Here is a 112,943-nt window from a genome sequence, read left to right on the forward strand (position 1 = left end):
GCTCGCGGCCACGGCCTGCGCGAAGTGGCCGGCCTTGAGTCTCACGGTGCTCACGCTTGCGCGCCTCGTGCTCGGCTTCGGCGAAAGCTTCGTCGGCACGGGCGCGATTCTTTGGGGCATCGGCCGCGTGGGGCCGCAAGAAAGCGCGCGCGTGATTTCGTGGAACGGCATCGCGAACTACGGCGCGGTGGCGCTCGGCGCGCCGGCCGGCGCGCTGCTGTCGCACGCCTTCGGGCTCTGGACACTCGGCGCCGTGACCATGGTGCTGGCCGGTATCGGCTACGCCCTCGCCAGGCGCATCGCGCCGGTTCCCGTCGTCCATGGCGAGCGCATGGGCTACGCGAGCGTGCTCGCGCGGGTACTGCCGCACGGCATTGGTCTTGCGCTCGGCACCGCCGGTTTCGGGGCCATCGCCACGTTCATCGCGCTTTACTACGCTGCGCGCGGCTGGCAACACGCGGCACTCGCGCTGACGCTCTTCGGGCTCTCGTTCGTCGGCGCGCGGCTGCTTTTCGCCAACGCAATCAAGACCTACGGCGGGTTCCGCGTTGCCGTGGCATCGTTTTGCGTCGAATGCGCGGGGCTGTTACTGCTATGGCTCGCCGAAGTGCCGCACGCGGCGCTCGCGGGTGCCGCGCTTACCGGCTTCGGCTTCGCACTCGTGTTTCCATCGCTCGGCGTGGAAGCCGTCGGCCTCGTGCCGCCCGCAAGCCGGGGCGCCGCGCTGTCGGCCTACTCCGTCTTCTTCGACCTCTCGCTCGGTGTCATGGGACCCCTCGCCGGCTATGTCGCGGGTGCCTTCGGCTACGGCTCGGTATTTCTCGTCGCCGCCGTGGCCGCGGCAGCCGCAGCCATACTCTCGGTCAGCCTCTACCTGCGCTACACGCGCGGCGATTCTCCAGCCGCCGCCGTTTGACGACGGCGGACGGAGGCGCGCGTCGTCTGCCGGCTCGCCCTCATAGATGCCCGTGCGGGAAGGGTTCAGTTATACGATGACCGATAACGAAAACGTGGACCTGATAGCGACGACTTGAGTATTTTCCCGGGTAAACCAGCAGATATGGTGCATCGCGATCCCGTTTAGACTTTGCGCAGTAGTACGACAACAGACAAAAAGCACAGACGAAACGCACAGACGAAACGCGCAGACAAAGCGCACAGACAAAGCGCAAAGCGGGCTGGCCCTCGCTGCCCCGCGATTTCATCGGAGGAGCACATGGCAGAGAAAAGCACTCGTCGCGGTTCCATGTCGTTTGCTGCGGGATCCGGCCGCCTTACGCGCCGCGCATTCTTCGGCGTGAGTGGTTCGCTCGTGGGCAGTACGCTGTTAGCGGTGAGCCCCTTCGGCGCCGCGCGAGCCATGGCCGCCATGGCGGGGCGCGCGGGCTCCGCCGCGGACCTGATCTGGGGCGAGCACGGCGCCGCGGCACGCATTGCCGCCCTCGTCGCCCATGTCACCAAGGCCGCCTTTCGCCCACGCGAATACGACGTCACGGCCTATGGCGCGCGTGCGTGCACGACCGTCGCCGCCAGTTCGCCCTACACCAACACCACCAAATCGCCGCCGAGCCCCGGCTCCGAGCGCACGCCCGCGCCGGGCTCGTTCGACTCCCGGCCTGCCTTCCTCGCGGCGATCGAAGCGTGCCACCGCGAAGGCGGCGGTTGCGTGGTCGTACCGCCGGGCGCGTGGTACTGCGCGGGACCGATCGTGCTGCTCAGCCACGTGCGCTTTCATCTGAGCGCCGACTGCACGATCTATTTCAGTCCGAACCCGGCCGACTACGCGAAGGACGGGCCCGTAGACTGCGGCGCGAACGGCCGGCTCTACTACAGCCGCTGGCAGGCCAACGATTGCCTGAACTACGGCGCGCCCGTCTACGCACGCAATGCGATCAACATCGCGCTGACCGGCGAGGGGCCGACTTCGGTACTGAACGGCCAGGCGATGACGCCATTCGCGGGCAGCGGCGACAGCAGTGTCTGCTGGTGGACGTACAAAGGATCGACGGGCGTCTATGGCGGCGGCGCCTCGGTGCCGAGCCAGGTTTATGCGAACCCGAACAATGTCGACCTGCGCCTCGTCGCGCCCGGCATTTCCGATGCGCTTTACGCCATGCTCACCTCGCCCACCACGCCCTGGCAGCAGGATCAGAATTACCTGCCCGCGCTTTCCGAGGCGGGGGTGCCCGTGGAGAAGCGCATCTTCGGTCTCGGTCATTATCTGCGTCCCTGTATGGTCGAATTCATCGGCTGCGAAAACGTGCTGATGGAGCGCTATCAGACGCAGAACACGCCGTTCTGGCAGCACCATCCGACCGCCTGCAGCAACGTCGTATTCCGCGGCGTCACGACCGACAGCATCGGCCCGAACAACGATGGCTTCGACCCGGACGCGTGCACGAACGTGCTCGTCGAAAACTGCACGTTCAATACGGGCGACGACTGCATAGCCATCAAGTCGGGCAAGGATCGCGATACCGAATACGGCCCGGCACGCCGCCATCTGATCCGAAACTGCACGATGAACAGCGGCCACGGCGGCATCACGCTCGGCAGCGAAATGGGCGGCGGTGTCGAGGCGATCTATGCCACGAATCTGTCGATGCTCAACGCGAACTGGCAGACGAACCCGCTCAATATCGCCATTCGCGTGAAGACGAACATGAACCGCGGCGGCTATGTGAAGGACTTCCACGTGAAAGGCGTATCGCTGCCGAACGGGGTGAGCCTGAAGGGCAGCGGATACGGCAGCGCCATGCTTGCCGGGAGCCCGGTCAACGCCAGCGTGCCGCTCGGGGTCGTCACGGCCTCGGCCGGCAATCCGGCGGCGGCGCAAGGCGGCATCGTCACGTTCGATTGCGACTACCAGCCGGCCAACGACGCCGCGCGCACGCGTCCACCCACGATCCAAAACATCTCGATCTCGGGCGTGAAGGCATCCAACGTCAGCTCGGGCGGCACCACGGCGTCGTGTTTCCAGGCGATCGTCGCGCAAGGGCCCGTTGCGTCGGACTACAACGGCCCCGCGCCCGCGCCGGCCGTGTTGCCCATCTCGGACGTGACGATCAGCGATTGCGATTTCGGCACACCCGTGGCGTCCGGCACGCCCACCGTAACGTCGCCCGGCCCCATCTATGCATTCAACGTCGACTCGATGACACTCACGAACGTCATCGTCGCCGGGCAGACCTACAACACGACGCTCGCCGACAAGCGCTGAACCCGGCGACACATTCGCGCGGGCGGACGCCCATCCGCCCATCCGCACGATGTTTGTCGCGCATGCCTCGACCGAGGCGTGCGCGATACGCGCTTGCCCCATGCGCCGCAAGCCGCGAATCGCATAAACGCATAAACGCATAAACGCATAAACGCATCGAGTAATTTGCTCATTCGATTCCGTTCCTTGCCATTTCGAACTTCGGCCTCCTACGATAGACAGCTTCACCGCTTCTCGAAAGGAAGAGGCCATGTCGTCCTGGAAACCTGATCCGACGTTCTACCCGTCCGCGCGGCTTGCCGCCGACGCCCCCAAGGAAACGATCGCCTACGTCGCCGCCTTCGATCCGAAGCGGCAGGTGCCTGACGAGCTCGCCGTCGTCGACGTCGATCCAGGCTCGCCCGGCTACGGCTCGATCGTCGAGCGCGTGGCCATGCCGAACGTCGGCGACGAGCTCCATCACTTCGGCTGGAATGCGTGCAGCTCGTGCCTGTGCCCGAACGCACCGCACCCGCATACCGAACGCCGCTATCTCGTCGTGCCCGGCCTGCGCTCGTCGCGCATCCACATCATCGACACGAAGCCCGACCCACGGCACCCCAGGATTGCGCGCGTGATCGAGCCGCAGGAACTCGCGCGCAAGTCTGGCTACTCGCGTCCGCACACCGTGCACTGCGGGCCGCAAGGCATCTACGTCACCGCGCTCGCGAACGCCGAAGGCGAAGCGCCTGGCGGCGTGCTGCTCATCGATCACGAAACGTTCGACGTGCGCGGACGCTGGGAGATCGAGCGCGGCCCTCAGGAGCTCGCGTACGATGCCTGGTGGCACCTCGGCTTCGACACACTCGTTTCGAGCGAATGGGGCCTGCCGGCCACGTTCGAAAACGGACTCGTGCCCGAAGTACTGCTGGGCGGACAATACGGACATCGCCTGCATTTCTGGGATCTCAATACGCGCCGGCACAAGCAGACGCTCGACTTCGGCGCCGAAAATCAGCTCGTATTCGAACTGCGCCCGGCGCACGATCCGACCAAAGCCTATGGCTTCGTGAATTCGGTCATCAGCCTCAAGGATCTCTCCGCCTCGATCTGGATCTGGTATCGCGACGGCGACCAATGGGCCGCGCGCAAGATCATCGAGATCCCGGCCGAGCCCGCCGATGCCGCCCAGTTGCCGCCGATGCTCAAGGGTTTCGGCGCCGTGCCGCCGCTCGTCACCGACATCGCGCTCTCGCTCGACGACCGCTCGCTTTACGTAGCCTGCTGGGGGACGGGCGACATGCGCCGCTACGACGTCTCCGATCCGTTCAAGCCCGAACTCACGGGCTCGGTGCGTATCGGCGGCATCGCATCGCGCGCGTCGCATCCGCGTGCGGGCGGCCAACCGCTGAACGGCGGCCCGCAGATGGTGGAGGTGAGCCGGGACGGCAAACGCGTCTACTTCACGAACTCGCTGTATGGCGCTATCGACGATCAGTTCTATCCCGATGGCATCGACGGCTGGATGGTGAAGCTCGATGCGGCGGCAACGGGTGGGCTTGCGTTCGATCGGGAGTTCTATCTCGCGTGGCCGGACACGCATCGGCCGCATCAGATCCGCCTCGAAGGCGGCGATGCCTCTTCGGATTCCTACTGCTATCCGTAACGGGCACGGGCCAGTCCGATCATGAGCGTCGCACTCGGCACGGCCGACGCCGCAAGTTGGGCCGCGATCTTCGGCAGCGGCGTGTTCCATGGCATCAACCCGGCGATGGGCTGGCTCTTCGCCACGGCACTCGGCCTGCAGCGCGGCAGTCGGGCGGCGCTTTTCGCCGCCTTGCCGCCGCTGGCCCTCGGCCATGCGCTATCGGTGTTCGTGCTGACCTCTTCCGCGCTCGCATTCAGCTTCGCCGCGAATGCGAGCGCCGTACGCCTCGTGCTCGGCGCGGCGCTGATCGGCTGGGCCGGCTATCACCACCTGTTTGGGCACCGTCACCGCATGCCCGTGGGCATGACGGCCGGCTTCGCGGGGCTTGCGCTGTGGTCGGCGGCGACGGCCACGCTGCACGGTGCGGGGCTGATGCTCGTACCGGCATTGATGCCACTTTGCGCCGGGGGGCCAAGCGCCGCGGGCGGAACCGCACTCGCCGCGACACTCGTGCACACCGCCGTGGCCTCGGCCACGAGCGGCCTCGTTGCATTCGCCGCCTACGAATACCTCGGGCTCGGCATGTTACGGCGCGGCTGGGTCAACTTCGACTGGCTCTGGTCCGCCGCGCTCGCGGCGGCCGGCGCCATTCTGATCGCGACGAGCCGGTGAACGCGGCGCACCGTGTTGCTGCTTCAGCGCAAACGATCGCTGCCCGCGCGCGCCGCCCTGCCGCTTTCCGACAGCGAACGCTCGAGGGCCGCCACGCCCGCCGGCAGATCGACGGCCGCGCCGAGATCGATCATCGTGCGTCCGAGCGCGTGCAGCGTGCGAAAAAGGTTGTGCTCGCGGCACTGCTCGCCCATCTGCCCGATGCGCACGATCGGCAAGCCGAAAGAACCCGAGATTTCGACCTGATGATGGCGCGAGATATGGCCGCAGACATCGGCTGGGCTCAGCCCGTTCGGCATTTCTATGCCGACCACCGAGTTGAGCCGGCAGATCTCGGGCGTATAGAGCGTCAGTCCAAGCGCCGAAATGCCCGCTTGCAGCGCGAGCGCACATTTGAGATGGCGCGCGAAGCGCTTCTCGAGCGTCTCCGCGCACACGAGCCGCAACGCCTCGTGCAAGGCGAGCACGCCCGATACCGGCGCCGTGTAGTGATAGCCCGCGTTGTGCCAGAAATTTTCGGCCAGCGACGCGTCGAGGCACCAGTGCGCGTTGGGCTGCGCACGACCTTTCATGCGCGCCCATGCCGCGTCGGAAAATGCGATCAGCGAGACGCCCGGAATAGACGACAAGCCCTTTTGCCCGCCCGTGATGACGGCATCGATACCCCACGCGTCCATCTCGAGCGGCATGGTGCTCAGCGTGCAGACCGCATCGACGACGACGAGCGCGCCCGCGGCCTTCGCAAGCGCAGCGATCTCCTTCAACTGGTGATTCCAAACCGTGTTGGAAGTCTCGCCCTGCACGATCGTCACCACGTCGGGCTTTTCGCATGCGAGCGCGTCGGCCACGTCGGCGAGGCTCGCGACGGCGCGGTCGGGCACCTCGAGCGTCGCAACCTGGGCACCGCAACGCAGGGCCATCTCGGCCATGCGCGCGCTGAAAAAGCCGTTCTTGATCGAGAGCACACGCGTGCCGGGCCACGCGAGATTCGAAATCGCCATTTCCATGGCGGCCGAGCCGGGGCCGGCCACGCCGAGCACCCATTTCGAGCGCGTCTGAAACACGTAGCGCGCCATGTCCTTCACTTGCCCGATCACTTTCGACATCGTCGCGCCGAGGTGATTGATGACGATGGTGTTCGCGTGTGCAACGGCGGCCGGAATTGGCACGGGCCCGGCGCCCATCATCAGCAGCGGTTCTTCGGGAAGAATTTCGTCGAGCGAGACGACATGGGGGCAAGCAATCGGTGTAACAGGCGTGGACATGATCGATGGGGGCGCTGGGGCATTCGTTGGGCGGCACGAGAGCCCGCCGACGCGGTGCGGCGCCTGTCGTCGCGCGCCACGGCGGCGGAAATCGGAGCAAGTGCCGAGGCAACCACTCCGCCGGCAGATGAAGCGCGAACGCCGAGGCGGCGCCGCGTAGGACGGGTGCCCTAGATCATTGCCCCATCAAGCCCCATTAGGCAAGCATTTTCGTCCGGCCAAGGCTTCGGGCGAGGCCGCGCGGATACGCTCACGCCTGCGCGGCTGCGCCGCGGGTCAGGCGCCGCAAAACGCGAGCAGCATCTCGGCTTCGCGCTCGTGAACCTCGACCGGAAACGCCGAGGCACCCGCATACGCCAGATACCGGGCGCGATGTTGGCCGTTGCGGAACGTGACCACCCCCTCGCGCTCGAACCCGAGCCAGCCAAACACGCCGCGCGCGCGGCGAGAGGCCACGGCGACATACGGCATCGAAGGGATCTGTGCGTTGGCCGGATCGAGGTACTCGCGGATGCCGCGAATCTTGCCGCCGTGCCAATCGCCGACGGGCGGCAGCACGTAATCGGTATCGTCCCGGTCGGCGCACGCCAGCAGCTTCGCCGCGTCGACGACGACGACACGATGTCGCGAATCGTCCTCGCCACCGAGCATGCGTCTCAGGCGGACATGATCGTAATGGGGGTGATCGCGCAGGGGGACGATCCAGACCGGCTCCGAGCCGGCTGCGGGGGCGACGGCAACCGCATGAGGCGACGCAAGCGTAGACATGGCGTGCTGAGTTCGGTAACGCCCGTAAAACGCCGCACGCAGCGGGGTAAGCCGCGCCCGGCACCGGGCGATGGTAAAACACGGTAGTGTGTCGCGACATAATGACACACCGGTGACGTACGCGGCTGATTTCGTCTGAACGATCCCGCCGCCTGGCGGATGCGGAGGCTATCGTGAACATGAACACGAATGCAGACACGAACGCGACGAACCACGACGCAAGCATCGAGCCATTCGGCGAACACGTGCGCATCGAGCCGGCCGGCGCAGTGGCCACGATCGTGCTCGACCGCCCTGATTGCCGCAATGCAGTGGACGGCCCCACCGCCACCGCGCTGGCGGCGGCGTTCGAGCGCTTCGAAGCCGAGCCGCGCTGGCGCGCCGCCGTGCTGTTCGGGGCTGGCGGGACGTTTTGCGCGGGCGCCGACCTCACCGCCATGCATGACCCGCGCCGGCGCAACGCCGTGCGCGCCGACGGCAGCGGAGCGGGCCCGATGGGGCCGACGCGCATGCGCCTCACGAAACCCGTCATCGCCGCGATCGCCGGGCATGCCGTTGCGGGCGGCCTCGAACTCGCCGCCATGTGCGACCTGCGCGTGGTCGAAGAAAACGCCGTGCTCGGCGTGTTCTGCCGCCGCTTCGGCGTGCCGCTCATCGACGGCGGCACGATTCGCCTGCCGCGGCTCATCGGGCTCTCCCGCGCGCTCGATCTGATTCTGACCGGGCGGGAAGTTCACGCCGACGAAGCACTGGCGATCGGGCTCGCCAATCGGGTCGTGCCAAGCGGCGGTGCCCGCGCGGCAGCCGAGGCGCTGGCCACGGCCCTCGCCGCCTTTCCCCAGGCGGCCCTCGTTGCCGACCGCCGCTCCGCCTACGAGAACAGCGCCCCGGGGGACATGGAGCAGGCGCTCGCGCGTGAAGGCGCCGGCGGCTATCGCGCCCTCGTCGACGAGGGGCTCGCGGGCGCGGCCCGGTTCGCCGCGGGCGCGGGCCGCCACGGCGCTCCAGCGCCCGCCGCGTCTGGGCCGCGCAGCGATTCGCCGCCGCCGGATCCTTCCGCGTCAACGTAAACCCTGATGTCGCGACGCATCAATATCTATATAAGTAACGAGTCGATGCCGTTCCGCCTGACGCTGCTACCATCGACACAGCGCAGCCCCACCGCTTTTTCATGATCCCGCCGACCATCCCCGAACTCATCGCGCACGCCGCCGCCCATCCGTTTCTTCGCGAGCATCTGTCGATCGACGCGGACTCGCGAGGGGGACGGGCGCATGCCCTGTTCGACGAGACCCGGATCGAAAGCGGCTATCAGCCGATCTTCGACGTCAGCATGAACGGGATGCAGACGCTCTGGTCCGCCCCTGAAAGCGCCGATCGATTCGGCGACGAACTCGGCTTTCAGGCGCTGACGCTGCAGCCCGACGGCAACCCGCTCGACCTGTTCGAGCGGGTGAGCGATGGCCAAGCGCTCGTCGCGCTCGATCGTCTCGCCCGTACGCTGCACGCTGTCAACTTTTTCGGCGCCCAGCAGCACGGCCTGCTGTTTCTGCGCGTGCACGAGCGGCTGCTCAAGAGCGTCAAGTACGATCACGGCCAGCACTTCTCGTCCGTGCTGATCTCGCTGGGGCTCAATCCGGGGAGAGTCGTGATCGAACTGCCGAGCGCGGCCGTGGCCCACCGCACGTTTCTCGGCTACCTGGCGAAGAGCTACCAGCGCTTCGGCTTCAAGGTGGCCGGCAACCTGCCGAACGCCGGGCACATCATGTCGGTGTCCGACATGGCGCGGCTCGACTTCCTGAAAATCGACGGCGCGGCGGTGCTCCGCGATTCGATGGTCAAGCCGCTCCTCGCCTATGCGAACCGGCTGCACATTCCTCTGATTTTCGACCGCGTTGCCACCGAGGCGCAGTTCGATGCGCTCCAGCAATTCGGCGCCCGCTTCGTGCAGGGGCCGCTCTTCGAGCCCCACGCCCCGGTCCGGTAAGGGCGATACGCCTGTTCAACGCACTTCCCCCAGGCGCCGCGCGAGTGCGCTGAGCCGCGGCGCAATCCGCTCTCGGAAGACCACCTCGTTCATCGACGAAGCCGGCCCGCTGCAGCTCAATACGAACCAGCGGCCGTCGTGCGGATCGCGAAACGGGACGGCCGCCGCGTTGACGTCGTCATGCCAATCCCGGAACGAAAAGCAGCAACCCTCGCGCGCGAACGCGGCGATCTCGCGCTGTGCGCCGGCCACGAGCGCGGCGGCGCGGCGGCCCTTGCCCGCCGCTTGCTTCAGTTCACCGAGAAGAGCGGTACGCTCGACTTCGGGGAGCACAGCCAGATAGGCGCGCCCCATCGAACTCGTGAGCATGGACAGCCGCGAGCCGGGCGCCAGGCCCAGCGTGAGCGCCGTCTCGCTGCGAATCGTCTCGAGATAGACCATATCGAGGCCGTCGCGGCAGCCGAGCGACACCGCAGCACCGATTTCGCGGGCAAGCGCACGCATGTGCGGCCGCGCGATCTCGAGCGTATCCGTGCCCGAGAGCAGCGCATAGCCAAGCGCGAGCACGCCCGAATCGAGCGCGTACTTGCCGAGCGCCTCGTCGAAACGCAGATAGCCGAGCACCGTGAGCGTATAGGCCAGGCGGTTGACCGTCGCTTTCGGCAGTCCCGTGCGGGCAACGAGATCGGCGTTGCCGAGCAGTGTTTCACCGGGGCGAAACGCACGCAGCAGTTCCAGGCCGCGCGCAAGCGCGACCACGAATCGACGCTCGTCCGCGCCGGGCGGTGCCGACCCCGCGTTTGGGGCGGCTGCGGTGGATGACGAAAGGGCCAAGTGCTAAACTCGCATGACGTTTTGCAAAACAGTGTTCCGCATAGCGGAACCGAAGTCAAGTTCAATGCCGACCTTGCCTAGGAGAAGAAAATGGCCGAGGCTCTGTTTCACTGGGACGATCCGCTGCTGCTGAACGAGCAGTTGACCGAAGACGAACGCATGGTCCGCGAGGCCGCGCGCGCGTACGCACAAGACAAGCTCCTGCCGCGCGTGACGGAGGCGTTTCGTCACGAACGCACCGACGCCGAAATCTTTCGCGAGATGGGCGAGATCGGCCTGCTCGGGCCGACAATCCCCGAGGCATACGGCGGCCCGGGCCTGAACTACGTGAGCTACGGCCTGATCGCGCGCGAAGTCGAACGCGTGGATTCGGGCTACCGGTCGATGATGTCGGTGCAGTCGTCGCTCGTCATGGTTCCGATCTTCGAGTTCGGCTCCGACGCGCAAAAGGCGAAGTATCTGCCGAAGCTCGCCACCGGCGAATGGATCGGCTGCTTCGGACTGACGGAGCCGAATCACGGCTCCGATCCCGGCAGCATGATTACGCGCGCCCGCAAGGTCGCGGGCGGCTATACGCTCTCCGGCGCCAAGATGTGGATCACGAACTCGCCGATCGCCGATGTCTTCGTCGTCTGGGCCAAGCTCGACGAAAGCGGCAAGGACACGATTCGCGGCTTCATCCTCGAAAAGGGCTGGCAGGGCCTGTCCGCGCCCGCGATCCACGGCAAGGTGGGACTGCGGGCATCCATCACGGGCGAGATCGTGCTCGACGAGGTCTTCGTGCCCGAGGAAAACATGCTGCCGAACGTGAGCGGCCTGCGCGGCCCCTTCACGTGCCTGAACTCGGCGCGCTACGGCATCGCCTGGGGCGCGCTCGGCGCGGCGGAATCGTGCTGGCATACGGCGCGGCAGTACGTGCTCGACCGTAAGCAGTTCGGGCGGCCGCTCGCGGCGAACCAACTCGTCCAGAAAAAGCTGGCCGACATGCAGACCGAGATCACGCTCGGGCTGCAAGGGGTGCTCAGGCTCGGCCGCATGAAGGACGAAGGCACGGCCGCCCCCGAGATCACCTCCATCATGAAGCGCAACTCATGCGGCAAGGCGCTCGACATTGCGCGGCTCGCGCGCGACATGCTCGGCGGCAACGGCATCTCGGACGAGTTCGGCGTCGCCCGGCATCTCGTCAATCTCGAAGTCGTGAACACCTACGAAGGTACGCACGACATCCACGCATTGATTCTCGGCCGGGCGCAAACGGGCATTCAGGCGTTCTTCTGAAGAAGGCGCGGGCGGCCGGCCGCGTACCGGGCGTACCCCGGAACGTTCGGTCCATGCGTCCGTTGGCCGCGCAACGTTTGTAAATTAAGCCCGACCGAACGAAACTTCTGCGCCGCGGCCCCTGTCTTGAAAGGACGCGCCCCGCCAGTGCACGCACCGTGCATCCCGGCCGGGAATGGTTTCTGCGTGCGCGAAGCGGCATGGCGCACGCTCGCGTGCCGTCCGATCTTTGGTACGATGCACGCGTGGACGAAATTAGGGGGCTCTAATGTCAGAAGTCAACAAGGAGAGATTGATGTCGGATATCAAAACCGTCCTCGCGGACGCCGAGGATCTCTTGAAGCAGGCAGCGAACGCCACGGGCGAACGAGCTTCCGAATTGCGCGAAACGGCGCTCTCACGGTTGAAGCAGGCCAAGGAAAAAGCGGCCGACGTTCAGGTCGTCGTCGTCGAAAAAGGCAAGAAGGCCGTACGGGCCACGGACGACTACGTGCACGAGCATCCGTGGACGGCCATCGGCATCGCCGGCGGCATCGGCGTGCTCGTCGGGCTCCTGATCAACCGCAAGTAAGATTGGCCGGCGACGGCCCGCTCCCGCCCGGCCGCGCCGTATGCCGCTTGCCCGGGGCGGCTCGGGCGGGCCGCAGACCGGGCCTTACGTGCCTGTGGGCGCCTATGCCTGCGCTTATTTCCGCTCTTATTTGCGGTTACCCGCCGAACCCATGTCAAACGACGACACCGAAGTGCCTCGCCAAAGCGAGCACGGGCCGCTGCGGCGAATACTAGGCTCGCTCGTGGGCCTGCTGCAGACGCGTCTCGAGCTGATCGGAATCGAGCTGGCCGAAGAACGCGAGCGAATGATCGCCGTGCTCTTTCTCGGGCTCGTCGCAGTCATGTTCGGCATGATGGCGCTGATCAGCCTCACGGCATTGATCGCCGTCGCGTTTTGGGATACCTACCGATGGCAGGTGCTGGCCGGCATCACCGCTGTGTACGGTATCGGCGCGCTGATTTGCGCGCTGAAGGCGCGCAGCGGGCTGCACGATGCACCGATCGTCTTCCAGTCGACACTCAACGAGTTCGAGAAAGACCGGGAGATGTTCCACAAGCCCTGAGGCCCTCAGCCCTGAGCGCCGGCATGCCGCGCAAGATGCCAGGCGCCGGACGCTCACCTGCACCTCGCCCCGAACGCACTCCGCCCATGAGCCAGACATCAACGCCTCATACGCAGCCAGCCAGGCGCCCGCCGGTTCGGAACCTGAACTCCCGGCAAATGCGCGCCGTGCGCAAGGAACTCCTGATCCTGCGCGCAGAGGTCGAGCGAGCCGAATTCGCTCAGGCGCGGCACGAGTTGCGGCACAGCCTCGCCAGCTTCGGCTGGCTGAAGCTGCTCGTACCGGGCTTCGCCACGCCGCGCAGCCGAGGTGGCAAGGGGTTGAACGCGTCCATCACCGATTGGGTCGCCAATCATCCCCTCGCGAGTTCGCTCGCCTCGCTCGTACTCGCGAAGCCGCTGCGCGCCACGTTGTCTGCCGGCGCGAAGCCGCTCGTCAAGTGGGGCTCCCTCGGCGCGGCCGCATGGACCGGATACCGCCTCGTCGCGCAGGTGCTCCGTCACCGCAAAAGCGGCGACGCCAGCGCGACCGACGCCGGCACGGGCGAATCGCCTGCCGCGCACTGATCGCGCACACAGCGGGGCGCTGCGCCGCCACCGCGCGCTGACACCGCGCACCGACACCACGCTTGAGCCCGAGCGCCTTCTTCGGGCGCAAGCGCACGCAAGGCGCCCGCCCCTCGGGCAAGGCTAACGAGCACGCCAGCAGTCCTCGATCTCGAGGGCCGACACGCCGGACACCCGGTTCGCACGTCTGCCGGTCGCCTCGAGCACGAACGTTCCGCAACGGTCGCCTGCCATGAGCCCGCCGGCGCTCGGCACCGCTTCAATTGCGTAGCCGCCGTTGCCCGCGTCGGCCGGTTGCAGATGCAAGCGATACACGGCGGGGCCTTGAGGCGGCACACGGTCGAGGCCCGCAGGCAATGTATCGGCCGCTCCGTGCGCCGTTCGCGCAGGCCGGGCCGTCTCGATGAAATGCGCCGCGCGGTATAGCGTCAGCATGGCGTCCATCCGATACCCCCGGGCCGCATAGGCTCGATAAGCGGGCATGGCATACGCGGTGACGACGGCAACGATCGCAAGGGCGATCATCAATTCAAGCAGCGAGAAAGCCCCCTTCCGGCGTACACGGCGGCAACCACCGCGTGTCACGGCGGCCTCGCGACGATTCTGCGCCAATGCCGCTTTTCGGTACCGTGCTCGCTTATGACGATCGACTGCAGCCAGGACTCGGTGCCCTCGTGCTCGCCGAATCCGCGTGCGGTCACGACATCGACGGTTGCCTGCGGCCGCTCGTCGATTTGCCACCCCTCGATAAGGCACTGCGGCGGGCGGGTGCCGCCAGGCCACCGAGGACGTGGCTCGAATGCGGCGGGGTGAGCAAAGATGTCGGGGTCCCGCCACCGCACGGGGCCGCGTGCGGTGCGCGGCAGATGCGGCGCTCCGCCGGCGCGCAACGCTCGCAGGCAAAGCGCCAGCGCCACGTCCGCCGATTGCGTCGCATACAGGTGATCCTCGACGCTCATCGCGCGGCGGGACGCCGCGATGGCCAGCTCGAACGACGCCGTCGACGAAGCAAGTACCATCGCCGCCACCGATACCACGATGGGTAGTGCCGCCGCGCCCGCATTTCTCCGCGCCCGCGCCGTGCAGCGTGAGTAGCGTAGCGCGTACCTCATACACCCGCTCCCTCTTGATTGCGAATGGCCACATAACGGAGAAACGACTGCCGGATGCGCGCATCGGCGGACCGCTGGGGGCGCCCGTCGCAATCGAAGTAGCGCGCGTGCGCGACGGAGATCTTGCCGCGCACGAGCACGCAGACCTCAACACCGACGACCTCGCTCCATCGATCGTCCGCAATGGCCGACGCTTCGGCCGCGGCTGGCGAGCCTCGCAGCCAATAGCGCAAGTGCAGGCGCTCCACGCCGGCGACGACCGGCTGCCTTGTCGGCCCGCCCGAGCCCAGGCAGTACAGTTCCGGTTCGGCGCCACGGTCGGGCTTCGCCACGAAGAACGTATTGACGACGACAGCGGCCTCATTGGGTCGACCCGCGCCCTGCCCCAGGCAATCGGTCGGCTGGCGAGCGCTAGTGGGCCACGTTGCCACGGCATCGTCGACATAGCGCACCGTGATCATGTCGGAGCCCGCCGCACCCGGCGCGCATACCGGCGTGCCGTCGCCGCGCACGAAGTCACCGCTTGCGCAGCCAAACAGCGCCGGCACCGTCTGCTCGGCAAGCGACGCCGAATCGGGTGGCGCGTACCCGGCCATCTCAAGCTGCTGTGAAAGGAGGCTCAGGGCGGTAGCGCCGGCATCGCGCATCGCGGCGGCATCGGCGGACCACATCCCCATCTGCTTGTGCATGCGGTAGAGCGACGCGGCCGCGCTGACCGCAAGCACGCCGATGCCCGTAGCCACCAATAGTTCGATCAGCGTATGGCCGGATCGGCCGCGGATCGGCCCCCGGCTTGCCGTGCGGTTGCGCTGCATCGGCATTGCTCAGTCCACGAACGGCAAAGCGATGCATGCCCGCCGAACGTCGGCTGCGCTCCGGCCACAACGGGAAGACGCACCGCCGGGCGTCGCAACGCCCGCTGCGCTCCAGGAGACGAGCACCAGCCCGACGCCATCGCCGCTGGCCGTTGTCGAAACGCTTCCGTCCGGCAGATTTGCCGTCGCGAGGGCCTGCGCACCGGACAAGCCACTCTCGAGCGGCCCGGTTTGCCGTTGGCGCTCCAAGAGCGAGACAGCGGCCAGCGCGGCCTGCTCGCGCTGCATCGCGAGTTGCGACGCGCGGCCCGAAACGAGTTGCGTGCCGAGGGACGCCACTGCGGCTAACGACAGCACCGTCAATGAAACGAGCACCTCGAGCAGGGAACCGCCCACATACCGAAAGCCTCGGGGCCGTGTCATGCGCGAGCTCCGCAGCGACCCTCCGCGATTCTGGCCCGCCCACCTGCCGCAACCGCAATGCAGCGCCCGTACTGCTCGCCGTGCGCGTATGCGCCGGCCCCGTTCCCCATGACCTCGAAACTGCGGAAGCCGCCGACAACTTGCCCGGCCGGTGGGGTAAAGCGGACGTTGGCGGCCGAGCCAAGGATGGCGACGTCACGCAACCCCGTGTGGCCGCGCAGCAACCGGCGCCGCTCGCCCTCGCCCGCCATCACGGCCCACCCGCTCGACCACGACGCCACGCGATCGCCCCTGCGGCGCCCTCCCGCACGCTCGCACTGCCCCGCGGCCGCAACAGGGCAGACGACGACGATATCGGCGCGGCGCATCGCCTCGCTGCGCGCATAGGCAAAACTGGCAAGCAAGGCGCGCGCGCTCGATTCGATACGCTCCTTGCGATGCCAGGCGGCGAACGATGGCGCGGCCATCGCGGCAAGAACCGCCAACATCGCGCTGACGGTCACGACCTCGACCAGCGTGAACCCCCTGCAACGGCCGATCGAATGCGCCGCCCGTGTAATTGCCCCGTGTTTGCCGCTGCCCATCGAAAAGCACTCCGAAGTTCGCACGCCACGACTGTAGCGGCGGGACCTCGGCTGCGCCATCGCCCGTTCGGCCGACTGTTGCGACAACGCGGACGCGCACGAGAATCAGGCGTCACGTGCAATGCACCGCACGAAACGGGAAAGGAGGTGCGATGAAGGAAGGTAACGGCTCAGCGCTTGCGCTGCGACTTGGAAGGCCCCACGCGGCGAAACTCCTCGATCACGTCCTGAAATTCGGACACGTCTTCGAAGCGCCTGTAAACGGAGGCAAAACGGACATAGGCGATGGTGTCGAGTTGGCGCAGTTCGTTCATGACGAGCTCGCCCAGCCGCTCGCTGCGCACTTCGCGCTCGCCGCTGCCCAGCAACTGATATTCGATGCGAGCGACCGCGGCGTCGATCGCGTCGGCGGCCACCGGTCGCTTTCTGAGCGCCAGCTTCATGCTGGCAACGATCTTGCGGCGGTCGAACTCGGTACGGCTGCCGTCCTTCTTCACGACAGCGGGCAGCATCAGCTCCACCCGCTCGTAGGTCGTGAAGCGCTTGTCACAAGCCGAGCAACGGCGCCGCCGGCGAATAGCGGCGCCATCCTCGGATACGCGGGAATCGACGACCTGCGTATCCTCGTGCCGGCAGAAGGGGCAGCGCATGGAGGCTCAGCGGTAAACCGGGAAACGCTTCGTCAGCTCGGCAACCTGCGCGCGCACGCGCTCGATCGTTGCCGTGTCTTCCGGATTCTCGAGCACGTCGGCGATCAGGTTGCCGACCTGCTCCGCTTCTTGCGTGCCAAAGCCACGCGTCGTCATCGCCGGCGAGCCAAGACGGATGCCGCTCGTGACGAACGGCTTTTCAGGGTCGTTCGGAATCGCGTTCTTGTTGACCGTGATGTGCGCGGCACCAAGCGCGGCCTCCGCAGCCTTGCCGGTAATGTGCTTCGCGCGGAGGTCCACCAGCATGACGTGGCTTTCGGTGCGGCCCGAGACGATGCGCAGCCCGCGCTTGACGAGCGTATCCGCCAGCACGCGCGCGTTGTCGACCACGCGCTGCTGATAAGTCTTGAACTCGGGCGAGAGCGCTTCCTTGAAGGCCACGGCCTTCGCGGCGATCACGTGCATGAGCGGGCCGCCCTGGATGCCCGGGAAGATCGCCGAATTGATGACCTTCTCGTACTCGGCCTTCATCAGGATTACGCCTCCGCGCGGCCCGCGCAGGCTCTTGTGCGTGGTCGTGGTGACGAAATCGGCATGCGGCACCGGGTTCGGATACACGCCCGCGGCGATGAGGCCGGCGTAATGCGCCATGTCCACCATCAGATAGGCGCCGACCGACTTAGCGATCTTCGCGAGCCGCTCGAAATCGATGCGCAGCGCAAACGCCGATGCGCCCGCGACGATCATCTTCGGCTTGTGCTCCTCAGCAAGCCGGGCAGCCGCGTCGTAGTCGATGTCTTCGGCTTCGTTCAGGCCGTAGCTGATCACGTTGAACCACTTGCCCGACATATTCACCGGCGAGCCGTGCGTGAGGTGGCCGCCGTGGGCGAGGCTCATGCCCATGATCGTGTCACCGGGCTTGAGCATGGCGAAGAACACGCCCTGGTTCGCCTGCGAACCCGAATTCGGCTGGACGTTTGCCGCCTCGGCGCCGAACAGCGCCTTGACGCGATCGATCGCCAACTGTTCGACGATGTCCACGTATTCGCAGCCGCCGTAATAGCGCTTGCCCGGATACCCTTCCGCGTACTTGTTCGTGAGTTGCGAGCCTTGCGCGGCCATTACTGCCGGGCTCGTGTAGTTTTCCGAAGCAATCAGTTCGATATGCTCTTCCTGACGCCGGTTTTCCTGTTCGATCGCCTGCCAGATCTCGGGATCGACGGCGGCGATGGTGCTTTGGGCTCTGTCAAACATACGGATTCCGTTAAGGGTGTACGGGTTGGCCGAAGCGTGCGCGGAACGCATACCGGTCGTACGCTTGCGCTCGATGGCGGTGAGGCCGGTCCTGGCAGGGCGGAATATCCGTTCGGCAGGCAAGGCAACCCCCAGCGGCGCAAACGACAGTGCGCGGCATTCGGCTGCCCAGGCGAACGGCAAAACGGCACCTTGCGCTTCACGGTGGGTCGCTCCACCTTGACCCCGGAGGGTATTATCGCCAGTCACGCAAGGGATGAGCGCGTTAGTGTATTGGAAGCGCAGTCAATAGGCAATTGGACGGCGCGGCCGGGCCGTCCGGCCCGCGTCAGGGCCATCCGCGGCACCCGCCCCTCGTCGCCCGATCCCCCACCGCCGCCGCTGCGCGACAACCGCACCCGGCGTTATGATAGAACCCCCTTTTGCCTCACCCGGCCTCGCCCGCCGCATTTCTTGCCGCGACGCGGCAAATCGCAGTAGGCTTGCCAGGTTTGACCAGCCAGGAGCAGCAATGATCGTTTTCGTGACCGGGGCGTCCGCCGGTTTTGGCGCCGCCATCGCCCGCATCTTCGTCAAAGGCGGCCACCGCGTGATCGCGACAGCCCGGCGCCTGGAGCGCCTCGAGGCGCTCGCCGGCGAGCTGGGTCCGGCGCTCATTCCGCTCGAACTCGACGTGCGCGATCGCGCCGCCGTGGAGGCGCTTCCCGGCAGGCTGCCGGCCGAATTCTCCGCCATCGATGTACTCGTCAACAACGCCGGGCTCGCGCTCGGCCTGGAGCCGGCACCCCGCGCGGAGCTCGACGACTGGTACCAGATGATCGAGACCAACTGCATGGGGCTCGCAAGCGTCACACGCGTGCTGCTGCCCGGCATGGTCGAGCGCAACCGTGGCCACATCGTCAATCTGGGCTCGACCGCGGGCACCTACCCGTACGCGGGCGGCAACGTCTATGGCGCCACGAAAGCATTCGTCCACCAATTCAGCCTGAACCTGCGCGCGGATCTCGCCGGCACGGCCCTGCGCGTGACCAACGTCGAGCCCGGCCTGTGCGGCGGCACCGAATTCTCGAACGTGCGCTTCAAGGGCGATGACGCGAAGGCCGCGGGCGTCTACCGCGACGTCGCCCCGCTGAGCGCCGAGGATATTGCCGAGTCCATCTACTGGATCGCCACGCGCCCCGCGCACGTCAACGTCAACACCATCGAACTGATGCCGGTGGCCCAATCCTTCGCCGGCTTGTCGGTCCATCGGGGCTGAAATCGGGCGAGTGCCCCGCCCGACGGGCTTCGGCACTCATTTTGAGATGACGGCGCCGGTTCCGGTAAAATGCGCGCATGAACACCCCTAGCAGTCGCCCGCAAGCGGATTCGGGTATTTTTTGGCCAATCCGCGTGTACTACGAAGATACCGATGCGGCTGGCATCGTCTTCTACGCGAACTATCTGAAGTATTTCGAGCGAGCCCGAACGGAATGGCTGCGGGCCTGCGGCGTGGAGCAAAGCCGCCTCGAGCGCGAATCGGGCATCTTCTTCGTGGTACGTCGAACGACCGTCGACTATCTCGCGCCCGCACGCCTCGACGATATGCTCACGGTCGAAAGCCGCGTCGAGCGGCTCCGTGGGGCGAGCGTCGACTTCATGCAGCAGCTCCGCTGCGGCGACCGCGTGCTGGCCTCGGGTGCGATCAACGTGGCCTGCCTGGAGCGCCTCACGTTTCGCCCGGTGGCCTTGCCACCCGAGGTGGTCGCGGCACTGCGCGAGGGCCCGCGCCCGATGAGCGCAGGCCTGTCGGCGGCCAGCGCGTAAGGCCCGTTGAGACGACGCCAATGAACTTGTACAGTTCGCAGCGAAACAAAGCAAGGTTCGGCCGCGACGTCGCCGCAGTCGGTTTCGCGTCCCCGACAAGGTTCTTTTTGCGCCGGCACCCGGTGCGCAGCCGCTCGGACGTCAAAGCAAAACATCTATGAACAACGCACAAGATTTGTCGATCATTTCGCTCGTCCTCAACGCGAGCATCCTGGCACAGGCCGTCATGGGGCTGCTGTTGCTGCTCTCGCTGATGTCCTGGACGTTCATTTTCCGCAAGTGGTTTGCGATTCGGCGCGCCCGCGCGCAGACTGAGCAGTTCGAACGGGATTTCTGGTCGGGCGGCGACCTGCAGGCGCTCTATCAAAGCGCGGCGAACAACCGTCATACGATCGGCGCGCTCGAGCGGATCTTCGAATCGGGCATGCGCGAATTTCTCAAAGCCAAGGAAAAGCGCATCAGCGATCCGGGCGCCATTCTGGACGGCGCGCGGCGTGCGATGCGGGCGGCTTTCCAGCGCGAGATGGACGTGCTCGAGGCGAATCTCGCTTTTCTCGCGTCGGTAGGCTCGGTCAGCCCGTATATCGGCCTTTTCGGCACCGTTTGGGGGATCATGAACGCGTTCCGCGGTCTGGCCAACGTACAGCAGGCCACGCTGGCAAACGTCGCCCCCGGCATCGCCGAAGCGCTGACGGCCACGGCTATCGGTCTTTTTGCGGCAATCCCGGCCGTGGTGGCCTATAACCGCTACGCGCACGACATCGATCGCCTCGCCATCCGCTTCGAAACGTTCATCGAAGAGTTTTCGAACATCCTGCAGCGTCAGGCGCATTGAGGAGTAAACAATGGCCGGCTCCATCCGTTCCAGCATGCGCGGCGGCCGCTCGCGCCGCGCGATGTCCGACATCAACGTCGTGCCTTACATCGACGTGATGCTCGTCCTGCTCGTGATCTTCATGGTCACCGCGCCGCTCGTTGCACCGTCCATCGTCAATCTGCCGACCGTCGGCGGTGCCGCACCGCAGCAACAGACGCCGCCCGTCGTCGTGAACATTCGGGCCGACGGCAAGATGAGCGTGCGCTACAAGGACGACGCGGGCGCCACTCAGCAAGAAGACATGACACGCGCCGAGCTGACAGGCTTCGTCCGGGAGCGCGAAGCGTCGCATCCCGACCAGCCGGTCGTCATCGCAGCCGACAAGACGGTGCAGTACGAAACGGTGATGAACGTGATGTCGGATCTCAAGGCGCGCGGCGTCAAACGCGTGGGATTGCTCGTCAAATCGCAATGAACCGCAAGAAGTCCGACGTTTATCCGTTGCAGCCGCCCCGCGAACGCGGGACGGGGCGGGCGTTCTCGCTCGCGCTCGTGATGCACGTGCTGTTGGGGGTATTCCTTTATCACGGCATCCACTGGCAAAACAGCACGCCGGCTGGCGCCGAGGCGGAGATCTGGACCGAGATCCCGCAGCAGCAAACCCCGCCGCCGCCCGCCCCCACGCCCCCGGTGCGCGTAACGCCGGCTCCGCCCGTGCAGGACGAAGAGGCCGACATCGCGCTGCAGGAGAAAAAACGCCAGCAGCAGGAAGCCGCGCAGCGCGCGGCGCAGCTCGCCGAGCAGCAGCGCCAGCAACGGCTCCAGGCCGAGCAGGAGGCCGAGGCGAAGCGTCAGCGCCAGCTCGCGGAGCAGCAGGCCGAACTGGCTGCCCAAAAGGCCGCGGCCGAGAAGCTCAAGCGGCAGCAGGCGGAGAAGCTGCGTCAGCAGCAACTGGCCGAGCAGCGCCAGGAGCAGTTGAAGCAGCAGAAGGAAGACGAACTCAAACAGCAGCAGCTCGACGCGCAGAAGAAGGCCGAGGCGGACAAAGCCGCCAAGGCCAAGGCGCTCGCGCAGCAGCAGGCGAAGCAAAAGCAGCAGCTCGACCAGGAACGCCGCGCCCGTCTGGCGCAGCTGCAGGGGCTCGCCGGCGACAGCCCGACCGGAAACGGCCTGGCCAAGGGCGGCACGGGCACGGGCTCCGGCGGCACGGCCGCTTCGGCCGGCTACGCCGACAAAGTCAAACGCCGCGTGCGGCCGAATATCGTCTGGGCGGGTGAAACGCAGGGACTGGAAACCGTGATCGCGGTGCGCTGTTCGCCCACGGGCACGCTGCTATCGGCCACGATCCAGCGCGGCAGCGGTAACGCCCAGTGGGACGACGCCGCGCTGCGGGCGGTACAGCGCTCCGATCCGATGCCGCTCGACGACAACGGGCGGGCACCGGCGAGCTTCACGATCACGATGCGGCCGGCGGGCTGACGGTAGTACGCGCGTCCAAATGTGCGCGGCGCAGCATTCGGACGCAGGAACGAAACATGCGTTTGGCAGTCTCTTTGCTGTTGTGACAACTTGTTTTTCGGGATTTCTCGCATGAGTTTGATGACGAAGCTGGGCTTGAGGACATGGTTGGCGTCGTGCCTGATCGCTGCATGCGGTGCCGCGAATGCACAACTGAACGTTCTCGTGACGGGCGTCGGTTCGACGCAATTTCCGATCGCAACGGCGACGTTCGCCAACGAGGCGAATTCGCCGCAGCAGATCAGCGCCATCGTGCGCAACGATTTGAAAGCCAGCGGCAAATTCAGCCTCGTCGATACGGGCAGCGCGCCGGTAGCGGAGACGGACACGGTCGATCTGGGCGGCTGGAAGGCGAAAGGCGCCGACGCGTTCGTGGCGGGCAGTGTGACGCCGCTCGCGAACGGCCAATATGAAGTGCGCTTCAAGCTCTACGACACGGTCAAGCAGCAAAGCCTCGGAGGCCTGTCGCTGACCACGCCGGCGAGCGGCCTGCGCATGACCGCGCACAAGATCTCGGATTACATCTACCAGAAGCTGCTGGGCGTGCGCGGCGCGTTCGCTACGCGGCTGTCGTACGTCGTCAAGAGCGGCAACCGCTATTTGCTGCAGATTTCGGATTCGGACGGCCAGGACGTGCACGTCGCGCTGTCGAGCCCCGAGCCGATCATCTCGCCGTCGTGGTCGCCGGACGGCACGAAAGTCGCCTACGTGTCGTTCGAAAAGAAGAAGCCGATCGTCTACGTGCATGACCTGCCCACGGGCCGCCGCGTGATCATCTCCGACCAGAAGGGCAACAACAGCGCCCCCGCCTGGTCGCCCGACGGCCGCACGCTCGCGGTGGCGCTCTCGCGCACGGGCAACACGCAGATTTTCGCGGTCAACGCGGACGGCAGCGGGCTGCGGCGCCTGTCGCAAAGCAGCGCCATCGACACCGAGCCCACGTTCTCGCCCGACGGCCAATCGATCTATTTCACGAGCGACCGCGGGGGCCAGCCGCAGATCTACCGCATGCCGGCACAGGGCGAGCGCGCCGGGGCGGCACAGCGCGTGACGTTCACCGGTTCTTACAACACGAGTCCTCGCGTGAGCCCGGACGGCAGGCAACTCGCGTATATTTCGCGCGTCGGCGGCGGCTTCAAGCTCTACGTGCAGGATTTGCAATCGGGTGTGGCGACAGCGCTCACCGACACGACACATGACGAATCGCCCAGCTTCGCGGCGAACGGTCAGTACATTCTTTACGCCACTCAGGTGAACGGCCGTGGCGTGCTGGCTGCCGTTTCGACCGATGGCCGGACGCGGCAAATCCTGTCCGTTCCAGGCGGCAGCGTGCGCGAGCCGTCCTGGGGTCCGTTTATGCAATGACACACAAGGAGAGTAAGAAATGATGTCGAAACTTCGTATGGTGTTTGCGGCGCTGCTCGTGGGCGCGCTGGCGGCATGCCATTCGGGCGTGAAGCTCAATGACAACGCAAGCAAGGGTCAAGTGAGCGAGCAGCCGAACCCGAACGCCGTGGCGCCGGTGAACGTGGACGAGCTCAACAACCCGAACAGCCCGTTGGCCAAGCGCAGCGTCTACTTCGATTTCGATAGCTACGACGTGAAGCAGGAGTATCAAGGCCTGCTGCAGCAGCATGCGAACTATCTGAAGAGCCACCCGGAGCGTCATATCCTGATCCAGGGCAACACCGACGAACGCGGCACGAGCGAGTACAACCTCGCCCTGGGCCAAAAGCGTGCCGACGCAGTGCGCCGTACGCTTGCGACGTTCGGCGTTCCCGACTCGCAGATGGAAGCTGTGAGCCTGGGCAAGGAAAAGCCTCAGGCGACGGGGCATGACGAGGCATCGTGGGCGCAAAACCGCCGCGCGGACATCCTCTATCAATAATCGGTAACAGGCGGCGATACCTATGAAGCACCGTTTCTCCTGGCTGCGGGGTGCCGCAGCCGCTGGTGTGGCTGTTTCGGCACTGGTGTCGGGGCAGGCCCACGCGGGCCTCTTCGACGACGATCAGGCCCGGCAGGCGATTCTCGACTTGCGCAGCAAGACGGATAGCCTGACGAGCCAGCTCTCGGCCGCTCAGCGCACAATCCTCGATCAGGCGAACCGGCTCGATCAGCTGAATCAGCAGCTCGCAACGTTGCGCGGGCAAAACGAGGATCTGATGAACCAGTTGACGACGCTGCAAAAGCAGCAGAAGGACTACTACACCGACCTCGATACGCGACTCAAGAAGCTCGAGCCGCAGCAGGAAACCGTGGACGGTGTGCAAGGCGTCGTGCAGCCGGGTGAAACGGAGGCGTTCAACAAGGCATCGCAGCAGTTCCGCGCCGGCGATTTCAAGTCGGCGGCCGCATCGTTTCGCGATTTCGTTTCCAAGTACCCGCAAAGCCCGTATCAGCCGACCGCGCAATACTGGCTCGGCAACGCACTCTATGCGCAGCGCGACTACAAGGGCTCCACGGCAATCTGGCAGAACGTCGTGAAGAACTACCCGCAGCACCCGCGCGCGCCGGAGGCATTGCTTGCGATCGCGAACAACCAGGTCGAGCAAGGTCAGAAGGCGCAGGCCCGCAAGACGCTGCAGCAGATCCTCTCGCAGTACGCCGGCTCCGACGTCGCTCAATCGGCGCAGAACAAACTCGCGCAGATGAAGTAACGTTGTGTTGACGTGCAAACCGAGAGGCCGGCGGGCCCACCCCGTCCCCTCTCGGCTGTAAAAGGCCCGGGACTTCGTTGTGCCGGGCTTTTTTGTTGGGTGGTGCAGGCGCGCAACTGATGCGTCCGGCAAAGCCCGCGCGCAGGGAACCGCGCGCAAGGGACTTGACGATCCCCGCCAAGCTCTCTATACTCTTTCGTCTTTCGGGTCGTTAGCTCAGCTGGTAGAGCAGCGGACTTTTAATCCGTTGGTCACTGGTTCGAATCCAGTACGGCCTACCAAAGAAATTCAAGGGCTTAGCAGCAATGCTAGGCCCTTTTTATTTGGCGTTTCGGTGTCGATATTTGACTGTGTCTAATATCCTCCCAAGCCCTCTGTTGAAGTGCACGCCCCTCCAAAAACCACGTCGCACCTCCACCGCTCCGCAGTACTTGATGTTCGTGCCCGGAATCGCCTTCGTCTCTTGTGCCAGGAGGAACTGGCATAGATTGTCGAATTGAGTCTGCAACAGAATCGTAATGCAGCCTGACATCACGCGGCTCAACCGCATCGGCCCCGCGAGCCTACGCGCGATGCATCGATGATTTCGCTGAGGTCCCGAACGCTTCGCCGCCGGCAGATCTGCGCAGCGCGCGCGCAGCTATTTTTGCCCCATGAACGACCGAGGCCATCATGGGTATCCGATTTCACACCAATCCGCCTTCCCCGTCGTCGCCTTCCCTGGGCGAGGAGCCGACTCGAACGTCGCGTAGCGAGCCGCACCCCAGCCAGCCGGGAACGGACGATGTGCGGCGGCAGCGCAACGCGGCATTCGAGCCGCTGCGGCAGCCTCGCAGTCCGGCGCAGCCACCGGCCGCTGCCGCGCCTCGTCGCGCGGGCGCACTGCCCGCCGCGTCGGCAACGGCAAGGCGCCAGCCGCAACGCGACACACGCCCGATCACCGTTGTGCAGGTAAACGCAACCGGGCTCGTCAACTCGATCGGTCGAGCAGGAAAGATCGTACGGCGGCTCGCGCAGCGCCTCGCACGAAGCGCTCGGTCCACGCGAAAAACGCAAACGCAGCTTCATAGCGAGGCGCCGCTCGCACTGCATATCCCGCGCAATTACGGCTGGCCGCTCGGATTGTTCGCGCGCAAATCGCTTGCCAGAGTTGCGCCCGATCAAGCCTATGAGGAGGCTTTCGCCACGCATCATGCTTTCGTGTCGAAATCGGTCGCCGAATCCGCTGTGCATCGCTTCGGTCATACGCATATCGACGACGATTCCCTGCGAGCGCAGTTGCACGCATGGGCGAATGGCACAGACGGGTCGCCGGACGACGGTAAAGACCCCTTCCACGACGGCCCGGTTCTTGACGACAGTAGTTCGACCACAAGCCACGAATCCGAAATCCAGCCCGTGGCGTCGCCGGCAAACGATGGCAGGTCGACGACAACGACACATGAAGCCGGCCCTGGTACGACACGGCGCGTGCACTTCGCACCCGAAGTCGAAACGCGCGAGTTCTCCCCCGAAACCCACGAAGTGCCCACACAGGGGAGAACGGTGCCACTTCACGGGGCCGAACGGGGCTTGAGCAAGCCCAAGGGGCACGTGCCTGAAGACCCTTCGTTGCGCGAGCTGTATCGTGAGCGCTCGGTCAATCGGGCGGCCTGGGACACGCTTTCGCGGTTGAAGAGCCCGCGCTACGGTGCGACCGACAAGAAAATGACCGCGCAAATGCTGGAGCAAGGCAAATTGCTGTTTGCGATCAAAAAGGAATACAAGCTTTCGGAACAAGACGAACAAGCGGCGATCCAGAAGCTTCGCGAGCTGGAGCGTGAGGTAAAACCGCCTTCCTTCGCATTGCGTGTGCGAGGCCTCGTTCGCCAGCTTCGCGGCAAGGGCCCCCTTCCCGGCCGTATCTCGATCCCCGGAGAAGACACACGATCGGAAACACTCGCCAGATCGGAGACACGATGAATCACGCGCGATACACACGCTTCGTTCGAGACCTCTGTGCCAGCGCAGCGCTCGACGATCCTGCCCCGCTCCTCGAAAGCGGCCGGTTCGTGATCGAGGGCCACGCCGTCACGCTGGATTACGATGAGCGTCGCGACCCGGCGCACGTGCGCGTGCTCACCGACCTCGGCGAGTTAGCCGCCGCCGAACGCGAGGAAGTATGCCGTACCGCGCTCGAGGCGAACTTCCATACGGCCACTCCGTGGGACGGCATGGTCTGCCTCGACCCGGCATCGGCGCGGCTCAATTATCTGCTGTTCTTTCCGCTCGACGGTTCGCGCAGCGGGGGCGAGCTGATCGGCAAGATCTGGCAGTTGGTGGACGGGCGCGAGGACGAATAGCGCGCGCCTGTTGCGGCACGACGCGCTGAGGGCGCCAGACCTGTACGCTACGCCCCGGCACCCTCCGCAAGCCTCATTCCCCCCGGTTACACGGCGATCCTCGATTCGCCGCTCCGATCGATATCCTCGAGCCGCCGCCTGCGCGTCTCCACACCGCAAACGAGCGTCAAGACCGCACTGAGCGTCATCGCGATAGCACCGACCATCGAGATCGTCGCGATCGAGGGCGTGGCGAGCCCCACTACGGTCGAGGCGATGATCGCCACGCCGCCCGCCTTGCTCGCCCCTGCCGCGAAGCCCGTTGCGCGCGAGCGGATCGCCGTCGGATAGATCTCGGCACTGTAGACCGATAGCACGGCCACGACCGAACTGATCCCCCAGATCGGCACGATCAGCAGCACGTACAGCACCACGCGATGATGAACGACCTCGTTCCCCGCAAACGCGAATCCGAAAAGCGCGAGCGCCGTGAGCAACGTCAGCAGCGCGATCGTCTTCTTGCTGCTCCAGAAGCCGTACAGCCATGCGACTACGAAGGTCAACGGAAAGCCCATCAGCGAAGCATTCCGGAGAATGGCATCCGCCTGCGTAAAACCGAGCATGCGCAAGTTCGTGGGAATCCAGAGATTGAAGCCGAAGAGCACGATCCCCGAACTGACTGCGAGACACCCCACCGCCAGGGTGCTCGCGCGAAGCCTCGCGCCAAGGAGCGCGCCCCATGCGCTTGCGTCCTGCGCGCCGGGCCGCCGCTGCGGCGCCTCGCCTTCGACGAGCGCCGCGCCATAGCGTGCCATCACGGCACGCGCCTCATCCTCTCTTCCTTGCGCGAGCAGAAACCGCGGCGACTCGGGAATCCATCGATTGAGCACGATGAAAAGCGCGCCGGTCGGCAAACCGATCAGCCACAAAATGCGCCAGCTGAATATCGGCACGAGTTCGGCGGATAACCAGCTCGTCAGGACATAGGCCCCCGCGATGTCCCCGCCGATCAGGATCATGAGCCAGCCGCGATGGCGTGCCGGAATGGTCTCCGCCAGCAGGGCGTAGCAAATGGGCAGCATGCCGCCCACCGCCATCCCCATGATGAAGCACATCGCGAGATTCCACCCGAAGCTCGGCATCGCGCCGCAGATCGACGTTCCCATGAAGCCGATGCCGGCATAAAGGATGGATGCGCGCCGGCCGATCCTGTCGCCGAGCCATCCCCACAGAAACGACCCGCACACGGTACCCGTGATGGCAACCAATGCAATCCAGACCACCGGTGTGGTGCCAACCGGATCGAGCGGCGATTCTAGGCCGTACTCCGCAGCCATGCCCGGCATGACAAACGCCAATGCCGTGGGCTTCATGACGTCGATCGTCACCGCCAGGGCCATCGCAAGCAGCAAACGGTAATGGGCCGGCGCAAGCGAGGCATCGTCGAGCGCGCTCACGCGAATCGTCGAGGCCGCGCGCGCGGCGCGGTCCGCCCTGCGCGGGACCAACCCGTACAGGCTGGCCCCGAGTCCCACGACGATCGCGGCCATGCCGCTCAGCATCGTCGCATCCATCGGCATGTCCGCAAGCCGATAACCCATGTCTCTGCCCATCAGGTACATCGGCAGATGCGCCAGCACGCCCGCAATCACGGCCACGACGCCGAACCAGAATGCCGTCGGATGGCCGAAGGCCGTTGTACCCGGTGCTGCCCTGCGATCCGACCGGTTTCTATTCATCGCTATTCCATGACGTGAATGAACTGCCGCGCCCACGACGCACAGCGGCGTGCCTCGAACGAAGCGCTACCCACGCTGGCCCGTGAGCTGCGACACGCGTCGCACCACGAGCAGCGGCAATCTCAACAGAAACTCGAGCAGCAGGCGCAAATGCATCCAACTCAGCAGCAGGTTGTCGCGACCGTAATGGAAGTGCGATACGCCGCCCTCCTCGCGCTTGAAGTAGCGCACGGGCGCATCGACGTTGATCGGCTTCACGCCGCGCCAACACAGGCGCACTGCCGCCTCCGGATCGAAATCGAAGCGCCGCATCCAGGGCTGTTCGCCCATCAGCGCGCGCAGCGGCGCAATGGGGTAGACGCGGAATCCATAAAGCGAATCGCCCACACCTGCACCAAGTGTCTCCACATGAGCCCAGAAGTTCGACAGTTGCCGGCCGAGCACGCGAATGCGCGGCGCACTCGCGTCGAACTTCGGCCGCCCGAGCACCATGCAGCCCGGCTGCGCGGCCGAGGCGGCCATGAACGCGCCAATCAGTTCGGCAGGATGCTGCCCGTCGGAATCCATCGTCAGCACATGCGTGAAACCGAGCGCGGCCGCTTCGTCGAGGCCCGCGAGCACCGCCGCGCCCTTGCCGCGGTTTCGCGGCAAAACGATCACGCGCAAGCCCGGATCGTCCTTCGTCATCGCGGCAAGGCGCTCGGCACTGCCATCCGTACTACCGTCAACCACGACCCACACGGGCGCCCATTGCGCGCGTGCCCGACGCACGGTGTCGTCGACCTTCTCCCCCGGGTTGTAGCTCGGGATGAGAACCAGATGAGTAGTCGAGGCGAAAGGCATCGGCATAGTGGTGAGACTTCGTTCCTGGCTTTGGGCTTTGGCTTTGATTCTGACGATGGCATCAGCGAGAAGACGGCTCGCTCGAGAGTTCCGTCCGGTAATACGCCTGCAATTCGCCGATAAAGGCACGCACCGCTTCGGGGTCGTGCGCGGGCGGCGCGAACCGGCGGCCGAGCCTCACTCGATAGGTGAGCGGCAGAGCCGGCTTGCGCAGGATGGGCCACCCCTTGGCGAGAAACGGCGAGCCCGCTTCGACGATCAGCGTTTGCACGGGTACCCCCGCGCGCGCGGCAACGAGCCCGATCCCGGCCTTCAACGGGTTGACGGGTTTCAGTTCGGTGCGCGTGCCCTCCGGAAACAGCAGCAGCGGATGGCCTCGCCGCAAATCGGCCAGCGCCGCCTTGATCATTTCCTTGGGCGTGTCGTTCACGATGTAGTCGGCAAGGCAGGCGCCCGCGCCGAGAAACGGATTGCCGGCAATATCGCCCTTCATGATGCAGCACACACGCGGCACGCATGAGGCCACGAGCATCGCGTCGATCAGTGTCGGGTGATTGGGCGCGAGAATCATCGGCGGGGCCCCGCGCAGCGTCGAGAGCTCGGTCAGATCGAAGCGCGCCGCGCCGAGCGCCGACAGCATATGAAAGTAGAGCCGCCAGACGTGGCGGATCACGGCGCGCCCGAGCACGCGCCCCGTCCGCCGTGGCAACAGCACGCGCAGCGCGGCTGCAAAAGGCAGCCATGCGAGACAAGTCGCCCCAAGCATGAGCAGCGCGAAGTAGAAGACGAAGTGCTGCCGCACCGACTCGAACCGGCGCTGCGCGAAAGCCCGCGAGAAGCGCTGCGGAGCCGGTCGGATGCTTGCGCCGCTCATGCGAGCACCTCCACGCCATGCCCCGTGCTCGCTTCGATTTCGAGCAGCAGATCGGCACGGCAGATGTCGGCATGCAAGTACAGCACGCGCGGCGGGAAACCGCATCGTGCGCACAGGACCTCATCGATCGCGGCAAGCGTATCGGCGTCATCCGGATCCCGCACGTAGATCTTGTAAGCGAGGTCCGCGAGCGTCGCGTTGCCGAGATTGCCCTGCGCCGCTTGCGCGAGCACGGCATCGATGTTCGCGAGCGTTTCGCGCAGCTGCGCCATCGCATCGCCGCGATGAACCGTTTCGTGCCCGACGATGCTCGCCGTACCCGACACGAACAACGCAGGCGCGGTGCCCGGCCGGCACGCGCCGCGCCATGCGGCCGCGCGTGCGAAGGTCGGCGCGCTCGGGCCGTATTCGCGCGGATAGCGATATGCGCTCACCTGGCGCGGATTCTCGATCGCATCCGATGGCGACCGCGTGGCTAGAAACGAGACGGCAAGCGGCATCGACGGCGGCGCATCGCCCTCGATACTCACCGGCGCGCCCAATGCGCTCGCGGCGGGCACGCTATCGACGACAGGCCGTCCACAGGCCATGAAGGCCCGCTGACGACCGGTATTGAACTGGCGATAGCGTTCGCTGCCGAACTGCTCCGCATTGATCGCGGGCACCACGTTCCAGATTCTCAACAGGTGGCGTATGCCGAGCGCGTCGAGCATGCGAAAAATCGCCTCATAGGCAAGATATGTCGCACGCTCTAGCGGCGTCGCGCCTTGCACGCTGCTGCCGGCCGGCTCTTCGAACAACGACACGCTGCCGAACACGATGCCGGCCGATTCGCTGAATCGATAATGAACCGGCCCGAGGCGGCCGCTCGCGAGATCGGCCGCGTCGCAGTGCCAGACTTCGAAACAGGCGTCGCTGACGTCGCTGAGCTCGCCGGTTCGTCCCGGCGCGGGAACGAGTCGCGCCATGTGGCCCGGCGCGAGGGGCAGATCGGGCGCGGCCTCGGCGAGAAGCGGCCAGCACGTCGCATCGCCGAAGCAAGCGGCACCGAGCGCGCCGCGGAGCGCATGCGTGAGCGCGTCGCTTCGGGCATTCGCGCACTCGCCGCGCATGAGCGCGGCAAGCCGTGCGTGTTCGAGCCGGATCAGCTTCAGCGATGCCGCGGACATGTCGCCCTCACCCTGCCGCCATGCCGCCATCGTCGGCTTCGCGCAGCATGCGGCGACGCGCCTTCCACGCGCGCAGCGAATTGCGCGCGTCGAACGCGGCCGACAGGTAATAGATGACCTTGAACGTTCGCAGCGAAGGCCAGATCGGCGTATTGCCGAAGATGTCGCCGGCCAGCAGCGACAGCAGCGCTTCTTTCACGCGAAAGACGTTGCGCGGGCTCATGAAGAGATTGCGCATCGTCGGCGACGTCATGCGGTAGATGAACCAGGAGAATTCCTTCGGCCCGCGGCGCACCTCCCGGTCGAACTTCGCAAGCGCGGCCTGCGCCCGCCCGGGTTCGCGCAGGCATGCGTCGACCGCTTGCGCACCGATGAACGCGCTTTGCATCGCGAGCATCACGCCCGTCGAAAATACAGGGTCGATGAAGGCGAACGCATCGCCGAGCAGCACGAAATTGCGCCCATGCGTGACGTCGCCCGAGTACGAGAAATTGCCCGTCGCCTCGACGCCGGTCACAAGCCGCGCATCGGCCAGCCGTTCGGCGAGCGGCCGGCACAGCTGGATCGTCTCGAGGAAGAACGCCTCGATCGAGGTGCCGCGCGGACGCTGCTTCAAATAGTGCGGCCAGACGACGGCACCGACACTCGTCGCACCATCGGCAAGCGGGATGAACCAAAACCAGCCGTGCTCGAACCAGTAGACGGTGATGTTGCCTTCGTCCGCGCCGGCATGGCGCCGCGCGCCGTGGAAATGCGCATAGAGCGCGCTGCTGTTGTGCTTTCGGTTGCGCTGCTTCGTGCGAAGGCGGTTGGCAAGCAAGGTATCGCGCCCCGACGCGTCCACGACGAAACGAGCGCGGCATCGATAGGGCGTCCCATCGTCATGTTCGGCCAGCACGATCGCGCCGTCGCGCTCGCCCAGGAACTCGACGTCGCGCACCTGGCAGCCTTCGACGACTTCGGCGCCGTGCGCCGCCGCATTGCGCAGCAAAATGTCGTCCAGCTCGGAGCGGCGGACCTGGTACGCATAGGGCATCGACTTGTCCCAGGCCTCGGCGAAGCGGAATTGTTCGAGCCGGTGGCCGTGCTGCGGCGAGACGAATTCGGCCGCCGGCTTCATCATGCCGATCGCGCGCACGGCCTCGCCGACGCCGAGCCGCTCGAAGAGTCGCAGGTTGGCCGGCAGCAGCGATTCACCAATATGAAAACGCGGATGGTGTGCCTTCTCGAGCAATTGCACGCGATAGCCAGCATCGGCCAGCAAGGTCGCGGCCGTCGAGCCGGCCGGCCCGCCGCCGATCACGGCGACGTCCCAATTCGACAGCTCTGCCTGGCTTGCTTGATTCGTCACAGCGCTCCTCCTCCCGGCCGGGCTGCACGATCGCCGGTCACGTATGCTTCGATTTGCCCGCGGCCGCCGGCCGGCCGGGCATCTAGATCTGTCCGCCGTTGATCGACATGACCTGCCCCGTCACGAAAGCGGCTGCGTCCGAGACGAGGTAGGCGACCATCGCCGCGACCTCCTCTGCCCTGCCGCTCCTGCCAACGGGAACGAGCTGCTTGACGCGCTCGGGCGGAAACACCGACTCGGTCATCGGCGATTCGATGATCCCGGGCGCAACGGCATTGACGGTGATGCCGCGCGAGGCCAGCTCGAGCGCCAGCGACTTCGTCGCGCCGATGAGCCCTGCTTTTGCGGCCGCGTAATTCGTCTGGCCACGGTTGCCGCTCAGCGCCGTGACCGATGCGATATTGACGATGCGTCCGCGGCGCGTGCGAATCATCGGCAGCAGCAGCGGTTGCGTGACATTGAAAAAGCCGTTGAGCGTGACGTCGATCACGCTGCGCCACTGCTGCGACGACATGCCGGCCATCGGCGCATCGTCGTGGATGCCCGCGTTGTTCACGACGATCTGTATGGGGCCGCCTTCGAGCAGTCGCTCGAGCGCGGCTCGCGACGCCGCTTCATCGGTCACGTCGAACGAAATCGCGTGAGCCGTCCCACCGGCATCGACGATGCGGGCGGCGACGGCTTCGGCTGCAGCCGGATTGCGGTTCGCGTGCACGCATACTTCATGGCCCGCGGCGGCAAGCGCTTCACTGATCGCCTGACCCAATGCGCCGCTGCCGCCTGTCACCAACGCCTTCATCGCGCCTCGCCGCACGCGTCAGCGAACCCGATGCTCGGCCACGTACGCGGCCAGAGCACCCAGCGTGGAGAAAATCTTCGCGTTGTCCGGATTGTCGGAGCGCAACTCGAAACCGTACTTCTTCGAGATCAGCAGCGCAATTTCGAGGATATCGATGGAATCGAGTCCAAAGCCCTCGCCGTAAAGCACCGTATCTCCGGATACGTCGGCAATCTGAATATCCTCGAGGTTCAATTCGCGGATCATCAGCTCGGCGAGCTCTCTTTCCAATTCATTCATCATACTTACAACGGGCTGACTGCGAGGGTACGGTCTGAAACGGGGAAGCACGCGGCGAACCCGGCATGGCTTCGTGGCCCCGATCCGGCTTGCAGGCCCGACCGGTCGCCAAAAACGACCGGACGATAAGGGGGCCCGTTCAGGTCCGAGCGATTCTAGACGAAGCGCTACGCGGCGTACACCCCGAAAGGTTACTGAATGAAGCGGGCGGGCGGCCCCGGCGGGCTCCCGCGGCAAGCCGGGGACAGGCGCCATGCTTGGCCTGCGCAGGCAGCGCCGCTACAATCCCGCGCGGCGCCGATATCGGCGGCTGTACAAAAAGGTTACAAATCACAACACCGGCACGGAACGAACTCCGTATGATCCATCGAACGCAGTAATAAGGGCGGCCGATGGCATTGCCGACGAGCCACATTCGCGATGGTATTGCTTTCTATTTCTTTCCCCCGCTACAAGCCGGCTGTCATAGCCTACGAGACAGGGTACGAGTACACGTTGCCGCGAGGAGGCAACGAATGAATCGCTCAGGCTCCCATGCGATCGTGCGCGGCGTGGCCGGTGCGGCCCTCATCGTCGCCTACGAGGCCGGCGCCCACCACGCGGTCAGCACACCGGGCCTCGAGCGTCTGGGGCTCGGGCTCGTCCTGGCGCCGGCGGGCATGCTGGCGCTCGGCATGGCGGCGCGATCGCCGCGCCGTGCCCTGCTCCTGCCGCTCTTCGTCCTCGCTGCCGCGGCGGTATGGATGTCGCGCGGCGCGCTCGCCCGCCACTACGGGTGGGGCCTCTATCTCGAGCACGTTCTTTTCAACGGCGCGCTCGGCTACCTGTTCGGCCGCTCGCTCGCCGCGGGCCGCGAGCCGCTTTGCACCCAATTCGCCGCCATGGTGCGCGGCCGTCCGCTCGCGCCGGAGATCGCCGCCTATACGCGGCGCATCACGGTGGCCTGGACGCTTTTTTTCGCGGCGATCGTAGCGGTGTCCACCGCGCTTTTCGCCAAGGCTTCGCTCGAAGCGTGGTCGACGTTCGCCAACTATCTGACATTACCGCTCGCGGGGCTGATGTTCGCGGTCGAGCATGCGTGCCGGCGCATCGCCCTGCCCGGCGTGCGAGCCTCGGGCATGCTCGAAAGCATCCGGGCCTACCGGCGCTCCGTGGGCCCGGGGCCTGCCGGGCTTCGATGACTGCCGTCGCGCACGGTCAGCGCCGCTAAAATTATCCGCAATCGCTTCGCCTATCCGTCGCCTGCGCTATGCCGAGTTTTCCGCTGGTCTCTCACTCTTCGCCCGATCGGACGATCGCCTGGCGCGATGGCGCGCCCGTGACGGTGCGCGCCTTCCTCGCCGAGGTCAGCGCGCTGGCGGCGGCCTTGCCGTGCGGCGATCACGTCTTCAACGTCTGCAAGGACCGCTACCGGTTCACGGTGGGCCTGTGCGCCACGCTCGTCGCAGGCAAGGTCAGCCTGTTGCCGTCCACCTACACGCCCCAGACGGTGCGTCAGTTACAGTCGTTTGCGCCGGACGCGTTCTGCCTGCACGACGCCGACGATTGCTCGATCGACCTGCCGCGTTTTCGCTACCCCGAGCCGATGCCGGGCATGGCGCTCGACGATGCGCCGGCGCCTGAAATCGACGGTGCCCGCGTCATGGCGTATGTATTTACATCAGGCTCGACGGGCACTCCGGTACCGCACCGTAAAACATGGGGATTCCTCGTCAAGAACGTGCGCGCGGCTGCCGTGCGACTGGGCTTGTCCGGGGCCGTCGACAGTACGATCGTCGGCACGGTGCCCCCGCAGCACATGTACGGTTTCGAATCGACCGTGTTGCTCGCGTTGATTGGCAGCCTCGCATTCAGCAACGGGCAACCGTTCTATCCAGGCGACATCCGCGCCGAGCTCGAAGCCGTGCCGGCACCGCGCATTCTCGTCACCTCGCCGATTCACCTGCGCGCGTTGCTTGCGTCCGAGCCGGCATTGCCGCGCGCGGCGCTGATCCTGTCCGCCACGGCGCCGCTTTCCGAGAAGCTCGCCGCGCAGGCTGAAGCGCGCCTTCATGCGCCGCTCATGGAGATCTACGGCAGCACCGAAACAGGTCAGATCGCCACGCGCCGCACGGCACGCGGCGCCGCATGGCAGCTCTTCCCCGAAGTCACGCTGACGGCACGCGCGGCCTTGGATGGCGACCGTGACGACGATGGCGACGGCCCCGACGTCTGGGCGGCCGGCGGTCACGTGGAAACGCCGGTGCGCATGGGCGATGCATTGGAGCTGCTCGACGATTCCCACTTCCTGTTGCATGGACGCAAGGCCGATCTCGTGAACATCGCCGGCAAGCGTACGTCGCTCGCCTATCTCAATCATCAGTTGACGGCGATTCCGGGCGTGGACGACGGTGCGTTCTTCATGCCCGACGTCACCGAGGCCTCGGGGCGCGCGCATGACGTGCAGGGGAAGCTGCCCGTCATGCTGCCCGTCACGCGGCTCGTCGCGCTGGTGGTGGCGCCGACGCTTTGCGCCGCCGACGTACAGCGTGCCTTGCGCGATCGCATCGATGCCGCCTTCATGCCGCGCCCGCTCCTGTTCGTCGATGCTTTGCCGCGCAACGGCACGGGCAAGCTGCCGCACGATACGCTCGCGCCACTCGTTGCGACGCTGCTCGCGCGCCCGTCCGGGCGGGCTGCCGTGGGCGAAGCGCGAACCGACGCGACAACCGGCGCTGGCGGCACGCACGCGCCGATCGTGTTCGAGATTCCCGGCGATCATCCGGCCCTGCCCGGACACTTCCCGGGGCGGCCCATCGTGCCCGGCGTGGTGCTGCTCGACTATGCCATCGAGCGGATCGGCGCCGCCCTCGCACGGCCGCTCGATGCCTTGCACATCACCTCCGCAAAGTTCACGGCACCGACGTCGCCCGGCGAGGCGCTCGCCCTCTCCTTTGCGCGCGACGGCCGGGGCGCCATCCGCTTCACGATCAGCGCGGGCGGCCGCACGGCGGCCACCGGCGTGCTGAGCGAGCGGCAGCAGGCATGAGCACGCGCACGCAGCCCGGCCGATCGATCTGGGCGCAGCGCCAGGAGCGCGGCAATCTGGCCGTGCTGCGGATCATGACGTGGATCTCGCTGCGCCTCGGGCGGCCGCTCGGGCGCCTCCTGCTGCGCGGCATCGTTCTCTACTTTCTGCTGCTGGCCCCGGCCGCGCGCCGTGCCTCGCGCGCCTACCTGAGCCGCGTGTTCGGACGGCCCGCGCGCTGGCTCGACGCCTACCGGCACATGCTCGTCTTTGCCACGACGATTCACGACCGCGTCTATCTGCTCAACGAGCGGTTCGATCTATTCGACTTGCGCGTCGAAGGCGGCGCACTCGTCGATACGGCGCTGGCGGGCGGCCGCGGTGCGCTGCTGCTCGGCGCGCATTTCGGCGGCTTCGAAGTGCTGCGCGCCATCGGCAGGACGCGGCCGAACCTGCGCGTGGCGATCATGATGTACGAAGAGAACGCGCGCAACGTCAATGCGGCGCTCGCCACCGTCAACCCGGCCGTCAAGCACGACGTCATCGGGCTCGGGCGGCCCGAGGCCATGCTCGAGGCGCGCGAGTACCTCGACAGCGGCGCGATGATCGGCATGCTGGCGGATCGCGCGCTGCGCGAGGACGGCGGCGACGCTGAAATACCGCTCGAATTCCTCGGCGCGCCCGCCCGGTTTCCGCTGGGCCCGATGAGAGTGGCGGCCATGCTGCGGCGCCCCGTCATCTTCATGGCGGGCATCTATCGCGGCGGCAACCGTTACGACCTCCATTTCGAAGCGCTCGCCGATTTCTCGGAGACGGCGCGCGACGAGCGCGCCGCCGCGATGCACGCTGCCGTGCAACGCTATGCGGCGCTGCTCGAGAAGCACTGCCGCAACGCGCCGTACAACTGGTTCAACTTTTTCGATTTCTGGCATGACGGCGACGGGGCCGCCAAGGGCGCTCCCGCCCATCCGGCACAGTCATCCCGCCCTGCCCCGGCAAGGACCTCCGACGCATGACGCTACCGCCGCTTTCCATCGTCAGCAAGCTTGCCCGCCGTCGGGCGTGGGCCGTCGCCGTGCTGGCCGCCGTTTCTTTCGGTACGCCGCTTTCGGCCGCAACCGCAGCCACGGCCACGGCGGGCGAGCCGGGCTGGACGCTCGACCGGCTGATGTCCACGCTCGCGCAAAACAAGTCCGGCCATGCCAGCTTCGTCGAAACGAAATACCTCGCGATTGCGGCCAAGCCGATCGAATCGTCGGGCGAACTCGCGTTCGCCGCGCCCGATCACCTGGAAAAGCGAACCATCAGTCCCAAACCCGAACGGCTCGTGGTAGACGGCGACAAGCTGACGGTGGAGCGCAACCAGCGCAGCTACACGGTCTCCCTCGCGCACTACCCGGAACTCGAGGCGTTTATCGAAAGCATTCGCGCCACGCTGGCCGGCAATCGCTACGCACTCGAGCAGCTTTACAAGGTCGCCGTCGGCGGGCATGGCGACGACTGGACACTGACCCTCATGCCGCTCGACGCACGCATGCTGAAAGCCGTGCGCACGATCTCGCTCGATGGCACGCGCGACGTGCTGCGCACCGTCGTCATCGAGCAGGCCGATGGCGACCGTTCGGTCATGCAGTTGCGCGACGCCGCGAAACGGTGAAGCAAAGAGACACCATGCGCAGCGAGATGCCGAACCGGTCCATTGCTTCTCTTCGCGCGCTGCTCGCACGGCGCCCGGTGCAACTGTGGCTGCTGTTTCTGCTCGGCTGCGCGATCGCGATTCAGCGTGCGCACTTCACGGCCGATCTGTCCGCGTTCCTGCCGCGTGCACCGAGCGCTCAGCAGCGGCTGCTCGTCGATCAACTGCGCGAGGGCGTCGTTTCCCGGCTCATTCTCGCGGCGATAGAAGGCGGCGACGCAGCCGCGCGCGCCGACATCTCGCGCGGCATGGCGGCCGCGCTGCGCCGCGATCCGCGCTTCAGTTCCGTGAATAACGGCGAGCCGGTCACGCAGGCACGCGACGAACGATTCGTCTTTGAGCACCGATATGCGCTCAGCCCGGCCGTCACGCCGCAGCGCTTTTCGGCAGAAGGGCTTCATCGCGCGCTCGGCGAGAGTCTCGATCTGCTGAGCTCGTCGGCGGGGCTGATGGCGAAGGTACTGCTGCCACGCGATCCGACCGGCGAAGTGGCGACGATCGTCGGCCAGCTCGACGCTCGGGCGCAGCCCGCATCGCGCAACGGAGTGTGGGCGTCGCGCGACGGCACACGCGCAGTCCTCGTCGCTCAAACTGCCGCGGCCGGCTCCGATACGGATGCCCAGGAAAGCGCGATCGCCGCCTTGCGCGCCGCATTCGATGCCGCCGTGCAAGGCAAGCCGCGGGCCGCATCGTATCGGCTGCTGCTCACGGGGCCCGGCGTTTTTTCGGTCGCAACGCGCGACGCGATCAAGCACGACGTCGAACGATTGTCGGCGATCAGTCTCGCGCTCGTCGTCGCCTTGCTGCTCGTCGTCTACCGCTCGCCGCGCACGCTCGCGCTCGGGCTCGTTCCCGTCGTGTCGGGTGTCGTCGCCGGTCTGGCCGCGGTGAGCCTCGCCTTCGGCGCGGTCCACGGCCTGACGCTCGGCTTCGGCACCACGCTCATTGGCGAGGCCGTCGATTATTCGATCTATCTGTTCGTTCAGTCGGCACGCCCCGGGGCGTCGGGTCAAGAGAACGAATCGGTCCGCGCATGGATCGCGAAATATTGGCCGACGATCAGGCTCGGCATGCTGACCTCGGTCTGCGGCTTTGCCTCGATGTTGTTTTCTGGCTTCCCCGGGCTCGTGCAGCTCGGCGCCTACTCCATCGCGGGGCTCGTCACCGCGGCGGCCGTCACGCGCTACGTACTGCCCCATCTGCACGGCCGCACCGTCGCCGTTCGCGATCTTTCGCGGCTTGGCGCCGCGCTCGCGCATGCGGCCCGCCTCGCACCGCGCCTGCGCTGGCCCTTCGCCGCGCTGATGCTCGGCGCCGTGGCCACGCTCGCGCTTCATCGCGCTCAACTATGGAGCCATGAGCTGTCGGCGCTGAGCCCCGTGCCGGCCGCGAGCCAGACGCTCGATGCGGCGCTGCGCGCCGACGTCGGTGCGCCCGACGTACGCTATCTCGTCGTCGTATCGGGCGCGACCGAGCAAGCGGTGCTCGAAGGCGCGGAGAAGATCGCCGCACGACTGCAACCGCTCGTCGATTCGGGTGCGCTTGCGGGCTTCGAGACGCCTTCGCGCTACTTGCCGAGCGATGCAACGCAGCGCGCGCGACGCGCGAGCCTGCCGCCGGCCAACGTGCTCGAAGCAAAAATGCGCTCGGCCGCAGCCAATCAGGCCATCGAGGTAAAACCGGAGGTCTTCGCGCCGTTCATCGCCGACGTCGAGCAGGCACGCAACGCACCGCTGCTGCGGCGAGCCGACCTCCATGGCACGTCGATGGGGCTCGCCGTCGATGCGCTGCTGACCGAACGCGCCGGCCGCTGGCAAGCGCTGCTATCGTTGCGCGCGCCCGCCACGCCGGCTGCGTCTCAAACCCCGGGCGGGCGGGCGAAGGCCGGGCAAGAGACGGGCGAGGCAAGCCTCGATGCACGGCGAATCGAAGCCGCCGTCGCTGATGCAGACGTACCCGGCGCGGTCTTCGTCGATCTGAAACGGGAAGCCGACAAACTCTACGTAGATTATGTACGCGAGGATATTCGCCTGTCGCTCGCGGGGCTGGCCGCCATCGCCGTACTGCTCCTGGCTGCATTGCGCAACCCGGCGCGCGTGGTCGCCACGCTCGCGCCGCTGCTCGCGGCCGTGCTGGTCGTAACGGCGGGCTTCGCGCTCGCGCACGAGCCGCTGACGATCCTGCATCTGATCGGATTGCTGCTCATCGTGGCCGTGGGCTCGAACTACGCGCTCTTTTTCAGTCGCGGTGAAGCGGCGCCCGGCACGGCTCGTCCGCATGCACCCGATCAGCCTCATCCGCACGAATCGCGGCATGCCATCGCCCCGCAGACCCTCGTGTCGCTGCTGGTCGCGAATCTGGCCACTGTCGCCGGCTTCGGCCTGCTCGCGCTATCGCATGTGCCGATGCTCGAGTCGTTCGGGCTGACGGTCGGCCCCGGCGCCATCCTCGCCCTGCTGTTCTCGGCGATCCTCGCGCCACGCGCACCGCAAAGCGAAGCCGCGGCAGCGATGGCGGCGGGCGAACGCGGGAGGAATACGGCATGAGCCGAACCGCGCTGCCGCCCGCCTCGCCATTGCCGGGCTCGCCTATCGGCGCGCCGCGCCGCTGGCGCCCGGCGCCCGTCGTCACGGGCACCCTCGCCTTGCATGCGGGCGCCGCCGCGCTCGCAGCCCTACAACCGGGCAGTTGGCCTTTGGCCCTCGGCGCCGTCGCCGCCTCGCACGCCGTGGTGACCGCGGCAGGGCTATGGCCGCGCAGCAGCCTGCTCGGCCCGAACTGGACGCGGTTGCCGGACTACACCGGCAACGGCAACGGCAACGGCAACGGCAACATCAACGGCATCGCCATCACGATCGACGACGGCCCCGATCCCGACGTCACGCCTCGCGTCCTCGACCTGCTCGATCGCTACGGCGCACGGGCAACGTTTTTCTGCATCGGCTCGCGCGCATGCCGCCATCCGCATCTCGTCGAGGCCATCGTGGCGCGTGGGCACGCCGTGGAGAACCACAGCCAGCATCACCGCCACCACTTTTCGCTGATGGGGCCGCGCGCAATGCGGCGCGAGATCGAGGCCGCGCAGCGTACGCTGACAGAACTGAGCGGTACGGCGCCGCTCTTCTTCCGTGCCCCCGCCGGATTGCGCAATCCGTTTCTGGAGCCCGTGCTGTGTACGCTCGGCCTGCAGCTCGCGAGTTGGACGCGGCGCGGCTTCGACACGCGCACGCGCGATGCGGCGCTCGTCTCCGAGCGGTTGTTGCGCGGGCTCGCGGCGCGCGACATCCTGCTGCTGCACGATGGCCATGCGCCGCGCGACGCGCAAGGCTGGCCGATCGTCCTCGACGCGCTCGACACCGTCCTGCGCGCGGCACGCGATTCGGGGCTGCCGTGCGTGACGCTACGCGCGGTGCTCCCGGCTACCGACGTTTTCCCAACGGCCGCAAAGACGGCCGCCGCCAGCTCCCTAGAAGCCAATGGCGAGGACCCACCGCTGTGAACCCACTGCAACTCACTCATTTCACCGCGACGAGCTGTATCGGACGCGGGCTCGGCCCGACGCTGCAAGCCTTGCGCGAGCAGCGCGGCGGGCTCGCGCCGTGTACATTCGAGCGCGCGGAACTCCAGACGTGGGTTGGCGCCGTCGATGGCGTCGACGACGAACCCGTGCGTGCCGACCTGCGCGCGTTCGACTGCCGCAACCACCGGCTCGCACAGCTGGCCCTCAGGCAAGACGGCTTTGCCGACGCGGTCGCGGCGGCGGCCACGCGCTACGGCGCCACGCGCATCGGCGTGTTCCTCGGCACGAGCACGTCGGGCATTCTCGAAACGGAGCAGGCCTATCGGCGGCGCGACCCGCAAAGCGGCGCATTGCCAGTCGATTTCCACTACGCGCAAACCCACAACTGCTACGCGCTCGCCGCATTCGTGCGCGCGTACTTCGCACTCGGCGGCCCGGCCGCGTCGATTTCGTCGGCCTGTTCCTCGGGGGCCAAGGTATTCGGCTCCGCGCGGCGCATGATCGAAGCGGGGCTCATCGATGCGGCCGTGGTCGGCGGCGTCGACTCCCTTTGTCTCACGACGTTGTACGGATTCAATTCGCTCGAACTGCTCTCGCGCGAGCGTTGCCGGCCATTCGACGTGGCGCGCAAGGGGATCTCGATCGGCGAAGCCGCCGCATTCGCGCTGCTCGAACGTCCGCGGCAGGCAAGCGGCGGCGACCACGCGATTCTGCTGCTCGGCATCGGCGAATCGAGCGATGCCCACCACATGTCGAGCCCGCACCCCGAGGGCCTCGGCGCACGCCGTGCGATCGAAGGTGCGCTCGCCACGGCCGGGCTGGCCGCGGCCGACATCGACTACATCAACCTGCACGGCACGGCCACGCCGGGCAACGACACGGCGGAGAGCCTGGCCGTCAACGCGTTGTTCGACGGCACGCCGTCGAGTTCGACCAAGGGCGCGACGGGCCACACGCTCGGCGCCGCCGGTGCGCTCGAGGCAGTCATATCGGCTCTCGCGCTGCGTCACCAGTTCGTGCCGGCCGGCATCGGCACGACCGAGCCCGATCCGGCCTTGAATCTCCATTACGTGCTCGAAAGCCGCAGCGCCCCGCTGCGGGCCGTGCTCAGCAATTCCTTCGGTTTCGGGGGCACGAACTGCAGCCTGATTCTGGGCCGCTCCGATATCACGCACGAAGGGAGTACCGGACGATGAACACGATGAGCGCCTATATCGACGGCGTGGGACTCGTCGGCCCGGGCCTCGCGAACTGGCCGCAAGCCGCGCAGGCCCTGACTGGTGCCATCGCCTATGCGCACGCGCCCGCGGCCATTCCGCCCGCGGCGGCACTGCCGGCCGCCGAGCGCCGCCGCACGAGCCCGTCGGTCAAACTCGCACTCGCCGTGGGCACCGAGGCCGCGCGAGCGGCCGAACGCGATGCGGCCATGCTCGGCACCGTATTCGCCGCATCGGGCGGCGATGGCGAGAACTGTCACGCGATCTGCGAAATGCTGGCCGGAGACGATCGCTATATTTCGCCCACGCGCTTTCACAACTCGGTGCACAACGCACCGGCCGGATACTGGAGCATCGCCGCGCGGGCGATGACTGCATCGAACGTGCTCTGCGCGCATGACGGCACGTTCGCCGCCGGCTTGCTCGAGACCTTGTGCCAAGTCGCTGTCGACGAGCAGGACTCGCTCCTGATCGCGTCCGACACGGAGTACCCGCATCCGCTGCGCGACGTACGCCCCACACGCGATGCATTCGGCGTCGCCCTCGTACTTGCGCCGCGCACGAGTGCGCAAACGCTCGCACGCATCGACGTGCGGCTGACCGATGCGCCGGCCACGACGTTGAGCTCGCCCGCACTCGAGGCGCTGCGCCTCGACAATCCGGCGGCCCGTGCGTTACCGCTGCTCGAAGCACTCGCGTCGGGACGCACCGCCACGATCGTGCTCGACTATCTCGACGACCTGCGCGTGCGCGTCGAGGTGGTGCCCGCGCGCGCACTCACAACACCGACACCGCAATGAATACGAAACAACCGCTCGCGCCGCCGCTCGATCACGCGTGGATTGCCGCGCACATCCCGCACAGCGGCGCAATGTGCCTGCTCGATGAAGTCGTGCAATGGGATGCCGAGACGATCCGTTGCATGGCGACGAGCCATCGCGATCCGCACAATCCGCTGCGCATGAACGGCCGACTCGGCGCCGTGTGCGGCGTGGAGTACGCGGCCCAGGCAATGGCGGTACACGGCGCGGTGCTGGGCGCCGCATCGGGCCAGCCGCGCGTGGGCTTTCTCGCGAGCCTGCGTAACGTCGAGACACACGTGGCACGGCTCGATCTGATCGAAGCGCCGCTCGACGTCACCGCCGTGCGCATCGGCGGCGACGCGAACAACGTTCTCTATCGCTTTACCGTGCGAGACGGTGAGCAAACCTTGGTCGAGGGGCGTGCCGCCGTGATCCTCGACGCTTCGACAACAGCGGTCGGATTTCACAATGCATAACAGGAGAGCACCCATGAAAAAAGTCCGTCAATTGCTGCTCGCCGCGTTGATTCCCGCGGCCCTGAGCGCCACGGCTCATGCCGACGTGAAGGAGACGGCGCACGAAGCGAAGGAGAACATCAAGGCCGCTGGCAAGAAAATCGGCGAAGATGCGCGCGAGGCGGCACATGGCGTGGCCAGCACGGCGAAGGCCGCAGGCCACGCTGTGGCTAGCGGAGCACGCACGGGCTACTACGCGACGAAACACGCGGTTCGCCGAGCCGTGGGCAAGGACGGACCCGAAGGCGAAACCGGAACAACGGGCGAATCGAAGTAAGGGGCCGCCGCCGGGGCAACGACGGCCGGTGCCTGCACCATACAGCACGGGCTGCGGGCGCTGCGGGCATGCAGCCGGTGTGCGTACGCCGCAGCCCGCGTGCTCAGACGGAGCCGGAACCCGCGCTCAGCTTGGCGAGCACACCATCGACGATGCGATCGCATCGTGCACCGTCGAACGAAAACACGTCGCGTTCGGCCAGATCGATTTGCTGCGCGAGCGATTCGCGCAGCAGACTCCTCGCCCGGAAGTGGCGCGAACGGACGGTGGCCTCCGGTATGCCGAGGCACTGCGCCGTTTCTTCGACGCTCAGTTCCTCCACGCACCGCAAGACGAACACCACGCGAAACGCCTCGGGCAGCGCATCGAGCTGACGCTCGAGCAACGCGCGAAGCTCTGTGCGCATCAGCGCATGATCGGGCGACGAGGTTTGATCGGGGTCCATGGTGTGGCGCTCGAAGTCGGCGACGGCCGATGTGTGGACCATCGGCGCGATATTGTCGCGCCGCGCGCCGCGGCGCTGGCGCGCGAAGCATTCGTTCAGTACGAGACGCGAAAGCCAGGTGGCGAGGGAGGCATCTCCGCGAAAGCGGGCGATGGCGCGAAACGCCGCGACATAGGCGTCTTGCAGCGCATCTTCGGCTTCGGCGTCGTCGCGCAGCGTGGCGCGCGCGAGGCGGTAGAGCCGCCGGTTGTGGCGGCGCATCACCTGTTCGAACGCCGCATGGTCTCCGGCTGCGGCAAGCGCGGCAAGTGCGCTGTCGTCCATGCTCGCCCACGATGCGCCACTCGCGCGCGGCGCGGTCGGTCCGTCGCTCATCGCTTGCCTCTGACGATAAGCACCGCTTTCATGGTCGGATGCAGCGCACAGGCATACGCGTAGCGGCCGGGCCGGCGCGCAACGTAGGCCCACGACGCTTGCGGGGCGATCTCGTGCGAATCGAATGTGCGCGCCGCGGTAGCCGTGTGCGCGACGAGGTCATGGTTGACCCACACGATCGTGTCTCCCTGCTCGACCGTCAGACTCGGCGGCGCGAAGCGCATCCCTTCGATCGTGACGGTATGCGTCGCCCCCGCGGCGAAATCGGCCGCGCCGATAGCCGCAACGGCGACGATGCCGCATGCGGCCCGGCGCAGCGCTGCCGACCTCGCTCGATCAATCGGCATGCTTCTCATGATCGGCTCCCAGCGTCGACTGCAGTTCGCGAGCGTGCTCGAGGTGGGCAACGAACGCCGGGCGCACCTTGACGAGCAGCTCCTTCAACTGCGCGTTGCTCGCGGAAGGGATCAGCGCCTTGTCCATTGCGTCGAGCACCTGCTGATGGTACGCCACCTCGTGCCCGACATAGGCGCGGTCGAACGCACGACCTTTGAGCGATCCGAGCGCGGCGAGATTCTCGTCGCCGCCCTTTTTCAGCGCCTCGCTCGTTGCGTTGCTTTCGGGCTTGAGATCGAGCCGGTTGGCAAGCTCGATCGCGGACTTGTTGACGTTGGTGTGATCGGTCACCATGAGCTTTGCGAAGGCTCTGACCTGCTTCGTCGCGGCCTTGCTCTCGGCGAGCTTGCCTGCATCGACGTCGACTTGGTTCGCCGTCACCACGATTGCGGCGATCTGTGGATCCGTCAGCCGCGTTTCGTCCGCGTGCGCGGCCAGCGGCAACATGGACAGCAGCCCTATCAGGCCCAGTTTGTGCGTAAGCGTCATTTGCATTCTCCTGTCTGGTCGGAACGACCGTCCTCGCGCTGGCGATGACGGGTCTGCGGCGATAGATGCCGCGACTCGACGCGGCGTTCCCGGCTTCGATGTATGTACGCATTCGCGAAAAACGGCGCGGCCAGGTCTGCAGCCAGCGTTGCTGGCGCCGCACTGTGGGAGGGCCCCTCATGGAACCGCTTCGAATACTGGTCACCGCCACTGTCTTGCTGGCTATCACGGCCGTGGGCGGCATCGTGATGGCCGGCATGCGTCTGGCTGGCAAAGACTATCCGCCGACCTCGTTCGCTCGCCGCAACGCTGATCTCCGAGAAGAAAGAATGGATCCGAGAGAATAAAGTGCGCCTGGGGGCCGGATCATAAACCGTTGAATCATCGACGCAGTGAGGATCGAGGTGCCACGCGAGTTACGCGTTTCGCGCAAAACCGGGCGGATCCTCTGCCTGTGTGGGCCCGCACGAGCTGATTGTCTGCGGCAGGCGTACGATAGACAGCATCGTTCCGTTGTGGGACGGCCTGATGAATGGAGGGTCGAGATGAGACGCCTTTACTTCCTGGCACCTGACACGACGACGGCAAGGGCGATCGTAGACGACTTGCTTCGGACGCGGATCACGTGGCGACACATCCATGTACTCGCGAATCACAGCGTCGCACTTGAAGAGTTGCCTGAGGCATCGTTGCTGCAGAGCAGCGACGTCGTGCATTCGCTTGAACGCGGCGTGGCGCTCGGCGGTGCGACCGGCGCCCTGCTCGGCCTCGTGGCGCTGGTATTTCCGCCCGCGGAACTCGCTATTGCGGGCGGAGCCGTTGTCGCATTGACGTTGGCGGGTGCGGGCTTCGGGGCCTGGACGGCCGCCATGATCGGCGTCGATGAACCGAACGCGCGACTCGAGCGCTTTCGTGACGCCATACGTGACGGCCAGCTGTTGATCATGGCCGACGTCGCTGCATCGCGAGAACAAGAGATCGAGCAGATGGTCGCGCAGCATGTTCCGAAGGCGCATCTCGAAGGGGCCGAGCCCACCACGCCGATTTTTCCTTGAAAAGGCTCTCCGCTGCCGGCAAACTGGTCAAACGGTATCGATGAGCGGTTCATCAGAGGCACGGCTCCGGCTCGAAAAGAAAATGAAGCGATTTTCCCCGACGGAGCTATCTGATCTTCTCTACGAAGGCGAGCAGCGGCCGGGCGATATGGAGCTTAAGAAAGGCTGCGGACGGCCATGATGCGACGTTCGCATGCGGCGTCGCTCAGACGTTCAGACATCGGTTCTACTCAGGAACCGGCCATTCGATTCCCAACAGTGAAGTGCTCTTTGTCGGCCTCAGCGGTCGTTCGACGCGAGGGCTGCCGATGGACGAAGGAAGCCAGAAATCGGTCGGTCAAGATGCGGCACGGGAAACCGCAGAGTAAAGAAGCATGTCGGCCGTGAGCTGCCGGCAGCGCCAAGAAGAAGCGGTCATTAACGCTCGCATTATGCGGTGCTGGAGCGCAAAGCACGGAAAGTCGTTACGCGGCGATGCGGAATTCTTCTTGGCGTCAAACAACGCTTATTGAAGGGGATCTAACGTTGAAATTGACCTGTGCGCGGAGGCATTGCGCTGCGGGGCGTACCCTCACCAGCACGCCTCGTGGCGCAATGCCGGTATTCATCGGGTGTACTGCTTCTCGTCGACATAGGCGTCGAGCGAACCCAGTAGATGCAATATGACTTCGTCGACGCGCTTAGCAATACCAAGCATGTCGTTCGTCGCTTTGGAGCGTCCGAAGGTCACGGGATCAATGTGCCCGTGTGCGATTTCGTTCCGACCATCTGCTAAGTCTTTCAAGGCAATCCGATGTAGAGGGCTGGGAACGCTTGGTGCATTGAGGCCAAGGACTAACCAGATCGTATCAAGATGCTCGCCCCGGATGGTTCTCCCGTCAAGAGGCAGTATGTTCTCTGCCAAGAGTGCTGGTTTCGCTTCGGCAGTACGAAGGAACATCGCGATCTTCTGCTCCCACGAACTGCTTCTGCTTCGATCCGCAATCGAGGCGAACTCCGCATCGCAAAGCAGAGAGAATAGACTGAACCGGAGATCCCTGACGGGTACCGCCAGTTGCGTGATTTCGCGCAAGGTCGCTTGCAGCGAGTCTCGGATGATTCGCTCAAGGAGTGCGGCTAGCCAGACGTAGGCTGAGGCTCGTACGGCGGCACCTCTCTCTTGAACTGGCGAAGATGGTGAAATCACTGCGGTATCCGCGTGGGCTATGTCTGCCCGGACTCGAGCGAGTTCACGAGTCGCGAGCATGAGTTCCGAAGTAAATCGCATCCTGCAAGCTCAGTCTAGCCCCCGAGGAGCTTCTCGGCGCGCGCGTTGCGAGCTTCGAAGGACGACTTGGTATTTGTTCCTTTTGTGCTGGACTTCAGAAGATCCGCGTCGTTGAACCAATCTGCTTGGGGTGTCTTCAGCTTCTTGCCTGCTTTCAAAATCCGGCCAGCACCCACCAAAACGGCTTCCAATTGGTTGAGAGGAGTATTTCCATAGCCCTTCCGGAGCAACGGCCCTCCGGTGATCTTGAAAATACCGTCAATGACGCTATTGAACAGCTTTCGACATTGGTCAAGATCAAGCTGCGGTCCTGATTCCTTCATGTATCGGTTAAGGAGCGACTTGACGTTTCCGTCGTACTTGTCGGCCCAGTTCAAGTATGCGAAGAACTTGAGTACAAGCTCCTCCCGCGTCCCGTCGTTCTGATGGACTGATTGAAGTTTTACCAACTTCTTAAAGGTAGGTTGTTCTCCAAGCTCTCGCAGCAGTTCGGCGAACGGGCCGCGATAAATACACGCACGGACCTCCTGAGGGCTAAGTGATACCCCTCCCTTGTTCAAACGCTCGAACACCTCAAACCGGATTTCCGGATCACTCTTGTCGCTCAGGGCCGTGACGCGCAACGATCGCTTTCCGAACTGCAATCGGATAGGCGTCGGCAAGTCCGAGTAGCGGTACGTGTTGAACGACGGGAGCTTTCGGAGTTCAGTCAAGCAGAGCGACTCTTCTTTTCCGAGTTGTTTCAACGTCACCGGGCTAACCGACATGAAGTGAATAAGGGTGGACAAGCGCTGCAGGCCATCCACTACTTCCCATGTGCCGTCTGGGTTCGAAGCGACGTAGATGCTGGGCACTGGAAGTCCCAAGAAGAGTGACTCGATTAAATAGGACTCGTCTTCTTCGGACCACCTAAACTTTCGTTGATACTCGGGCGCCCGAATCAACTCGTTTGCCTCGGCCATGCGCACGATCTCACCGAGAGTGAGATCGTAGTTGTCGACATCGACCTGTCGGCGCTGCTCATCGAGCTCAGACTGAAGCAGCAGAGGTTGTTTGTCGGTCATTTTTCTGGCAGTTGATTGAGTGACTCCGTAATTATACAGGCGTCGGGTAAGCCCCACTCGAACGATCGCTTCCACGCAGATTTCGGTCATCGACCGGGCGGAATTGGACGACCGCTATGGCCAAGCTGCGCCCTTGTAGAATTGGCTTGGATGACCGGACCACTCAGTTAGCCGCCATTGAATCACAGAAAGCCTGACCGGCAGTTGAGGGTCGACAAGACTCATTCGCCGTTCGAGTGGAAACACCTTGCGAGGCCGGTTCGGCGACTCGAAAGCTGGCTGGATTAGGCGTCAGGCGTGTGCTGTGCTGTGGGCTCGGGTACGGCTCTTCGAGGTCGTGCTGCCCGCTCGCTTCGCGACCGACCGTGCCTTCTTAGCCACCAGGGCCTTCGTCGCTGTTTTGGCTTTGGTGGCGGCTTTCGGCACTGCCTCGGGCTTTGCCAGTGTGAGGTGCAGGCCCATCGCCCCGATCACCTTCATGATCGTCGCGAACTCAGCATTTCCCTTGTTGGAGAGCGCGCGATACAGCGCTTCGCGCGCGATACCCGACTCGCGTGCGAGTGCTGTCATACCACGAGCCTTTATCTACGTCGCCAAGTGCCGCCTGGATCTCGACCGGATCTCCACCCTCAAACGCTTGCGCGAGATACAGCCGGTAGTCGTTTTCATCCTTCAGATACTTCGACGCGTCGAATTCCATCAACTCGCTGACTTTCATGTCAAAACTCCAACTCTTTTGCGATGACCTTGGGTCGACTTCGGCCGATGCCCCCAGCCCTTCCAGACCACCCGCCAAAAAAGCAACGCGTCGAGCCTCGACCATCGGCCTTTCAACACAGCCGGTAACGACTAGAATTGCACCTTTAGCCGGAATACGCCAATGTCCTTTGCTTCGCTTGGCCTGATCGATCCCCTGCTGCGTAATGTGCAGGACCTCAACTACCGGACCCCTACGCCGGTGCAGGCCAAGGCGATTCCCGCTGTGCTAAGCGGCAAGGACGTCATGGCGGAGGCACAGACCGGCACTGGCAAAACGGCGGGTTTTGCGCTGCCGCTGCTGCAGCGGCTGGTGCAACACGGCCCCGCTGTCTCCAGCAACCGCGTGCGTGTTCTGGTGCTGGTGCCCACGCGTGAACTGGCTGAACAAGTGCTGCAAAGCTTTATCGACTACGGCAACGGCCTCGACTTGCGATTGCTGGCCGCCTACGGCGGCGTCAGCATCAACCCGCAGATGATGAAGTTGCGCAAAGGCGTCGATGTGCTCGTTGCCACGCCGGGCCGTTTGTTGGATCTCAATCGCCAGAACGCGGTCCAGTTCGATCAAATACAAACGCTGGTGCTGGACGAAGCCGACCGCATGCTGGATCTGGGCTTTGCGCGCGAACTCAACGCCATCTTCGTTGCCTTGCCCGCTCGGCGCCAGACCCTGCTGTTTTCCGCCACATTTACCGATGACATCCGGGCCATGGCGGCGAGCATTCTTCGCGCCCCGGTCAACATCAGCGTCAGCCCGCCCAATACCACCGCCAGCAACGTCAAGCAGTGGGTGGTACCGGTGGACAAAAGGAACAAGCCTGACCTCTTCATGCACCTTGTCGCCGAGAACCACTGGGAGCACGCGCTGGTGTTCGTCAAAACCCGCAATGGCGTGGATTATCTCGCAGCCTTGCTGGACGACGCAGGCTATGCGGTCGACACCATTCACGGTGACAAGCCGCAACCCGCCCGCCTCCGCGCGCTGGAGCGCTTCAAGAGCGGCGAAGTCAATATGCTGGTAGCCACCGATGTCGCTGCGCGCGGGCTGGATATCGACGACCTGCCGCTGGTGATCAACGTTGACCTGCCCATCGTGGCGCAGGACTATGTGCACCGTATTGGCCGTACCGGCCGCGCGGGCGCCAGCGGCGTGGCAGTGTCTCTCGTGTGCGCCGATGAAGCGCCGCAACTGGCGGCGATCGAAGCGCTGATCCGGCAAACGCTGCCCCGTAAGGAAGAGCCGGGTTTCGAAGCCGAACACCGCGTGCCGCAAACCAGCACGACGGGCCAGATCATCAAAAAACCCAAAAAGCCCAAGAAGCCCAAGGTGTCGCAAGCTGCGCCCGGCGGCATGCCGGTACTCGGCAAAAAACCGCACGCGCACAGTGGCGAGAGCAAACGCAAGCCCGCGAAACGCGGGTAAAGGTACAAACTTGTCCAGCGGTAATCCGTTCAGCGTGCAAAAGCCTCGCAGCAAGCCGGCCGGCAACCCATCTGCGAATTCGCGTATGCCGACTGGCAAACCCGCAGGTGGCCGAGGCAAACGCCAACCCTGATCCGCGGGGATGAGTAACACGAGCGCCGCAATAGGCTGGGAGGTTTGCAGCCGCACCATCGACGCGAGTTCCAACAACCAAGACCGCTTCACCGCCTGCGCGCGGGCGACGAATACGATGCGCCGCCGCCCGGCGCGCTGTCCGTGGCCGGCGTGGCCCGACGGCTCGCGAGCCACGCCAGCAGCCGCTGACCGTCGTCGCCGAGAAACCACCGTGCGTGCCCGAGCAAATACCCGTCGTAGGCCACGTCGGCCGTTGCGGGCGACGCCAGAATGCCGTCGAAGTACGCCACCTCGGAGAGCGCGAACTCGGTATGCACGATCGGAAGCATGGCGACCAAGGCGGCATAGGCGTCTTCGGCGAGCGGCATCACGGATTCGTACCCGCCAAGCAGCGCGTCGATGTGCTCGAAGCACACCTGCCGCGCATGCGCGGGCGCCAGCCAATCGATGGCGTTGCGCTCGATCGCCAGCGCGAGGTCGTAGACGGCACAGGTCCGATCGCACAGGCCGAAGTCGAGTATCGTGCCCACCTCGGCGCCGTCCGCGCTGCCGGACCAGATCAGATTCGAGGCGTGCCAGTCGCCATGCGTCCATAACGGCTCCAGCGCGGGCAGCAGCGGAGCGAGGCGTGCATGCCACGGCGCGATCGCCTGCGCGATGTCCTCGCGCCAGCGGCGCGTGGCAAGTGCCGCGGCAAGCAGCGGCTGGGTCACAACCCATCGCTCGAGCGCATCGAAAAGGTCGGGCGAAGCCAGCACGCGAAAGCTCGATAGCAACGGCTGCAGCTTGCGCGCGGGTGCGTCGTATCCGCGCGCTGCGCGATGCAGTTCGGCGAGCGCACGGCCGGCCGCGCGCGCGTGCGAACGGTGAAAGAACGGCTTCCACGACATGACGGCGCGGTAGGCATCGACGCCCGGCGCCGCGGTGTGCACTTCGTAGGTCCATTCGCCCATCGTCACGGCGGTGTCGCCCTCGCGCTCGGCAAGCACTTCGGCCAGGGGCATGCCGCGGCTTCGCAGATGAGCCATGAAGCGATGCTCCTCCGCCAGTCCTTCGACGTCGCGAATAAGGCGATGATGGCGTTTGACGAAGAGCGTGCGGCCGCTCGCCACCGCGACGAGAGCGGCGGCCGAAAACGGACGCGGGCTGTGCCAGAGAAACTTCGCGGGCGCGCCGATGCCCTCGTATCGGCCGAAAAGGGCGACGAGCGCATCGTGCGTGATCAAAGGCCAGTCGCGCTCGGCCTGCTCGCCCGCCACACCGAACTGCAGCGGCGCGGCGGCGCTATCCGCGGCAAGCTCTTCGCTGCCGTCGCGCTCGATCCGCGGAGATTCAGGGGACATCGATCGCTTTCCTTCGAAACACGTCATCGGCCACCGTCGCGCAGCGTCACAGCAGCGGCCGGCAACGGCTCGCGCGCCGCCGCGGCCGATGCCCTGCGCCAATCGCGCCAACCCACCGCGGCGAGCACGACGAACCCCGCGTAAAGCGCCGCTGTCGGATAGAGGCCCTTGAATACGAACATCGCGACATAGACGACGTCGACGACGATCCACAGCACCCATGACGCAATATAGCGCCGCGCCGTCCAGTATTGCCCGACGAGACTGAAGGCTGTGAGCGTCGCATCGACGAACGGCAGCGAGGCGTCGGTCCAGCGCGCCATCGCCGCGCCGAGCGCGGCGCTACCCACCGCCGCCGCGAGCAGCCCCGGCAGCAGCGCCGCAAAACCCACGTCGCGCGCGGGCGCGACCTCACCGCGCCCCTCTTCGGCATGCTCGCCGCGCACCCTGCGTTGAGCGAACCAGCGCTGCCAGCCGTAAAACTGCAGCGCGGCAAATGCGCCTTGCAGCAGCATGTCCGAGTAGAGCTTGGCCGCGAAGAAGATCCACGCGTAAAGCGCAACCGACAGCAGGCCGACGGGCCAGCACGACATGCGGCGTCGAGCGGTGAGCCAGATAGCGAGCGCGCTCGCTGCCACGCCGGCGATTTCGATGACGGACATCGGTTCACGGCCTCGGGACGGTTGATCGAATCGGCATGGCCCGCCTTCGCTCAGAAATCGTAGGTCACGGACATGCGCGCCGTGCGCGGTGCGCCGGGAAACAGATAGGCATCGCCTTGCAGTTCGCCCGCATCGCGCCAGTAGGACTTGTCGAACAGGTTGTCGACGGCGAGCCTCACTACCGTCGTGTGCCCGCCGATCTTCGTCGTGTAGCGCGCGCCCACGTTGAAGACGACCCATGCCGGCACGCGCGCGGTGCCCGCTTCGTTTGCGGTGCGGCTCGCGCTGTAATCGACGCCACCGAGCAGATGAAGCCCCGCCACGGCCGGCACCGCGTAATCGGCCGTCAGCGACGCGCGCAACGCCGGCACGTTGATGACCTGATGCCCTTCGTAAGCGGCCGTACCCGAATCGTATGCGCGTGCACGAATCGCGGCCACGCTCGCCGTAAGCGCGATTCGACGCGTGAGCTGGCCGGCGGCGCTCAGCTCGACGCCGTCGTGCCGCTCGGTGCCCTGCTGCACGAATGTGTACCCTGCCGTCGACGCGTCCGGCCGGGCGTACTCGAACGGTTTGCTCAGCGAAAAGATTGCGGCCGTGAGGTCGAGACGGTCGAGCCAGCCATACTTGGCACCCAGTTCGAACTGATGCGATTCAACGGGCGGCAAGAACGCGTAGGCATTGCTCGCGCGCACGGGCGCCTGATCGCCGAGCGAGAGCGCCTTGCCGTAGGACGCATAAAGCGAAAGCGCGCTCGCCGGCTTGTAGACGAGCGCCACTTGCGGCAGGAACACCGACCGGTTCGTGTCGGTGCGCGGGCCGTCGAGGCTGTCCCACGCGTGCTGCCGTAAGAGCACTTGCCGCCCGCCGGCAATGAGTTGCCAGTGCTCGCCGAGCGTAATCCGGTCCGAGCCGAAGACGGCGTACTGCCATGCATCGAGCCGCGGATACGACGGACCGGCCGTATTCGACGACGGCGAGAACGCGACATCGGGCCCATAGATGTTCTCGCTGCCGATGTAGTCGTACACCGCATCGGCCATATGCACTACGCGGCGCGATACGCTCGCGCCGAGCGTCAGTTCGTGCCCGATCGCCCCCGTCGCGAACTTGCCCGTCACGGCCGCGCGCGCTTCGTCGTTGCGCCGGTATTCGCCCGGGCTGCGGTAATCGTAGACGTCGTAATCGCCGTTCGCGCCGAAAAAGTAAGGCGACGTCGTGCCGGCGGCGCAGCTCGCCGCGTAATAGCAGCCGTAGGCGAACGCCGCGTTGTCGTCGATCATCGTTCGGCTGCGGCCGACCGCCACATAAGCGCGCCAGGCATCGTCGAACCGATAGTCGAAGCGGCCGCTTAAATTGAGCGCGTCCGTGGTCGTCGGCTTCGTCCACGATTGGCCGCCGAGCCACTTGTGCGGCGAAGCGTCGGGCACGACCGTGCCGCCAAGCAGTTGATAGCCCGACGCCGAGCGTTGGACCCACTGCTGGAATTCCGCATCGAGCTGCAGGCTCGCACGTGGGCTCATGTCCCAGTCGGCTGCTATCGAGGCAAAGCTGCGCCGCCCGTTCGTACCGTCGACGTACGAGTGCATGTTTTCCTTCGCGGCATTGATTCGGAATCCGAACTGATTGTCGGGCCCGAAACGGCGGCCAAGATCGACGGCGGCCGAAGTCGAGCCGCGGCTGTCCACGCCCGTGCTGATGCTCGCGACGTTGCGCGAGCGCTTCGTCACGTAGTTGACCACGCCGCCCGGCGCAATCACGCCGCCGTCGATTCCGGCGAGACCGTTGAGAATTTCCACGCGCTCCTTGTTCTCGAGCGCAACGTTCTGCTCGCCCGAAATCGTCAGGCCGTTGATACGTATCGCGCTTGCGAGGTCGAGCGGAAAACCGCGGATCGAGAAGTTCTCGAAGTAGCCGACCGGGGCGTAATCGTTATTGACGGAGGCATCGTTTCTGAGCACGTCGCTCGCACGCTTCGCCTGCCAATCGTCGAGTTGCGCGCGCGTCACGACGTTGACCGACGCGGCCGTGTCGCGCAAGCGGGCGTCGTCGTAGCCGGCCACCGATGCGCGCTGCGCGCGCAGGCCGCTCTCCGGGCCGCCCGTCACCGCGACCGTCGGCAGCACGTCGCCGCCCGAAGCCGCGCCTGCATCGGCCGAGGAAGCTGGCACAGAAGCTGGCACAGAGGCAGGCAAAAAAGCGGAAGAAGCAGGCTCGGCTTGCGCGGCCGCGATCTGCGCGGCCGCCAGCGTCATCGTCAACCCGGCGCTCAACCGCATGCCCCGCTGCCGCGACGATTGCGGCGATTTACTTCTTTTCATACTTGATATCGAATCGAATACGCCCGGCGTCAGCCGGCTGCGCATCGTCAGCGCGGCTGATCCAACCACGAACCCGGGGAAAAAGGTGTTCTGTGCAGGCGGTCCCGCGTCGTTAAACGCTACCCGCTCCGGACCTGGCGGCCAGCCTGCACGGGTGAAAACCGCGGCCGCCACTATATCAGCATCGCCATAGGCGGGATCCGCCCCGGGCTTCAACGGGCAAGCACCGGCTCGTCCGCGGGCGGCGGATGGGCGTCGCGCTCGCTCTCGCCCTGCTCGAGCACCTCGAGAAAACGGCGCACGCCAGCGGGCTGCGCGTTGCTACGCCAGAGCACATGGGTTTCCACCGCGAGCGGCAGCCAATCGAGCGATTTGAATACGACTCCGGGCGGATGCATGCGCCGCATGCTCGCCTGCATGACGGCAGCCCCCAGCCCCGCACTCACGAGCCCGAGCGTTGTGGATACCTGCGCAACCTCGAATTGAATATCGGGCGCAAAGCCGCTTGCGGCGCACGCGGCGAGAAAGCGCTCGCGGGCCGCCGGATTGATCGATTTCGGCAGCGCGATCCAGGGCTCGCCGTCGAGTTCTTCAGGGAGGATCTCGCGCCGTTGAGCCAGCCGGTGATCGTGTGCCAGCGCGAGCACGAAGGGTTCGCGCGAGAGCAACTGGCTCGAAAACGACGCGGAGCGCGGCGGCGGCAGGTTGTAGACGAAAGCAACGTCGATGACCGAACGCTCGAGCGCATCGGCCTGCTCCCCGGAACGCATGGCAGCCAGTTTGAGCTTCACGTGCGGATACGCCGCGCGAAACCGCCGCAGCGCGGCCGGCAGGCGCCCGTTGTGAATCACCCCTTCGCAGTAACCGATCGAGACCGTGCACATCTCGCCCTTGCCGACTTGGCGCGCACGCTCTTCGAGCCGGGCCGCCTGGGCCAGCAGTTCCCTCGCCTGCACGAGGAAATCCTTGCCGGCGGGAGTGAGCCGCACACGCTGCCGCACGCGCTCGAAAAGCTGCAAACCGAGATGCGACTCGAGCTGGCGAATCTGGCGGCTGAGCGGCGACTGGGAGATATGCAGCCGCTCGGCGGCCCGCGCCACGTGCTCGGTCTCTGCCACAGCCACGAAATACCGGAGTTGCTGCAATTCCATGATTGAGTCCTCGACAGCATCAACTGTGTCGAATTAAGTCTTGGACAGCATTATATCGAGCACCTAAGCTCCAGGCTCGGCATGTCGCCGCTTGTGCAACACCTCGTCACCGCCCACCATGCAAAGAGACTCCGCCGTCGTCGACCAGCCCCGCTTCGCCATACCGCATGGCATTCTCCTCACCGTGCTCGTGCTGCTGAGCGCAAGCGGGCTCCTCGCATCCGACATCAATCTGCCCGGCATGTCGATTGCCGCACAGGCGCTCGACGCGCCGATCTCGGCGTTGCAGCGCACGTTCAGCGTCTACGTGGTCGGGCTTGCCATCGCGCAGGCGGTCTACGGCCCGCTTTCCGACAGCTTTGGGCGACGCCGGCTCGTCATCGGCGGTATGGCGCTCTATACGGCCGCATCGATCGCGTGCGCGCTCGCCCCGAGCGTCGCGACGTTCGGCGGCGCCCGCATTCTGCAGGCATTCGGGGCGGGTGCCGGCATGGTGATTGGCCGAGCCATCATCAGCGACCTTTTCGATGCGAAGACCGCCGCGCGCATTTTCACGACGATCATGCCGATCGTCGGCGCATCGCCGGCACTCTCGCCGCTCGTGGGCGGCTATCTCACCACCTACGTATCGTGGCGGGCACCGTTCGTCTTCACGGCAGCGCTCGGCGCGCTCGCGCTCGTGCTGCTCGCGGCCTACATTCCCGAGACCGGCCCGCAGTCCGCACGCGATCGGCACTGGTTGCACACTTTCGCGGATTACCCACGACTGCTGGCCGAACCGCGCTTCTGGTCGTATGCGGTCAACGTCTGCGTCGGCTACGCAGCCTACCTCGCCTATCTCGCTGCCTCGCCCGTCATCTTCGAGTCGATGGGACTGTCGGCGAAGGGCATCAGCTACTGCTATATCAGCCTCTCGGTCACCTACATCACCGGCAATCTCGTCTCGCGCCATTGCGCTCGCCATCACTCGCTCGACCGCCTGCTCGGGGTCGGCTACGCGCTCTTCGCCGCGGGCGCGCTCACGCTCGTCGCGCTCGCGGTTCATGGCGTATCCACGCCGTTGCCGCTGGTGCTAGGCGTGTCGCTCGTCACGCTCGCCAACGGCTTTCTCCTGCCTCTCTCGCTCGCGGGCGGCGTCACGAGCTTCCCGTCGAGCGCGGGCGCCGCGTCGGGGTTGATGGGCGCATTGCATCTGAGTGCGGGCGCGCTTGCCATCTACACGATCGCGGCGCTGCCCGGAACCGTGACGGTCCTGGCCTCGTTCGTCGCCGCCATCGCGCTCTTCGGCTGCGTCGCGTACCCGTTGCTGCTGCGGCGATCCATGCGTCCCCGCATCGCGCGCGCCGCAGCCTGCCCTTCGAATTGATTGCTCTGGAGCGATTGAACGTTCGCGCGGCAATGCGGCGAGGCATCTTGATCAACTTGCCCAGGGCCGCATGCGCGATGGCGGCTTTCGGGCAATGGCAGGCCCGATTCGTAAAGGGAACGTAATCCCCTCTTGATAGCATCGTCGCTCCGCCCGTTTTTTAAAGTCAGAGCAAACCGCAATGAAACGAACCTTTCTCTCGCTGATCGCCGTCGCGGCATTCTTCGGTACGATGTCGGAGACGTTCGCCGCCACGCAGCACCATCACCTGGTCTGCCACAAGGTGCACGTCCATCATCATTGGGTGAAGCGCTGCCGCTGATCGCGCGAGGCCGCCCCGCTTTTCCAGCGTAGCGGCCCTTGGTGGTCATTCACCCGAAATACGCCGCCATACGCTCGCGCGCCGCGACGAACGCCGGCCGCCTTACGGAAGTCACTTTCGGCTCCCACAGCGGATTGAGCGGCACATGGTATCCCGCCTCCTTTGCACGGCAGACCAGTTCGGCCAGTTCGTGCTCGTCGTTCACAAGGCAGACCTCCTCGAAGCGCCCGATCTTTTCGGGAAGCGCAAACGTCAGCGGATAGTTGGCCAGGGTATCGGCAGCATGGCTTGCCTCGTCGGCGCCGTGGTGCACGACGGGCTCCCCGTTGCCGACGAGCGCCTCGTTGATCAGCGGAATCATCCTGCGCACCCGTGCCGACACGTTTCCGAGTTCCGCGTCCATCGGGCCGTAGAAGAAAGCGGGCCACGCGTAGTCGGCCTGCAACTGCGGCGGCACGCCATGCCGGTACCTGTCGAGCCTCGCGCGAAAGACGCCGTGCGAGATGTCGGGTACCGGAAGGTTGTCCTCGGGGCCAAGGTGGGCGAGGCGGGGCGCAACGGCGAACAAGTCATAGTCGGCTGTCAAGGGCTTTGCGCCCTCGCGCGGGGGGGCGAGCACTTCGACGGCTTTGCCGTCGAGGCGGATTTCGAACCGCTCGTCACCTGCGCCGTGCCCACTCGCGCGAACCGCATCGAACGTATAGATTTTGCCGCTCGGCGCCTTTGCCTCGAAGCGCGCCGGTGCTCCATGCCGGTCGCGCTCGAGCCGATCGATCATCCCCGCGCTCAGCAATCGGTCGAGGCGCGCGCGACCGAGCACGAGCGGCACCTTGCGCGCGTAGCCATCGAGCAGGCAGGCATTGACTTCGCCGTTGAATTTGCCGAGGTGCTCCGGCCGGTTTTCGAGCTTGCTCAAGCGCTGGTCCGCGCAGATGAAGGCGGCCTGCGGCCCCCAGTTCGCGCTCTTTCCTTTGATATGAAAACCCTTCGTCGGATACCCGTCTTCGATCAGATCGGTAGCCAGCCGATCGACGGGCCGTATGCCGATCAAACACTGGTGTTCCCGCGCGAACGATTGCAGTTTGACGAGATGAGCGCGCACGACGCCGGTAGAACCCGCGACCTGCTCGACGAGCGCGCCGATCCGCTCCTGTTCCTCCACCTGTGCCGATGCGGATGAAGGGGATTGGGCCGGAAAATTGGCGGGATCGACCGAACCCGACGAAAAGCGACTACTGGGTATCAGCACGGCAACCCCTTCTATCGGAATGAACGACGCGCATTGTCGCGAGGCGTTCAACCGCTCACTACGGCGTTCCGAGCCGGGCTTGTCGGTTTTCGGACGTTCGTGGCCGAATCCCAGGCCGTTTTAGGCGCTTTCCCTGACGATGAGTTCGAACCCGAGGTCGATCGAACGCCGGGGGATCGGCTCGCTGTCGATCAGCGCGAGCAGCAGTTGCGCTGCCGTGCGGCCCATCTGGGCCCGCGGGGTGCGTACTGTCGTAAGGCGGGGCACCGAATCCGCCGAGCCAGCCAGGTCGTTGAACCCGACGATCGCGACTTGCTCAGGTACGCGAATACCCTGGCGGCAGGCCTCGTAGAGCGCACCTTGCGCGAGGTCGTCGTTGCCGAAGAAGATGCCGTCGATATCCGGCCGCCGCCTGATCAACTGCATGAACAGCTCGCCGCCGAGCCGGATCGACGACGGTACGGGCGTGAGCACATCGAGTTCGGCGTCATAAAGGCCCTTGCGCTGCAGTACCTGGCGAAAACCTTCGCCCCGCTGCAGCATCCGCACGTCGAGTTGCGCGGCAACGAACGCGTTATGCCGACAGCCGCGCGCGATCAAATGCTCGGCCACGGCCGCGCCCGCCTGGGTCTGCGAGAAGCCAACGCAATAGACGCCCTCTGCCGATGCAAGCTCCATCATGTGCACACAGGGCACGCCGCTCGCGTCGATGAGGCGCCGCGCCGCCTCGGTACGGTCGAAGCCGGTCACGATCATGCCCTGCGGCGGCGAGGCGAGGTAGTGGCGGATCAAGTCCTCCTCGGCGTCACGCGAGTAGTGCGAATTGCCGATCAGGATTTCGAAGCCGCGCGGCCGCAGGACAGCGTGAATAGCTTCGAGCGCATCGGTGAACACATTGTTCGACAGCGACGGAATCAGCACCGCAACATCGTCGCTGCGCGCCGAAGCCAGCGCGCGGGCGGCGGGGTTCGCCACATAGCTGAGTTCCTGCGCGGCCGCCTTCACGCGCGCGACGTACTCGGGCCCGACCGAAGCCAACCCGCGCAAGGCGCGCGAGGCCGTGATCGTGCTGACGCCGGCGAGCCGGGCCACCTCCTCGAGGGTTGGCCGGCCCGTGGCACGGGTTTTCCTGGGTGTCGAGCGAGTCATGATCGGCGTAGGATAGCGCTGTCTTGCTGCTGCGGCAATCCGACCCGAAAAAGGGCCAATCGTCGCGGGAGCTTGCCAGGAGGCCCTCGGAGGCCGCATTGTTTTGAGTACACGAGATAGCGCTGTCTCGCGAGTTTGCAGGAGGAGGAAAGCATGGACCGGGCAATTTCGGCGGTCGTCGTCATGGGCGTGGCCGGCAGCGGCAAAACAAGCGTCGGCAAGGCGCTCGCCGAGCGAATCGGCGGGCAATACGTCGAAGGCGACGCATTTCACCCGGCGGCCAACGTCGAGAAAATGACGCGCGGCATTCCGTTGACCGACGACGACCGGTCCGGCTGGCTCGACAGCCTCGCAGCGGAGCTCGTGCGCCTGAGCGCGCGTGGCGAGCGGCCGGTGCTGGCCTGCTCCGCCCTCAAGCTCCGATATCGCGACCGGCTGCGCAAAGCGGTGCCATCGCTCGGCTTCGTCTTTCTCGACGTGACGAGAGACGAGGCGCTCGCACGCATGGCATCGCGCGCCGGGCATTTCATGCCCACCTCGCTCGTCGATAGTCAGTTCGCCGCGCTCGAGCGCCCGGCCGGCGAGCCCGCCACGCTTCCCCTCGCCGCGGCGTTGCCGCTCGATGCGATCGTCGATCAGGCCGCCGAGTGGTGCGGCAGCCTGTCGGACGCAGGCCGCGCATTTTTGTAACTGCCGAGATAGCGCTATCTCTGATTCGGCTTCCTACGACACGGCAGGATTTCTTTCCGGGGGACACCCCCGGAGCTTTCCGGAGACATGACATGACAACAACCGCAAACGGCCGCATGACCAAGCGGCGCTGGACGATCGGTGTGCTGCTCGGCATCGGGGTGCTCATCAACTACTTCGACCGCATCAACTTATCGGTGGCGGCACCGCAGCTCAAGGAAGCGTTCAACCTGACGCCGGCCGAGATGGGGCTGCTCTTCAGCGCGTTCTTCTGGCCTTATGCGCTGTTGCAGGTGCCGGCCGGCGTGATCCTCGATCGCTTTGGCGTGACGCGCGTCGGACGCTGGGGCGCTTTTCTCTGGGGCCTCGCTTCGGCGATCACCGCATGCGCGGGCGGCTTCGGCGGCATCTTCGCGGCACGCGCCATGCTCGGCGTCGCGGAGGCTCCCGGATTCCCGGTCAGCTCGAAAGCCACCGGTTACTGGTTTCCGCGCGGCGAACGTGCACTGGCCACCGCGATCTTCGATGCGGCCGCCAAATTCTCGAACGTCATCGGCGTGCCGCTCGTCGCGCTCGTGGTGGTGCACATGGGCTGGCGCTGGGGCTTCGGCGTGACGGCCGCGCTGAGCTTCGCCTATTTCTTCGCATTCCTGCTCGTCTATCGCGATCCGAGCCAGGACAAGAAGGTGAACGCGGCCGAGCTCGATTACATCCGCAGCGGCGGCGCAACGCCCGAGGGCACGCCGGGCGCGAGCGTGTTCGGCATGCTCGGCTATCTGCTCAAGAAGTCGAAGGTGTGGGGCCTCACGATCGGCTTTGCCGCATACGGCTATTCGTTCTATCTCTTCTTGACCTGGCTGCCGGGCTATCTCGTGCATACGATGCACATGAACATCCTGACGTCGGCCGAGTACGCAGCGATTCCCTGGGCTGTCGCCACCGTTTCCGACCTGGTCGTGGGCGGCTGGCTCATCGACCATCTGATCCGCCGCGGCCATGACGAAACGCGCGTGCGTAAAGGCGTGCTCGTCACCGGCATGCTGTTCGGCCTCGCCGTGCTCGGCGCCACGCAAACGACGAACCCGGTGTGGGCGATCTTCTGGATTTCGATCGCACTCGGCGGCCTTGCCGCGGCCGCACCGGTCGGCTGGTCCCTGCCCTCGCTCATTGCGCCGAAAGGCGGCGTGGGCACGATCGGCGGCATCATGAACTTCGTCAACAATCTGATGGGCGTGGCCGCGCCGATCGTAACGGGCTTCATCGTCGGCTCGACGAACTCGTTCACGAATGCCTTCATGATCGCCGGTGTGATCCTCGCAATCGGCATCGTGTCGTTCGTCTTCGTGATGGGGCCGATCGAAGCGATTCCCGAGCCCGAGCAAAGCGCTCGCCGCGAGCCCGCGTCGATCGACTGAGATTCCCGCCTTTCTCCTCCAGGCGATGCATGCCGGCCGGCAACGAGCCGTCCGGCTTCCCGCCTCTGCCCTGCCGCTCGACGAACCTCAGAGCACGTCGAGCGGAATCTTCAGGTAGCGCACGCCATTGGACTCCGGCGCCGGCATCTCGCCGGCGCGGATATTGACCTGCACTGCGGGCAAAATCAGCACCGGCATTGCGAGCGTGCGATCGCGCCGCGTGCGCATCTCGACGAAATCGTCCTCGGAAACGCCGTCGTGCAGATGCACGTTCGCGCGCCGCTGCTCCGCCACCGTCGTTTCGCAGCGCACGTCGCGCGTCTCGGGCGGATAGTCGTGACACATGAAGAGCCGGGTTTCCGGCGGAAGCGCCAGCAGCTTTCGCACCGAGCGATAAAGCGTATGCGCGTCGCCGCCCGGAAAATCGCAGCGCGCCGAGCCCACGTCCGGCATGAACAGCGTATCGCCGACGAAAACGGCGTCTCCGATCCGATAAGCGACGTCCGCCGGCGTATGACCCGGCACGTGCAGCGTATGCCCCGTGAGCCCGCCGATCGAAAACGTTTCGTCGTCGGCAAAGAGATGATCGAACTGCGCGCCGTCCTCCGGCACCTCGTCGCCGAGATTGAAAACATCCTTGAACGTGTGCTGAACCGTCGTGATCTCCCGGCCGATCGCGATGCGCCCGCCCAGTTGCGTCTTCAGGTACTGCGCCGCCGATAGATGGTCAGCGTGCGCATGCGTTTCGAGCAGCCATGCCACTTGCAGGCCGCGCGCCCGCACGAAGGCGACGACGCGATCGGCTGACGCCGTCGACGTGCGCCCGGACTTGGGATCGAAGTCGAGCACCGAATCCACGATCGCACACGGCGTACCGTCTCCCGCGTGCACGACATAGGTGAATGTGGACGTGCCCGGATCGTAAAACGGCTCCACCAAAGGCTGCATTGCGCCCTCCCTCTCAACGATATATTGAAAAATAATATATGCGTTCATATAATGAACGTCAACATCAACATCTCGCGCCGGCGGGGTCCGTGCCGCATTTATGGAAATGTCCACTTCATCCGAATCGTTCGTCGGTCTGCGCGAAGCGGCCGCCCAATGCTGCGGGCTGCTCAAGGCCATGGCCCATGAGGACCGGCTGCTGCTGCTGTGCCAGCTCACTGAAGGCGAGCACAACGTGGGCCAACTGGAAGAGCTGGTCGGCATTCGTCAGCCCAGCCTCTCGCAGCACCTCGGCGTGCTGCGAGAAGAGGGTCTCGTCAACGCGCGTCGCGACGGCAAGTACATCTACTACAGTCTCGCCAGCTTCGAAGTCGTCAGCATCATGCAGACCCTCTCTACGCTGTATTGCGGCAAGGTGAAGCGGAAAAGCAAATGACGCTAGACCTTCTGCATTTCACGCCCTGGCTGGCGCTGGCCGGCGGCTTGCTGATCGGCGTGTCCGCCGCGCTCTACATGCTCGGCAACGGCCGGATCGCCGGCATCAGCGGCATGCTCGGCCGTCTCATCGATCCCGCGGCGCATGCCCGCGCCGAGCCCTTTGCATTCGTCGCGGGCCTCGTTGCGGCGCCCTGGGTCTTTCGACTGTTCGCCCCTTTGCCGGGCGTCGAAATCGACGCATCGAGCATGACGCTCGTCGCAGCGGGCCTGCTAGTGGGGCTCGGCACGCGCTATGCCTCGGGCTGCACGAGCGGCCACGGCGTATGCGGTATCTCGCGCGCATCGGCGCGTTCGTTCGCCGCGACGGCCGTCTTCATGGCATTTGGCTTTTTGACCGTTTTCGTGACCCGGCACCTCTGACATGCTGATCCTCAACGCACTGCTGGCCGGCCTGATCTTCGGCATCGGCCTCATCGTCTCCGGCATGGCCAACCCGCAAAAAGTGCTGGGCTTTCTCGACCTCGCCGGCCGCTGGGATCCATCGCTCGCCTTCGTCATGGCCGGCGCGATCGCAATCGCGAGCCTGGCCTACGCATTGGCCAGGCGGCGGCGCGCAAGCCTGCTCGGCGCGCCGATGCAGTGGCCCGCTGCCACACGCGTCGATTGGCGGCTCATCGGCGGCAGCGCCGTGTTCGGCATCGGCTGGGGGCTTGCCGGCTTCTGCCCCGGTCCGGCACTCGTCACGGCCGCGCGCGGAAACGCCCAGGCATTGATTTTTGTCGCCGCCATGCTCGCGGGCATGGCACTCTTCACGCTCATCGAGCGACGCAAAACGACGAAGCACTGAACGGAGACAACGCCATGCACACCCCGCCCGATCGATCGCCCCGCGCAGAACAGCCGGACGCCGCACCGCAATCCGTCGCACCGGCCTGCACCTGGGACGACACGTTCGACGTGGTCGTCATCGGCGGCGGCACGGCCGGCATCGCGGTCACCGCGAGCCTGTTGCGCCGCCAACGCAATCTGAACATCGCGATCATCGAGCCACGCGAGCACCACGACTATCAGCCGGCCTGGACACTCGTGGGCGGTGGCGTATTCGACGTGCGCAAAAGCCGGCGCCCGATGCACGCGGTCATGCCGGCGGGCGTGAACTGGATTCGCGCCTCGGCGGTGCGCGTAGACCCGGAGGAGAACCGCGTTCAACTCGACGACGGCCGAACGGTGCGATACCACGATCTCGTCGTTGCGCCCGGGCTTCGGCTCGCCTGGGAGCGAATCGATGGTCTCGAAAGCGCCCTCGGCAAGAACGGCGTGACCTCCAACTATCGCTACGATCTCGCGCCGTACACGTGGGAGCTCGTACGCGCGATGCGCTCGGGCCCCGCGCTCTTCACACAGCCGGCCATGCCGATCAAATGCGCGGGCGCGCCGCAAAAAGCGCTTTACCTCGCCTGCGATCACTGGCGGAGGCAGGGCGTAATCGATCGAATCGAGGTCGAGTTCGATACGGCCGGCGCCGTGCTCTTCGGCGTGGCGGCATTCGTGCCGCCGTTGATGAAGTATGTGGAGCGCTACCGCGCCAACCTTGCCTTCAATTCGAACCTCGTCGCCATCGACGGCCCGGCCAGGACGGCCTATTTCGATGTCGCCGATGGCAACGGCGGCGTGTCGCGCGTGGCAAAACCGTACGAGATGATCCACGTGGTGCCGCCGCAAGTCGCGCCCGATTTCATCCGCGAAAGCGGCCTCGGCGATGCGGCCGGGTGGTGCGAGGTCGATCACGCCACGCTGCGCCACCCGCGCTACGGCAACGTCTTCGCGCTGGGCGATGCCTGCTCCGCGCCCAACGCGAAGACCGCCGCCGCCGCACGCAAGCAGGCCGTCGTCGTCGCTTCGAATCTGCTGGCCGCACGAGCGGGCGAGCAGATGCCGCGGCGTTACGACGGATACGGCTCCTGTCCGCTCACGGTGGAGCGCGGCAAGGTGATCCTCGCGGAATTCGGCTACGGTGGGCGCCTGCTGCCCACGTTCCCGCTCGACCCGACCAGGCCGCGCACCCTCGCCTGGCTGCTGAAGGCAACGATTCTGCCTCGGTTTTACTGGGCCGGCATGCTGAAGGCGCGCGAGTGGTTCACGGATACGGCGGCCTGAGCATGCCCATGCACGATACGGCTCTACTCGGCGCCGCGCTCGGCTCGGTCGTCGGCGTCATCCTCGCGCTGACCGGTGCGGGCGGCGGCATCGTCGCGGTGCCGTTGCTCGTGTTCGGGCTCGGCGTCGACGTCGCGACCGCGAGTCCGGTCGGGCTTGTGGCGGTCGGGCTCGCCGCCGCATTGGGTACGTGGCTCGGTTTGCGCGAGGCGCGCGTGCGCTACAAGGCGGCTGCGCTCATGGCCCTCTCGGGCTCGCTCGCCTCACCGGCGGGGCTTTGGCTCGCGCGGCGCATCCCCAATACACCATTGATGCTGCTGTTCTCGATACTGCTCCTCTATGTGGCGTGGCGCCTGCTGCAGCAGGCAAATAACGGCGCGCAACCCCATCCTGAAGCCCGGCGCCACGAGCCGGCGTGCCACCTCGATCCGGTCCGCGGCAAGCTCGCCTGGAGCGCGCCGTGCGCCCGGGCGCTGGCAACCTCGGGCCTGGTGGCCGGCCTGCTGTCCGGTCTGCTCGGTGTGGGCGGCGGGTTCGTCGTCGTGCCCGCGCTCAGGCGCGCCTCCGATATCCCAATGGAAGGCATTATCGCCACGTCGCTCGCCGTCATTGCATTGGTTTCGGCGACGGGCGTAGTCGCATCGGCAGCGAGCGGCCATATGCCGTGGGCCGTGGCGATTCCGTTCGCCGCGGGCGCTGTCGCGGGCATGCTCGGGGGGCGGCGCATCGCCCGGCATCTGAGCGCGGCGAAAATTCAGAAGTCGTTTGCCACCTTTGCCGGCATGGTCGCCATCGGCATGGCCGCAAAGGCGCTCTTCGGCAGCTGAAACGCGCTCGTCACCGCTCGCCGCGCCGCATGAGCGCGGCAAGCGTAAAGCCGCCCGCGATGGCCGCATAAACGCAGGCCAGCGAGCGGCCCGACAAATGGTTCTCGAAGCCAGGAGTCAAACGCTTGGGTACGACGCGATAGTCGACGAGATAAGCAGTGGCAGCGGTGGCCGCCGCGGCGGCCAGTGTCGCGGCAGGATGCTCGCGCGGCCTGCGCGGGGCCAGCAGTTCGAACATGACGCCCCAAAATACCGCCGCACCCTGGTGGATTGCGAGGCCTGTCAGCGTATAGCGCGCGCTGCAGCGCGTTTCGTGGAGCGCGTCGTCGGGCCAGAGGCAATGCGTGACGGCATTGATCGGTGCATAGGCCGTCGTCCCTTCCGCCCGCGCCCGGCATCCGGCCATCGCGGCCGCGAGCGCGCCCGCCACCGAGCCGGATGCCACGGTACGACGCCAGAAACACGCGGGCTTCAGGCGGGCAACCACCGCCTGCCATCCTGCGCCGGCCACTTTATTCGCTGAAGAATTCATCGCTGCCTCAACCGCTGCGGGTCTTTTGCCGGCCCCGCCCGCTCTGCCTCGCAGGCGGAGTACAGGGCTCCGTGGCCGGCCCGGCGCTGGGGCGCGCCGGCAGCACGAAGCGCGTCGCGCTCGTTACTGCTTCTTGCGCGAAAGCGAATTGCCCTCGGGATCGACGATATTCGTTCCCCGGCCCATGCCAGTTTGCTTCGCAAGCGGCGGCGCCGCCTCGAGCGCGCTCGGCAGGGTTGCATCGGGATCGACGACGACGAGTTCAGTCGATGCCGGCCCCGGCATCATCGTCGCCGGATCGCCGAACAACGTGGCGGCCCAGCGCGAGTAATCGTTCAGCGTGCCCCAGCCGTAGCCGACGTTGTCGGCCGCCGTCTCGATGGCAATGTTGCTCGCCTCCTGCCAGTACGCGAGCCCTTTTTTGAGCACCGCTTGCGACTGCGCGGACGGCAACGCGACCATTCGCTCGAACGAGCGCGCGGTCACTGCTTCCTCCGCAATTTCCCGCTGTTCGACGAGCGACTCCTTGAGCGTCTGAATGTTGAGCTGCGCCAACCGCTCCAAGCCCTCGAAGGTCCTGGAGGCGATGTCGGCGATAGGCAGAACGGCGGTTGGAGCGAAAGCGCCGGAGTATTCCACTGCGAGTGTGTTCATCGTCGTGTTCCGTCAAAGATAATCAGGACAATGACTCACGGCGCCGGCCAGCGAACGCGAAGGCCGGCGCCGCAACGAAAATGCATGAAGACTTCTGTGAAACCATGCCGGGCAGGCGCCGTCAGCCACGCGCCGCCTCAGGATTGCCCACCTTCTCGGCAAACTGCGACAACTTCTGGTCAGTGGCTTTTTCCTCTTCGAGCGTTTCGCGCAGAAGCTTCACGGCGTCGGTGCGGCCGAGCTGCTTGGCGAGTGCGCAAAGCGTACCGTACGCGGCGATCTCATAGTGCTCGACCTTCTGCGCGGCGCCAATGAGCCCCGCGTCGAGTACAGTCCCCTTGCCAAGCTCGTCGACAAGCTCCTGCCCCTCCTCGATGAGCCCTTCCATCGCCACGCATTTCATGCGCTTCAGACGAACGCCGCACAACTCGACGACCTTGTCGATCCGCTCGATCTGGCCTTGAGTTTCCTGCAGGTGTGTCTCGAATGCGGCTGAAAGCTGCTCGTTGGTGGCCGCGCGCGATAGTTTGCCGAGCGCGCGTGTCAATTGTTTTTCGGCGCTGTAGATGTCCGAGAGGTCATGAATGAATAGATCTTCGAGCGTTTTGCGTGCCATGGTGAAACCCTTGCTGGTCGATTGGTTGAACGATGCCTCCGAACACGGAGTCCCGACCACATGGCGCAACGCGCGTGCCTCGCCCGGTGAACGAGCGGGAATAGCTATTGCTGCTCGCCGAAGCGGTCCCTGCGGCGGTCCCTGACGAGTCGCCGAGTCGCGACCGCGTAAAACGGGCCGTCATGCTGGAGACCGAAGCCGTGAGCCTCCGGCGCACCCCCGAGGCGGGCCGCTACCAGAACGCGGAAATGCCCGCGATGCCGCGCGCACCGAACGCGCGCGCAAGCCGCTCGTCTTCGCGGCCCATCCCCCCGAGGGCATAAATGGGCACGCGTACGCCGGCAACGAGTTGCGCGAAGCGGCGCCAGCCCAGCGTCGGCTCGCCTGGGTGCGAGCTCGTCGGCAATACGGGCGAGAGTGTGACGAGATCGGCCCCGATCGCTGCCGCATGAGCCAGTTGCGCACGCGTGTGGCAGGCCGCGGAAAACAGCATCGAGTCCGACACCGGGCGCGCCGATGCCCGCATCAGCCGCTCGCTCGTGAGGTGAATGCCGTCGGCCTCGGGCGGCTCGTCCGTGGAAGGACCGTTGAGCACCATCAACGCACCGTGGGCCCGGCACCGCAACAGCGCCTGCCGAGCAAGCCGGCCGTAGGATGCGGCGTCGAGCGTCTTCGCGCGCAGTTGAACGAGTTCGATCCCGCGTACAAGCGCCGCATCCAGACGATCGAGGAAATCGCCGAACCGCAGCTCGTCCGCAGGCGGCTCGGGCGTAATCAACAAGCGTGTGGGAAGGACGAATCGGGTTTGCATGCCGCGACGCTATCAAAAGAACGGAGGGCTGTCACGCCGAAGGCCCCTCTCGCCCTCTCGCCCCGCATGGCGGCACAGTGGCGCGGTGGCACAGCGACGTATCCGCGCGCGGGCATCGCGCGACTGCGCGGCGCAACGCGTCTTTTGCTTTCGGCGATTCGTTGATGTCCGTCAACGGCCGGCCACCGGCACAACCTCAAAATCGAGCGCACCTTACCCACGGCACATCTGCTCGAGAGGAGGCTACCGATGCCGACGCGACGCGCACACGCCCATCCGCTCACCATGCTGAGCCTGCCGTTCTTCTGGCCGGCCGCCGCCGCGGCCATGGTGGAAGAAGGCACCGAACTCTATGCCAGGAATCTGGCGTTTCTAGCGGAAGAAGAAAAGATCCATCACGAGCTGCGCCCTGCGCTGGCCACCGCCAACGAAGTATTGCTCGATCTGCGCACGATGGCGTTTCGCGACTATAGCGTGAAGGAAGACGAGCACCGCGTGCTGCCGACGATCGTCGATGCGCCTTACGCAGGCCATACGGCCATGATCGCCGACTATCAGCCGGGGCAAAGCCTGATGCAGACGCTGCGCGCGAACGGCCTCTCGCGTCTTTATCTGACCGATTGGAAATCGGCCACGCCCGACATGAGAGATCTCGAGATCGATCAGTATCTGGCGGAGCTGAACGTCTGCGTCGACGAGCTGGGCGGCCGGGTGAATCTGATCGGCTTGTGCCAAGGCGGGTGGATGTCGACGATGTATGCCGCGCGGTTTCCGGAAAAAGTCGCGAGCCTCGTACTTGCCGGCGCGCCGATCGACACCGACGCGGGCGACGGCCCCGTCAAGCAGATGGCGCACACCTATCCGACGTCGTTCTACCAGCAACTCGTGGACGCGGGCGGCGGGCTCATGCTCGGCCGCCTCATGCTGCGAGGCTGGAAAAACATGCATCCCGAGCAACACTACGTCACCGAACACCTCGATCTTTACGAGCATATGGACGACCCTGTCTATCTCAAGAAAGAAGAGGCGTTCCAAAGCTGGTACGAGCACCCGATCGATTTACCGGGGCGCTGGTACATGCAGGCAATCGTGCAGCTGTTCAAGGAAAACCGGCTCGCGAAAGGCCAATTCGTCGCGCTCGGCAAGCGGCTCCAGCTGAGCGCGATCACCTGCCCTGTCTATCTGCTCGCGGGCGAATCCGACGACATCACGACGAAGGAGCAGGTCTTCGACGCGGAAAAATACCTGGGCACGCCGCCCGCACGAATCGTCAAGCGGCTCGTACCGGGCGGGCACATCGGTCTTTTCATGGGATCGAAAACACTTGCCGACGCTTGGCCCGAGATCGCGCGATGGGTGGCACGCAGCGCGGCGGCGGGCAAGGCCTGAAGCGCGGCCGCGCCGCGGCGGCTCAATGGGCGGCTGTCGACGCGCCGGCCGTCGGGCAGGCGGGGTCCTTGCCCCAATGATCGGCACAGACATGCCAGCGGCAAAACTGCGATTCGATCAGGCCACGCTTCGAGCATTCGGCAACCTGATCCGCGAGGCTCGCCGCGCGGCCGTTTTTCCTGGTGGCGACGCCGCCTGACGCGGCCTTGTCCGCCGAGGCGGCCTTCTTCGCGTCGTACGGCTTCGTGCGCGCCACGAGGGCCGTCAACAGATCGACATCCTGATCTTCATTCGGCTTGGCCGCGGCGGTTTTTGCGTCCTTGCGCGCGTGAGCGCTCGTCGCGTGACGTTTCTTGTCCGCGTCGCGCTCGGCGTGCGCGGTACTGCGCTTCGTCGCTTCATGTGCCGCTGCCGCGTGCTTGCCCGGCGCATTGACGGCCGAAGTCGCGGCGGCGGCGCTCGTCGAAGAACTGGCGGTGAGGGCGCGCGACAACCGGCCCTGGTCGGCTGACGGCGCGCTGCCCGCGGCGGGCGCCGAAGCGCTGAGCGCTGCCGAAATCGGCGAATGGCTTTGCGTAGCAGCGATGTTGTCGGCGCTGTTGTCGGCGACGATGACGGCAGGCTGCGGCGCGGACGTTGCGTGGGCTGCGGCACCCGACGCAGCGGAGCCAAGCACATCGGCGCCCGATGCCGCTGCCGCGACCACGGCGGCGCTGCCCGCCTGCGCCGGCATTTCGCGTTGCTGAGCGGCCGCGTGCTGCGCGGGCGCGATTTTCTCCTCGTCCTGCACCTCGCCGCGCTGCCACTGCCAGGCGCCGAAGGCACCGGCGCCGAGCACCGCAACCACGGCGGCAACGCCCCAGAGCCGGCCGGACCGGCGCGGCGCTTTTCCGGGCTGCTGAGGCGCGACCCGGCCCTCCAGGCTCGCGAGGATACGCGAGTCGCTATCGGCGGCGCTTTTGGCCGTATCGGAAAGCAAGCTCGGCCGCGCTTTGGAGCTGGAAGTGTCCGGCGCACTCATTCACTGTCTCGTTGAATCCTGGTTTAATTCGCCGCGATAATGTAATCCGGCCTCCCTTGCAGCAGGCCAGATTCTAAGAGCAAGCATTACAAAAGACAATTTATTTCCCATGCGCGGGGCCGACCTTGATTGCTGTTGCACTTTCCGCATATTTCGCGATCGCCGTAACCGTGGCGGCCGTGTTGCTATTGCCCTCCGCCCGTGCCGCCCTATTGAATGCGGCGCTTCGTTTACAGCGGCGTGTCAGTCTGCGGGCATCGCGCGGCGCCACGCACGCTCGCAGCCGCTTCAGCGAATCAGTAAGAATTTCGCAATCGGCGATCACAAATACGAAAAAAATACTGATTCGCCGTCGCTTGATGATTTTGATTACGGCGGGTATCCTTGCCGCGCCTCCTTTGCTCGCAATTGCATTGCGCGGCCGGCTGCTTTTCCAGTACGACGGCGACACCCGCGTGCCGGACGAGAAAATCGCCGCGCTGCTGCATGGCGAACGGCTCGTTCCGCCGCCACCTTTGCCGCCCGAGGTGTTTGCAACGCAGGAAGTCGAACAGGTCCGTCCAGCATTACGGGATGCAAGCCGCGATTGGGCGCTGCTCGATGCAGACTTTAGAACACGTCTGTTGCTCGTGTACAAGATCATGCGCGAGCAGTACGGATACGAAATGGCATTGCTTGAAGGTTATCGGAGCCCGGAACGGCAAGACCGGCTCGCGCAGTTGGGGGGCGTGACGAATGCTGCCGCATTCCAGAGCTATCACCAATACGGACTCGCGGCCGACAACGCCTTTTTACGCAACGGCAAGCTTGTCATTTCAGAAAAAGATCCTTGGGCCATGCGCGGCTATCAGCTATACGGACAAACGGCCGAGCAAGTCGGCCTGACTTGGGGGGGGCGATGGAAATTGATGGATTTCGGGCACGTCGAATATCACAAGCCTGGATTCGTTCTCGGACGCCCGTCCACTGCCCGCAGCGCGGGCAAGTGATCGGGTCCGCACAACGCCATTCGCTGCGACGCCTCGCGCCACTCCTATAGAAGAACGCCTTATGCAACGCTTTCTCAACGCGCTCACCCATAAAATCACGATGACGGTCTTCGGGCTCGTCGTCATCGCGGCGATCCTGTTCGGCGGCGCGCTGTGGCTGGAGATCGACCTCGAATGGCCGGCCCTTGTCTTCGGCGCCCTGCTCGCGCTCGTCTTCATCGTCTGGCTTTGGCGGCGCATCGCGGCGCGGCGAGCGAACCGCAAGCTCGGGGAGATGATCGAGCAGCAGGCCGAGGCGGCCAAAACGGCCGCCCCACAGCAGCCGGGCAAAGGCGCCGAACTCGACGTGCTGCGCACGCGCCTCGTCGACGCCGTGCGCACGATCAAGACATCGAAAATCGGCCAGATCTCGGGGGGCTCGGCGCTCTACGAACTGCCGTGGTACATCGTCATCGGCAACCCGGCGGCCGGTAAAAGCAGCGCGGTGCTGAACTCGGGGCTGCAGTTCCCGTTCGCCGACAAGCACGATGCCGTCATTCACGGGATCGGCGGCACGCGTAACTGCGACTGGTTTTTCACGACCGAAGGTATTCTGCTCGACACGGCGGGCCGCTACTCGGTGCACGAGGAAGACCGGTCCGAATGGCTGGGCTTTCTCGGATTGCTCAAGCGCTACCGGCCGAAAGCGCCGATCAACGGCATCATCGTGACGGCGAGCATTGCCGAACTCACGTCGAGCCGGCCCGACGCCACGATCAACCTCGCACGCAGCCTGCGCCAGCGTGTGCAGGAGCTGACGGAAAAACTCGAGGTCTTCGCGCCCGTCTACGTGATGTTCACGAAGGCCGACCTCATCACAGGTTTTTCGGAGTTCTTCAGCGGCAGCGAGCGCAACGAATACGATCGCGCATGGGGCGCCACCCTGCCCTATCAACCCGACGAAAAACGCGACATCGTGGCGCTCTTCGACGAGCGCTTCGAGGAGCTCTACGAAGGGCTCAAGGAAATCAGCATCGCGCAGATGTCGATCAACCGCGGCAAGGCCCTCTCGCCAGGCCAGTTGAGCTTCCCGCTCGAATTCCTCACGATCAAGCCGGCCTTGCGCATGTTCCTCGCGACGCTGTTCGAGGAGAACCCGTTCCAGTACAAGCCGATTCTGCGTGGCTTTTACTTCACGAGCGCGCTGCAGGAAGGGCAGACGACGAGCGCGGCGGCGCAGCGCATCGCGCATCGCTTCGGGCTCGGCGGCGATACGCTGCCCGCACCGCGGGCAGCCAGTTCGAAAAACGGTTTCTTTCTGCGCGACCTGTTCTCGAAGGTCATCTTCGCCGACCGCCAAACGGTGCGGCAGTTCGCCAGCCCGGCCAAGACGCGCCTGCGCTACGGCACGTTCTTCGCGTTCGTCGCCGTGCTCGCGCTCGCGCTGGGCGGCTGGACCTGGTCGACGATCGGCAACCAGCAGCTCGTCACGAACGTGCAGGCCGACCTCGACAACATCGTGCGGCTGCAGCAGAACCGCAACGACCTGCAATCGCGCCTGCAGGCCATGGATATCCTCGAAGACCGGATCGAGCAGCTCGAGCGCTTCAGACGAGACCGTCCGCTTTCGGTCTCGCTCGGGCTCTACCAGGGCGATCGCATCGAACAGCGTCTGCTGGCCGAGTACTATCGCGGCGTCAAGCAGTTGATGCTGGTGCCGGTCTCGGCGAATCTGGGCGCCTTCCTGAAGGAAGTCGACGCACATCCCGACCAGTTGGCGCCGCTCACACGCCCGCCCGAGTCGGGCGCCGTGCCCGTCTCGGCGCGCACGGGCAGCGCGCTCGCGCCGGCCGCGCAAGGCGGGCTCTACAGCGATGCCTCGCCGACCAACGTGGAAGACGCCTATAACGCGCTGAAGACCTACCTCATGCTGTCGGACAAGCGGCACGTCGAGGCGGCGCACCTGACCGACCAGCTCGCGCGGTTTTGGCGCGGCTGGCTCGAAACGAATCGCGGCAACATGTCCCGCGACGACATGATCCGCAGCGCCGAGCGCATGATCACGTTCTACCTCTCGCGCGTATCCGACGACGACTGGCCGATGATCGAGCCGAACCTCTCGCTCGTGGATCAGACGCGCGAGAACCTGCGCCGGGTGGTACGCGGCATGCCGGCACGCCAGCGCGTCTACGAAGAGATCAAGGCCCGTGCCTCGACGCGCTTCGCGCCGATGACGGTGGCGCGCATCGTCGGCGAGAACAACACGAACCTCGTCGCCGGCAGCTATGCGATTCCGGGCACGTTTACGCGCGACGCCTGGTTCGAGTACGTGCAGCCGGCCATCCGCGATGCCGCGACGAAGGAACTGCAGGCCAAGGACTGGGTGCTCAACACGGCGTCGCAGGACGACCTGACGCTCGAGGGGAGCCCGGAGCAGATCCAGAAGGCGCTCGTCAGCATGTACAAGTCGGACTATGCGCAGCACTGGCAGCGCTTCCTGCAAGGCATCTCGGTTCAGGATTTCGGCAGTTTCGATCAGGCCGTCGCCACGATGAACCGCCTGGGGGATCCGCAGGACTCCCCGATCCGCAAGATCCTGGAGACGGCTTACGATCAGACCGCATGGGACAACCCGGCCCTCGCTTCCACCACGCTGCAAAAAGCGCAAAAGGGCATGACGGGATGGTTCAAGCGGCTCTTCTCGTCGCGCGAGCAGGCGGCCAGGAACGCAGGTGTGGATATCGACGCGGGCGCGATCATTCCGTCGACGTCGATGGGGCCGGTTGGCGCGGCCTTCACGGGGCTCGCCCGCATTGTCGCCATGCACGACAACACGTCGCTGCTGCGCGGCTATATGGACACGCTCTCGAAGACCCGCACGCGCTTCAACCTGATCAAGAATCAGGGGGACCCCGGCCCCGGCTCGCGGCAGTTGATGCAGCAAACGCTCGAGGGCAACGGTTCGGAGCTTGCCGATTCGCTCAAGTTCGTCGACGAGCAGATGCTCAACGGGCTCACCGACGATCAGCGCAAGGCGCTGCGGCCATTGCTCGTGCGCCCGCTCATGCAGGCCTTCGCCGTCGTGATCGGCCCGGCCAGCGACGAAGTCAACAAGATCTGGACCGCGCAGGTTTATCAGCCGTTCCAGGCGTCGCTCGCCACCAAGTATCCGTTCTCGTCGAGCGCGAAGGTCGAAGCCGGCGCGGGTGAAATCGCGCAGATCTTCGGCCCCGAGGGCGCCGTGTCGAAGTTCGTCGGCACGACGCTCGGCCCGCTCGCCGTGCGCCGCGGCGATACGCTGAGCCCGCGCACGTGGGGCGGCATGGGCATCGCGCTCACGCCCGATTTCTCGGGCAGCTTCGCGCGCTGGGTCGCGCCGCTCTCCGGCGCGGCCGCGAGCGGCGGCCAGGCCGCGGCCGAGCCGCAGACGGTGTTCCAGATCCTGCCGCAACCGGGCTCGCGTACGACCGAGTACACGATCACGATCGACGGGCAGCAACTGCGCTACCGCAACACGCCGGCGCAATGGATGAACTTCGTCTGGCCGAACCCGCAAGGCGCGGCCGGCGCGACGCTGACGGCCACGACGTTCGACGGCCGCACGATCCAGTTCGTCAACGAGCCGGGGCGCTATGGCCTCGAAAAGCTGATCAACTCGGCGCAGCGCAAGCGCAACGCCGACGGCACCTTCGACCTTTCGTGGTCGCAGGGTGATGTGACGGTGGCGTTCAGCATGCGCATCGTCAGCACCTCTCAGCCTTCGAGCGGCAAGGGCGACGCGCCGCAGCAGCAGAGCCTGCGAGGCACACAGTTGCCGGTTTCGGTCGTCGACGTGGCTGCCGCGCGCGCAAGCGCGGCAGCCGCGATCGGCACGCCGGCTGCTTCCGCGCCGGCGGCACAGACCGCATCGACCACCCCGGCCGCGGCCAGTGCCGCAGCCACGAACCCGGGAGCCGCCCAATGACGCAATCGGTCCAGGCGCAACTGGCCTACTTCGGCAAGATCCCTTCGCGCGGCGACTTCGTGAAGAGCACGAACAATCCGCAACTGCTGCAGACGCTGGACCGCTGGGTCGCCCAGGCCATGGAGCTGCTCGCGGAGGACCCGCGCTGGAAGATCGTCTACGAAGACGCGAGGCCCATGCATTTCGCCTTCCTCGGCTCGCAAAGCAAGCTCGCGATCGCCGGGCACATGATGGCGAGCCACGACGTCTCGTCGCGCCGCTTCCCGCTGCTGGCGGCAACCGCGCTCGAAGTGGAGCGGCCGCTCGCTTTCCTCGCGCGCAGCCCGCTCGCATTTGCGCGGCTGTGGTCGCGCGCCGCCGGGCAGATGCGCGAGCTCTACGAGAGCGAGGAACCCGGCGCGGCGCTGCAGGCCCTCGGCGATATCCAGGTGCCGATCGACGTCGGTCAGTCGAACTCCCACGACGGCACGTTCGCGGACTTCGTCGAGCATCAGACGCTTGCCGGTCTCGAGCAGATGCTGCTCGCGAGCGGCCACCCGGTGCGGCTGCGCGGAGCGATGCTCGCGCTCGGCTCGCTGCTCAAGCCCGTGATGCAGAGCAAGTCGCGCCACCTCGAGCGCGGCCTCACACTGCCGCTGCCCACCGATACGTTCTACCGCAGCCTCGTGGCCGCATTCTGGCTCGAGCTGGTGGCGCCGTTTCTCGGCCAGGCCGATTTCGAGATCGCGATCTTCATCGGCACGATTGCCGAACGGGAACGGCTCGTGATCGGCTTCAACGGTGCCTCGGCCAAGACGCTGCACAGCGTCATCGATCCGCAGGCGTATGCCGCCCAAAATATCGACATCGACGATCCCGAGTGGATCGACGAACACGCGCAGAACGAACATGGAATCAGCAAGCTCGTCAGTTACCTCGAGCAACCTCAGCTATCGCTGCGTATCGCCATCGATACGTTCCGCGAAGCCTTCGTCGGGGCGTGACGCAATGGGTCTCCTTCGCACTTCAATCGACACGCGGCGCCGCGCCCGCCTGTGGCTCGGCGCGCTTGGCGTCGCCGCGACGCTCGGCGCGATCTGGGCCGCGCCCGCCGCCGCCGACAACGCCGGCCCCGCGAACGTCACGCCCGTCGACAACAGCGGCATCGCCATCCGGACGACGACGCTGCCGCCCTCCGCCTCGCAGCCACCGGCTGCGACCGGCGCCACGCGCGTCCCGCCGCCGGCCAATGCGGTACCGGGGCAGGTGGTCGTGGCCGGCAAGGTGCCCGACGAAGCAACGCGCGCCGCGGTGCTCACGCGTTTGCGCGACACTTACGGCGCAGCGAACGTCGTAGATCAGATCGAAGTCGGTAACGTCGATACGCCGCCGAACTGGGCGGCCAATGTCCAAAAGCTGATCGGGCCGCAGCTCAAGCAGATCAGCAAGGGCCAACTGAAGATCGACGGCACGCAGATCGACGTGAAGGGGGAAGTAGGCAACGAAGCGCAGCGTCAGCAGATCGCAAGCGATATGGCCAACGCACTGAACCCGACCTATACGATCAAGAACGGCCTGCGCGTGAGCGCCTCCGAGCAGGGCGTGCTCGACAACGCGCTGGCCAACCGGACGATCGAGTTCGAGACCGGCAGCGCGACGCTGACGCCGCAAGGCCGCGCGATTCTGGACCAGATGGCGGCCGTGCTCGCAAAAATGACGGGCAAGAGCGTGGAGATCATCGGCCACACCGACAATTCCGGCAGCCGCGCAGCTAACATCGCGCTCAGCCAGGCCCGCGCCGACGCGGTGAAGGGCTACCTCGTCGTCAAAGGTGTGGCGCCGCAGTCGATGGCGACGATGGGCGTCGGCCCCGATCAGCCGATCGCATCGAACGACACGGACGACGGCCGCGCACGCAACCGCCGGATCGAATTCCGCGTCGGGAAGTAAGGCCGGCGGCCTACAAGCCGGTCCTGGGCCAATGGCGCGAAGGAGCCTGCAAGCGCTACTTCGCGCCGATCGTCCTGAGCAGCCAAGACGATTTGCGAGGCGCCTGTTTGCCCGCGTTTTGGCTTTGCGCCTCAGCGCCCCTGACTTTGCGGCGTGCGCCTTCATTGATGGCGGCTCCTATGATCGCGACCAAGCCGCGCGACTGACGCAATCATGGGTCTTTTCGTCCTGCGCAATCGCGGACTGATCTGACTGATGTTTTCATTATTACCATCCGATTTGCCAGGGTCTCGATTAATCTGACGTCAGTTCATTTCAAAAGTCGTCATCCAAGACCTTATGCCAAACGTCAGAAAAACCCCGTATTATCAGATGGAGTCAGGAGTTTTATATTCCAGCAAGCGGTGGAAGTGTTACTCCGGCATGGTCGGCTGCGTACCCATCGACACGCAGCAAAAAATCTCGTTCGACCGGCGTGCGCCGAATGGACCGCCCACGCCTCCACCGAAATCACAGACTCCAGCCGCGACGCATAACTCGTCCCCTACTGCCCCAGCCTCCCCCAAACCGCCCGCCAAGCCACAGTTGAGCGCGACGCCTCAAGACGCGGAACAAGCCGATAAGTTGCCGCAGTTCGATCTTCAGGACGTCCCGAGAGCGATGGACAAAATGGGCTGGTCGATTGCGGCCAAACTTGCACGCGAATGGTTCGCTAGCCCAAGCCACGTTTATAACGACGATCTCAATTCGGCTCAGCCGCTTGACGACACAACCGTTACGCTGGAATGGATATTAAAATTTCGCGGCGCAGCCAAGCGATTCGATCAACTTACCCAGCAGGCAATTTACACGCCGAATGCCGCTCGGGCCATAGCGAAGGTCTTGACACCCATAGTCGAGAAGAGTTTTTCGGCCGGGCAATTGAACGCGGCAGGTATCGTCATCGACACCTCCTCGTTTCTGAAGAGCCCGCTCCAGTTTCACGTCGCCTGGGGATTCCAGTACCAGCCCGTGTCATCCCTCGACACGCTCGACGGCACCGCGATGACTGATCTGACCGGCGCTTTAGCGAACTTCAACTTCTACGCAGCGGTAGGGAAGGCGACCGCTACCGGCGAACGTTATTACAAGTACGAAGGCAAGAACAGGATATTCTGCCTCGAACCGGTTGCGCAGATTACCCACATCTATGTTTATATCAAGGACAGCTACTCGTTCAACGACGATTCCCATTCCAAGAGCCAGTACCTCGGCCACTGGAACAAGAGCGGGATGGTTTTGTCTTACATTGCAGCCATCAACGATTTTTTCAAGAGCAGCAACTTGAATGTTGGGAACTCGACCGTCGAGGAGTGGCGTTACCTCCCTGAGGGGGATGAGGTCGACAAGCCGATCGACAAGCGCACCAGCCTGTTTCGAAAGTTTTTGGCGAAGGATGTCTACTGGCCAGTTCATAACAAGACTTACCGCGAGTGGAGATCAGCGCATAATCGCGGGGGCGACTTTATCGTCTACAGTAAGCCCAAACTCATCAAGCTGGACAAGCCGATCGCGCTGAAATTTGACACCGTATGCAGAACCATCCCGGCCGAGCCATGAAGGCGATCTCCATCATCCTCAAGACGGCCTTGGCCGCTATCGTCGTATGTCTGGTCGTTGGTATCGCGTGGATGTTCGTGCCCGCCGATGCCAGAAATACCATCACGCTTTTCTCGATCAAGAACGCGAAGAGCGTGATCTTCGCCGTCACGTCGCTCTTCTTCATGCTCTACCTTTACCGGCTTGTCAGAAGCCTCGACCATTTCAATCGATCGAAGCGCGTAGGACTAGCGATCGTCACGCTGGGCTTTTTGGCTTTCTTCTATCTCGTCAACTTTCACCAGTTCGCGACTGACGATACCGATTGCCAGCGCTTCAACTACAACGCAAAGCTAAACGGCGGCATCAAGCGGGTCGACGGTACAACCTATATCGTCAACATCTGCGGAAGTGGCGGAGGCCACAGCAATGGCTTCTTTGCGGATCAGGAAGAGCAGGTCAAAATCACCGTAGCCGATGCGCATGGGTCGACGCTGGCCACTCGACAATTTTTCATCTTCTGGGGCGCTCGACCAGGCACCGAACCGATCGAGATCCGTGACGGCAAGCTGATCTACTTCGACGCATCCGATGAATACGACGGAGAGAGGCATATCTCGATGCCGCCAACCACTATCGACTGGATCGCCGCGAGAATTCCGGTTTGGCTTCGCTGAGACGCGGAAAGGCGATGTTGACAGCCACTTGCGGTGCTCGGTCTCGGGCAGATCTGCCATCGCGTCGAGCGATTGCGCGATCGCCCACTGCCTATGCACACATGCGCCGCGTAGCAGCTAGCACCCCGACTCGGGGGCAACCATCTCCTGCCGGCATCGGCTTTGACGCCGAATTTTTCCGGGGCTCGCGGCCTAGGCGGCACCACCGTCGGCGCGACGAGTAGTCCCGCGGAGTCGAAGTCCCAACCGCGATCGCGCCAGATGTTGAGATTTGTCCGCCGGCTCCCGGGCGCGCGCGCCGCGCGGCCGGCCGTTTTCCCTCCCGCTCCTCCCTTACCGCTCAGGAGTCCTGCTTCACGCCAAGCAGTTCGCGCAGATGCGCGAGCGAGCCATCGTCCTTGACGACATGCTCGAGCCACCGGTGCAACGGCATATCGGCCCATTCGGCAGCCTTGTCGGCGAGATAGGCGGCGGGACTATGGGGCTCGGTCGCCCGAAAGAACTCGGCAACGGCCCGCAATTGGGCAACGGCATCGGCACGGGTATGAATGACACCGGGTTGCCGGCTCGGCAACGAAGGCGCGGTCATGGCGGCCCCTTGTGAAATCGGAGTCTTGAAAGTCGGCTCGGCCCGCTCGGGCTGCACCGGCGCGGCATCGGACTTCGCCTCGGGCGACGCGTCGGCGCTCACGCCCACATCCTTCGCGAACCGCTCGGCAAGGCCGTACACGAGCTCGTACGCCTCTTTCGGTTGACGGAAGCTCGGCGCCGCGTCCTTCGCCCGCGCGTCGAGGACGCTCTCGAGCGCCTTCATCGCCGCCTCGAAGGCCTTGAGGTCCGCCAGCAGCGCCTTGTAGAACGCTGTCGGAGTGGTGCGCTTGGCCGCATCGATCTGCTCGAACGAAGGCTTGCCGCGCAAGATGTCCTGCGCATGATCGGGGTCGCGCCGTGCTGCCTGCGCAGCAAGCGTGGCCACATCCCAATCGATCGCCGTAAAGCTGCCGCTCGACGTCTCGGTCAGCGGCATTTCGCGCAGGAGCTGCGCGGTACGCCCGACGAGCCAGCTCACGTTGCCGAGACGATATTCCGTGTCGTCGCCCTCGGGCAGCGGATGCACCGTGTCCCAATACTGCTCGCACAGTCCCGCCAACAGCTGATAACCGAGCGTGAGGCCCGGCACACCCTGCTTGACCGCCAGCGCTTCGGTCAACCAGGCCGCGAGGCGCAGATCTTTCGTCTGCGTGCGCAGCAGCTCGGAGGCGCGGTCGATCACGAAGCCCCAATCGGCCTCCTTGATTTCGGTCACCCACTCGCCCTGGTCGAGCGAAGGGTCGTCGAACCGGCGGGCGTGCTGGATCGCATCGAAATCGTTGGAGAACAACAAGTCGTCGCCGCAAGGCGACGCGCCGCCGAGCGGTGCGATGAGCGGCGCGAGATCGATTGCCATATCAGACCACCGTGTATTCGAATTCACCGTTTTCGCCGGCACGCACGGCAATGCGCTCGATCCGGGCGCCCTCCGCCACGCGCGCGAGCACCTGCTGCGCCAGCTCCGGCAACAGCGTCCCGTTCAGAATGTGGTCGACGTTGCGCGCCCCCGAATCGACTTCCGTGCAACGCGCGAGCACCGCCTCGACGAGCGATTCGTCCCAGGCGAACTCGGCGCGATGATTGGCGGCGATGCGCTCGCGGATGCGGCCGAGCTTGAGCGCGATGATTTCCGCCAGCACGTCGTCCGAAATCGGGTAATACGGAATCACCTTTACACGCCCGAGGAAGGCCGGCTTGAACGTCTTGTAGAGCTGCGGCCGCAGCGCTTCGGACAGCGCGTCCGCATCGGGCAGTTCCTCGGCCGGCTTGTTCAGGCAGGCCTGCATCACGGCCGAGGAGCCGACGTTCGAGGTAAGGATGATCAGCGCGTGGCGGAAATCGATCTCGCGGCCCTCCGCGTCGTCCAGCGTGCCCTTGTCGAACACCTGGAAGAACATTTCGAGCACATCGGGGTGTGCCTTCTCGACTTCGTCGAGCAGCACCACCGAGTACGGGTTACGCCGCACGGCCTCTGTCAGCACTCCGCCCTCGCCGTAGCCGACGTAGCCCGGGGGCGAGCCCTTGAGCCCGGAGACGCTGTGCGCCTCCTGGTACTCGCTCATGTTGATCGTAATGAGCTTGCGCTCGCCACCGTAGAGAATGTCGGCCAGCGCGAGCGCAGTTTCGGTCTTGCCGACGCCCGAGGGCCCGACGAAGAGGAAGACGCCGCGCGGCTTGTTCGGATCTTCGAGGCTGGCGCTCGCGGTGCGCACGCGCTGCGCGATTGCGTCGAGTGCGTGGTCCTGCCCGATCACGCGCGCGGCGAGCAGATCCTTGAGCGTGAGCACGGTACGGATCTCATCCTTCACCATGCGTCCGAGCGGAATGCCGGTCCACGATGCGACGATCTCCGCAACGACGTGCCCATCGACTTGCAGCGGGACCATCGGTCTCGGCTGCTGGAGCGCCTGCAGCGCCGCCGTCTGCTCGGCGAGCTCGGCCCGCACCGCGTCGACCTCGCCGGGCGCGGCCTCCTCCAGTGCCTTGCGCAGCCCTTCGAGGCGCTTGACGAGTGCCCGCTCGGATTCGTAGCGCGCCTCGTCCGCTGCAAGCGTCTCGAGTTCCGTTGCGCGCGCCTCGCGCAATGCCACGAGGCGCTCGTCGTGCGCCGGGCCGGGCGCGCCGGCAAGCACTTCTCGCTCGAGCGCCGCAATCTCCGCGTCGATGCGCTCGATGCGCTTGCGCGCGTCGTCGATGACGGCCGGTGTCGAGCCATGGGCGAGCGCCACCTTCGCGCACGCGGTGTCGAGCACGCCGATCGCCTTGTCGGGAAGCTGCCGCCCGGTGATGTAGCGATGCGAGAGCCGCACCGCTTCGGTGATCGCCTCGTCGAGAATCCGCACGTTGAAATGCCCCTCCATGCGCGGCGCGAGGCCGCGTACCATTGCGGCTGCAAGCGTCTCGCCCGGCTCGTCGATCTTCACGACCTGGAAGCGCCGCGCGAGCGCGACATCCTTCTCGAAGTATTTGCGATACTCGCTCCAGGTCGTCGCCGCGATCGTGCGCAGCTCGCCGCGCGCCAGCGCCGGCTTGAGCAGGTTCGCGGCGTCGTTCTGGCCTGCCTGCCCGCCGGCGCCGATGATCGTATGCGCCTCATCGATGAAGAGCACGATCGGCACAACGCTTTTTTTCACCTCATCGATCACGCTCTTGAGCCGGTTCTCGAACTCGCCCTTCACACTGGCACCCGCCTGCAGCAGCCCCATATCGAGCACGTGCAGCGCCACGCCCTTGAGCGGCTCGGGCACGTCGTCCACGGCGATGCGCAGCGCGAGCCCTTCGACCACGGCCGTCTTGCCGACGCCGGCCTCGCCCGTCAGGATCGGATTGTTCTGCCGGCGGCGCATGAGAATGTCGATCGTTTGCCGGATCTCGGCTTCGCGCCCGATCACCGGGTCGATCTTGCCTTCCTTCGCGCGCTGCGTGAGGTTCGTCGTATAGGTATCGAGCGCCGGCGTCTTCGATGCGCCCGGCGCCGCAAGATCCTGCACGGCACCGTCTGCCGCGCCCGTCGAAGCCTGGTGCGCCGGCTCGGGGGCCTCGCGCGAGCCCGCCGTGGCTTCGTCGAAATTGTGCTTGAGCTGCTCCACGGCAATGCGGCCGAACACCGGCGACATGCGCTGCGCGAACTGCGCCAGATCCGAGGTGCTCAACAGCGCGAGCAGCAGGTGGCCCGAGCGGATGCGGCCCGTTTGCGAGTCGAGCGACGCGATCAGCCACGCCTGCTCGAACAGCGAAATCAGATGCGGCGAAAACACGGGCGTGCGTGTATTGCCCGTCTTCAGGCGCCCGAGCTCGCGCTCGAGGTCCGCACGCAGTTGATCGGCGCTGAGCTTGTCCGCGCGCAGCACCGCGCGCAGGTCGCTGCCGGCGTCGTCGAGCAGCGTCAAAAAGAGATGCTCGAGGTCGACCTCGTAATGCCCGCGCGCGAGGCACAAGCTTGCGGCGCGCGTGGCCGCGTCCAGGCACAACGCGTCGAGCTTGGCGATGAGAGTCTTCAAAGGCGTACTCATGGGTCGGGGTTCCGTAGTCTCGAAATCAGTGGATGACGTGCAGCTCGTAGCGAGCGTCGTCACGGTCGTGGTCGGCATCGCGCGTGCACAGGAAGGCATCCCAGCCGAGCCGTGCGCCTTCGCCGAGGATGCTCGTGCCAACCTCGTGCCGAGCCAGCACGAGCGACACTTCGTACTCGATCATCACGCCGACGAGCACCTTCAGCATGCGCTCGAGCGCAACCGCGCGCGACGCGCCGGGCAGGAACGCCTCATACTCGACCTTGCGCAGCGGCCCGATGACAAGCCGCGCACGCATGTCACGCTGCCAGACCCGCTCGCCGGCGAGCGCACTCGCGCCGAGCACGGCATTCGCGCGGCCGACCTGCGTCATGCGCTCGGGCGGCACCGCGTACCACTTGCCAGCGAACTGCTCGACGCACACCGGTACGCCGAAGTAATCGGCAAGCACCCGCTGCAGATAGGCGGCCGACATCGGCCGGTGCCGCGCCGGAACCGCATAGCCCGCCAGCGCCTCTTCGGCGATTGCGCCGCTGCCTTCGGCCAGGGCCGCGCGCGTCGGCGCGTGCGCGAGCCCGCCCAGCGCGAGCAACAGTGGCATGTACCGCTCGTCGCGATCGAGCTCGTAATGAAAGGGCAGCCGGTACTTTTTCCATGCCGCGTAAAAGAGCGCGGTGGCGCGGCTCGAAAAAACGTCGAAGAACTCACGTGCCGCGTGATCGCGCTGGATCTGCTCGCGAGCGACGAGTTGCTCGGTGTAGTGAAGCGGCAATGCGCCCTGCCCGCCCAGCAAACCGAAAAACGACGGCGTCAGATCGACGCGCGCGAGCGCCGGCGCATCGCCGAGCGCGTCATTGGGGAGCACCGTGCCCGTTTCGTCGTAAGCTATCGCGCGCTCGAGCTCGCTCGGCGCGAAGGTGAGTGCCAGCGTGTTGCAAAAGCCGATACGCTCCCCCGGCCGCTCGCCCGCATGCCGCGGGCCGCGCTGTGCGAACCACACCTCGAGCATGCGTACGGCTTGAAAGAACTGGAAGCGGTAGGGCTCGTCGACGAGCCGCTGCACTACGCCAGCGTCGATTCTGCGCTGCGCGGCTTGCATCGCACGATCTCCTCGCCGGTGCGCTTCGAAACGACCACCAGCTGTATGAAACTGTTCAAATTCACATAAAGCCCGAAAAACGTATCGAGCACGCGCACGAACGAGGCGAGGCTCGTGCCGACGAAGTTGCCCTCGTCGATGGTGAGCCGGATCTCGGTGCCGCGCACGAAGGTCGCGTATGGCTCACCCGGCATCCATTGGCAGGCCGCGCGCCGCTCGATCTCGACGAGGCCCGCGACATGACGCGCCGAAACGGGGGTACGCCGCAAATCGTAGAGCACGAGCACCTCTTTGAGTGCATCGAGTTCGCTGCCGGCGAGCGATACATGGTTGAGCGCGAGGTGCGACAAGAGCCGCCAATGCATGGACGAGCCGCGTTCGATGCGCACGCTCGGCGTCGGGCGGCAAAGCATCGAAATGGGCTCGGCGAAAACGTCGGGATCCGCGAAGAGATCCCCGCCGGCCAGCCCGATGGCGAGGCGCGCAGGCAGGTTCCGGTTCGTGCAGGTGAGCGCAAGGCTCGCTGTATCGGTTTGCGCCCGGGAAGGCTCGAAGGCGCTGTCGACGATCGAAAGCTCCGTCTCGTAGCCAGGGCTTTGCTCGGCCACCCGAGGATCGCGGCGGGCGAACCAATAGCGCCCGACACGCTGCGCCTCGTCGTGGTGCAGTGCATAGAATGGACGGAACTCTGTAACCGTCTGCTCGTGAACTCGCTCCTTGACCACGTGCACGGTATCGATCGAATAGACCTCGTAGGCGCTGGCATGCTCCGCATCCGCGATCACCGGGTACGACACGGCCTCGTGACTCACGCGAATGGGCTCGCCGCGCCGCGCGAAAAGATTGACGACGGGCGTCGCGAAGAGCCGCAGATGATGCGCGGCCAGCGATTCGATGAGCCGCGCCGATTGCGTGTCGCCGCGGGCCTGCGCGAGTACGACGTGCAGCGTCAGCCGCCGGCATCGGCCGCTCGCCTGCAGCATGGCGCCGAAATCGAAATCGATGAAGTCGAACTTCTCGGGAAACGCGAAATACTCGGTCAACAACCGATAAGCCGGATGCGACTTCGCCGGATAGTCGATGAGGGCTTCACCGTCGGCGACACCGGCCTGCGCGAGCGGCACCGACGCAAGGCGCGCCCACTGCGGGCGGTCATCGGATTCGACATAGGCTTCCACGGCCTTGATGAAAAGGCCGTCGGCAAGCGCCGCGATGAACGACTGTTCGCCGTGCAGGTAGGCGCGCAACGCACCGAGGCCGAGCGCGGACAACGTCCGGCTGTCCGAGGTCGTCTCGAACGTGAACGAAACGACGGTCGATGCGTTCGCCGGTAAAACCGGCGCGTGAGCGGGCAGTGCGGCAACGGGGCGACATTCGGCGCGCGCGATCCGCAACGGCGCGAGCGTCACGTCGTAGGCGGTGCGAAACCGGCATCGCACGCCGCGCACTTCGCGGCTGAGCAGTTCGGTGCCGCGTGCGATGGTGACGGGCTTGTCGAGCGCTACCGCCGCTTGCGCACCGAACTGGGCGATCGAGCACGACGGAAACGGCCGCAGATAATGCGGATAGAGCACCTCGAAGAGCGCCTCGGTCAGTTCGGGATACTCGTCTTCGAGTTTCTTGTCGACGCGCGCGCTGAGCAGCGCGAAGGAGTCGATCATGCGATCGACGTGCGGATCGTCGCTTTGTGCGGCCGCTATCGCGAGACGCGCCGCGATCTTCGGATAGCGATCGGCGAAACCACGCGAATATTCCCGCAAGAATGCCAGCTCTCGCTCGTAGTACGGCAGCAACGCATCCATCGATCTTCCCCGAGCGTGAGCTTCCCGCTTTAATCCTTCTGTTGCCTCGTGCTCATTCGTAGACGCGCGTACGGGCGGCGTCCGCGGCGCGGCGCGAGCGCATCACCGAATATTGCAGCGTCGACGCCTGCAGCATGGCATCGAAGCTGACCGGCTCTTCGGCCGGATGCACGACGAGCTTCGCACGAATCACGAAATAGAGCGCATTGGTTGATTGCGTGTCGACTTCGAGCGCCACCGTCACTTCGCGCAAGCGCGGCTCATGCCGGTCGATCGCGTAGCGGATCGACTCGCAGATGAACGTACGGTCGTCATGGCTCGTCAGGCTTCTGCCCGCGAAATCGTTGAGGCCGTAAGTGAGCACCGAGCGCTTGCATTGCTCGAGCTTTTCCAGCTCCACTTCCGTGAGGGCAATGCGCGTGTTCAGAAGCGATTCGACATCGCTCGCCACGCGGCTCTTGAGCTCCTCGAGCGACAGCTGCCGCATGGCAGCCGGTGCCGGCGAGCGCGGATCGTCATCGAATAGCTTGTCGAGCAAGCTCGGTTCAAAACGCTTCATGGGACAGCACCGCCTGCTCTCGTCGCGCCAAAAAGGCCGCGCGGCCGAACGGCCGCGCGGACATTACCGTGACGCCGTCAGACCGCGTAGGTCTTGTCGTTCTTCGTCAGGCTCCAGGCACCCTGTGCGTTGCCGCCCTGGTTACCGCCGATCTTTTGCTGCGTGTACTTCCATTGAACGGCCGCGTACTTGAGCGAAAACGTTTCCGTCGGCAGGCCTTCATTGACCACGCTCGGCGAAATGCTCGAAATGATCACGTACTTGAGCTTGATCTCGAGGTACTTGACGCGCTTGCCCTCGCCGTCCGAGCGCATGAAGTCGATCGTGACTTCGTCGAACGTGGTGCCACCCGAGGCGTGCTGATAAAGCAGCGGGCTCACGACGTCGATGTCCTTCGTGAACGTCATGTCGGAGTGCTCGCAGCGCTCCGACGTGTGGCCGCCCGCGGTCGACGCCGTGGCCGAGCGCGGCTGCGTGATCGAATGATTCCACGAGGCGAGCTCGATCCAGTTCAGATGATCCTTGTCGGCCGATTCGCCTTTGATGGCGGGGTTGCCGAACTGCATGTACATGTCCTTCATGGCCCTCTACTCCCGAAGTGGCGGTTGTTAACAGCAGGCCGGGCGCTGCGCGCCGGCCCGTTCAAAATTCAATTCAGGTTATGCGCCTGCCGGTTTCGGCAGATCAGCGACGAGCCGCAGTGAAATCGACAGCTCGTCGAGCTGAAAATGCGGCCGCAGGAATGCGACCGAACGATACGAACCCGGCTTGCCCGGAATCTCGGATACCTGGATCGACGCCTCGCGCAGCGGAAACTGCGCCTTTTGCTCTTGCGTGGCGTTGTCGTCGAGCAGCACGTACTGCGCGATCCAACGGTTCAGGAAGGTTTCGACGTTCTGCGCCGACGCGAAGCTGCCGATCTTGTCACGCATCATCGCCTTCAGGTAATGAGCGATTCGCGACACCGAGAAGATGTATTGCAGCTGCGCCGACAGCACCGCGTTCGCATTGGCGCTGTCGGTGTTGTATTTTTTGGGCCGCTGCACCGATTGCGCCGCGAAGAACGCCGCGTAGTCGGAATTCTTGCAATGCACGAGCGGTATGAAACCGAGGTCGCTCAGCTCTTTCTCGCGGCGATCCGTGATGGCGATCTCGGTCGGGCATTTGAGCGCGATTTCGCCGTCGTCGGTCTTGAAGGTGTGGGTCGGCAGATCCTCTACGAGCCCGCCGCCTTCCACGCCGCGAATCGCGGCGCACCAGCCGAAATCGTCGAACGCGGCAGTCAGCCGCGTGGCGAACGCCCACGCCGCATTGCACCACAGGTACTTGTTGTGATCGGTGCCGTCGACGTCTTCGACGAAGTTGAATTTGTCCGCGACCAGACCGTCTTTCGGATTGAACGGCAGGCGGCCCAGGTAGCGCGGCAGCGTGAGCCCGACGTAGCGCGAATCTTCCGACTCGCGGAACGACTTCCACTTCGCGTATTCGACCGTGTCGAACACCTTGCCGAGGTCGCGCGGCTTGCCGAGATCGGAATACGATTCGAGCCCGAGCAGTTCAGGCGAGGCCGACGTGATGAACGGCGCATGCGCGGCCGCCGCCACGTGAGACATCTGCTCGATGAAGTACATGTCCTCGGGCTGACGCGTGATCTCGAAGTCGCCCACGAGCGCACCGAACGGCGCACCGCCGAACGTGCCGAACTCCTCTTCGTAGATCTTCTTGAAGAGCGCGCTCTGGTCGAATTCGGCCGCGGCCTTGAAGTCGCGCACGATCTCGCGCTTGGCCGCGTTGAGCACGCGGATCTTGATGGTCGAGCCGGTGTTGCTCTCCTTGCAGAGATAGTCGAGGCCGCGCCACGTGCTTTCCATGCGCTGGAAAGCCGGAGCGTGCATCACTTCGCTGAGCTGCGCGGAAAGGAGGCGGTCGAGCTCGGCGATACGCGCGTCGAGCGTGGCCGAAAGATTGTCGGAGACGACGACCGTCCCCTCGAGCACCTGATGCGCGAGCTCGCTGATGAGATCCTTCGCACGCTCGTGCTCGGAATCGGATTTCGCGACCTTGCTCTTCTCGACGATTTCGTCGAGCAGGGAACTCGCTGCCGCAGTGTCGGGCTGAGCGACGCTCGCCGTGGCCGTTTGCTGATTCATCTCACACCCCGCTTTACTCTTCGCTCTTCTGATTCTGGTTCGGATCCTGATCCTGGCCGTCGGCCTCGGCCCGCCCGCCGGCGAGCGAGCGCACCTGCTCGGTATTCACGAGCACCTCGCCCAGCAGGCTCTCGAGCTTGTCGTTGCCGGCAAGCTTGTTGCGCAGATCGGCCAGCTTCGTGCGCGCTTCGAGCAGACGGCGCAGAGGCTCGATCTGCGAGACGACTTCGTCGGGATTGAAGTCGTCCATCGAACGGAAGCGCAGGTCCACGGCGAACGTGCCGCCTGCGTCACTGAGCTTGTTCTTCACCTGGTACGCGGCGCGCGGCTCGACGCCCTTCATCACGTCATCGAAATTGTCGCGATCGATGCTGACGAACTTGCGGTCGCGCAGCTTGGGCTGCTCGACTTCCGACTGACCGGCCAGATCCGCGACCACGCCGACGACGAACGGCAGCTCCTTGACCTCGATCGCGTCGCCACGCTCGACCTCGTACGTGAGCTGCACGCGCGGAGGACGCACCTTTTGCAGGCGCTTTTGGATACTCTCTTTCTTCGCCATCGACGGCTCCCCGAAACGAATGGTTGAATGAAACGGCCCGGCCTCAGCGCAGCGCGCTGAATGGATCGGCGCCGCCCGCCGCAGGCTTGCCTGCCGACTCGGCGGGCTTGGCTGCCGTTTCCGGCTTCGCAGCCGGCTGCTCGGCACCCGCTGCCTCTTTCTGCTGCCCGGCCACCGGGCGACGCACGATACGACGCTTCTTCATGGCCTGCTTCTTCTGCGCGACTTCCTCGGGAAAGAGCGCGTCCTGGCCGAGCGTGTCGCGCAGTTGATGCGCGAGCGCCTGGGCGTCGGTCTTCGCGTCGCCCGCGAGCGCTGCGTCCTGCCGCAATTCGCCCAGCGAGTCGGTAGCGACGCGCAGACCGGCCACGGCCAACACGCTCTTCGCCGCACGGTCCGTCGAATCGCGCTGCAGCGCCTCTTGCGCCGCGACGATTGCCTGCCCGTAATGGGCCTGGTCGAACTGAATCTGGGCAATGCGCGACCAGGGCTCTTCACGCGTCGGGTCGGCCTTGGTCAACTGCTGATAGAGCGCAAGCGCGCGGTCCTTGTCACCGGCCTTGGCGACCGTGTCCGCATCGGCCAGACCCTTGTTAAATGCCTCCGGCGTTTGATTGGCCGTGTTTTGAGTTGCGCAGCCCGCTATAGCGGCGCACACGAGCACGGCCGCGGAGAATTTGAGAGAAAGTCGCTGTTTCGTCATTTGTTGGTACCGCCTGGCGGTTTATTTAATTCGCCGGGAAAGTACAGCTTTGCTTTGCGGCGAGTGCGCGCGTATAGTACCGGCCAATTTTCCATAATTCAACTTCTGCCGCGTGATATACGTCATCCTCAAATTCCTTAACAAAGTATAGCGGCGCCGCAGGAGGAAACAATTTCCGAACCAATTCGGCATTAAATGGAATTGAAGCAAAATTTGCCGGAACGACGAGCTATACGAACTTGTCTGTCACGAGTCGGAGCTACCGATCGGCGACGTCCAACCGGCGCTTTTTTCTCCTCTACGCAACGGGTACCGGTAGAAACCGGAAGATGTAAATGAAGCCTTATTTCACGACTTGGATCGTGCCGCTCGCGGCATGCGTATTGCTCGGCGGGTGCGCAGCGGGGGTGTCGCTGCTCGGCGCGGCCGCCTCGTCGGCGCTGCAGGCCACGGGCCTCGGCAAGCCCGATGTGCCGGACTCGCAAAAGCCGCCGCGCAACGTCCCGCTGACGCTCGCAGCCGCGCCCAACCTGAATGCGGCCACCGACAACCATCCGCTCGCGCTCGTGGTGCGGCTCTATATATTGAAGGATCCGACTTCGTTCCAGCAGGCCTCGTTCGACGCGTTCACCGATCCGGCCAAGGAAAAAAGCGCGCTCGGGGCGGATCTGCTCAGCGTGCGCGAAGTCACGCTGATCCCGGGCCAGCGCTATCAAATGGTGGAAAAAGTCTCGCGCGAGGCCCAAGCCTTCGGCGTGGTCGCCCTGTTCCGCGACCCTGCGCTACGGCGTTGGAAATTCGCCTTCGATCCGGCGAAATCCGAGAAATCGGGCATAATGATCGGCCTTCACAACTGTGCAATGACCGTGACGAACGGCACCGTCATTCCACCGGACCCGGGGCTGCCCATGCCGCCGCTGAATTTGCTCTCGTCCGTCTCCTGCGGTTAAATTCACGGCAAAGCGCGACCAATGCAGGTTGAATGCAGCTTTACCACCGCGCCATGCGGCTCTTTGTCATAAACAAGCGGATTCGAGATGAGTTATTCGGCGAAATTGCTTTGGGGAGAGGGACTCTTTCTGAGGCCTCAGCATTTCCAGCAGCAAGACGCTTATCACGAGGCGCGCCTCGCGGAGTCGTTGCGCGCGCTGCAGCCTTTCAGCTGGGGGCTGCGTTCGGTACGGTTCGACGCCGATTCGCTCAGCAACAACTCGTTGCGCATCACCGAGCTTTCGCTCGTATTTCCCGACGGCACCCTCTATTCGGCACCGCAGGAGGATGTCCTGCCCGAGCCCGTCGCGCTGGAGACACTGCCTGAAGGTGTGGGCGAGTTCATGTTCTACCTTGCGATGCAGCCGCTGCGCGACGCGGGCGGCAACTATTCGAGCGCATCGGATGGCAGTTTTTCGGCGCGCTACGCGACGAAGCAGCAAGCGGTTGCCGACCTCTATACCGACGCGGCAACGGCGAGCCTTACGTTCCTGCAGCCGCGCGTCAAGCTGATCGGCCATAACGAGCCGCGCGCGCAGCTCGTCACCGTGCCGATCGCACGCCTGCACCGCACGGCCACCTCGGGCTTCGAACTCGACGAAACGTTCGTGCCGCCGTGCCTTTCGATCGAAGCGTCTCCGGTGCTGCATCAGCGCCTGCGCCAGCTCATCGACGCGCTGCAGGCCAAAGTGAGCGCGCTTTACGGTTTTCACCGCGAGCCGACCAAGAACATCATCGAGTTCCGCTCGGGCGACATCGCATCGTTCTGGCTGCTGCATACAGCCAACGCGGCCGCTGCGTCGCTGCTTCACCTGCTGCAGCACGCGGCACTGCATCCGGAGCGCCTCTTTCAGGAGTTGTTGCGGCTCGCGGGGCAGCTCATGACGTTCTCGAAGCAATACTCGCTCTCGGAGCTGCCCGTTTATCGCCACGACGAGCCGGGCCCCGCCTTCGCGTTGCTCGACACGATCGTGCGCGACCTGCTCGAAACCGTCATTTCGACGCGGCACTTCGCCATCGCCCTCGAGGAGGTGCGGCCGTCGTTTCATGTGGGCCGGCTCGATTCGGGCAAGATCGACGAAAAGACCACGTTTTTCATCGCCGTGTCGGCCGACCTGCCGCCCGTCGAACTCGTCGAGGCAGTGCCGGCGCGCTTCAAGGTCGGTGCCCCCGACGACGTCGACAAGCTCGTGCTCTCGGCCATGCCGGGCGTGCGCCTCGTCTACACGCCGCAGGTACCGCCAGCCGTGCCGGTGCGCCCGGGCGCGTGCTATTTCGCGCTGGAAGCCCGCGGCGCACTGTATGACCGGATGCTGCAAGCCCAATCGGCGATGATCTACACGCCGTCGGGCATCAACGATCTCAAACTCGAACTGATCGCCGTCACATCATGACCGAAGTCCCCTCCCTCTTCGGCGGCACGATGTCGCCCGCCGCGCCGATGCAAGGATCGGACGCGGCATTCCAGGCCCGCTCGCTGCGCGACCTGCTCTACGACGGCTTTTTCATGCTGTTCTTGCTCAAGGAGGGGCATGAGCCGGCCGATGCGGCGGAGTTCACCTCGCGCGTACAGGCGTTTCTCGCCGATTTCGAGCGCGGAGCAAAAAAACTGAACGTGCCGGCCGACGATGTCTATGCGGCGAAGTTCGCGTTTTGCGCGGCGATCGACGAAGCCGTGCTCTCGTCCCAGTTCAAGATCCGCGCGGACTGGGAACGCCGCCCGCTGCAGCTCGTACTGTTCGGCGAGCAGCTCGCGGGCGAGAAGTTCTTCGATCATCTCGAAGCCTGCCGCGCCCAGGGCGCAGCCCGGCTGCAGTCGCTCGAAGTCTTCCATATGTGCCTGCTGCTCGGCTTCCAGGGCAAATATCTGCTCGAGGGTCCGGAGAAGCTCTCCTACCTCACAGCACGGCTCGGCGACGAAATCGCGCACATGAAAGGCAAGCGTGCGGCCTTCGCCCCGCACTGGGCCCTGCCCGACCAGATCGCGCACCGGCTCAAGCACGAAGTGCCGCTCTGGACGATCGCCGCCGTATTCGCGTTGATCGGCCTTGGCGCGTTTTTTGGTCTTCACACCTACCTGCGCGATTCGACGTTGCGCACGCTCGCGCCCTACTCGCAGCTCGTCAAGCCCGAAGCCGAGTCGGCCAATCTGACGATCTCGCTGCCCTGACGCAAGAGCGGCTGGCCCACCGGCCGCTCATCCACTCATCGCACGTTCCGCCAGGACCGACTGCACGCATTCGTCGACGCTCAGTTCGCGCAGCGCCTGCGGTGGCAGGATGTCCTCGGCGGCGCGCGTCAAGGCCGCCAGCGCGCGCGGCTTGAGGCGCGCCAGTACGAGCCTCTGCCCGCGAGAACGCAATTCCGCGGCAAACACGAGGATCGCTTCGATGGCCGAACCGTCGACGTCGGGCGTTTCCTCGAGGCTCAGCATAACGGTCTGTGGCTTGTCCTCTCGCGAAGCCGCAAGCAAGCGCACTTCGCTCAGAACGCGTTCCGCGTTCGCGAAAAAGAGCGGCACTTCAGGGCGTACGATCAGGATCCCGTCGACAGGCTTCGCGTCCGCGTGAGCCGACACGTCGACGAAATCGTGGCTCTCGCGCAAGCGCCCGAGCACGCTGACGCTCGGCACCGAGAGGTCGCGCAGCGTGAGGAAAAGGCTCACCGCGATCGCGGCCAAGAGCCCATGCATGACGCCGAAAAGCAGCACGCCCGCGAGCGCCGCCACGGCGAGCAGACGGTCGCGTCGCCATTGCCAGTACGGGCGGAATATGCCTGGATTTATCGAATGGCTAACGGCATGAATGACGATAGCCGCGAGCACCGGCTCGGGAATGCGCGCGAGTTCGCCGAGCAGGAAAGTCACGACGAGCGCTACGACAAGCGCGGCGCACAGGCCCGCCAGGCGCGTTTGCGCACCCGCCGTCTCGTTGGCCGACGTCGCGGAGTAGCCCGCCCCCACCGGCATGCCTTGCAGCAGGCCCGAGACGAGATTGGCGCTCCCCAGCGCGATGAGGTCGCGATTGGCCGAGATCCGATCGCCATGCTTGAGGGCGAACGTACGAATCGAGCCGTACGATTCCGCATAGAGGATCAGCATCAGCGCGAAGGCCAGCTCCGTCGTCTGGAGCCATTCGGGGCGCCTGAAGGCCGGCAGGCCGAAGCGCACGTCACGCAGATCGATGCTGCCGACAACGCCGATTCCCCAATGCCGCCAGTCGACCCAGTGGCCGGCCCCGATGCCGAGCAGGATGACGACGAGCGTCGCCGGAATTCGCGCACTGCGGCCGAGCATGGATAGAATCGCGAGCGCGCCGACTCCGAGCGCCACGCTCGCGAGATTCCAATGCGGCGCCTGACGCAACAGGTCGTAGGCCATTCGCGGAGCGTCCGAGAACTGCGCCGTCACGCCGAGCACGCCCGGCAGTTGCTTGACGATGATCGTCAACGCCAGCCCGAACGCGAAGCCGCGCAGCACCGGTTTGGCGATGAAATCGGAAACACCCCCGAGCCGGGCAGCGCCTGCCAGCAGAAAGAGCGCACCTGTTGCGGCCACCAGCGCCGCGGCGACGGCGAGCGCGGGGCCGGAGACGGCGCTCACGGTGGCCGCCAACACCGCGGCAGACGACGATGTTGCCGAGACGATTGCGAAGCGGCTGCTTCCGGCGAGCGCATAGACGACGAGGCCCGCCAGCAAGGCGACGACTCCCGCCTGCGGCGGAAGGTTGGCGATACCGGCATAGGCGACCGCCTCGGGCAGCAGCAGCCCCGCGATCGAAAGCCCGGCGAGCACGTCTTTCGCCAAGCGCATGGCGCGCGGCGGCGGTGGCCCGGGCGGCGCGTAATGCGCAGGGTCCTGAAGGTGCCGCGCGGCGGCGTGTCCGGTGTCGATCGTCATGGTCGAAAACGCCGCATCGCCTCGAAGTTCGGGCCGCGCGCCGGGGCGTCAGCGGCCGCTTTGCTTATGCGCGACAGGCGGCGCGCTCTTGCGGCGCCACAGCTTCCAGAGCGCCGCCAACGCGACGGGGACGATGGCGGCCCCGATGCCGACAAGCACGATCACGTTCAGATACTGGCGCACGAACGGGATGTTGCCGAAGAAGTAGCCCGCCAATACGAGCAGCAGCACCCAGAGCAGCGCGCCAGCCACGTTGAAGAATTGAAATCGGCCGGCGCTCATCTCGGATACGCCGGCGACGAACGGTGCGAACGTGCGCACGACCGGGATGAAGCGCGCGAGCACGATCGTCTTGCCGCCATGGCGCTCGTAGAAGTCGTGCGTACGTTGCAATGCCTTGCGATCCAGGAACCGCTCGACGAACCGGATACGCGTTTTGAAGACCGCGGGGCCGATCGCCTTGCCGATGGCGAAGTTCAGGCTGTTGCCGGCAATCGATGCCAGCAGCAGCAGGCCGATCAGCGAGGCGAGATCCATTTTGCCGCTCGCACAGAACGCGCCGCCGATGAAGAGCAGCGAATCGCCGGGCAGAAACGGCAGAATGACGAGGCCGGTTTCGCAAAAGACGATCAGAAACAACACCGCATAGACCCAGGCGCCGTACTGGCTGACGAAATCGCCCAGAAATGCATCGATGTGCAGAACGAGCCCGGCAAAATGAAGCAGCGTATCCAAATGCATCCCTTATGAAGAAAAGCGCATGCGCCGCGCAAGCGGCGCCGGTCGCGCCATGATACCCAAACTGTCGGGCACGAAACCGAAACGGTGCCCTGGCGCCTGGGCCTCTGTCCGTTCGACAACCGGCCACTCGTTATAATCGCCGCATGTCCGAAATTCCCGAATCCTCGTCCGGCGCGGCTCTCGAGCGGGGCACACCCGAAATGCGGCGGCCCCGCGCCATCCAGCCGCTGCCCGACCAGTTGATCAGCCAGATCGCCGCAGGCGAAGTCGTCGAGCGGCCAGCCTCCGTCGTGAAGGAGCTGCTCGAAAACGCACTCGACGCCGGCGCAACGACGCTGCGCATCCTGCTCGACGGCGGCGGCGTGAAGCGGATCTCGATCGCCGACGACGGCTGCGGGATTCCGGCGGCGGAGCTGTCGCTCGCCCTGATGCGTCACGCTACGAGCAAGATTCGCTCGCTCGCCGAGCTGGAGGCCGTCGCGACGCTCGGGTTTCGTGGCGAGGCGCTTGCTTCGATTGCGTCGGTGGCCGAAACGTTCATTACGAGCCGCACGGCCGACGCCGCGCATGCCACGCGCATCGAAGCGCACACGGGCGCGCTTGCGCCCGCGGCGGGCGGTGTGGGTACGACGATCGAGGTCCGCGAGCTCTACTTCAACACGCCCGCGCGCCGGAAGTTCCTGAAGAGCGAGCAGACGGAACTCGGGCACTGCCTGGAAATGGTGCGCCGCGCGGCGCTTGCACGGCCCGACGTGGCAATTTCCGTGCTTCACAACGGTCGCGCGCTCGAGCACTGGAACGCGACGGAGCCGGCCCAGCGCGTGGCAGGCATTCTCGGCGACGCCTTTGCGCAGGCGCATCTTCCGTTGCAGGAGGAGGCCGGCCCGCTCGCGCTCTACGGCTGCGCCGGATTGCCGACGGCAAGCCGTGGCCGGGCGGACCAGCAATACTTCTTCGTGAACGGACGTTTCGTCCGCGACAAGCTGCTCACGCATGCCGTGCGCGCGGCCTACGAAGACGTTCTGCACGGGGACCGCTACCCGTCCTACGTGCTCTTTCTCGACCTGCCGCCCGAAGCCGTCGACGTCAACGTCCACCCGTCCAAGATCGAGGTGCGCTTTCGTGACTCGCGCGCGGTGCACCAGTTCGTCTTCCATGCACTCCAGCGCGCGCTGGCCCGGCATGCCGGCGCCTCGCCGGAAACGACGGCGGGCGGGCACGCCGTGCGACTGGAGGGACAGCCGCTGCCGGCGCAGGGGCAGCAGGGGTGGCCATCGCCGGTGCCCGCTTCGGCGCCGGGCACTGCCCCTTCCGCGGCCACCATCCGCCCCGGCACGACCTGGATGCGCGACTCGCGCATGGCCCAGGGCCGATTACCCATCGCCGAGCCTCTCGCGCTTTACGATGCGCTGTTCGGGCGCAAGGAGGCGGCGGCCGGCACGGGTACCAGCGCCATGGCGCCGATCGCCCCGGCCGGCGGCTTGACCGACGGTGCACAGGCCGGGCAGGCCCTGCCGTGGCTCGAAGCGCGCGACAGCGCAATGACTTTCGCCCCGGCGCACGGCGGCGACGACGATCACCCGCTCGGGTTCGCGCTCGGGCAGATCCATGGCATCTACGTACTCGCGCAAAACGCGCGCGGGCTCGTCATCGTCGACATGCACGCGGCCCACGAGCGCATTCTTTACGAACAGTTCAAGCGCGCGCTGGCAGAGCGCTCGATCGCCGTGCAGCCCCTGCTGCTGCCGATCTCGATGCCGGCCGATCCGGTCGAAATCGGCACGGTCGACGAGGAGCGCGAGACGCTCGAAGCGCTCGGCTTCGACCTGGCCGCGCTTTCGCCGACGACGCTCGCGATCCGCGCCGTGCCCGCGCTGCTCAAGGACGCCGACCTGCCCGCGCTTGCGCGCGCCGTGCTCGCCGACCTGCATGCGTACGGCGGCTCGCGCGTACTGACGGAGCAGCAGCACGAGTTGCTCGGCACACTTGCCTGCCATCATGCGGTGCGTGCCAACCGGCGCCTCACACTCGACGAAATGAACGCGCTGCTGCGCCAGATGGAGGCGACGGAGCGCGCGGACCAATGCAATCACGGGCGCCCGACGTGGTACCAGTTGACGCTCGGGGACCTGGACCGGCTCTTCATGCGCGGGCAGTAGGCGGCATGGGCGCAACGGTGATTGCCTGCCTGCTCGGTCCCACGGCGTCGGGCAAGACGGCGGCCGCACTCGAGGCGGCCGGGCGGCTGCCGCTCGAAATCGTCAGCGTGGATTCGGCGCTCGTCTACCGCGGCATGGACATCGGCACGGCAAAGCCGACGCCCGCCGAACGCGCGGCGGTGCCCCACCACCTCATTGACATCATCGAACCGACGGACGCCTACTCCGCCGCGCAGTTCCGCGCGGACGCCCTGCGGCTCGCCGGCGAGATTCTCGCGCGGGGGCGCACGCCGCTTTTCGTGGGCGGCACGATGCTCTATTACAAGGCTCTGGAACAGGGGCTGGACGATCTGCCGCCAGCCGATGCGCAACTCCGGGCCAACCTCGAGGCCGACGCCGCACGCGAGGGTTGGCCTGCGCTGCATGCGCGGCTCGCGACCGTGGACGCCGCAACGGCCGCTCGCCTCGCGCCAAACGATGCCCAGCGCATCCAGCGTGCGCTCGAGATCTTTCTGCTGACGGGGCGCCCGATGTCGGCGCTGATCGCCGAGGCGAGCGCCGCAAGGCAAACCGCCCCCTACCGTTTCGCGCCGATCGCGCTCGAGCCGTCCGATCGCTCAGTTCTGCACGAACGCATCGCGCGGCGCTTCGACGCCATGCTCGCAGCCGGCTTTGTCGACGAAGTGAGCGCGCTGCGTGCACGCGGAGATCTTCATGCCGCGCTGCCGTCGATGCGTTGCGTCGGCTACCGGCAGGCGTGGGAATACCTCGACGGCACGATCGATCGGGCCACGATGCGCGATAAAGGCGTATTCGCGACGCGCCAGCTCTGCAAACGGCAGCTCACCTGGCTGCGCTCGATGCCGCACCGCGTCGTCGTGGACTGCTGCGCCGCTTCGGCAACGCGCGATGCGGTACAGTCAATCGAGCGCGCGATCGGGGAGAATTGAACGGATTGAACCAATCGGACGCGGAGGGCAGGCGCGCCACCCGGATTGGATCGACGAACCGGCGCACGGGTAGCGCATAGCGGCAAAGCGTCGAAAAAAAACCGCCGGACGATGTCCAGGCGGTTTCTTCGAGGCCGCGCGAAACGCGCCGGCGCCCGCGTCAGACGACGATCGTCTGCGCCTCGCCTTCGCGGCGCTCGCGCACGGCGCCGATCTTCCAGACCTGTTCGCCCGCATCGCTCAGTTGGCGCACGGCTTCATCGGCATCGGCTGCCGCCACGATCACGGCCATGCCGATCCCGCAGTTGAAGACGCGGTGCATCTCGGCATCCGCCACGCCGCCGTGCTGCTGCAGCCACGAGAACAGCGGCGGCATCGGCCAGGCCTTGCCGTCGAGCTCGGCCGTCAGGCCATCGGCCAGCACGCGCGGGATGTTCTCCACCAGACCGCCGCCCGTGATGTGCGCCATGCCCTTCACGGCGATGCTTTGCATCAGTGCCAGCAGGGGTTTCACGTAGATGCGCGTGGGCGCCATCAGCGCGTCGGCCAGCGAGCGGCCGTGGAAGTCCGCCGAAAGATCGGGGTTGGCGCGCTCGATGATCTTGCGCACGAGCGAAAACCCGTTCGAATGGATGCCGCTCGACGCGAGGCCGAGCACCACGTCGCCCGGGACGATGGTGCTGCCGTCGATGATCTTGCTCTTTTCCACCGCGCCAACGGCGAAGCCCGCGAGATCGTACTCGCCGTCAGGGTACATGCCCGGCATTTCCGCCGTTTCGCCGCCGATCAGCGCGCAGCCCGCAAGCTCGCAGCCCTGGGCGATTCCCTTGACGACGGTGGCGGCCGTGGCCACGTCGAGCTTGCCGCAGGCGAAGTAGTCGAGGAAGAACAGCGGTTCCGCGCCCTGCACGAGGATGTCGTTGACGCTCATGGCCACGAGATCCTGGCCGACCGTGTCGTGCTTGTTCAGATGAAAGGCGAGCTTGAGCTTGGTGCCGACGCCGTCCGTGCCCGAAACGAGCACCGGCTCGCGGTACTTCTTCGGCACCTCGAAGAGCGCGCCGAACCCGCCGATACCGCCGAGCACGCCGTCGCGCAGCGTCTTCTTCGCAAAGGGCTTGATCGCATCGACGAGCGCGTCGCCGGCGTCGATGTCGACGCCCGCGTCGCGATACGACAGGCCTTGTGCCGGATCTTGTCCGTCCTGAGCGGATTTCGGTTGATTCATGGGGAAGTGCGAGAAGGTCGGTAAAATGCGATTTTACCCGATGCGGATGGGTGGTAGCGCTTTGGCGATTCCCCCGTCCGTGCACGGTTGCCGATCCGGTGCCGGCGCGTTGGCGCCCATCCGGTTCCCTACACAGTTGCCGGCCGGTCGGCTCGCCCGGTTTCGCCGCACGGCCCTCACCTCGGAACGCCCTTGTCGCAGAACTCACCGCTCCTCACGCCGTATCAACGCCAGGCGATCTTCTGGGGCACGGTCGCGCTCGTGCTCGGCATCCTGCTGTCGCTGCTGCGCCCGGTGCTCACGCCGTTTTTGCTCGGCGCCATCATCGCCTATATCCTGCAGCCCGGCGTGGCCTGGCTCGTGCGCCATCGCGTGCCGCGCGGCGTCGCCGCCTTGCTGATGATGCTCGTGTTCGCGTTGCTCGTCGTGCTGCTTGCGCTGCTGCTCGTCGCCGTGGTGCAGCGCGAGCTGCCCCAGTTGCAGCGGCAGATTCCAGCGCTCACGGCACGCCTGCACGACTGGGCGCAACCCAAGCTCGCCTTCGTCGGGCTGGCCGACGTACTCGATTTCTCGAGCTTGAGGGACATGCTCTCGAGCCAGATCGAAAGCAGCGCGCAGGCGTTCGCGCTCGCCGCATGGAAGTCGCTGCGCACGAGCAGCAACGTCATGATCACGCTTGTCGGCAACCTCGTCATGGTACCGCTCGTGCTCTACTACCTGCTCTACGACTGGAACATGATGCTCGCGCGCGTGGCCGCGCTCGTGCCACGGCGCTGGCTCGACAAGACGAGCGAGCTCGTCGTCGAGATGGACCGTATGCTGTCGCAGTACCTGCGCGGCCAGCTGCTGGTCATGTGCGTGCTCGCCGTCTACTACGTGATCGCGCTCAGCATCGCGCGCTTCGAGATCGCCGTTCCCGTCGGCATTTTCACGGGCCTCGCCGTCTTTATTCCGTACGTCGGCTACGCCACGGGGCTCGCGCTCGCCCTGCTCGCCGCGCTGCTGCAGTTCGGCGACTGGTATGGCTTCGTTGCGGTGGCCATCATCTACGGTATCGGCCAGGTGCTCGAGAGCTTCATCCTCACGCCGCGGCTCGTCGGCGAACGCATTGGCCTGCATCCGCTCGCCGTGATCTTCGCCTTGCTTGCCTTCGGGCAGCTGTTCGGCTTTTTCGGCGTGCTGCTCGCGCTGCCCGTGAGCGCGATTCTCTCGACCGCGCTGCGCGAAATGCGCCGCGGCTATCTGGCGAGCGGACTTTACAAGAACTGACCGATTACGCTCATCGTGACTGTGCATCGCCAACTGACGCTCGACCTCGGCACGCCTCCGCCGTCGACGTTCGACAACTTCTTCGCCGGCGCCAACGCCGAGCTCGTTTCACGGCTCGCGGCGCTCGAAAGCGCGCTGGCCGCGGGCCCGGTTCCCGATCGCACCTACTACGTATGGGGTGAGCCCGGCAGCGGGCGCAGCCATTTGCTGGCCGCGCTGGTGCATAGCGCGGGGCCGGGGCGCGGCCGCTTCATCGGGCCGCAAAGCGGGCTCGCGGCGTTCGCGTTCTCCGCCGAGGTGCCGATCTACGCCGTGGACGACTGCGACCGGCTTTCCGGCGCGCAGCAAATTGCGCTCTTCAATCTATTCAACGAGGTGCGCGCGCATCCCGGCGCCGCGCTCGTCGCAGCCGGCAATGCCGCGCCGATCGCCCTCGACGTGCGCGAAGACCTGCGCACGCGGCTCGGCTGGGGCCTCGTGTTCCATCTCGCGCCGCTGCCGGACGAGCGCAAGGCCGCCGTGCTCAAGCATGCCGCCAAGGAGCGTGGCCTCGCGCTCGCCGAAGACGTACCCGCCTACCTGCTCACGCATTTCCGCCGCGACATGCCGAGCCTCATGGCGCTGCTCGACGCACTCGACCGTTTCTCGCTCGAGCAAAAGCGCGCCGTCACGCTGCCGCTTCTGCGCACGATGCTCGCGCAGCCGCCCGAGCAACTGCGCGGGGAAACGCCGGGAAAGGCATCCGAATCCTCCGCTGCCGACGAGGCGCACGACGGGGCGCTCGGCGAGGGGTCGGACGAGGCCGTGGCGGCGGAAAATACACCTGCGCCGCCAGCCTCGGCCCCCGAGCCGGACGCCGCCCCCAGGCCGCCGCGCGCTCCCCGGCAGGCGTCGCTCTGGGATGCCGGCGACACCCCGGCGGATACGCCCCGCGATGGGCTACCCGCTCCCCGTGGCAGCTTCGAGTAAAATGCGCCCTCATGACGAATCTCGCTCTCTTCGATCTCGATCACACGCTCATTCCGACTGACAGCGACCACGAATGGGGCCGCTTCATGGTGAGGCTCGGCATTGTCGACGCCGAAACCTTCATGCGCGATGTCGATCGCTTCTATGCCGACTACAAGACCGGTCAGCTCGATATCCACGCCTATCTGGAAACGATGCTGACGCCGCTTGCCCGGTACTCGCGCGCGCAACTCGCGGCCTGGCATGAGCAGTTCATGCACGAAGTCATCCGGCCGGCACTCGTACCGGCCGCGCTCGAACTCGTGCGCAAGCACCAGGACAACGGCGACCTCTGCTGCATCGTCACCGCGACGAACGAATTCATCACGCGCCCGATCGCCGACGCATTCGGCGTCGAAATGCTGATCGCCTGCGAGGTGGAAACGGTCGACGGCCAGCCGCACTCGCCGTTCACGGGCCGAGGCGCCGGCACGCCGAGCTACCGTGAAGGCAAGATCGTGCGTGTCGAGGCGTGGCTCGCCTCGCTCGGCAAGACACTCGCCGATTTCGAACACAGCTGGTTCTACAGCGACTCGCACAACGACATTCCGCTGCTCGAGAAAGTCACCGATCCGATCGCGACCAACCCCGATGCAACGCTGCGGGCTCACGCCGAAGCAAAAGGCTGGCGCATCCTCGATCTGTTCCAACCGTCGTGATCAAGAAACTCATCCGCAAGCTGCTCGGCCAGAATACGGCCGCCCCCGTCGACACCCCGGCGCCCGAGGCCGTGGGCGACGCCGCGCCCGTCGAGGCGAAACTCGAGGCGAAACGCTCGAGCCGCGCCCCGAAGCCGCGCGGCAATGGCTCGCGCGCCGCGCGCGGCGCCGATGCGCCTGAGCCCGACGCACCCGTCATCCTGTCGTCCGACATCCATGGGATCGACCCCACGCTCATTTCGCGCAACGCCGTGCGCGTCACCGACACGCTCCAGCAGGCCGGCTACCGCGCCTTCATCGTGGGCGGGGCCGTGCGCGATCTGCTGCTCGGAATCGCACCGAAGGACTTCGACGTCGCCACCGATGCCACGCCCGACGAGGTGCAGCGGCTCTTTCGCCGGGCGCGCCTGATCGGCCGGCGCTTCCAGATCGTGCACGTCCAGTTCGGGCAAGAGATCATCGAAGTGTCGACTTTCCGCGCGCTCGTGGATGCGGCGCCGGCCGTCGAGGCCCCTGCCGCGGGCCCGGCGCCGGGCCGGCGCCAGCGGCGCGAGGAACTCGATCGCCGCACGCATGCCGTGGACGCGAGCGGACGCGTGCTGCGCGACAACGTCTGGGGCGAACAGCACGAGGATGCAACGCGGCGCGACTTCACGATCAACGCGATGTATTACGACCCGGCCACGCAAACGGTGCTCGACTACCACAACGGTATGGACGACATCCGCGCGCGCGTGCTGAAGATGATCGGCGATCCCGCCACGCGCTACCGCGAGGATCCGGTGCGCATGCTGCGCGTCGTGCGCTTCGCAGCGAAGCTCGGCTTCGAGATCGACGACGCTACGCGCAACCCGATCAAGCCACTCGCCGACCTCATCCACAACGTACCGGCGGCTCGCCTTTTCGACGAGATGCTGAAGCTGTTGCTCTCGGGGCATGCGCTCGCCTGCCTGAAGCAATTGCGCAAGGAAGGCCTTCATCACGGGCTGCTGCCATTGCTGGACGTCGTGCTCGAACAGCCGCACGGCGAATCGTTCATCACGCTCGCGCTCAACAACACGGATGCGCGCGTGCGTGCCGGCAAACCCGTCTCACCGGGCTTCCTGTTCGCGACACTGCTTTGGCACGACGTGCAACAGCGCGCGCAGGGGTTCGAGCGCGCCGGCGAGTACCCGGTTCCCGCGCTGCACCACGCGATGGACGACGTGCTCGACATGCAGACCGAAAAACTCGCGATCCACAAGCGGTTTTCGGCCGACATGCGCGAGATCTGGGGTCTGCAGTCGCGCCTCGAAAAACGCTCGGGCCGCAGCGCGCTGAGGCTGCTCGAACACCAAAGATTTAGAGCGGGGTATGATTTCCTCCTGCTGCGCTGTGAATCGGGCGAGTTGGACCCGGCCATCGGCGAATGGTGGACGGCGTTCATCGAAGGCGATACAGCCGAGCGGGAAGCCCTGCTCGCGCATGGCGACAAGGAGCGCGCGCCGCGCAAACGCCGCCGTCGCGGTGGCAAAGGCCGCAAGGCCGGCAGCGAAGCGACGCCCGGCGACGAATCGCCCGGCGATTCGTCGGCAAACGACGCAGGTACGGCGGCAACGCACGACCTGCGCGAGGACTGACGAACCGGCCGGCCAGCGCGAAGGGCCAAGTAATGAAGTGGTGAAGTCGTAGGAAGCCATGTCATGACGGTTGCATATCTCGGCCTCGGTGCGAATCTCGGCGACGCCCGCCAGTCCCTGAAGGACGCGGTCGTCTGCCTTGCCCAGCAGCAGACGATCACGGTGCTCGCCAAATCGAGCCTCTACCGTACCGCGCCGATCGACGCACAGGGCGACGACTACTACAATCTCGTCGTCAAAATCGAAACATCGCTCTCGCCCCACTCGCTGCTCGGGCTGTGCCATAGCATCGAGCATCATTTCGGCCGCGAGCGGCCGTTTCGCAATGCGCCCCGCACGCTCGACATCGACATCGTCCTCTTCGGCGACGAGAGGTTCGATGCGCCCGACCTCGTGATTCCGCACCCGCGTGCGGCCGAGCGCGCGTTCGTGCTCGTGCCGCTCGTTGAAATCGACGTCGACGCGACGATCCCAGGCGTGGGACCGGCGCAAGCGCTGCTGTCGGCTGTCGCCGATCAGCGGATCGAGAAGGTGCAGACGTGCCGTTGCATGGCGCTGGATAAACTGCGGGCAAAAGCCGGCGGTTCACGTGACGATACGTCGGGCGTCGATACGTCGGGCGTCGATACGTCGGGGGGCACGCCACCGGGCAATGCCTCGCCTCACGGCGCGGAGCCGGCCAAGAGCGGATGCCAATGAACGCGCCAGCACTCACCGTCACAGCCCCGCAGCGGCAAAGCCCATACCGCTATCTCGCCGTCGAGGGTCCGATCGGCGCGGGCAAGACGTCGCTTGCGCGCCGGCTTGCCGAGCGATGGGCGATGACCGAGCTTTTCGAGCGCCCGAACGACAATCCGTTTCTCGAGCGTTTCTACGGCGACATGGCGCGCTACGCGTTACCCACCGAGCTGCAATTTGCGCTGCAGCGCGCCGGGCAGGCGCGCGAGGCAGCGGCGTCGCTGGCGGTGGGACGGCCGCTCATCGCCGATTTCATAACGCAAAAAAGTGACATCTTCGCGCGACTGACACTCTCCGACGACGAATGGGCGCTTTACCGCACGCTGGCAGCCGGGCTTGCGGCGAGCGGCCCCCAGCCGGATCTCGTGGTGTACCTCCAGGCAAGCCCGCCCACGCTGCTCGAACGCGTGCGCAAACGAGCGCGGCCCGAGGAGACGCCGATGTCCGAGGCGTATCTGCGAAAGCTCGCCGAGGCCTACGATCAGTTCTTCTATCACTATGACGGCAGCCCGGTGCTCACGGTCAATACCGAGCACCTGAATCCGCTCGAATCGGAGGCGGATTTCGCGCTCGTCGTCGAGCGCATCGAAACGATGCGCGGGCGCAAGGCCAGCTTCGTCAAAGCACAGTGAGACGCGGCATGGCCACATGCGCCGTGCCGGCTCCCCCCTCTTTTCGAGAACGAGACGTCAGATGACTTATCTGCAGGAAACCAGCCGGCCCAAAGTCACCGTGCCGAAGCTGCAAGCCATGCGCGAAACCGGCGAAAAAATCACCATGCTCACCTGCTACGACGCGAGCTTCGCGTCGCTGCTCGACCGGGCAGGCGTGGACTCGTTGCTGATTGGCGACTCGCTCGGCAACGTGTTGCAGGGCCACTCGACGACGTTGCCCGTCACGCTCGACGACATCGCCTATCACACGGCGTGCGTTGCCCGTGCCGCACCGCGCGCGCTCGTCATTGCCGATCTGCCGTTCGGCACCTACGGCACGCCGGCCGACGCATTCGCAAGCGCCGTCAAGGTCATGCGCGCCGGTGCCCAAATGATCAAGATCGAAGGCGGCGAATGGCTGGCCGATACGATCCGGTTTCTCGTGGAGCGCTCAGTACCCGTATGCGCGCACATCGGCCTGACGCCGCAATCGGTGCATGCGTTCGGTGGATTCAAGGTGCAGGGAAAGACGGAGGCGGGAGCGGCCCAACTCGTTAGCGACGCCCGCGCCGTGCAGGACGCCGGCGCACAGTTGGTCGTGCTCGAGGCAATCCCGTCCGCCGTTGCCGCCGGCGTGACCAACGAGCTGCGCATTCCGACAATCGGTATCGGCGCCGGCGTCGACTGCTCGGGCCAAGTGCTCGTCCTGCACGATATGCTCGGAATCTTCCCCGGCAAGGCGGCACGGTTCGTGAAGGACTTCATGGCCGGCGCCCCGAGCATTCAGGCCGCCATCGAATCCTACGTGCGGGCCGTGAAAGAAGGCACCTTCCCCGCCCCCGAGCACGAGTTCTGAGCGGCGGGTGCGGCATGCCGGCGAGCGCGCTCGCCGGCCTTCATCGCTCCATCGCCCGGAACCTCAGGCCGTATCGGCGCCATACCGGACGATTTGAGCCGGCAGTGCGCCGCGCAGCGCGTTGCAGACGACAATCGCTTCGGCATGAATCAGGTCGTCCATCGTCAGCGTGCGTTCGCGTGCGCCAAATGCAGCGTCGTCGAGCAGCGCCGCGCGCATGACGCCCGGCAGTACGCCGGCCGAGAGCGGCGGAGTCCACCAGGCGCCATCGCGCTTGACGAACACATTCGTGCGGCCGCCTTCCGTCAGCTCGCCGCGCTCGTTGAAGAACAGCATATCGAACGCACCTCGCGCTTCGGCTTCGCGCCAGCCGCGGTCGTAGCTCGCACGGCGTGTGGTTTTGTGCCCGAGCAGCCAATCGTCGGAGCGCATCGGCGGCACGCCGTACTCGGTAGAAAGCAGTACGCCCACAACGGGCAGCCCACCCTGCTGCCGCCCTTCCCACCCCTCGAGCGGCGCAAGTGGGGCCGCGGTGATTTCAACGCGGCCATCTTTCGCCAGTGCGAGGCGAAACCGCTGCAGACCGCTTGCGGGCAACTGAGCGCAGCGATCGGCAACCTGCGCACGCAGTACCGCCTCGTCGAACGCGAACCCGAGTGTCGCAGCACTGCGGCCGAGGCGCGCGAGATGGCGGTCGAGATACGCGACGCCCGCGGCGCGGGTCGCCTGCATCGTTTCGAATAGCTGAAAGCCGGGATCGGCACCGGTCAAGAACCGCGCCTTGAGCCGGCATTCGGCATACTCGTCCGCCGCCACACTGTCCAGCACGATGCCGCCACCGACACCCATCGTGCCCCGGCGCAAGCCCGTGTTGGTGTCGATGGCGCCGAGCGTCAGCGTGCGAATGGTCACCGAGAGGCAAAAGTCTCCGCATTCGCCCTCTCGCATGCCGGCACCATGCCGCGCGGCATCGAGCCAGCCTAGCGTGCCGGTGTAGAGGCCGCGCGGCGTCGTCTCGATCTCGTCGATGAGTTCCATCGTTCGATGCTTCGGCGCACCCGTGATCGAGCCGCATGGAAAGAGCGCTCGAATGAGCCCCGCAAATGAGACGCCATCGGCCAGTTCGGCCTCGATCGTGGACGTCATCGCCCAGATCGATGGATAGGGCTCGACCGAAAAGAGCGCCGGCACGTGAACCGAGCCGGTCGCCGCGACCCGCGATACGTCGTTGCGCAACAGGTCGACGATCATGAGATTCTCGGCGCGGTTTTTCGGATCGCTGCGCAAAAACGCCTCGGCCCGCGCATCGTCTTCGGGCGTGGCACCACGTGCCGTCGTGCCTTTCATCGGCCGCGTGCGCAGGCGCGAGCCGGTCTTTTCGACAAAGAGCTCAGGCGAACACGACACGACCCATTCGTCACCCGGCAAGGCAATGAGCGCGCCATAGCGCACCGGCTGCCGCGCCCTCAGCCGCCGGTAAAGCGCAACCGGCGGGCCGAACACGTCGAAGAACAGGCGGTACGTGTAGTTGATTTGATACGACTCGCCGGCAACAAGGGCCTCGTGAACCGCGGCGATGGCGTCATCGAAGGCTTGCGCGCCAACGCTCTGCTCCACGTTCGCCGCCCCGGCCACCGACGGCTCCGGCCTCCCCCCGTCGGCCGCGACGAGCCATGCGTCCACTTGCGCCCGCGCGAGTTTCTCGCAGTGTTCGAACAACAAAAAACGCAGCGTGCCCGATTGGCGCCGCTGCGTCAGTCCATCGCCCTTCAAATGCAGATCGCGGCCGAACTCGTAGTCTCCAAGCACGACCGCATGAAGGCCGCCCCGCATGGCAGCCCGCACCGCTTCGCATGCCGCCTCGAGCCCGGCCCCCTCGCCGCATACTTGCTCGCGAACGAATCCCGTATACAACCGACTCGTGCGACGCTGATCGCTCGCATCGCAATCATCCAGCAGCGCGAACACCGTGCCGCACTCGTCTGCCATCATCTATCCACTCGCTGCGACGACCACGAACCCATTGGTGCCCGGCCGGGCTCGCGCCCAGTCGCGTCACCCCGCGTCACGGTCTCAATCAAAAAAGCTCTTCACCCGGTCGAACCAGCTTTTGCTTTGGGGGCTGTGACGCGGCCCCCCCTCCACGAGCGATTTCTCGAACTGGCGCAGCAAGTCGCGCTGGGCGTCGGTCAGCTTCACGGGCGTCTCCACCAGGACGTGCACGTACAGATCGC

General features: G+C 65.5%; 107 protein-coding genes, 1 tRNA gene, 3 pseudogenes and 1 riboswitch (2 of these 112 only partly in view). Of the genes and pseudogenes, 62 read left to right on the forward strand and 49 right to left on the reverse strand.

Annotated features, from left to right (window positions below):
- From U0034_RS05445 to U0034_RS05460, 4 genes are all read left to right on the forward strand, one after another.
- A protein-coding gene (locus U0034_RS05445) for an MFS transporter (protein WP_085223630.1) crosses the window boundary here: on the forward strand, window positions 1-916 show its 3' portion. Its footprint begins 302 nt before the window's first position; only the last 916 of its 1,218 coding nucleotides appear in the window; its start codon lies beyond the left edge, outside the window; it ends in the stop codon at window positions 914-916.
- Between the two features lie 300 nt (window positions 917-1,216).
- Window positions 1,217-3,220 (forward strand): glycoside hydrolase family 28 protein, encoded by a 2,004-nt coding sequence (locus U0034_RS05450; RefSeq protein ID WP_085223628.1) that lies wholly within the window; start codon window positions 1,217-1,219, stop codon window positions 3,218-3,220.
- 250 nt (window positions 3,221-3,470) lie between these two features.
- Window positions 3,471-4,865 (forward strand): selenium-binding family protein, encoded by a 1,395-nt coding sequence (locus U0034_RS05455; protein ID WP_085223626.1) that lies wholly within the window; start codon window positions 3,471-3,473, stop codon window positions 4,863-4,865.
- A gap of 21 nt (window positions 4,866-4,886) precedes the next feature.
- Window positions 4,887-5,519, forward strand: a complete 633-nt coding sequence (locus tag U0034_RS05460; protein ID WP_085223624.1) for a hypothetical protein — start codon at window positions 4,887-4,889, stop codon at window positions 5,517-5,519.
- 23 nt (window positions 5,520-5,542) lie between these two features.
- On the opposite strand, the gene U0034_RS05465 is transcribed toward U0034_RS05460, so the two are convergent.
- Window positions 5,543-6,784, reverse strand: coding sequence for a pyridoxal-phosphate-dependent aminotransferase family protein (locus U0034_RS05465; RefSeq protein WP_085223622.1), 1,242 nt, complete (start codon window positions 6,782-6,784; stop codon window positions 5,543-5,545).
- Between the two features lie 276 nt (window positions 6,785-7,060).
- A complete protein-coding gene (locus U0034_RS05470) occupies window positions 7,061-7,552 on the reverse strand; it encodes a plasmid fertility inhibition factor family protein (RefSeq protein ID WP_233211968.1) in 492 nt (163 codons plus the stop codon).
- A gap of 179 nt (window positions 7,553-7,731) precedes the next feature.
- On the opposite strand from U0034_RS05470, the gene U0034_RS05475 reads away from it, so the two are divergent.
- Both U0034_RS05475 and U0034_RS05480 read left to right on the forward strand, forming a co-directional pair.
- Complete coding sequence (locus U0034_RS05475) at window positions 7,732-8,622, forward strand: crotonase/enoyl-CoA hydratase family protein (protein ID WP_085223620.1); 891 nt, start codon at window positions 7,732-7,734, stop codon at window positions 8,620-8,622.
- A 101-nt stretch (window positions 8,623-8,723) separates the two neighbouring features.
- Window positions 8,724-9,539 carry an EAL domain-containing protein gene (locus tag U0034_RS05480; RefSeq protein WP_085223618.1) on the forward strand — a complete coding sequence of 272 codons (816 nt, stop codon included), beginning with the start codon at window positions 8,724-8,726 and terminating at the stop codon, window positions 9,537-9,539.
- A 15-nt stretch (window positions 9,540-9,554) separates the two neighbouring features.
- Here the strand turns inward: U0034_RS05480 and U0034_RS05485 are convergent, their stop codons facing one another.
- Entirely contained in the window at window positions 9,555-10,373 is an 819-nt protein-coding gene (locus U0034_RS05485; protein ID WP_085223616.1) for an IclR family transcriptional regulator, read from the reverse strand.
- A 90-nt stretch (window positions 10,374-10,463) separates the two neighbouring features.
- Between U0034_RS05485 and U0034_RS05490 the strand changes: the two genes are divergently transcribed.
- From U0034_RS05490 to U0034_RS05505, 4 genes are all read left to right on the forward strand, one after another.
- The gene (locus tag U0034_RS05490) at window positions 10,464-11,651 is read left to right on the forward strand and encodes an acyl-CoA dehydrogenase (RefSeq protein WP_085223614.1); all 1,188 of its coding nucleotides are present in this window, start codon (window positions 10,464-10,466) and stop codon (window positions 11,649-11,651) included.
- A 268-nt stretch (window positions 11,652-11,919) separates the two neighbouring features.
- Window positions 11,920-12,222 (forward strand): DUF883 family protein, encoded by a 303-nt coding sequence (locus U0034_RS05495; protein ID WP_085223612.1) that lies wholly within the window; start codon window positions 11,920-11,922, stop codon window positions 12,220-12,222.
- Between the two features lie 151 nt (window positions 12,223-12,373).
- A complete protein-coding gene (locus tag U0034_RS05500) occupies window positions 12,374-12,766 on the forward strand; it encodes a phage holin family protein (RefSeq protein ID WP_085223610.1) in 393 nt (130 codons plus the stop codon).
- Between the two features lie 86 nt (window positions 12,767-12,852).
- Window positions 12,853-13,332 (forward strand): DUF3318 domain-containing protein, encoded by a 480-nt coding sequence (locus tag U0034_RS05505; RefSeq protein ID WP_085223608.1) that lies wholly within the window; start codon window positions 12,853-12,855, stop codon window positions 13,330-13,332.
- Window positions 13,333-13,455: 123 nt separating this feature from the next.
- Here U0034_RS05505 and U0034_RS05510 read toward each other — a convergent pair whose 3' ends face one another.
- From U0034_RS05510 to glyA, 7 genes are all read right to left on the reverse strand, one after another.
- Complete coding sequence (locus U0034_RS05510; protein WP_233211972.1) at window positions 13,456-13,857, reverse strand: type IV pilin protein; 402 nt, start codon at window positions 13,855-13,857, stop codon at window positions 13,456-13,458.
- Between the two features lie 56 nt (window positions 13,858-13,913).
- Complete coding sequence (locus U0034_RS05515) at window positions 13,914-14,444, reverse strand: pilus assembly PilX family protein (RefSeq protein ID WP_233211969.1); 531 nt, start codon at window positions 14,442-14,444, stop codon at window positions 13,914-13,916.
- A complete protein-coding gene (locus U0034_RS05520) occupies window positions 14,441-15,259 on the reverse strand; it encodes a PilW family protein (RefSeq protein ID WP_158243536.1) in 819 nt (272 codons plus the stop codon). Before U0034_RS05520 ends, U0034_RS05515 begins: the two co-directional genes overlap by 4 nt.
- 9 nt (window positions 15,260-15,268) lie before the next feature.
- Window positions 15,269-15,682 (reverse strand): type IV pilus modification PilV family protein, encoded by a 414-nt coding sequence (locus tag U0034_RS05525; protein WP_085223602.1) that lies wholly within the window; start codon window positions 15,680-15,682, stop codon window positions 15,269-15,271.
- Window positions 15,679-16,266 carry a GspH/FimT family pseudopilin gene (locus tag U0034_RS05530; protein ID WP_085223600.1) on the reverse strand — a complete coding sequence of 196 codons (588 nt, stop codon included), beginning with the start codon at window positions 16,264-16,266 and terminating at the stop codon, window positions 15,679-15,681. The genes U0034_RS05525 and U0034_RS05530 overlap by 4 nt, the downstream gene beginning before the upstream one ends.
- A gap of 170 nt (window positions 16,267-16,436) precedes the next feature.
- Window positions 16,437-16,916: a transcriptional regulator NrdR gene (gene nrdR / locus U0034_RS05535; protein WP_085223598.1), complete on the reverse strand. Its 480-nt coding sequence runs from the start codon at window positions 16,914-16,916 to the stop codon at window positions 16,437-16,439.
- Window positions 16,917-16,922: 6 nt separating this feature from the next.
- Complete coding sequence (gene glyA / locus U0034_RS05540; RefSeq protein WP_085223596.1) at window positions 16,923-18,170, reverse strand: serine hydroxymethyltransferase; 1,248 nt, start codon at window positions 18,168-18,170, stop codon at window positions 16,923-16,925.
- 159 nt (window positions 18,171-18,329) lie between these two features.
- A riboswitch (ZMP/ZTP riboswitch) is annotated at window positions 18,330-18,429 on the reverse strand.
- Between the two features lie 252 nt (window positions 18,430-18,681).
- Here glyA and U0034_RS05545 point away from each other — a divergent pair.
- The 11 genes from U0034_RS05545 (at window position 18,682) to U0034_RS05595 (ending at window position 27,313) form a co-directional block, all read left to right on the forward strand.
- On the forward strand, window positions 18,682-19,428 hold the full coding sequence (locus U0034_RS05545) for an SDR family NAD(P)-dependent oxidoreductase (RefSeq protein WP_085223594.1): 747 nt from the start codon (window positions 18,682-18,684) through the stop codon (window positions 19,426-19,428).
- A gap of 77 nt (window positions 19,429-19,505) precedes the next feature.
- The gene (gene ybgC, locus U0034_RS05550; protein ID WP_085223592.1) at window positions 19,506-19,976 is read left to right on the forward strand and encodes a tol-pal system-associated acyl-CoA thioesterase; all 471 of its coding nucleotides are present in this window, start codon (window positions 19,506-19,508) and stop codon (window positions 19,974-19,976) included.
- 157 nt (window positions 19,977-20,133) lie between these two features.
- The gene (tolQ, locus tag U0034_RS05555; protein WP_085223590.1) at window positions 20,134-20,811 is read left to right on the forward strand and encodes a protein TolQ; all 678 of its coding nucleotides are present in this window, start codon (window positions 20,134-20,136) and stop codon (window positions 20,809-20,811) included.
- Window positions 20,812-20,821: 10 nt separating this feature from the next.
- Complete coding sequence (gene tolR, locus U0034_RS05560) at window positions 20,822-21,268, forward strand: protein TolR (RefSeq protein ID WP_085223588.1); 447 nt, start codon at window positions 20,822-20,824, stop codon at window positions 21,266-21,268.
- Window positions 21,265-22,272 (forward strand): cell envelope integrity protein TolA, encoded by a 1,008-nt coding sequence (gene tolA / locus U0034_RS05565; protein WP_085223586.1) that lies wholly within the window; start codon window positions 21,265-21,267, stop codon window positions 22,270-22,272. Before tolR ends, tolA begins: the two co-directional genes overlap by 4 nt.
- A 111-nt stretch (window positions 22,273-22,383) precedes the next feature.
- On the forward strand, window positions 22,384-23,676 hold the full coding sequence (gene tolB, locus U0034_RS05570; protein WP_085223584.1) for a Tol-Pal system beta propeller repeat protein TolB: 1,293 nt from the start codon (window positions 22,384-22,386) through the stop codon (window positions 23,674-23,676).
- 19 nt (window positions 23,677-23,695) lie between these two features.
- Window positions 23,696-24,199: a peptidoglycan-associated lipoprotein Pal gene (pal, locus tag U0034_RS05575; protein WP_085223582.1), complete on the forward strand. Its 504-nt coding sequence runs from the start codon at window positions 23,696-23,698 to the stop codon at window positions 24,197-24,199.
- A 22-nt stretch (window positions 24,200-24,221) separates the two neighbouring features.
- Window positions 24,222-24,971 carry a tol-pal system protein YbgF gene (ybgF, locus tag U0034_RS05580; RefSeq protein ID WP_085223580.1) on the forward strand — a complete coding sequence of 250 codons (750 nt, stop codon included), beginning with the start codon at window positions 24,222-24,224 and terminating at the stop codon, window positions 24,969-24,971.
- 205 nt (window positions 24,972-25,176) lie between these two features.
- Window positions 25,177-25,252 (forward strand) — tRNA-Lys (locus U0034_RS05585).
- 841 nt (window positions 25,253-26,093) lie between these two features.
- Window positions 26,094-26,933 (forward strand): hypothetical protein, encoded by an 840-nt coding sequence (locus U0034_RS05590; RefSeq protein ID WP_139831096.1) that lies wholly within the window; start codon window positions 26,094-26,096, stop codon window positions 26,931-26,933.
- A complete protein-coding gene (locus U0034_RS05595) occupies window positions 26,930-27,313 on the forward strand; it encodes a type III secretion system chaperone family protein (protein WP_085223573.1) in 384 nt (127 codons plus the stop codon). Before U0034_RS05590 ends, U0034_RS05595 begins: the two co-directional genes overlap by 4 nt.
- 86 nt (window positions 27,314-27,399) lie before the next feature.
- Here U0034_RS05595 and U0034_RS05600 read toward each other — a convergent pair whose 3' ends face one another.
- The 7 genes from U0034_RS05600 to U0034_RS05630 form a co-directional block, all read right to left on the reverse strand.
- The gene (locus U0034_RS05600) at window positions 27,400-29,031 is read right to left on the reverse strand and encodes an MFS transporter (protein ID WP_085223571.1); all 1,632 of its coding nucleotides are present in this window, start codon (window positions 29,029-29,031) and stop codon (window positions 27,400-27,402) included.
- Window positions 29,032-29,097: 66 nt separating this feature from the next.
- Window positions 29,098-29,880: a glycosyltransferase family 2 protein gene (locus U0034_RS05605; RefSeq protein ID WP_085223569.1), complete on the reverse strand. Its 783-nt coding sequence runs from the start codon at window positions 29,878-29,880 to the stop codon at window positions 29,098-29,100.
- A 55-nt stretch (window positions 29,881-29,935) separates the two neighbouring features.
- Complete coding sequence (locus U0034_RS05610; RefSeq protein WP_085223567.1) at window positions 29,936-30,748, reverse strand: lysophospholipid acyltransferase family protein; 813 nt, start codon at window positions 30,746-30,748, stop codon at window positions 29,936-29,938.
- On the reverse strand, window positions 30,745-31,917 hold the full coding sequence (locus U0034_RS05615; RefSeq protein WP_085224401.1) for a chorismate transformation enzyme, FkbO/Hyg5 family: 1,173 nt from the start codon (window positions 31,915-31,917) through the stop codon (window positions 30,745-30,747). Before U0034_RS05615 ends, U0034_RS05610 begins: the two co-directional genes overlap by 4 nt.
- Before the next feature lie 7 nt (window positions 31,918-31,924).
- The gene (locus U0034_RS05620) at window positions 31,925-33,268 is read right to left on the reverse strand and encodes an NAD(P)/FAD-dependent oxidoreductase (protein WP_085223565.1); all 1,344 of its coding nucleotides are present in this window, start codon (window positions 33,266-33,268) and stop codon (window positions 31,925-31,927) included.
- Window positions 33,269-33,350: 82 nt separating this feature from the next.
- Window positions 33,351-34,067 carry a 3-oxoacyl-ACP reductase FabG gene (gene fabG / locus U0034_RS05625; RefSeq protein ID WP_085223563.1) on the reverse strand — a complete coding sequence of 239 codons (717 nt, stop codon included), beginning with the start codon at window positions 34,065-34,067 and terminating at the stop codon, window positions 33,351-33,353.
- Window positions 34,068-34,085: 18 nt separating this feature from the next.
- Complete coding sequence (locus U0034_RS05630) at window positions 34,086-34,346, reverse strand: phosphopantetheine-binding protein (protein ID WP_085224399.1); 261 nt, start codon at window positions 34,344-34,346, stop codon at window positions 34,086-34,088.
- A gap of 515 nt (window positions 34,347-34,861) precedes the next feature.
- Between U0034_RS05630 and U0034_RS05635 the strand changes: the two genes are divergently transcribed.
- The 10 genes from U0034_RS05635 (at window position 34,862) to U0034_RS05680 (ending at window position 45,381) form a co-directional block, all read left to right on the forward strand.
- Window positions 34,862-35,527, forward strand: a complete 666-nt coding sequence (locus U0034_RS05635) for a COG4648 family protein (RefSeq protein WP_085223561.1) — start codon at window positions 34,862-34,864, stop codon at window positions 35,525-35,527.
- A 68-nt stretch (window positions 35,528-35,595) separates the two neighbouring features.
- A complete protein-coding gene (locus U0034_RS05640; protein WP_085223558.1) occupies window positions 35,596-37,374 on the forward strand; it encodes an AMP-binding protein in 1,779 nt (592 codons plus the stop codon).
- Entirely contained in the window at window positions 37,371-38,369 is a 999-nt protein-coding gene (locus U0034_RS05645) for an LpxL/LpxP family acyltransferase (RefSeq protein ID WP_085223556.1), read from the forward strand. Before U0034_RS05640 ends, U0034_RS05645 begins: the two co-directional genes overlap by 4 nt.
- Window positions 38,366-39,010, forward strand: coding sequence for an outer membrane lipoprotein carrier protein LolA (locus tag U0034_RS05650; protein WP_085223554.1), 645 nt, complete (start codon window positions 38,366-38,368; stop codon window positions 39,008-39,010). Before U0034_RS05645 ends, U0034_RS05650 begins: the two co-directional genes overlap by 4 nt.
- 14 nt (window positions 39,011-39,024) lie before the next feature.
- Entirely contained in the window at window positions 39,025-41,595 is a 2,571-nt protein-coding gene (locus U0034_RS05655; protein WP_085223552.1) for an MMPL family transporter, read from the forward strand.
- Window positions 41,592-42,548, forward strand: a complete 957-nt coding sequence (locus tag U0034_RS05660) for a polysaccharide deacetylase family protein (RefSeq protein WP_114717883.1) — start codon at window positions 41,592-41,594, stop codon at window positions 42,546-42,548. The genes U0034_RS05655 and U0034_RS05660 overlap by 4 nt, the downstream gene beginning before the upstream one ends.
- Window positions 42,545-43,765 carry a beta-ketoacyl-[acyl-carrier-protein] synthase family protein gene (locus U0034_RS05665; protein WP_085223550.1) on the forward strand — a complete coding sequence of 407 codons (1,221 nt, stop codon included), beginning with the start codon at window positions 42,545-42,547 and terminating at the stop codon, window positions 43,763-43,765. The genes U0034_RS05660 and U0034_RS05665 overlap by 4 nt, the downstream gene beginning before the upstream one ends.
- On the forward strand, window positions 43,762-44,586 hold the full coding sequence (locus U0034_RS05670; RefSeq protein ID WP_085223548.1) for a beta-ketoacyl synthase chain length factor: 825 nt from the start codon (window positions 43,762-43,764) through the stop codon (window positions 44,584-44,586). The genes U0034_RS05665 and U0034_RS05670 overlap by 4 nt, the downstream gene beginning before the upstream one ends.
- Window positions 44,583-45,065 (forward strand): hotdog family protein, encoded by a 483-nt coding sequence (locus U0034_RS05675; protein WP_085223546.1) that lies wholly within the window; start codon window positions 44,583-44,585, stop codon window positions 45,063-45,065. Before U0034_RS05670 ends, U0034_RS05675 begins: the two co-directional genes overlap by 4 nt.
- Before the next feature lie 13 nt (window positions 45,066-45,078).
- Window positions 45,079-45,381 carry a hypothetical protein gene (locus U0034_RS05680; RefSeq protein ID WP_176072572.1) on the forward strand — a complete coding sequence of 101 codons (303 nt, stop codon included), beginning with the start codon at window positions 45,079-45,081 and terminating at the stop codon, window positions 45,379-45,381.
- A 103-nt stretch (window positions 45,382-45,484) separates the two neighbouring features.
- Here the strand turns inward: U0034_RS05680 and U0034_RS05685 are convergent, their stop codons facing one another.
- Genes U0034_RS05685 through U0034_RS05695 form a run of 3 tightly spaced genes read right to left on the reverse strand, consistent with a single transcriptional unit; the run spans window position 45,485 to window position 47,086 of the window.
- Entirely contained in the window at window positions 45,485-46,201 is a 717-nt protein-coding gene (locus U0034_RS05685; RefSeq protein WP_085223544.1) for an RNA polymerase sigma factor, read from the reverse strand.
- Window positions 46,198-46,548, reverse strand: a complete 351-nt coding sequence (locus U0034_RS05690) for a cupredoxin domain-containing protein (RefSeq protein ID WP_102622956.1) — start codon at window positions 46,546-46,548, stop codon at window positions 46,198-46,200. Before U0034_RS05690 ends, U0034_RS05685 begins: the two co-directional genes overlap by 4 nt.
- Window positions 46,538-47,086: a DUF4142 domain-containing protein gene (locus U0034_RS05695; protein WP_085224396.1), complete on the reverse strand. Its 549-nt coding sequence runs from the start codon at window positions 47,084-47,086 to the stop codon at window positions 46,538-46,540. The genes U0034_RS05690 and U0034_RS05695 overlap by 11 nt, the downstream gene beginning before the upstream one ends.
- Before the next feature lie 179 nt (window positions 47,087-47,265).
- Here U0034_RS05695 and U0034_RS05700 point away from each other — a divergent pair, with 179 nt between their 5' ends.
- Window positions 47,266-47,433 carry a hypothetical protein gene (locus U0034_RS05700; RefSeq protein WP_158243522.1) on the forward strand — a complete coding sequence of 56 codons (168 nt, stop codon included), beginning with the start codon at window positions 47,266-47,268 and terminating at the stop codon, window positions 47,431-47,433.
- Between the two features lie 198 nt (window positions 47,434-47,631).
- On the forward strand, window positions 47,632-48,141 hold the full coding sequence (locus U0034_RS05705; RefSeq protein ID WP_085223537.1) for a DUF1269 domain-containing protein: 510 nt from the start codon (window positions 47,632-47,634) through the stop codon (window positions 48,139-48,141).
- A 604-nt stretch (window positions 48,142-48,745) separates the two neighbouring features.
- Here U0034_RS05705 and U0034_RS05710 read toward each other — a convergent pair.
- The 3 genes and pseudogenes from U0034_RS05710 to U0034_RS05720 all read right to left on the reverse strand — a co-directional run.
- Entirely contained in the window at window positions 48,746-49,408 is a 663-nt protein-coding gene (locus tag U0034_RS05710) for an MAE_28990/MAE_18760 family HEPN-like nuclease (RefSeq protein WP_327197046.1), read from the reverse strand.
- Window positions 49,409-49,422: 14 nt separating this feature from the next.
- Window positions 49,423-50,547 (reverse strand): DUF262 domain-containing protein, encoded by a 1,125-nt coding sequence (locus U0034_RS05715; RefSeq protein WP_199187059.1) that lies wholly within the window; start codon window positions 50,545-50,547, stop codon window positions 49,423-49,425.
- Between the two features lie 312 nt (window positions 50,548-50,859).
- Window positions 50,860-51,190: pseudogene (locus U0034_RS05720) on the reverse strand (addiction module antidote protein); the annotation flags it as partial.
- 162 nt (window positions 51,191-51,352) lie between these two features.
- Between U0034_RS05720 and U0034_RS05725 the strand changes: the two are divergent.
- Window positions 51,353-52,784, forward strand: a pseudogene (locus tag U0034_RS05725) (DEAD/DEAH box helicase).
- A gap of 88 nt (window positions 52,785-52,872) precedes the next feature.
- Here the strand turns inward: U0034_RS05725 and U0034_RS05730 are convergent.
- From U0034_RS05730 to U0034_RS05745, 4 genes are all read right to left on the reverse strand, one after another.
- On the reverse strand, window positions 52,873-54,129 hold the full coding sequence (locus tag U0034_RS05730; RefSeq protein WP_085223533.1) for a phosphotransferase enzyme family protein: 1,257 nt from the start codon (window positions 54,127-54,129) through the stop codon (window positions 52,873-52,875).
- A 23-nt stretch (window positions 54,130-54,152) separates the two neighbouring features.
- Window positions 54,153-54,791, reverse strand: coding sequence for a nicotinamide riboside transporter PnuC (gene pnuC, locus U0034_RS05735; RefSeq protein ID WP_085223531.1), 639 nt, complete (start codon window positions 54,789-54,791; stop codon window positions 54,153-54,155).
- Between the two features lie 50 nt (window positions 54,792-54,841).
- Window positions 54,842-57,112: a TonB-dependent siderophore receptor gene (locus U0034_RS05740; protein ID WP_233211921.1), complete on the reverse strand. Its 2,271-nt coding sequence runs from the start codon at window positions 57,110-57,112 to the stop codon at window positions 54,842-54,844.
- 212 nt (window positions 57,113-57,324) lie between these two features.
- Window positions 57,325-58,263, reverse strand: coding sequence for a LysR substrate-binding domain-containing protein (locus tag U0034_RS05745; RefSeq protein WP_085223528.1), 939 nt, complete (start codon window positions 58,261-58,263; stop codon window positions 57,325-57,327).
- 118 nt (window positions 58,264-58,381) lie between these two features.
- On the opposite strand from U0034_RS05745, the gene U0034_RS05750 reads away from it, so the two are divergent.
- Both U0034_RS05750 and U0034_RS05755 read left to right on the forward strand, forming a co-directional pair.
- Window positions 58,382-59,629 carry a multidrug effflux MFS transporter gene (locus tag U0034_RS05750; RefSeq protein WP_085223526.1) on the forward strand — a complete coding sequence of 416 codons (1,248 nt, stop codon included), beginning with the start codon at window positions 58,382-58,384 and terminating at the stop codon, window positions 59,627-59,629.
- A gap of 181 nt (window positions 59,630-59,810) precedes the next feature.
- Window positions 59,811-59,951, forward strand: a complete 141-nt coding sequence (locus U0034_RS05755) for a hypothetical protein (protein ID WP_170151685.1) — start codon at window positions 59,811-59,813, stop codon at window positions 59,949-59,951.
- A 49-nt stretch (window positions 59,952-60,000) separates the two neighbouring features.
- Here U0034_RS05755 and U0034_RS05760 read toward each other — a convergent pair whose 3' ends face one another.
- Together U0034_RS05760 and gntR are read right to left on the reverse strand one after the other, a co-directional pair.
- Window positions 60,001-61,200 carry an anthrax toxin-like adenylyl cyclase domain-containing protein gene (locus tag U0034_RS05760; RefSeq protein ID WP_199187057.1) on the reverse strand — a complete coding sequence of 400 codons (1,200 nt, stop codon included), beginning with the start codon at window positions 61,198-61,200 and terminating at the stop codon, window positions 60,001-60,003.
- Window positions 61,201-61,320: 120 nt separating this feature from the next.
- Window positions 61,321-62,349, reverse strand: coding sequence for an HTH-type transcriptional regulator GntR (gene gntR / locus U0034_RS05765; RefSeq protein WP_085223524.1), 1,029 nt, complete (start codon window positions 62,347-62,349; stop codon window positions 61,321-61,323).
- A gap of 153 nt (window positions 62,350-62,502) precedes the next feature.
- Between gntR and U0034_RS05770 the strand changes: the two genes are divergently transcribed.
- Complete coding sequence (locus tag U0034_RS05770) at window positions 62,503-63,039, forward strand: gluconokinase (RefSeq protein WP_085224388.1); 537 nt, start codon at window positions 62,503-62,505, stop codon at window positions 63,037-63,039.
- 92 nt (window positions 63,040-63,131) lie between these two features.
- The gene (locus U0034_RS05775) at window positions 63,132-64,454 is read left to right on the forward strand and encodes an MFS transporter (RefSeq protein WP_085223521.1); all 1,323 of its coding nucleotides are present in this window, start codon (window positions 63,132-63,134) and stop codon (window positions 64,452-64,454) included.
- 87 nt (window positions 64,455-64,541) lie between these two features.
- Here U0034_RS05775 and U0034_RS05780 read toward each other — a convergent pair whose 3' ends face one another.
- Entirely contained in the window at window positions 64,542-65,402 is an 861-nt protein-coding gene (locus U0034_RS05780) for an MBL fold metallo-hydrolase (RefSeq protein ID WP_085223519.1), read from the reverse strand.
- A 106-nt stretch (window positions 65,403-65,508) separates the two neighbouring features.
- Here U0034_RS05780 and U0034_RS05785 point away from each other — a divergent pair, with 106 nt between their 5' ends.
- From U0034_RS05785 to U0034_RS05805, 5 genes are read left to right on the forward strand one after another with little or no spacing between them, the layout of a single operon-like run.
- Window positions 65,509-65,838 carry an ArsR/SmtB family transcription factor gene (locus U0034_RS05785; protein WP_386091981.1) on the forward strand — a complete coding sequence of 110 codons (330 nt, stop codon included), beginning with the start codon at window positions 65,509-65,511 and terminating at the stop codon, window positions 65,836-65,838.
- The gene (locus U0034_RS05790; RefSeq protein WP_085223515.1) at window positions 65,835-66,260 is read left to right on the forward strand and encodes a YeeE/YedE family protein; all 426 of its coding nucleotides are present in this window, start codon (window positions 65,835-65,837) and stop codon (window positions 66,258-66,260) included. Before U0034_RS05785 ends, U0034_RS05790 begins: the two co-directional genes overlap by 4 nt.
- 1 nt (window position 66,261) lies before the next feature.
- Window positions 66,262-66,687 carry a DUF6691 family protein gene (locus tag U0034_RS05795; protein WP_085223513.1) on the forward strand — a complete coding sequence of 142 codons (426 nt, stop codon included), beginning with the start codon at window positions 66,262-66,264 and terminating at the stop codon, window positions 66,685-66,687.
- 14 nt (window positions 66,688-66,701) lie between these two features.
- Entirely contained in the window at window positions 66,702-67,997 is a 1,296-nt protein-coding gene (locus tag U0034_RS05800) for an NAD(P)/FAD-dependent oxidoreductase (protein WP_085223511.1), read from the forward strand.
- A 2-nt stretch (window positions 67,998-67,999) separates the two neighbouring features.
- Window positions 68,000-68,824 carry a sulfite exporter TauE/SafE family protein gene (locus U0034_RS05805; RefSeq protein WP_085223509.1) on the forward strand — a complete coding sequence of 275 codons (825 nt, stop codon included), beginning with the start codon at window positions 68,000-68,002 and terminating at the stop codon, window positions 68,822-68,824.
- Window positions 68,825-68,834: 10 nt separating this feature from the next.
- Here U0034_RS05805 and U0034_RS05810 read toward each other — a convergent pair whose 3' ends face one another.
- The 4 genes from U0034_RS05810 to U0034_RS05825 form a co-directional block, all read right to left on the reverse strand.
- The gene (locus U0034_RS05810; RefSeq protein WP_233211920.1) at window positions 68,835-69,356 is read right to left on the reverse strand and encodes a hypothetical protein; all 522 of its coding nucleotides are present in this window, start codon (window positions 69,354-69,356) and stop codon (window positions 68,835-68,837) included.
- 123 nt (window positions 69,357-69,479) lie between these two features.
- Entirely contained in the window at window positions 69,480-70,010 is a 531-nt protein-coding gene (locus U0034_RS05815) for a phasin family protein (RefSeq protein ID WP_085223504.1), read from the reverse strand.
- Between the two features lie 121 nt (window positions 70,011-70,131).
- Window positions 70,132-70,626: a YciE/YciF ferroxidase family protein gene (locus U0034_RS05820; protein ID WP_085223502.1), complete on the reverse strand. Its 495-nt coding sequence runs from the start codon at window positions 70,624-70,626 to the stop codon at window positions 70,132-70,134.
- A 232-nt stretch (window positions 70,627-70,858) separates the two neighbouring features.
- Entirely contained in the window at window positions 70,859-71,437 is a 579-nt protein-coding gene (locus U0034_RS05825; RefSeq protein ID WP_085223500.1) for a thiamine phosphate synthase, read from the reverse strand.
- A gap of 249 nt (window positions 71,438-71,686) precedes the next feature.
- On the opposite strand from U0034_RS05825, the gene U0034_RS05830 reads away from it, so the two are divergent.
- Window positions 71,687-72,826, forward strand: coding sequence for an alpha/beta fold hydrolase (locus tag U0034_RS05830; protein WP_085223498.1), 1,140 nt, complete (start codon window positions 71,687-71,689; stop codon window positions 72,824-72,826).
- A 22-nt stretch (window positions 72,827-72,848) separates the two neighbouring features.
- Here the strand turns inward: U0034_RS05830 and U0034_RS05835 are convergent, their stop codons facing one another.
- Complete coding sequence (locus U0034_RS05835) at window positions 72,849-73,847, reverse strand: hypothetical protein (RefSeq protein ID WP_085223496.1); 999 nt, start codon at window positions 73,845-73,847, stop codon at window positions 72,849-72,851.
- Between the two features lie 125 nt (window positions 73,848-73,972).
- On the opposite strand from U0034_RS05835, the gene U0034_RS05840 reads away from it, so the two are divergent.
- From U0034_RS05840 to U0034_RS05865, 6 genes are all read left to right on the forward strand, one after another.
- Window positions 73,973-74,836, forward strand: a complete 864-nt coding sequence (locus tag U0034_RS05840) for a M15 family metallopeptidase (protein WP_085223494.1) — start codon at window positions 73,973-73,975, stop codon at window positions 74,834-74,836.
- A gap of 61 nt (window positions 74,837-74,897) precedes the next feature.
- Window positions 74,898-78,779 (forward strand): type VI secretion system membrane subunit TssM, encoded by a 3,882-nt coding sequence (gene tssM, locus U0034_RS05845; RefSeq protein WP_085223492.1) that lies wholly within the window; start codon window positions 74,898-74,900, stop codon window positions 78,777-78,779.
- On the forward strand, window positions 78,776-79,762 hold the full coding sequence (gene tagF / locus U0034_RS05850; protein WP_085223490.1) for a type VI secretion system-associated protein TagF: 987 nt from the start codon (window positions 78,776-78,778) through the stop codon (window positions 79,760-79,762). The genes tssM and tagF overlap by 4 nt, the downstream gene beginning before the upstream one ends.
- 4 nt (window positions 79,763-79,766) lie before the next feature.
- Complete coding sequence (locus U0034_RS05855) at window positions 79,767-80,708, forward strand: OmpA family protein (RefSeq protein WP_085223488.1); 942 nt, start codon at window positions 79,767-79,769, stop codon at window positions 80,706-80,708.
- A gap of 585 nt (window positions 80,709-81,293) precedes the next feature.
- On the forward strand, window positions 81,294-82,307 hold the full coding sequence (locus U0034_RS05860; RefSeq protein WP_233211919.1) for a DUF6402 family protein: 1,014 nt from the start codon (window positions 81,294-81,296) through the stop codon (window positions 82,305-82,307).
- Window positions 82,304-82,963, forward strand: a complete 660-nt coding sequence (locus tag U0034_RS05865; RefSeq protein WP_233211918.1) for a hypothetical protein — start codon at window positions 82,304-82,306, stop codon at window positions 82,961-82,963. Before U0034_RS05860 ends, U0034_RS05865 begins: the two co-directional genes overlap by 4 nt.
- Window positions 82,964-83,303: 340 nt before the next feature.
- Here the strand turns inward: U0034_RS05865 and tssA are convergent, their stop codons facing one another.
- The 9 genes from tssA to U0034_RS05910 all read right to left on the reverse strand — a co-directional run bounded on the left by tssA (window position 83,304) and on the right by U0034_RS05910 (window position 93,941).
- Window positions 83,304-84,410, reverse strand: coding sequence for a type VI secretion system protein TssA (gene tssA, locus U0034_RS05870; RefSeq protein WP_085223484.1), 1,107 nt, complete (start codon window positions 84,408-84,410; stop codon window positions 83,304-83,306).
- Window position 84,411: 1 nt separating this feature from the next.
- Window positions 84,412-87,066, reverse strand: a complete 2,655-nt coding sequence (tssH, locus tag U0034_RS05875; RefSeq protein WP_085223482.1) for a type VI secretion system ATPase TssH — start codon at window positions 87,064-87,066, stop codon at window positions 84,412-84,414.
- A 25-nt stretch (window positions 87,067-87,091) separates the two neighbouring features.
- A complete protein-coding gene (tssG, locus tag U0034_RS05880) occupies window positions 87,092-88,165 on the reverse strand; it encodes a type VI secretion system baseplate subunit TssG (protein ID WP_085223480.1) in 1,074 nt (357 codons plus the stop codon).
- A complete protein-coding gene (tssF, locus tag U0034_RS05885; RefSeq protein WP_085223478.1) occupies window positions 88,129-89,967 on the reverse strand; it encodes a type VI secretion system baseplate subunit TssF in 1,839 nt (612 codons plus the stop codon). The genes tssG and tssF overlap by 37 nt, the downstream gene beginning before the upstream one ends.
- Window positions 89,968-90,019: 52 nt before the next feature.
- Window positions 90,020-90,526: a type VI secretion system baseplate subunit TssE gene (tssE, locus tag U0034_RS05890; RefSeq protein WP_085223476.1), complete on the reverse strand. Its 507-nt coding sequence runs from the start codon at window positions 90,524-90,526 to the stop codon at window positions 90,020-90,022.
- Between the two features lie 77 nt (window positions 90,527-90,603).
- Window positions 90,604-91,107 (reverse strand): Hcp family type VI secretion system effector, encoded by a 504-nt coding sequence (locus U0034_RS05895; protein ID WP_085223473.1) that lies wholly within the window; start codon window positions 91,105-91,107, stop codon window positions 90,604-90,606.
- A 78-nt stretch (window positions 91,108-91,185) separates the two neighbouring features.
- Window positions 91,186-92,676 (reverse strand): type VI secretion system contractile sheath large subunit, encoded by a 1,491-nt coding sequence (gene tssC, locus U0034_RS05900; RefSeq protein WP_085223471.1) that lies wholly within the window; start codon window positions 92,674-92,676, stop codon window positions 91,186-91,188.
- A gap of 13 nt (window positions 92,677-92,689) precedes the next feature.
- On the reverse strand, window positions 92,690-93,238 hold the full coding sequence (gene tssB, locus U0034_RS05905) for a type VI secretion system contractile sheath small subunit (RefSeq protein WP_085223469.1): 549 nt from the start codon (window positions 93,236-93,238) through the stop codon (window positions 92,690-92,692).
- Between the two features lie 43 nt (window positions 93,239-93,281).
- Window positions 93,282-93,941: a hypothetical protein gene (locus U0034_RS05910; RefSeq protein ID WP_085223467.1), complete on the reverse strand. Its 660-nt coding sequence runs from the start codon at window positions 93,939-93,941 to the stop codon at window positions 93,282-93,284.
- Window positions 93,942-94,276: 335 nt separating this feature from the next.
- Between U0034_RS05910 and tssJ the strand changes: the two genes are divergently transcribed.
- The 3 genes from tssJ to icmH all read left to right on the forward strand — a co-directional run bounded on the left by tssJ (window position 94,277) and on the right by icmH (window position 97,101).
- Complete coding sequence (tssJ, locus tag U0034_RS05915) at window positions 94,277-94,891, forward strand: type VI secretion system lipoprotein TssJ (RefSeq protein WP_085223465.1); 615 nt, start codon at window positions 94,277-94,279, stop codon at window positions 94,889-94,891.
- 87 nt (window positions 94,892-94,978) lie between these two features.
- Complete coding sequence (gene tssK / locus U0034_RS05920; protein WP_085223463.1) at window positions 94,979-96,325, forward strand: type VI secretion system baseplate subunit TssK; 1,347 nt, start codon at window positions 94,979-94,981, stop codon at window positions 96,323-96,325.
- Window positions 96,322-97,101, forward strand: coding sequence for a type IVB secretion system protein IcmH/DotU (gene icmH, locus U0034_RS05925; RefSeq protein ID WP_085223461.1), 780 nt, complete (start codon window positions 96,322-96,324; stop codon window positions 97,099-97,101). The genes tssK and icmH overlap by 4 nt, the downstream gene beginning before the upstream one ends.
- Before the next feature lie 27 nt (window positions 97,102-97,128).
- Here the strand turns inward: icmH and U0034_RS05930 are convergent, their stop codons facing one another.
- Entirely contained in the window at window positions 97,129-98,829 is a 1,701-nt protein-coding gene (locus tag U0034_RS05930; RefSeq protein ID WP_085223459.1) for a SulP family inorganic anion transporter, read from the reverse strand.
- A gap of 48 nt (window positions 98,830-98,877) precedes the next feature.
- Window positions 98,878-99,570 carry a VTT domain-containing protein gene (locus U0034_RS05935; protein ID WP_085223457.1) on the reverse strand — a complete coding sequence of 231 codons (693 nt, stop codon included), beginning with the start codon at window positions 99,568-99,570 and terminating at the stop codon, window positions 98,878-98,880.
- A 143-nt stretch (window positions 99,571-99,713) separates the two neighbouring features.
- Here U0034_RS05935 and mutL point away from each other — a divergent pair, with 143 nt between their 5' ends.
- Together mutL and miaA are read left to right on the forward strand one after the other, a co-directional pair.
- Entirely contained in the window at window positions 99,714-101,729 is a 2,016-nt protein-coding gene (gene mutL, locus U0034_RS05940) for a DNA mismatch repair endonuclease MutL (RefSeq protein ID WP_085223455.1), read from the forward strand.
- 5 nt (window positions 101,730-101,734) lie between these two features.
- Entirely contained in the window at window positions 101,735-102,679 is a 945-nt protein-coding gene (miaA, locus tag U0034_RS05945; protein WP_085223453.1) for a tRNA (adenosine(37)-N6)-dimethylallyltransferase MiaA, read from the forward strand.
- A 160-nt stretch (window positions 102,680-102,839) separates the two neighbouring features.
- Here miaA and purM read toward each other — a convergent pair whose 3' ends face one another.
- The gene (gene purM, locus U0034_RS05950) at window positions 102,840-103,907 is read right to left on the reverse strand and encodes a phosphoribosylformylglycinamidine cyclo-ligase (protein ID WP_085223452.1); all 1,068 of its coding nucleotides are present in this window, start codon (window positions 103,905-103,907) and stop codon (window positions 102,840-102,842) included.
- 192 nt (window positions 103,908-104,099) lie between these two features.
- Between purM and U0034_RS05955 the strand changes: the two genes are divergently transcribed.
- The 7 genes and pseudogenes from U0034_RS05955 to panB all read left to right on the forward strand — a co-directional run bounded on the left by U0034_RS05955 (window position 104,100) and on the right by panB (window position 110,709).
- A complete protein-coding gene (locus U0034_RS05955) occupies window positions 104,100-105,176 on the forward strand; it encodes an AI-2E family transporter (protein WP_085223450.1) in 1,077 nt (358 codons plus the stop codon).
- A 15-nt stretch (window positions 105,177-105,191) separates the two neighbouring features.
- Window positions 105,192-105,881: pseudogene (gene hda / locus U0034_RS05960) on the forward strand (DnaA regulatory inactivator Hda); the annotation flags it as partial.
- Between the two features lie 275 nt (window positions 105,882-106,156).
- Window positions 106,157-106,843, forward strand: coding sequence for a histidinol-phosphatase (locus U0034_RS05965; protein ID WP_085223446.1), 687 nt, complete (start codon window positions 106,157-106,159; stop codon window positions 106,841-106,843).
- On the forward strand, window positions 106,840-108,462 hold the full coding sequence (gene pcnB / locus U0034_RS05970; RefSeq protein ID WP_085223444.1) for a polynucleotide adenylyltransferase PcnB: 1,623 nt from the start codon (window positions 106,840-106,842) through the stop codon (window positions 108,460-108,462). Before U0034_RS05965 ends, pcnB begins: the two co-directional genes overlap by 4 nt.
- A gap of 63 nt (window positions 108,463-108,525) precedes the next feature.
- Complete coding sequence (folK, locus tag U0034_RS05975) at window positions 108,526-109,161, forward strand: 2-amino-4-hydroxy-6-hydroxymethyldihydropteridine diphosphokinase (protein ID WP_085223442.1); 636 nt, start codon at window positions 108,526-108,528, stop codon at window positions 109,159-109,161.
- Window positions 109,158-109,832, forward strand: coding sequence for a deoxynucleoside kinase (locus U0034_RS05980; RefSeq protein ID WP_085223439.1), 675 nt, complete (start codon window positions 109,158-109,160; stop codon window positions 109,830-109,832). Before folK ends, U0034_RS05980 begins: the two co-directional genes overlap by 4 nt.
- 61 nt (window positions 109,833-109,893) lie before the next feature.
- Window positions 109,894-110,709: a 3-methyl-2-oxobutanoate hydroxymethyltransferase gene (gene panB / locus U0034_RS05985; RefSeq protein ID WP_085223437.1), complete on the forward strand. Its 816-nt coding sequence runs from the start codon at window positions 109,894-109,896 to the stop codon at window positions 110,707-110,709.
- A 63-nt stretch (window positions 110,710-110,772) separates the two neighbouring features.
- On the opposite strand, the gene pabB is transcribed toward panB, so the two are convergent.
- Complete coding sequence (gene pabB, locus U0034_RS05990) at window positions 110,773-112,698, reverse strand: aminodeoxychorismate synthase component I (RefSeq protein WP_085224384.1); 1,926 nt, start codon at window positions 112,696-112,698, stop codon at window positions 110,773-110,775.
- Window positions 112,699-112,782: 84 nt separating this feature from the next.
- Window positions 112,783-112,943: the final stretch of a molecular chaperone DnaJ gene (dnaJ, locus tag U0034_RS05995; RefSeq protein ID WP_085224382.1), read on the reverse strand. 967 nt of this gene lie beyond the right edge of the window; only the last 161 of its 1,128 coding nucleotides appear in the window; the start codon falls outside the window, past its right edge; the stop codon is at window positions 112,783-112,785.

This window comes from Trinickia caryophylli, assembly GCF_034424545.1.
Classification (GTDB): Bacteria; Pseudomonadota; Gammaproteobacteria; order Burkholderiales; family Burkholderiaceae; genus Trinickia; species Trinickia caryophylli.

Excerpts from the sequence above, each read along its gene's own strand:
- U0034_RS05450 (WP_085223628.1), top strand. The coding sequence starts at position 1,217 with ATGGCAGAGAAAAGCACTCGTCGCGGTTCCATGTCGTTTGCTGCGGGA.
- U0034_RS05455 (WP_085223626.1), top strand. The coding sequence starts at position 3,471 with ATGTCGTCCTGGAAACCTGATCCGACGTTCTACCCGTCCGCGCGGCTT.
- U0034_RS05460 (WP_085223624.1), top strand. The coding sequence starts at position 4,887 with ATGAGCGTCGCACTCGGCACGGCCGACGCCGCAAGTTGGGCCGCGATC.
- U0034_RS05465 (WP_085223622.1), bottom strand. The coding sequence starts at position 6,784 with ATGTCCACGCCTGTTACACCGATTGCTTGCCCCCATGTCGTCTCGCTC.
- U0034_RS05470 (WP_233211968.1), bottom strand. The coding sequence starts at position 7,552 with ATGTCTACGCTTGCGTCGCCTCATGCGGTTGCCGTCGCCCCCGCAGCC.
- U0034_RS05475 (WP_085223620.1), top strand. The coding sequence starts at position 7,732 with ATGAACACGAATGCAGACACGAACGCGACGAACCACGACGCAAGCATC.
- U0034_RS05480 (WP_085223618.1), top strand. The coding sequence starts at position 8,724 with ATGATCCCGCCGACCATCCCCGAACTCATCGCGCACGCCGCCGCCCAT.
- U0034_RS05490 (WP_085223614.1), top strand. The coding sequence starts at position 10,464 with ATGGCCGAGGCTCTGTTTCACTGGGACGATCCGCTGCTGCTGAACGAG.
- U0034_RS05495 (WP_085223612.1), top strand. The coding sequence starts at position 11,920 with ATGTCAGAAGTCAACAAGGAGAGATTGATGTCGGATATCAAAACCGTC.
- U0034_RS05500 (WP_085223610.1), top strand. The coding sequence starts at position 12,374 with ATGTCAAACGACGACACCGAAGTGCCTCGCCAAAGCGAGCACGGGCCG.
- U0034_RS05505 (WP_085223608.1), top strand. The coding sequence starts at position 12,853 with ATGAGCCAGACATCAACGCCTCATACGCAGCCAGCCAGGCGCCCGCCG.
- U0034_RS05510 (WP_233211972.1), bottom strand. The coding sequence starts at position 13,857 with ATGATCGCCCTTGCGATCGTTGCCGTCGTCACCGCGTATGCCATGCCC.
- U0034_RS05515 (WP_233211969.1), bottom strand. The coding sequence starts at position 14,444 with ATGAGGTACGCGCTACGCTACTCACGCTGCACGGCGCGGGCGCGGAGA.
- U0034_RS05520 (WP_158243536.1), bottom strand. The coding sequence starts at position 15,259 with ATGCAGCGCAACCGCACGGCAAGCCGGGGGCCGATCCGCGGCCGATCC.
- U0034_RS05525 (WP_085223602.1), bottom strand. The coding sequence starts at position 15,682 with ATGACACGGCCCCGAGGCTTTCGGTATGTGGGCGGTTCCCTGCTCGAG.
- U0034_RS05530 (WP_085223600.1), bottom strand. The coding sequence starts at position 16,266 with ATGGGCAGCGGCAAACACGGGGCAATTACACGGGCGGCGCATTCGATC.
- nrdR (WP_085223598.1), bottom strand. The coding sequence starts at position 16,916 with ATGCGCTGCCCCTTCTGCCGGCACGAGGATACGCAGGTCGTCGATTCC.
- glyA (WP_085223596.1), bottom strand. The coding sequence starts at position 18,170 with ATGTTTGACAGAGCCCAAAGCACCATCGCCGCCGTCGATCCCGAGATC.
- U0034_RS05545 (WP_085223594.1), top strand. The coding sequence starts at position 18,682 with ATGATCGTTTTCGTGACCGGGGCGTCCGCCGGTTTTGGCGCCGCCATC.
- ybgC (WP_085223592.1), top strand. The coding sequence starts at position 19,506 with ATGAACACCCCTAGCAGTCGCCCGCAAGCGGATTCGGGTATTTTTTGG.
- tolQ (WP_085223590.1), top strand. The coding sequence starts at position 20,134 with ATGAACAACGCACAAGATTTGTCGATCATTTCGCTCGTCCTCAACGCG.
- tolR (WP_085223588.1), top strand. The coding sequence starts at position 20,822 with ATGGCCGGCTCCATCCGTTCCAGCATGCGCGGCGGCCGCTCGCGCCGC.
- tolA (WP_085223586.1), top strand. The coding sequence starts at position 21,265 with ATGAACCGCAAGAAGTCCGACGTTTATCCGTTGCAGCCGCCCCGCGAA.
- tolB (WP_085223584.1), top strand. The coding sequence starts at position 22,384 with ATGAGTTTGATGACGAAGCTGGGCTTGAGGACATGGTTGGCGTCGTGC.
- pal (WP_085223582.1), top strand. The coding sequence starts at position 23,696 with ATGATGTCGAAACTTCGTATGGTGTTTGCGGCGCTGCTCGTGGGCGCG.
- ybgF (WP_085223580.1), top strand. The coding sequence starts at position 24,222 with ATGAAGCACCGTTTCTCCTGGCTGCGGGGTGCCGCAGCCGCTGGTGTG.
- U0034_RS05595 (WP_085223573.1), top strand. The coding sequence starts at position 26,930 with ATGAATCACGCGCGATACACACGCTTCGTTCGAGACCTCTGTGCCAGC.
- U0034_RS05600 (WP_085223571.1), bottom strand. The coding sequence starts at position 29,031 with ATGAATAGAAACCGGTCGGATCGCAGGGCAGCACCGGGTACAACGGCC.
- U0034_RS05605 (WP_085223569.1), bottom strand. The coding sequence starts at position 29,880 with ATGCCGATGCCTTTCGCCTCGACTACTCATCTGGTTCTCATCCCGAGC.
- U0034_RS05610 (WP_085223567.1), bottom strand. The coding sequence starts at position 30,748 with ATGAGCGGCGCAAGCATCCGACCGGCTCCGCAGCGCTTCTCGCGGGCT.
- U0034_RS05615 (WP_085224401.1), bottom strand. The coding sequence starts at position 31,917 with ATGTCCGCGGCATCGCTGAAGCTGATCCGGCTCGAACACGCACGGCTT.
- fabG (WP_085223563.1), bottom strand. The coding sequence starts at position 34,067 with ATGAAGGCGTTGGTGACAGGCGGCAGCGGCGCATTGGGTCAGGCGATC.
- U0034_RS05630 (WP_085224399.1), bottom strand. The coding sequence starts at position 34,346 with ATGAATGAATTGGAAAGAGAGCTCGCCGAGCTGATGATCCGCGAATTG.
- U0034_RS05635 (WP_085223561.1), top strand. The coding sequence starts at position 34,862 with ATGAATCGCTCAGGCTCCCATGCGATCGTGCGCGGCGTGGCCGGTGCG.
- U0034_RS05640 (WP_085223558.1), top strand. The coding sequence starts at position 35,596 with ATGCCGAGTTTTCCGCTGGTCTCTCACTCTTCGCCCGATCGGACGATC.
- U0034_RS05645 (WP_085223556.1), top strand. The coding sequence starts at position 37,371 with ATGAGCACGCGCACGCAGCCCGGCCGATCGATCTGGGCGCAGCGCCAG.
- U0034_RS05650 (WP_085223554.1), top strand. The coding sequence starts at position 38,366 with ATGACGCTACCGCCGCTTTCCATCGTCAGCAAGCTTGCCCGCCGTCGG.
- U0034_RS05655 (WP_085223552.1), top strand. The coding sequence starts at position 39,025 with ATGCGCAGCGAGATGCCGAACCGGTCCATTGCTTCTCTTCGCGCGCTG.
- U0034_RS05660 (WP_114717883.1), top strand. The coding sequence starts at position 41,592 with ATGAGCCGAACCGCGCTGCCGCCCGCCTCGCCATTGCCGGGCTCGCCT.
- U0034_RS05670 (WP_085223548.1), top strand. The coding sequence starts at position 43,762 with ATGAACACGATGAGCGCCTATATCGACGGCGTGGGACTCGTCGGCCCG.
- U0034_RS05675 (WP_085223546.1), top strand. The coding sequence starts at position 44,583 with ATGAATACGAAACAACCGCTCGCGCCGCCGCTCGATCACGCGTGGATT.
- U0034_RS05680 (WP_176072572.1), top strand. The coding sequence starts at position 45,079 with ATGAAAAAAGTCCGTCAATTGCTGCTCGCCGCGTTGATTCCCGCGGCC.
- U0034_RS05685 (WP_085223544.1), bottom strand. The coding sequence starts at position 46,201 with ATGAGCGACGGACCGACCGCGCCGCGCGCGAGTGGCGCATCGTGGGCG.
- U0034_RS05690 (WP_102622956.1), bottom strand. The coding sequence starts at position 46,548 with ATGCCGATTGATCGAGCGAGGTCGGCAGCGCTGCGCCGGGCCGCATGC.
- U0034_RS05695 (WP_085224396.1), bottom strand. The coding sequence starts at position 47,086 with ATGACGCTTACGCACAAACTGGGCCTGATAGGGCTGCTGTCCATGTTG.
- U0034_RS05700 (WP_158243522.1), top strand. The coding sequence starts at position 47,266 with ATGGAACCGCTTCGAATACTGGTCACCGCCACTGTCTTGCTGGCTATC.
- U0034_RS05705 (WP_085223537.1), top strand. The coding sequence starts at position 47,632 with ATGAGACGCCTTTACTTCCTGGCACCTGACACGACGACGGCAAGGGCG.
- U0034_RS05710 (WP_327197046.1), bottom strand. The coding sequence starts at position 49,408 with ATGCGATTTACTTCGGAACTCATGCTCGCGACTCGTGAACTCGCTCGA.
- U0034_RS05730 (WP_085223533.1), bottom strand. The coding sequence starts at position 54,129 with ATGTCCCCTGAATCTCCGCGGATCGAGCGCGACGGCAGCGAAGAGCTT.
- pnuC (WP_085223531.1), bottom strand. The coding sequence starts at position 54,791 with ATGTCCGTCATCGAAATCGCCGGCGTGGCAGCGAGCGCGCTCGCTATC.
- U0034_RS05740 (WP_233211921.1), bottom strand. The coding sequence starts at position 57,112 with ATGAAAAGAAGTAAATCGCCGCAATCGTCGCGGCAGCGGGGCATGCGG.
- U0034_RS05745 (WP_085223528.1), bottom strand. The coding sequence starts at position 58,263 with ATGGAATTGCAGCAACTCCGGTATTTCGTGGCTGTGGCAGAGACCGAG.
- U0034_RS05750 (WP_085223526.1), top strand. The coding sequence starts at position 58,382 with ATGCAAAGAGACTCCGCCGTCGTCGACCAGCCCCGCTTCGCCATACCG.
- U0034_RS05755 (WP_170151685.1), top strand. The coding sequence starts at position 59,811 with ATGAAACGAACCTTTCTCTCGCTGATCGCCGTCGCGGCATTCTTCGGT.
- gntR (WP_085223524.1), bottom strand. The coding sequence starts at position 62,349 with ATGACTCGCTCGACACCCAGGAAAACCCGTGCCACGGGCCGGCCAACC.
- U0034_RS05770 (WP_085224388.1), top strand. The coding sequence starts at position 62,503 with ATGGACCGGGCAATTTCGGCGGTCGTCGTCATGGGCGTGGCCGGCAGC.
- U0034_RS05775 (WP_085223521.1), top strand. The coding sequence starts at position 63,132 with ATGACAACAACCGCAAACGGCCGCATGACCAAGCGGCGCTGGACGATC.
- U0034_RS05780 (WP_085223519.1), bottom strand. The coding sequence starts at position 65,402 with ATGCAGCCTTTGGTGGAGCCGTTTTACGATCCGGGCACGTCCACATTC.
- U0034_RS05785 (WP_386091981.1), top strand. The coding sequence starts at position 65,509 with ATGTCCACTTCATCCGAATCGTTCGTCGGTCTGCGCGAAGCGGCCGCC.
- U0034_RS05790 (WP_085223515.1), top strand. The coding sequence starts at position 65,835 with ATGACGCTAGACCTTCTGCATTTCACGCCCTGGCTGGCGCTGGCCGGC.
- U0034_RS05795 (WP_085223513.1), top strand. The coding sequence starts at position 66,262 with ATGCTGATCCTCAACGCACTGCTGGCCGGCCTGATCTTCGGCATCGGC.
- U0034_RS05800 (WP_085223511.1), top strand. The coding sequence starts at position 66,702 with ATGCACACCCCGCCCGATCGATCGCCCCGCGCAGAACAGCCGGACGCC.
- U0034_RS05805 (WP_085223509.1), top strand. The coding sequence starts at position 68,000 with ATGCCCATGCACGATACGGCTCTACTCGGCGCCGCGCTCGGCTCGGTC.
- U0034_RS05810 (WP_233211920.1), bottom strand. The coding sequence starts at position 69,356 with ATGAATTCTTCAGCGAATAAAGTGGCCGGCGCAGGATGGCAGGCGGTG.
- U0034_RS05815 (WP_085223504.1), bottom strand. The coding sequence starts at position 70,010 with ATGAACACACTCGCAGTGGAATACTCCGGCGCTTTCGCTCCAACCGCC.
- U0034_RS05820 (WP_085223502.1), bottom strand. The coding sequence starts at position 70,626 with ATGGCACGCAAAACGCTCGAAGATCTATTCATTCATGACCTCTCGGAC.
- U0034_RS05825 (WP_085223500.1), bottom strand. The coding sequence starts at position 71,437 with ATGCAAACCCGATTCGTCCTTCCCACACGCTTGTTGATTACGCCCGAG.
- U0034_RS05830 (WP_085223498.1), top strand. The coding sequence starts at position 71,687 with ATGCCGACGCGACGCGCACACGCCCATCCGCTCACCATGCTGAGCCTG.
- U0034_RS05835 (WP_085223496.1), bottom strand. The coding sequence starts at position 73,847 with ATGAGTGCGCCGGACACTTCCAGCTCCAAAGCGCGGCCGAGCTTGCTT.
- tssM (WP_085223492.1), top strand. The coding sequence starts at position 74,898 with ATGCAACGCTTTCTCAACGCGCTCACCCATAAAATCACGATGACGGTC.
- tagF (WP_085223490.1), top strand. The coding sequence starts at position 78,776 with ATGACGCAATCGGTCCAGGCGCAACTGGCCTACTTCGGCAAGATCCCT.
- U0034_RS05855 (WP_085223488.1), top strand. The coding sequence starts at position 79,767 with ATGGGTCTCCTTCGCACTTCAATCGACACGCGGCGCCGCGCCCGCCTG.
- U0034_RS05865 (WP_233211918.1), top strand. The coding sequence starts at position 82,304 with ATGAAGGCGATCTCCATCATCCTCAAGACGGCCTTGGCCGCTATCGTC.
- tssA (WP_085223484.1), bottom strand. The coding sequence starts at position 84,410 with ATGGCAATCGATCTCGCGCCGCTCATCGCACCGCTCGGCGGCGCGTCG.
- tssH (WP_085223482.1), bottom strand. The coding sequence starts at position 87,066 with ATGAGTACGCCTTTGAAGACTCTCATCGCCAAGCTCGACGCGTTGTGC.
- tssG (WP_085223480.1), bottom strand. The coding sequence starts at position 88,165 with ATGCAAGCCGCGCAGCGCAGAATCGACGCTGGCGTAGTGCAGCGGCTC.
- tssF (WP_085223478.1), bottom strand. The coding sequence starts at position 89,967 with ATGGATGCGTTGCTGCCGTACTACGAGCGAGAGCTGGCATTCTTGCGG.
- tssE (WP_085223476.1), bottom strand. The coding sequence starts at position 90,526 with ATGAAGCGTTTTGAACCGAGCTTGCTCGACAAGCTATTCGATGACGAT.
- U0034_RS05895 (WP_085223473.1), bottom strand. The coding sequence starts at position 91,107 with ATGAAGGACATGTACATGCAGTTCGGCAACCCCGCCATCAAAGGCGAA.
- tssC (WP_085223471.1), bottom strand. The coding sequence starts at position 92,676 with ATGAATCAGCAAACGGCCACGGCGAGCGTCGCTCAGCCCGACACTGCG.
- tssB (WP_085223469.1), bottom strand. The coding sequence starts at position 93,238 with ATGGCGAAGAAAGAGAGTATCCAAAAGCGCCTGCAAAAGGTGCGTCCT.
- U0034_RS05910 (WP_085223467.1), bottom strand. The coding sequence starts at position 93,941 with ATGACGAAACAGCGACTTTCTCTCAAATTCTCCGCGGCCGTGCTCGTG.
- tssJ (WP_085223465.1), top strand. The coding sequence starts at position 94,277 with ATGAAGCCTTATTTCACGACTTGGATCGTGCCGCTCGCGGCATGCGTA.
- tssK (WP_085223463.1), top strand. The coding sequence starts at position 94,979 with ATGAGTTATTCGGCGAAATTGCTTTGGGGAGAGGGACTCTTTCTGAGG.
- icmH (WP_085223461.1), top strand. The coding sequence starts at position 96,322 with ATGACCGAAGTCCCCTCCCTCTTCGGCGGCACGATGTCGCCCGCCGCG.
- U0034_RS05930 (WP_085223459.1), bottom strand. The coding sequence starts at position 98,829 with ATGACGATCGACACCGGACACGCCGCCGCGCGGCACCTTCAGGACCCT.
- U0034_RS05935 (WP_085223457.1), bottom strand. The coding sequence starts at position 99,570 with ATGCATTTGGATACGCTGCTTCATTTTGCCGGGCTCGTTCTGCACATC.
- mutL (WP_085223455.1), top strand. The coding sequence starts at position 99,714 with ATGTCCGAAATTCCCGAATCCTCGTCCGGCGCGGCTCTCGAGCGGGGC.
- miaA (WP_085223453.1), top strand. The coding sequence starts at position 101,735 with ATGGGCGCAACGGTGATTGCCTGCCTGCTCGGTCCCACGGCGTCGGGC.
- purM (WP_085223452.1), bottom strand. The coding sequence starts at position 103,907 with ATGAATCAACCGAAATCCGCTCAGGACGGACAAGATCCGGCACAAGGC.
- U0034_RS05965 (WP_085223446.1), top strand. The coding sequence starts at position 106,157 with ATGACGAATCTCGCTCTCTTCGATCTCGATCACACGCTCATTCCGACT.
- folK (WP_085223442.1), top strand. The coding sequence starts at position 108,526 with ATGACGGTTGCATATCTCGGCCTCGGTGCGAATCTCGGCGACGCCCGC.
- U0034_RS05980 (WP_085223439.1), top strand. The coding sequence starts at position 109,158 with ATGAACGCGCCAGCACTCACCGTCACAGCCCCGCAGCGGCAAAGCCCA.
- panB (WP_085223437.1), top strand. The coding sequence starts at position 109,894 with ATGACTTATCTGCAGGAAACCAGCCGGCCCAAAGTCACCGTGCCGAAG.
- pabB (WP_085224384.1), bottom strand. The coding sequence starts at position 112,698 with ATGGCAGACGAGTGCGGCACGGTGTTCGCGCTGCTGGATGATTGCGAT.